The organism is Candidatus Villigracilis affinis, assembly GCF_016705895.1.
Classification (GTDB): domain Bacteria; phylum Chloroflexota; class Anaerolineae; order Anaerolineales; family Villigracilaceae; genus Villigracilis; species Villigracilis affinis.
In genome coordinates this window covers 1-115343 of record NZ_JADJKT010000005.1, presented here as the reverse complement: position 1 = coordinate 115343, position 115343 = coordinate 1, and the positions used below count along the sequence as shown (strand labels likewise).

Here is a 115343-nt window from a genome sequence, read left to right as displayed (position 1 = left end):
TCGCCATCACCAAAGATGAGGCAGAGATATCAACCCCTGAAACGCGAAAGCCTATTTTGATGTGGACACAACTCCTAGTCGTTCTGTTCTTTGTTCTCTTAACAGGATATCGCGGATTTGTGTTCAATATGATGCCGGGCCGCTTAGTACAGATCCCCATCTGGTCCCTGTTTGCTGGTTGGTTCGAAAATCTCGGCGGACGGTACCTGCCAAACCTTGTAGACCATTCACCAGGGACGAATGCCGTAAACTTCGCCGGTTATTTCTTAATTCCACTGATCCTTTTGTTGTTGCTTGGCGCACGCCTCCCTGAGTTGGGGCTTGGAAAAGGCCATCGTGTTTGGCGTGTTGTTGCATTTTGGGTGAGCATTCCCGTGATCTTCTTCATCATCAACATTTTGAACGGTTCTACAACTCTCATTCAACTGGCTCGCATGTTCTTTGGGAATCTCTTGCGAAATGGATTCTCAGAAGAATTTTTGTTTCGCGGTGCACTCCAAACGCGTCTAAAGCAATGGATGTCGTCCGATTGGGCGCTGGTCATTCAAGCCCTGGCATTCGCGGTTTGGCATCTTGGCACCGACACGCAGTTCATGGGCGGCGACGTTCTGCAAGGGCTGGCGCTTGGCATCGCCTCGCACAGTATGCTTGGGCTGGCACTGGGAATTATTTTCCAACGCACACGCAATCTCATTGCGCCATCCATTGTTCATGTTGCCAACAACATGTTCGGGAGTTGATTTCAAAAATACAAAAAGAGACGGGCAGCCTGCCCGTCTCTTTTTGTAAACATAATGACCCATCGTCTATAATTTATTATTCAACTTTATCAAGGAGCATTACCAATGCAATCCCCTGAAAAACCGACCCGACTTGGAACTATTTCATTCATCCTTGCCATCATCATCGCTGTCCTCTGGTGCATTTACTTCATTCTCTTCGCCGCAATGACCGAAGGCGGGCTGACCTTCGGCACCGACAGCGAAACCGCGGGCTATGCCATTGTCCTCGGTGGCGGCACAGTGATGGTGGTGCTGACCGTTTTGCTCACGCTTGCTGGCATCATCCTTGGTATTATGGCGTTGCGCAAGCAAGACCCAAAACGCGGGCTTGCTATTGCAGGGTTGGTCTTGAATTTTCTGTGCTTTGCGCCGTATTGTCTCTTCTTTTTGTTGATTATGCTTGGCGGGTTATCCGCAATGGACTTTTCGAAATTCATCCCCTCTTTTGCCCCTTAATTATCTGGCCAGTTCCACAACCAATGTATCGAGAGCCAGATCCAATGTGATCTGGCTCGTTTTGACTCTCTCGTCGATGTTCAGCAGGCGATGGTAAATGCTTTCAAGTGATTCCATCGAAAAACGCGCCGCCTGCCCTGTGGTTTTCTCCGCCACAAATGGATGCACGCCCAGCGCGCGCGCGACATCGTCTTTATTTCCGCGCCCATCTAAAATCTCTCTGGCCTGAATCAATAATCTAAATTGACGCACCACCATGCCCCATAACGAAAATGGGTCTTCGTTTTCGAGCAAGCGATGCAATAACTTTTGAGCGACTTTTCCATTGCCCTGCGATAAAGCATCGACGAAATCAAAAACACTTTGCTGGGACGTGACGATACAAACCGCTTCCACATCCGACCCGTGAATGGGTCTGGCCCAATTGACATACGCCAGCAATTTGGAGAGTTCCATCCCCGCCTGACGGGTATCCACGCCGACCATCTCTGCCAGCCGTGCCGCAGCAGGCGGATCGATCTGCCCGCCCTGATTCTTCGCTTCGTTGATGATCCAGCCGGGCATATCTCTTTGCTTGGGGAGGAAAAAGGTTTGCGTTTTTGCCTGCTGGTTTATTTTTATCCGCCCATTTCATCAGCCAGTGTTTTTCTACTTCCTTTGGCTCGATGGATTCGTAAATGACGAGCTTTGCTGTGTCGGGCGCTTTCTCCAGAAATTCCAAAAACTTCTTCCGCGTGGATGGATTGTTGAATTTCCCCGATGGCCCTGCAATAAAGACCAGCCTCTTCGACGCGAGGAAGGGCATCGCATTGACCGCGTTGTTGAGGTCGTTCTCGGTCATGGTGCGCGCTTCGAGACGGGTCGTGTTCATGTCTGCCGTGGTGGGGTCAGTGAAATCCGACTCGAAGTCCTTGAGCTTGCGCGTGATCGCAAATTCGTCGTTGCCGTAGAGGAGGAAGACGTTGGGCATGGGTTGGCGTTTGATGTAGGGGCGCAGCGCCGCTGTGTCCTAACGTGTGATGACGCGATGCACGCCCTTGCGCACTGGGATGATGTCAATAATTTGCATGTTGCCCATGTTCGCTTCGGTGGTGATGCGCTGCTGTAAAACGGGGCCAAGCGGACGGGAGATGAGGAAGCCGACGACGCCGAAGAATACGGCCAGCGGCATGAGCAGGATCTTCATCAGCGTGGATTTTGCCAATCGAAGCACCGACCAGGCAAAGGTCCCGGCAAGAAGCGCAGTGGTCGCCATGTTCGTTCCGCATCCCGCATGGATCGCCAGTCCGCTTTCACCGCCGCGCAGTCGTTCCAGAGCTTCAGTGGCGGCTGCCCAAACATCCTGGGTGGAAAAATTTCCGAGCAGGAAAAAACCTGTGGGGTTGGAATGCCCTGCCATGGTGCCTGTGTGGGTGTGTGCCAGCATGTGAAGTGTGGCATGTTCGAGCGCGTGATTGCGCCGGGTTTCGAGAATGAAGGGAAGGTCGAGGATCATGGTTTGATTATAAGTTAGGTCTGGAGGATGGGTGAGTCGTAAATTTTTTCGAGCAGTTCCAAAAACTCAGCCGAGGGACGGGTCTTGAGAACTTCCTTGCGTTCGTCGCGGGTGAGATGCTGCATCATCACATACTGCACCGCGTTTTTGCGGAAGAGGCGTGAGCCGTCTTCATCGCCGTAGAATTCGACACAGCGGGCGAGATGTTTGCGGATGGTTTGCTTCAGCATTTCGGGTGGAACCTGGTCGCGGTCGAGGCGGGAAAAGATCCACGGGTTGGGAATCGCGCCGCGCCCGATCATGACTGCGTCTACATGGGTGTGTGCTTTCATGCGGTCGATATCGGCGACGGTTTTTACATCGCCGCTGCCGATGACGGGAATTTTGACCAGCGATTTGACTTCGGCAATGGCATCCCAATCGGCATTGCCTGCGTAGCGCTGCTCTTTGGTACGTCCATGCACGGCGATGAGTGAGCCGCCTTCTTCTTCCACAATGCGGGCGATGAGTTTGTAATTCTTTTTGCGATCCCAGCCGAGGCGAATCTTTCCTGTGACAGGCACGTGTAGATGCTTGACTAGCTTGCGGAAGGTGCGCGCGATCTTGAGCGGCGTAGGCATCATGCCAACGCCAGCACCGCGGTCTGCGATGGTTTTGGCGGGGCAGCCCATGTTGAGGTCGATCACGTCTGGATTATTCTCCTGAATTTGCAGCGCGGCCTGCAAAATAAGGTCGGGGTCGTCGCCGTAAATTTGGAAAGTGATGGGACGTTCGGGCTCAGTAAAATACATCCGCTTGGCGGGCTGTTTCGAACGGCTGAGGATCTTCTCCACTTTGATGAATTCGGTGTAACTCATGGCCGAGCCCAACTCGCGGCAAAGCGAACGGAAGGGCCAATCGGAGTAGCCGTCCATGGGCGCAAGGATGGTGTCGCCGTGGATGGGTACTTCGCGGATGTGGAAGGTGGCGCCCAGAGGCTCTCGAAAAGTGGGGGAGGAATGGATGCTATTCATAAAGGTTTTCTAATTTTGGAAAGTATAACAGACTCTATTTTAAGTTTCATTTATGCCTTGCAACAGGTCGCCGGGAAGGGAAATATCATTGAAATTCCATGATGCTTTTGGTACAAAAGTCCTGCTTTCTTTATTGCAAGCTATAATATCAATAACGCTGTCTTTTGTAATAAGTTAATTTTTTTGAGGAGAGAAAATGAACAAAAAGCTATTTACCATCCTTTTGCTGGTTGTTTTTGTGTTCACACAATTCAGCATTGCCTCAGCTGCTCCAGTGGCAGGTGATATTATCCTGGCCCAACTCCCCACTTTTAGCGATGAATTTGACATTGACCTGGATTGGTCCGTGACAGGAATGCCGGGCGGCGCCACCCAGAACATCTTTGCCTGGGGAAGAGTACAAACGACTCCCGCTTCAGCCTATGACCCATTTGATTGCTTTCTGGCTGCATCTGTCCCTGGCGTGAGCGATGCCTCTGGTACGTTTACCTATAATTACAATCTCGCCTGGGATCAGGAAATCTGGGAATTTACATTGACAGTGGATGACGCCGCTGATTGTAATTCCGCCGCATTACCCGACAATGACTCGGTAATGGGCAGCACCTTTGTCGATGGTTGGTGGCTCGAAGGCTTTATTGCCAATCCGCCCTCTTTAGACAACTCCTTCTTCGAAGAACTTCCCGTTGCTTGTAATACATTCGAATTATGGGGGGTGGCCTCAGATCAGGTACCGGATCGTGGCATTGCTAAAATAGGTCCTAATAGCACATTGGGTTATTCCGGTTTCGAATCGTGGAATCAATCTATAACGGGAACGTTCACGCCGCCAGCTCCGCTGGGTCCGGCCAACGCCTTGCTTTCATGGGTATACACATTCCCATCCACTGCCAGTGGCACTTGGTCTTTCTCAGTGGATCCGACGGATTTTGCAGGCAACAATTGGGGTACAACTTATTTCCGCTTTGCCCAGGTTGGTCCCGACGAACTGGTTGACTGTGCGACATTTTCTGATGTAAGCGATACCGATACCGAAGTATATGTCCGCTATATGGCTCAGTTAGACCTGGCTCACGGCTATCTTGATGGAACCTTCAGACCCGACAGCACATTGACACGCGCCGAGATGGCAGCGTTCATTGAACTGGCGAACGGCATTAAGGACACTGACGACGGTTTTGCCACACCTCCGCCCGCAGGATCGGCTTGTAACTTCAGCGATGTCAGCACGGACGACTGGTTTGCTGGCTGGGTCTGGCAGGCCTGTGCAGATGGATACATGAACGGTATCGGCGGCGGATTGTTCGACCCGAATAACCTGCTCACTCGCGGACAAGTTGTGACCGTACTCGATAACATCAATATCATGGGGACCGGAAACGGCTACCTGGCCACTGAAAATGTTTTTATAAATGAATGGGGCAATTTATATCGTGAGGCCCTCTTCACAGATGTTTCTGTGGGAGCCTTCTATGCCGGGCCGGTCCGAAATGCCTACGGCGTGGGCGTCGCAGACGGAACAAGCGAAACCACCTTCTCCCCCGATCAGGCGATCCTTCGCGGTGAATTTATAAAGATGATGTACCGTACTTTGAGCAGAATTGAATCTCGATGCGTTGAGTGTAAACGATAAGATACTGGTAAGTTAATCACTGAGGCGGACCCAAAATGGGGTCCGCCTCTTTTTTTATCAAGCGGGTTGTTTCTTCAACAACTCCAGATAATGCTTTCGAAACTTCGCCACCTTCGGTGCAACAACGGCCTGACAATAGGGCTGGGACTGGTTCCGCGCGAAGTATTCCTGATGATAATTTTCAGCGATGTGGAAGTTGTTGACCGCTCCCACCTCCGTAACGATGGGGCTGCTCCAGATTCCCTGGGCATTCAACTCGCTGATGGCTTGCTCGGCGGCGGCCTTCTGCTCGGGAGTATGATAGTAGATGCCAGAGCGATACTGCGTACCCACGTCCGCACCCTGGCGGTTAAGGCTGGTGGGGTCATGGATGGCAAAGAAAACATTCAGAATATCGCGGAATGAAATGATGGATGGATCGAATTTGATCTGCACCACCTCGGCATGTCCCGTGGTGCCACTGCAAACATCACGGTAGCTGGGATTGGAAACATGCCCGTTTGAGTAGCCTGAGTCAACGGAAAGCACACCCTTCATTTCATCGAAAACGGCTTCCAAACACCAGAAGCATCCCCCAGCCAATGTGATGGTTTCATAAGTTGTGTTCATGATAAATACTCCTTTTTACATCATGTGAATAAAGTTGACAGGCCTGTCTGCAGAATAAGATGAGACGTGGGTGCGAAATATTCTTAAGAGCACATTATAGTTTAAATAAAAAAGAGCCGCCTCATCAGGCGGCTCTTTGGCTTGCCTATCTCATTCCCGCGATCGTGATCATGCCGCTGCTGATATTGATGTTCATGATCTTCAACCCGGGAACCTGCCTGTTGATCTCATCTGTGAGCAGTTGGTTGAGCCATGACTCAGCCTGCGAGATCAAAATATCGGGGATAACCTGCTGTCCGATCTGCAGTGATTCGATCGCGAACGACGGAAGCCCGTTTACGTCCACGCTGACTCCGCCAACTGCCAGCGCGGAAGTTGAATCGATGCTGCCTTCCACAATGCCCCAGATCTGTATCTTTCCATCACGCAGGTAGACTTGCACATCCCGCAGCGGAAGGTCGGAGCCGTTCTTCATTTCCATTGCCAGCCAGGAAGTGATCTGTTCTTCGCTGAGCGTCGCCGTATTCAGGGAGCCAGGTTGTGGCAGTGCACTCTCAAGTGCAGTCTTTGCCTGTGTGCCTGCCGTATCAGATGGCATAATCTCCGCACCGGGGCGTTCGGGTGCGCCAATCATTCCGCTTTCCGCATTGTTGACGGCAAAACTGATTAGCGTGTCTACAAGCGGCGCGTATTCGGGATAATTTTTGGTTACATCTGCGCGGGTTTGTGCGGCGACATTCCCGTTGACGATCTGCGTGAACGGTGTGGGTGTGGCAGGAATGATCAACTTCGCCATGTTGGACTGCGGATTATTTCTAGCCATGGCAAAGGTCGTGGCTCCCAAACCGAGCAGCATGACGGTCACGATCATCGCAACACGCAGGGTATTCCTTGCAGGAGTTGGTGCCTGACGCTGCTGGTTATAGGCTGTTGTAAGAGGTAGGGTTTTTGATTCAAGGCGGGCAATGGCGATCTTTGCTTCATTGTTGCCGGGGTTGATCTTGAGTACTTTGTTGTAGCATTCGACCTTGCGCTCTTTTTCTTCCACCACACGCGCAAGCAGCATCCATGCTGGCTCATCCTCGGGGTGGAGGGTGAGCAGTTCAACAAGATATTTCCTAGCCAGCTCGCGGTTGCCGCGCTGGAAGTTGTAATCAGCTAATTTGAGAAGTTCTTGTTTGTTCATGTATTGCCGTAGGGACACAGCGACCCTTGATAAACTCGGGGCGGGTGCTGTGTCCCTACATTGGTTTTTCTATACGCTCGGCTCGGGTTGTTTTTCCGCAGCCGCAGCCTTGTTGAGGACGATTTCGCCGTCCTCGTTGACATCTACGAAGATCGTGTCGCCGGTGATGAATTCACCCGCAAGCAGGCGGTCGGATAGCGGATCTTCCACCTTTTGCTGAATGACACGGCGCAGGGGACGTGCGCCAAATTCTGAGTCGTAGCCCATAGTGGCAAGGGATGCGAGTGCTTCTTCCGAAGCGGTGAGCACCAGGTTGTGTTCCACAAGGCGTTCTGAAACCTTCGAGAGTTCCAGCGAGACGATCTTCTGAATATCTTCCTTGTTGAGCGAGCGGAAGATCACCACTGAATCCATGCGGTTGATGAATTCGGGGCGGAAAGCGCGCTTAAGCGATTCGTTCAGTTTCTTGCGCATGTCTTCGTAGGACAGGCGTTCCTCAGTGGCTTCATCGCGTTTCATCGCAAAGCCGAGGGAAGTTTGATTCTTGATCATGTCTGCGCCGATGTTGGAGGTCATCACGATGATCGCGTTGCGGAAATCGACTTTGTGGCCCTTCGCATCGCTCAAGTGACCTTCTTCCATGATCTGCAGGAGCATGTTGTGTACTTCAGGATGAGCCTTTTCGATCTCATCGAAGACGACGATCGAGTACGGTCTGCGGCGCAGGGCTTCGGTGAGCTGGCCTGCATCTTCGTAGCCCACGTATCCGGGAGGGGCACCCACCAAACGGGCGGCGGTGTGGCGTTCCATAAATTCAGACATATCCAGTTGGATGGCGGCATCTTCACTGCCAAACATAAACTTGGCGAGGGTCTTGGTTAATTCAGTCTTGCCAACGCCTGTGGGTCCGAGGAACATGAATGAACCGATCGGGCGCTTCGGGTCTTTCAACCCGGCGCGGGCGCGGCGGACAGCGCGGGAGATGGCAATGATCGCATCTTCCTGGCCGATAATGCCCTTGCGAAGTTCATCTTCCATCTTGAGCAGGCGCTGCGATTCTGCTTCTGCCAACTGCATGAGCGGAACACCCGTCCACATGGAGACGACTTCGGCAATATCCTCGGCAGAGACAACGGGGCTTGTAGCACGATCCCAACCTGTGCGCAGACGTTCGATCTGCTGATTGAGATCGATCTCGCGCTCTTCCCATTCCTTGATGTCTTCCGAGTTGCCTTCCTCCTGCGCGAGTGCGCGGTTCTGACGGGCCTGCCTCAACTGGCCAAAGAGATCCTTGGCGTATTTGGCGGCGGGACTCTTGTACATGCGTACGCGTGAGGAAGATTCATCGATCAGGTCAATGGCCTTGTCGGGTAAAAATCTTTCAGTAACATAGCGGGACGATAAATGAGTGGCAGCTTCGAGCGCCTCATCGGAAATGACGAGGTGATGATGTTCTTCGTAAGCGCTGCGAATGCCCTTGAGAATTTGAATGGTCTCTTCTTCGGAAGGTTCATCCACCTGCACCGATTGGAAGCGGCGTTCCAGTGCGGCATCGGATTCGATGTGCTTGCGGTACTCGTCCATGGTGGTTGCGCCGATGACTTGCAATTCGCCGCGAGATAATGCGGGCTTGAGGATGTTTGCTGCATCGACGGAGGAACCAGCGGCTCCCGCCCCGACCAGCATATGGACCTCGTCAATGAAGAGGATCGCACCTGATTGTTTTAACTCATCAATAATACGCTTGAGTCTTTCCTCGAACTGACCGCGGTACATGGTACCAGCGACGAGGGATGCAACATCGAGCTGGAGCACGCGCTTGTTCATCAGCGGAGCGGGGACGTCGCCGTCCACAATGCGCTGGGCGAGGCCTTCGACGATGGCGGTTTTGCCGACACCGGGTTCGCCGATGAGCGCGGGGTTGTTCTTGGTGCGGCGCGCCAGAATCTGAATGACGCGTTCGATTTCCTTTTGACGCCCGATGACGGGGTCAAGTTTTTTCTCTTCAGCCTTTGAGGTTAAATCAGAGGCGAGTTGATCTACGAGAGGGGTTTTGGGGGCAGTGTTTGCGGCGCCACCTTTGCCCGGTTGCGGGCCGGCAGGCGTCGGTGAGGAGGAGGCGGTTTCGTTCAAGACGCGGCGAGTCTGTCTGCGGACCTGGTCCGCTGTGACTCCGAGTCGGCGAAGGGCTTCCATCCCCGTGGATTCAACGCGCACGAGGGCGAGCAGAATGTGTTCGGTGCCGATGTAGTGATGTCCGAGTCTGCGGGCTTCATCCACGGCAAACTCAAGGACTTGTTGGGTTTCCGCGGCGAGTTCGACGCGGTTGGGGTCAAAGTTGGTTGCGCTTCCAGAGACGCGTTGAACGACTTCGCGTACGCGTTCGGGGGTCATGCCCAAGTCGCGTAAAACACGACCAGCCACGCCGCCTTCTTCATCCATCAATCCCAAAAGAAGGTGTTCGGTTCCAATATTGTTTTGGCGAGCGCGCTCGGCTTCCTGATGTGCGAGGCTGAGTACGCGCCTTGCTCGCTGTGTAAATCTTTCCATGCCAGCCATAGTTTTTCTCCTAAATTCCTTCTGGAGATTCTACCAAAAAGGAAAGGGACTCCGCATAGGAAAAAGGTTAGAGTTTCCTTACGGATGCGGCGTCAGATGTCAGTTTTTACGTGTCTGGCGGCTAAATGACCTGAAACCTGACGCCTCGCGCCTGACACATACATCTACCTGTTGTCCCCGTCGCCTTGTATCTTACCACGCGCCTGCCTATCCAATAGTTTAGTTAAGTTGGATTCGGCCACCTCGTCGAGGGAGATTTCCAGTTCTGTGCAGGTTTGGGCGAGATACCAGAGTACGTCGCCGAGTTCGGCTTTGAGCGCTTCGCGGGTTTCGGCGCTGATCTCGCCGCTTTTATCGCGGAACACTTTTTTGATCTTGCCCGCCACTTCGCCCGCTTCGTTAACCAGCCCTAGGGTGGGGTAGATGACGGCATGGCCGATGGCTGGATATTTTGCGGTGGCGCGGGATTTGGTCTGGTAGTCGTTGAAATTCATGAATGCTTCCTTCAATATAATTTTTGGATAAATTTCCTGTGAATTGGATTTTACATTACTTTTGAGCAGCTACTTCATTTGCCTGAATTCAAAATTCTGCAGGCAGTGAAAAAAATAAGAGCCCTGTACCTGTTCTTCAGATGGTACAAGGCTCTTCGAGGTCAGAGTGTTGGGATTATTTCAGGCTGGTCTGTGTTGCGGTTATCAAGTTTAGAATGAACTCAACACTGGCGGATGCGGATGGTGTTGAGTAAAAATCATTCCAGCGTTCGAGTAGTTGTCTGTCTTCGGTCGCCTTGATCATGGTGTCAATTGCCAGAATGTCGGTGGGGACCGATACAGTGGAGAATGCATACAGGATTTGCAGCTTCTTGCTGGCAGCTTCGATTTTCACTTTAAGTTTTAGGTTTTCATCCTGCATTTTTTCGAGCTTGGTTTGTGTGTTGGTCAGGTCTTTGCTGCTTTCTTCCAGATCCGTCTTAACCTGAGCGAGCTCTGTTGTCAGGTTTTCGTTTCCGCTTTGGAGCTTTGCGTAGTCTGACTGTACTTCAGCCAATTGCTGTTGGGTTGCGATAAGACTGGAGTTTAATGTATAAGCCCAGTAGCCAAGCCCGGCCGCTGCTGCCAGGAAAATGACTAAAAAGACTGTTAGGATAATGGTGGTTAGGTTTCTTCGTGAGGGCTTCGCCTCCTGAATAAGAGACGTTACAGGCTGTTCTGCTTCTTGTGGGGAAAACGATTCGGGCTGCATACTATCCTCCATGTTTGTGCAATTTGATTTAAATTATTTTTTTTCTGGTACTTTTTGGATGGCCAATCCCCAACTCAAAAATACCCCAGCATGATGGAACCATTATACTAATTCCATACCTAAAGTCAATCAGATATTGCGGCCTTGCTGCTTTCAACCTGTTTGGTTTACTTCCTTTTCAAACCATAACGTCTTATGTTCCATTCGAAACCCAACTGATTCGGCTGTCTTTTGCATGGCGATGTTACTTCCGCTTGTGCCGAGGTTTGCGGATTCCATGCCGCGTTCCTTGAGCAGTTGCATGCCTTTGAGGAGCATGGCCTTTGCGAGCCCCAGCCGTTGAAAACGCGGATGTGTGGCAACGGGGTCGGTGTAACCTTCCCCGCTCGGGTTGACAGAGCAGGTGCAGTACGCGGCGATGCTGTCATCGGGCGCAATGACCATAAGGTCGAGCGATGAGTCGTATTCGCTGGTGCCCATGATGGCAAGGCGGTTTTCTGTGGTCATGTAGTCGGTGCCGAAGGCGGCGCGATGGGTGGCGGCGACTGCTTCCGCTTCCTCGGTCCCTTTTATCGGGCGGATGGAGAAACCTGCTGGCAGTTCGGGCTCTGGGATAGCCTCTGCCAGTGGGCGTTTCATGCCCACCGACACCACATCTGTTTGGCGAAAACCGTGCTGACGGATAAATTCCAGCCGTTCGTGATGCTCTTCCCTGCAACTTGTATCCAGCGTGGATGTTTCTCCCGCGGTCAATGTCTTGCCGCTTCGCGTGCAGGCTTCTCCCCACATAACCATTTCTGCGCCGACGGAGTCTTCGAATTTCTTTTCCACCTCCCAGCGCAGGTTGTTTCCAGAATCCACGAAAGCCCAGCCGATGGGTTGATTTCCATCAAACCACAGCTTTGTGGTGGCACGGATTTCCTCACTTGCTAGGTTTTCTTCGATGTCCACTTTGGTGGGGATGTCGTTGACTCGTGCTGCGGGGCGAATCCTGATTAGCAGGTCGAGGATGATTTGAAAATCTTTTTCGCCTTCGTAGAGGCGGCTGGTGATGGTGGGCATTGTTCGCTCCAATGATTTCAGATTGTTGTCAGCTTCCATTGTGTGAAAATCAAAAAGACCTGCCGCGAATTGCGCGGCGAAGAAAAGGAAAGTTCTTTTTCTTCATGATCTTTAGGTTGCAGCATGTGTTATTCAAACGTCTTTGCCAACTCTCTCCACCAATCATCCTTCTCGCCGGGGACGAAGGGCGTGTACAGCGTCAGACGATCAGCGATGCTTTCATAGCGTTTCTTCAGATCGTTTGCCAGGTTTTCCTGCGTGGTCATCAGGCAGAATTCATTCAACATTTCATCGGTGATGAGCATGGGCATCTCGGCCCACTCGCCCTTGGCGGCGAACCCTGATAATTTTTCAGCGGTTTCGCCCCAGCCATGCAGATCCATCACAGATTTGTAGGAGGGTGTGCTGGCGTAGAAGGCGATCTGCATCCGCGCGAAGCCTTCTTCTTCAGGAGAGGTTGCCACAAATGGCGTCATCGAAACAGTGATGTCTTTTCGCTTGCGTCCCTCTTTTTGCAGACCTTCTTCGATCGCAGGCAGGATCACTTCATTCATATAGCGCGGACTGTTGAACGGGTGCGCATGAAATCCCTCGCACAATTCGCCCGCCAGTTTGGCCAGCCCCGCATTCACGCCTGCAATATAAATTGGAATATTTGGGTGTTCGATCGCGCCCGCGTTGAAGAACGGTGACATCAATGTAGCCTTGTAATATTCGCCGCGGAAATTCAATTTCGTACCATTTTGCCAGCAATCCCAAAACGCGCGGATGACTTGAATCTGCTCGCGTAATTTTCCCGTCACCGATTCGGGCCAAGCCATGCCGAAGCGGCGTTCAATATGCGCCTTGACCTGCGTGCCCAACCCCAAAATGAATCGTCCACCGGATTGCGCGGCCAGGTCCCATGCGGTGTAGGCAAGGTTGGCAGGCGAGCGCGCGAACGAGACCGCGATGGCCGTGCCAAAGTGCATCGTCGCTGAATGTTCAGCGATCAGCGTACAGGGTAGAAAAGGATCGTGCTGGGTTTCTTGAGTCCACAGCGCGGCGAAGCTCATCTCTTGCGCGGCTTTCGCAATGGCGGGAACATCTTTCAATGCAACGGGGGGGAGGGCGGCATCTAGTTTCATGATGCAAGTATACAGTTAAGAAGTGGACAAGTAAACAAGGGAAACAGGAAATTAAAAAGCCCCGCATAAGCGAGGCTTCGATTTTTGAAACTTCAGACGAGTTGTACTGAATTCAAACTGTCTACAAACCCAAACAATTCGCGCGTCTCCTGCAGCCAGACGTTTGGCACGGTCGTGCGTTTGAGATAACGGACCACGCCTTCCTTGTCTACAACCAGTGAGGCCGTGCGCTGGAACAGCAAAAAATATTTTTCCAACTCGTACAGCTCATAAATGGCGCGGTCTGGGTCTGAGAGAATCGGGAACGGCAGATCGATCCCTTCCGCATAAGCGCGGGATTTTTCAAGGTTCTCTCCCAGAATCACAATGATCTCCGTGCCTGTCTCGCGAAATTGCTCGTACATACGCCCCAATTGCGTGACGTGTGTGCGGCATTGTGGACAACTGGTTTCGCGGATGAAGAAAACGATCACGTTCGACTTTCCGTGAAAATCTGAAAGGGCGATCTCCTGCCCATTGGTGGCACGCAGGCGAAAGTCCGGTGCGAGCGAGCCGATCTTTGCTTCGATTGATTCCAGAATCATAAAGTCCTCTACATTGCAGAGGACTTTAGAAGAAAAAACTTTACGTTAGAGGATTCTTATTTTTCGAGCAGGTATGCCATGATCCAATTTGTCGTGGCGTTCAGCCCATCCATGTGGGCGCGCTCGTAATTGTGTGAAGCGTCAATGCCGGGGCCGATCAGCGAAAGCGCCACATCGCCGCCCGCGCGCCAGAACGCTTCGCCATCCGAGCCGTAGAACGGGTACACATCCGTTTTGTATGGGATCTCGTGCTTCTCGGCGATGGCGCGTAATTTTTTATTCAAGCCTTCGTGATACGGGCTGTAACTATCCTTGATGCACAAGGTCACGTGGAATTCATCCGACTCCTGGCCGCTGCCAACCACAGCCATATCTACTGTGACCAATTCGACGACGTCAGACGGAATTCCCGTTGCTGCGCCGTGACCGACCTCTTCATAATTCGATATGAGGAAGTACACGGTTCTAACCGGACTTTGGCCTGATTCTGCCATCGACTTGATCGCCGCGACGAGATTCGCCACACAAGCCTTGTCGTCGAGGAATCGCGAGCGGATGAATCCATTTGTCACTTCCACCCGCGGATCGAACGCCACGCAATCGCCGACGTTGATTCCAAGTGCGCGCGTTTCCTTTTCAGATGTGGTGCGCGCATCGAGCCGAACTTCCATGTGGGCATCACTGCGCGGAGTTTCTGCGCCTGCCGCGCCATACACATGACCAGACGCCGTGTCGATCAGCACCGAGCCGCGGATCTTTTCGCCTTTCGATGCAAAGACCCACACGCCTTCGGTTTCCACACTGGGCCATTGAATACCGCCGATCTTGCTTAGTTTCAAACGCCCGTTGGATTTGATCTCTTTCACCACCGCGCCGAGCGTATCGGCGTGGGCAGTGAGCGCCACAGGCGGCAATTCAGAATCGACAGCCCATTTCGCCACCAATCCGCCTTTGCGGGTGCGTGACAATTCCAATTGCTTGTATTTGGATAATTCCTTTTCCACAAAATCAATGGCGGGTTCTGCATAGCCTGTGGGCGAAGGGATGTTTAACAACTTTACAAGAAAGTCAACAAAATATTCCTGATCGATTGCTGGAAGTGACATGATGCTCCTTTGTGTTTCAAGGTTTGAAAGTTAAACCTTCGAACCTGCCAACGTTCTAACTTTTCCAACCTTACCACTATATTCCTTCGAACTCCGAAATCTTTTGCTTCCATTCATCTGGCACGGAAATGGTCTTCAACCCCTCATAATCGAATGTGACCATCACCACGGTGCCGCTGGCCATCAATTTGCCTGTTTTGGCATCCATCACGCATTGCTCTACCGTGAGCGACTTGGTGCCGATCTTGGTGATCTTCACTCCCACTTTAATATCGTCGCCGTAATGGGTGGTGGAATGATAGGTGATGTGGATATCGGCGATGATGACGCCTACTTCCATAAAGGATTGATCCTTGTTAAACAGCCCAAGCTGGATCAAATAATAGATGCGCGCCTGCTCGAAATAAGTCAGGTATTTTGCGTTGTTTACATGTCCCTGCGGATCCAAGTCTCCGTAGCGGACTTCAGTGGGGTGGAAGAATTTGTAATCGGTCATGTCGGGATTATAGTTGTTAGTCGGATAGTTGAGTAGCTGGGTAATTAAATAGTCGACGGTTGAAACCAATTCAACCGTTGACAACCATCCAACTATCAAACTACTTCAATCACAAAAGCGCATTAGCCCGGCCTTGTTATGAATGATAAAGCGGCCATCCGCATCCGTGCTGACGAGTCCTTGTTCTTTGAAGAACACCATCGCCTGATTGACCCGCTTGCGCGATGCCCCTACGAGGTCGGCCAGGTCGCCTTGGGTCAGTACAATGTGAACCCGTATCCCATCTGCGATCTCGTGACCATATCGTTCGGCGAAAGCCAGCAGTTGACGCGCCACCCGTCCGTTCACATCCAGCGTTGCCAGTGACTGAATCACCTGATCCGAAAGCCGCACACGCGCGGTCAAAATTTTCACCAGATTACGTGCTACAGGTGGGAAGTTATCCAGAATATAGTAGAAGGTGGTCTTGTCCATCCACAGCATGAGCGAGCTTTCCAACGTGATCGCGCTTGCCGAGCGGCCTACGCTGTCGATCAAACTCATTTCACCGAGAATGTCACCGCTTCCCAACACCGAGATGATCACGTCACGTTCGCCCTGCTCAATGTGGATCTTCACCGTGCCATGCAAAATGATGAACACCGCCTCACCGGGCTGCTCAATCGTCAGCACATTCGTCTCTGCTGTGAAAATGCGCCGATGCGCATGTTTTGCCACCCAATCCAATTGTGCAGAGCTAAGCCCTTCGAACAGTTTGATGTCCGAAAGAATATTGCGGGTATCGTCGCGTTTGATCTCAGTCATTCTTAACATATTTTACATCCATTCTATCCAGCTCTCTTTGAGAGAGGGCAATCTCCATGCCTTCAAATGCCGCGCACGAATCGGGGAATAGATTTTTTGCGGCTGCTTCCTGCGCGGCGACCCAATCGTCAGGGTAGGCGGGGTCATGATGAAACAGAACCAGTTCACCCGTCTCGGCAGAAGCGGCGACTTCAGCCGCCATCATCGCTGTCGAGTGGCCATATCCTTGCGTAGACGGAAATCCTGCCAGCATTCCGCGATAATGTTCCTCGCTGTACTGCGCGTCGTGGATCAAAACATCTGCATCGCGCGCAAATGCAACCAATTTGCGGTCCATGCCCACGTAGCCTTCGGTGTCGGTGGCATACACCACTGATTTTCCACGCCACGAAATACGATAGACGTACACGCCGCCGGGATGCGCGTACGATTTATGAATGCGGATGACGACCGCCTCTGAACTTAACCCTGAATCTGATCCAACAACCCGAACATTCTCTTCATCCCAAACAATGACCTGTGACTCACGCACCGACTCGATCTGCTTTGTGGATGCCATATCGCGTAAACTAAGTGGAAAAGTCTCCGCCGATTGATTGTGTTCGAGGACATGCTTCACAGTCTCCGGTGTGCCGCCCGGGCCGAAGATGTGCAAATCCGTGTTCGGAACATAAGCGGGGATGAAAAATGGAAAGCCCTGGGTGTGATCGTGATGCAGGTGGCTGAACAACAGCATCAACTCCAGCGGACGTTTCCGCTGCATCAACTCGCGTCCCAGCGGAATGATGCCCGTGCCTGCATCGAGAATGATCGTGCGCCCGCCCGCGCTGATTTCCACGCAGGAGGTGTTACCGCCATATCGGATCGTCCCCGCGCCGGGGGCGGGATAACTTCCGCGCACACCCCAGAATTTGATTCTCAGTTTGTCATTCATGGCAACCTCCGTTCTGCTTCCGCATTTTGTACTTGCAAGTTTATTATCGTCTTTATGGGCTTTTTCTCAAGGAAAGTTTTCGCACGCAGGCTGGGAAATATGTCACACATCTGGACTTGCCTTAAGCCAACTTTGTTTACAAACCATTAACCCGCACGGCGCGGGGATGCAGGTCGTGGCGGTATAATTCCATCCATGCTACCTGACTTGCAATTGAAAGATCACCTTCGACTGCGAAAACCGCATCCTTGCGGTTCCTATGAATGGACAGTGGTACGCCTCGGAGCGGATATTGGTTTGGAGTGCAGGGGCTGTCAGCACCGCGTCATGTTGACCCGCCGTGAATTGGCAAAACGATTAAAAGCGAATCTAAGCAAGCATGAAGAGAATAAGGAAGAACAGAAATAGCTGGTGACAGTTGCATGCTTCGCGCAGGTGGCTGTCACCTCCATTAATTTCAGGAGAAATTAAAAACATGGCAGAAACCGAATCACAATCCAGCCCAAAGGTGGGGTCGCTTCGCATCGGGTTATTTACAGATACGTATGCACCTCAGGTTAATGGCGTATCCATTTCCCTGCAATTGGTATCAGAGGGACTCCAGCGCAGGGGACATCAGGTGACCATTTTTGCGCCGAGGATTCCTGGCTATGAGGATAATCAACCGGGGGTGATGCGCCTGCCTTCTTTGAAATACTTGAATAATCCGCCTATTTATGTGGCTGTGTTGGGAACGCCGCGCAGCACCTGGTCGTTGACCCGCAAACATTTTGATGTGCTGCACGCACATAGTCCGCTGACGGTGGGGCTGCTGGCGTATCTCACCGCCTCCACAAAGAACCTGCCGCTCATTTATACCTATCACACGTCCATCACGGATTACACCCATTATCTGAAGGTGATCGGCGGAACTGGTGTGATCCGCCATGCCGCACGCTGGTTCAGTACCACTTCCACCAACCTTGGCAATCAGATCGTTGTGCCTTCACCGAAGTTCTACCGTCTGCTTTTGGAGCAGAAAGTCAAGCGGCCGATCCATGTCATCCCAAATGGCATTGACTTGAGCAATTTCAAGGCGGTGAAGAATCCCGGTAGTTTCAGAAGCAAGCTTGGGGTGGGGCCTGATGCGCCGATCCTGTTATCCGTTGGCAGGGTGGACCCGGAGAAGCGCCTCGATTTTCTCATCGATGCCTTTGACCGCATTGCAGACCGAATGCCTGAAGCGCATCTCGTTTTTGCGGGCGATGGGGGCGCGCGCAAGAAGTTGCAGGAACATGCCGCTGCGGTGAAATCGAGCAGCCGCATTCATTTCCTCGGCATGGTTGACCGCGCGGAATTGCCCGTCATTTTGCACGATGCCACTGTTTTTCTTTCAGCTTCCACCACGGAAGTGCATCCCATTTCGGTGATCGAAGCGATTGCTTCGGGTCTGCCGTTGGTGGTCGTGCAGGATGAAGCCTTCGAAGGCATGATCGTGGAAAATGAAAACGGTCATCAAACCCCGCTGGATGTGACTGCCTACAGCGAAACCCTGCTCAGCCTGTTGAACGACCCCGAAAGACTCAAGCGTTACGGAAAACGTTCGATGGAGTTGAGTGAAAAATATTCCATCGAGGGACAGGTGCGCGCGTTGGAGACTCTTTATATCGAATCCATTTTGCAAAACTGGCGCGGAAGTCTGGTCTCGCGCATTTCTGCGAGATTGAAGTTCTAAAGATCATGACAAAAGACGATGGGCCACTGTCCATCGTCTTTTGTCTTTGGTCGATAATGCGCAGGGAGTATAATTCTCCCGCGATGCCCATTCTTGATTCTCATACCATCGAATTTTTCAGCAGAAGCCCCGAGCAAACGCGACGCATTGGCATGCGGGTAGGCGGAAGCCTGAAGGCTGGCGATGTCATCTGTTTACAGGGAGACCTCGGCGCAGGGAAAACCACTTTTGTGCAGGGTCTTGCGCAGGGATGGGGTTCGCTCGATTCGGTTTCCAGCCCAACATTCATTCTTGTAAATTTATATCGCCGCGCGAACGGCGATCAATTGTTTCATCTGGATGCGTATCGGATCGAAACGGTGCCTGAGGGCGAAGAGCTTGATCTTGATTCGATGATGATGGACGGCGCGCTGGTGATCGAATGGCCTGATCGTCTGGGTGATCTGATTCCCAAAGAACGGCTGTGGATCAATCTCGATCACATGGCGGAGGAACATCGTCAGATGCGATTCAATGCGAACGGCAAACGATACGATGATCTGCTGGATGATATCCGTCAATCCATGTTTGGAGGGGCGTAATGTTAATTGCGATCGATACTTCCACTGCCCAGGTTGGGCTGGCTTTATATGATGGAAATCAGGTGCTCGGCGAGATGACGTGGACGACCCGTCAGCATCACACCACTGAATTGGCCCCGGCTCTTACTGGACTTTTGAATCGCTCCGGCGTTTCAATGGACATGGTCAGCGCTTTGGGGGTGGCGATCGGCCCGGGTTCATTTACAAGTTTGCGCGTGGGATTATCACTGGTGAAGGGCATTGCGCTTGCGCGTCATTTGCCGGTCATCGGCATTTCCACTTTGGATATCATCGCGGCAGCCCAGCCTGCGGGGAAGCACCCGTTGATAACGGTAATTCAGGCCGGGCGGAAGCGGATCGCTTTCAGCGTATACAAATGCGTGAAGAACGAGTGGCAGGTTCAAGGTCCGGTACGAAGCGCTACGGTCGATGAGTTGGTGGAAGAGATCGAGAGTCCAACTTATGTGGCGGGGGAGTTATCGCCTGAGGATCGCAGCCGTCTTTCTCGAAAGCGTGTGAATGTTTTGCTGGCATCGCCGGTGTATTGCGTGCGCCGCCCGTCCATTCTTGCGGATCTGGCCTGGGCGCGCTGGCAAAAAAATGAAGTGGACGATGCCGCCTCGCTTGCGCCGATCTACCTGCATGTGGAAGGGACGCAAATTGCATGACCTGTCTGTTCCGCAAAATGACGATGGACGATCTGGAACAGGTCGTAGCCATTGATCAGGTTTCGTTTGGTTTGCCCTGGCCCCCGCGTTCGTTTTATTTTGAATTGACAGATAACCCGCCCTCACGCTGTTGGGTGGCGGAGATGGATGGCCGTGTGGTTGCGATGCTGGTTGCATGGCTGATCGTGGATGAGATCCATATCGCTACCTTTGCAACACACCCCGATTATCGCAGGCAGGGGATCGGTGGAAAACTGCTTCACCATACGCTGCGAATGGCAAGAGAGGAAGGCGCGGTCACATCCTTTTTGGAAGTGCGCGCTGGCAATGAGGCTGCGTTGACGATGTATCGCAAATTTGGATATATGGAAAGCGGCTTGCGCAAGGGATATTATTCTGATAATCGTGAGGATGCGGTCTTGATGACTTTGGCATCCCCGGACTATGAAAGATTACTGCTCGATGGAGAAACGGATGAGCGCTGAAGAGACCCTTGCCCAACTTGCCGGGAAAATATCCGTTTGTACGAATTGCGTGCTGAATGAAACGCGCAAGAAATCTGTGCCTGGTGACGGCCCCGCAGATGCGGAGATCATGTTCATCGGCGAAGGACCGGGCTTTCACGAAAACGAGCAGGGACATCCCTTCGTGGGCGCGGCTGGGAAGTTTCTGGATCAGTTGCTGGCCCAGGCAGGCGTGACCCGCGATGAGGTATTCATTGGCAATGTGGTGAAGTGCCGCCCGCCCGGCAATCGCGATCCGCTGCCCGAGGAATTGGCTGCCTGTGATGAATATCTTGAAGCTCAAATTCAAACCATCAACCCGAGTATCATTGTGACGCTGGGACGCTTTTCAATGAACAAGTTCATCCCCGGCGCGAAGATCAGTACGATCCACGGGCAGATGCGCAAGGTGGGTGAGCGTTTTGTCATTCCCATGTTTCACCCGGCGGCGGCATTGCATCAGGCAGCGCTCAAGCCGTCCATTCTTGCAGATTTCGCCAACCTGCCCGATCAACTAAACGAAGCCCGCGCTGCGTTGGGCCGAAAGGCTGTTGTGAAGAAAAAGGAATCAATTGCGCCAAAGAATGAGAAACCAAAGCAGTTGAGTTTATTTTAGGTATCTTCGCTCTGAGTGGTGACGAAGACAGAGAGAGCAAAAATAAGAGTTTGTCCTTCGACTGCGTTCCTCGAAGTACGCTTGTCACTCCGCTCAGGACGATGGAAAATGTGAAAGGAAAAAATGTCTACCAAAGAAACACTCATCAAGAAATTGAAGGAAAAGAATGCAAAGATCGCCATCCTCGGCCTCGGTTATGTTGGCTTGCCGCTGGCTGTGGTATTTGGCGAAGCAGGTTTTCATGTCACCGGGGTGGACCCTGATGTGCGCAAGATCGAAGCGTTGAGCAAGGGCATCTCCTATATCCCCGATGTAAAAACGGAAACAGTGGCGAAGCTCGTGAAAGACGGCAAGTTCACCGCCACAGCAGATTTCTCCGTGTTGAAGGAAATGGATGCGGTCAGCATTTGTGTGCCGACTCCGCTGCGCCAGACCGGCGACCCTGATATGTCGTTCATCATCTCTGCGACCGAGGAATTGGCGAAGTATATGCACAAGGGCATGGTGGTTGTGCTGGAATCGACCACGTATCCGGGCACGACCCGTGAACTGCTTCTGCCAAAACTGGGAGTTGCTCACGACCTCAAGATCGGCGAGGATTGGTTCCTTGCGTTTTCTCCCGAGCGTGTGGACCCAGGCCGCGAAGACTTCACCACCATCAACACCCCCAAGGTGATGGGCGGAATCACCGAAGCCTGCGGCGAAGTGGCAACCGCCTGGTACGAAGGCGCGATCAAGATCGTGCATCAGGTTTCCACGGCAGAAGCCGCGGAAATGTCGAAGCTGCTCGAAAACACCTTCCGCATGATCAACATTGGGTTGGTCAATGAACTCGCCATCATGTGCGAGCGCCTCGGCGTGGACGTGTGGGAGGTTATCGATGCCGCCGCCACCAAGCCGTTTGGGTTTATGAAATTCACCCCGGGGCCTGGCCTCGGTGGTCACTGCATTCCGATCGATCCGCTGTATCTTTCGTGGAAGATGAAATCGTTCAACTACAATGCGCGTTTCATTGAATTGGCATCCGAGATCAACACCAACATGCCTCGTTATGTGGTGGCGCGCATCCTCGATGCGATGAATGACCGCGGCAGTATTTTGAAAGGCTCGAAAGTCCTCGTGCTGGGTGTGGCTTACAAGCCCGACATTGACGATGTGCGCGAATCGCCTGCGCTGGATGTGATCGGTCTTCTGCAAAAGAAAGGCGCGATCGTGGAATATCACGACCCATATATTCCGCATATCCACCACGAATACGACGGCTGGCATATGGACAGCATCAATGACATGATGAAGTCAGTAAGGGAAGCCGATGCGGTCGTGATCGTGACCAATCACAAGGAGTACGATTACAAAGCGATCGTCGACAGTGCGAAGTTCGTGTTCGACACGCGCAACGCCACCAGCAAGGTTGCAAAGAACAGCGAAAAAGTTGTACGACTTTAATGGAGGATGACCCATGGGACACTATCTTGTCACAGGTGCGGCAGGCTTTATCGGTTCGAGGACTTCGGAGATTCTGATCGGGCAGGGACATACCGTCGTTGGTATCGACAACATGAACGACGCGTACGATCCGCGTATGAAGGAATATCGCTTGAAAAAACTTCAAGCGATGAAGGGCTTTGAATTCGTCCGTGATGATATTTCAGACAAGGGGATTCTTAATCGGCAGGCGGCGCTCGTCAATCGTCAGTTCGATGGTGTGATCAATCTCGCGGCGCGGGCAGGGGTGCGCTTCAGTGTGGATAATCCCTGGGTATTCGTGGAATCCAATGTCTTGGGCACCTTGAACATGCTGGAGATCTGTCGACAGTATGGATGCAAGAAGTTCATCCTCGCTTCCACCTCCAGTATTTACGGCGAGAACCCGCCCTACCCGACTCCTGAAACCGCTTCGAGCAGTGAGCCTATGCAGCCGTATGCCGCCAGCAAAAAAGGCGCGGAGGCATTGGCACATTCCTATCATCACCTGTATGATATTGACGTGACCATCGTCCGCTATTTCACGGTCTATGGCCCTGCTGGCCGCCCCGATCTGGCCATGTTCCGCTTTGTGCAGTGGATATTGGAAGGTCAGCCCATCCGTATCAATGGCGATGGAAATCAATCGCGCGGATTCACTTACATCGACGACATCGCACGCGGAACCATCGCCGCCTTGAAGCCGCTCGGCTATGAAGTCATCAACCTCGGCGGACACGAGGTCATCACCATCAATCAACTTGTTGAAATGGTGGAAGACCTGACGGGCAAAAAGGCCGTCGTTCAGCACGGTCCGCCCAATTTGGCCGACATGCGCACCAATCAGGCCGATGTGAGCAAGGCAAAAGAATTGCTCAACTGGAATCCGCAGGTCACTCTGCGCGAAGGCATCGGTAACCTGATCAATTGGTACAACGCCGAACGCGAATGGGCGAAGGAAGTTTTGACGCCGTAAAGTTTTACCAGAAATGAATCCATCACTTGATCCACGGAGAGGGGTAGGATATCTCTGAAGATCCCAACGCTCTGGCAGGGAATTGATCCCGTCAGAGCGTTATAATTTCATCCATGCTTTCCAAATTCAAAAACGACCCTCTGATGAGCCGGGTGCTGCGTTCCAGCGCGCATCTTTTTACCAGCAACACCATCAGTCTCGGATTAAACGTGCTGATGACGGCGCTGGTCTTTCGTTTGCTGGGCGCGGCGGGCTCGGGGTTGATCGCGCTTGTGATGGGCTACGCCTCCACGATTAACAGTTTGCTTTCGTTTCGCATGAGCGAATTGGTCGTGCGTTACGGCGGTGAGCATCTCGAAAAGGGAGAAAAGGAAAAAGCATCTGCGCTCATCAAAGCCGCCGCATTGACCGAGGCGGCTGTTTCCGCGCTGGCTTTTCTGGTGGTGCTGATTTCTTCTGCCTGGGCTTCCCGCATTTTCACAGGCGAAACGAATTCGACCCTTTTGTTTATCGTCTTTGCCATCGGGCTGCTGGCAAATTTCAACACAGAAACTTCCACTGGCATTTTGCAGGTGACGGGGAAAATTCGATATCAAGGCACGATCAATTTAATTCAAAGTGTTCTTTCGCTGGGTATCGTTGCTGCAGCTTTCTTTTTGCCGAATCAAACCTGGGTCGTTTTGCTGGCCTATCTCACGGGCAAAATCATTTTGGGGTTGGGGTTGTTTTTCACCGCCCAAAATCAACTGGTGCAAAAACTCGGCGCGGGCTGGCACCGAGTCCCGCTTATGCCATTTTCTGAATCGCGTGCCCTGATTCGTTTCGCGGTCAGTTCCAATATCAGCGCGACCATCATCAAAGTGTTTCGCGAGAGCGAGCCGTTGTGGGTGGGTTATTTCCTTTCGACGGAAGCGGTCGGATATTACAAGGCGGCCTATTCACTGGTCAGTTTTCTTTCCGTGCCCGCCGACCCGTTGATCGCGGCCACGTATCCCGAGATCAACCGACTCATCGTGCAAAAGGCATGGGCATCGCTGCGGAGTTTCTTGCGCAAGGTCACGGCGCTGGCGTTTGCCGTCAATGCCGTTGCCGCGTTGGGGTTTATCTTCCTCGGTCAATTTGCGTTGATCCTTTTTACGGGCCATCGTGAATTCATCGCGGCGTATCCCACTCTGCTTGCGCTGTTTGTCGGCCTCGCTTTCAATTACACCCTCTTTTGGAATCGTCCGCTGTTGCTTTCGCTGGGCTTGCCCGATTTTCCGATTTGGGTCACACTTGTTGTCGGGTTGATCAAAGTGGCGCTGGCGTTTTGGCTGGTTCCGCAATATGGCATCCTCGCGGCGGGCGCGTTGCTTTCGTTTTATTACATCGCTTCGGTGGGTGTGATGGCGTTGCGCGGGGTGAGAGAAATAAAAATGAAAGATGAAAGATGAAAGAATGAAAATCGCGGTCATCACCAATTCTCGTATTCCATCTCTCACCGCCAATTCGATTCAGGCGATGAAGGTGACTCAGGCTTTAATGCAGTTGGATCACGACGTGAAGATGTTCGCCCCGAAAGAATCTGATCCTGCCTCAAAGCAGACTCTGCTCACACACTACGGTCTGCGCCTCGCCCCTGACCTGGAACTGCTTCCGTCCGAAAAGCATTTCAAACGCCTTGACTTTATCCTCCATGCCCAGCGGGCTGCGAAACGATTCAACGCCGATTTGATCTACACCTGGCTGCCGCAATCCGCCGTGCTGGGATTATGGTCGGGCTATCCCGTCGTCCTCGAAATGCACGCGGATGTGGCGGGACGCATGGGCGCGTGGTGGCTGCGTCAATTTTGGAAATCAAATGGCCGCAAACTGATGACGGTCACAACGTCGGCGCTGAGACATGCTTTAGAACGCTCGACCAAACTCCAGTTTAAGGATGAGTCGCTGCTGGTCGCGCCGAACGGCGTCGAGTTGGAACGATATGCCGAATTGCCGAGTCCGCTTGAAGCAAGACGTCAATTGAATCTGCCTGAAGGGTTGACGGTTGGATTCACGGGTCACATTTACCCCGGCCGCGGCGCGGACTTGTTGTTTGAGTTGGCGAAGCAAATGCCGCAGGTGAATTTTTTGTGGGTGGGCGGTACGCCCGAGTTGGTTGATTTTTGGCGCGGAAAACTGACCGAGGCGCGCATGACGAACGTGACGATGACGGGGTTTGTGAAGCACGAGGTCATCCCGCTCTATCAAGCCGCGTCGGATGTGCTGCTGATGCCGTATTCGCGTTCCATTTCCGCCAGCAGTGGACAGGACATTGCCGAGGTCATCAACCCGATGAAGATGTTCGAGTACATGGCTTCGGGGCGGGCCATCGTTTCAGCAGATTTGCCTTCGATTAGAGAGGTGTTGCATGAGGGGAATGCGGTGTTTTGTGAATCTGGGGAGGTTGGAAAGTGGAAAGTGGAAATTGAGTCTCTGCTCGCGGATGAGCCGCGCAGGAATGCGCTGGCGAATCAGGCGCGCAAGGATGTGGAGCAGTTGACGTGGGTGAAGCGGGAGGAGCGGGTGATGGGGAAGATGATAAAAACAGCAACTGCTTGAAGGCGGTTGCTGTTTTTGCTTTTATTCAAATTTTCAACCACTGCCAGCGCTTTTTGCCATAGATTGGTTTAAGTTAGTATTTGTTTTATCCACCCAAACCTGGCCACATCCTGATATTTTCTTTTTTCTTGAATCCAACCTTGACCCTGCAGAAATAGTTGGTTTTGACCAAGCCCCTAAAACACTTCTGGATAACCAATTTCTCGTTAGGTTTCGCCATCTTGATTAGGTCTTGCTATCCAGTGCCCATTCCAAGTGAAATTGGTATGGCGTACATTGGTTCAGTGCTGTTAAAAGAAAAAAACTTCCGTGCTTTTTACCTGAATGTCAAAGTTTTGTGGTTTTCGCCAAAGCAATTCCTCTTGGTATAAATGGGGGGGGGTTTGGGTGTAATCCCACCCGTTTTCAACAAGGAACCCATGTGACACTTGGCCCCAGGGTTGAAAGTGATAAACCCCTTGAAATTTCTCGAACAAAAGCCTGCCGTCGACAATTCTCTCCTTTATTCTAATTCATACCCGGGGGCAAGTTGTTCTTCAATGAAAGTCTTTTGTAGGGGTTGATGTTGGAACTTGTGCATCTTCACGATATAACTCCTCTGGAACAAACTCGTAGAACTCGATTTCAGAAGGATTTACCTGCGCTTCTGGAGGCAAAATGAATTCAGTAACTGTGATATTGACGGCGCAGGGTCTCCCCAAAGTCTGATTCCTCAGGACTTAGGGGGACAACCCCAGGGTCGAATTTTTTGGTTGTTAACTTGAAAAGGGCGTCCCAACCCCGTTACTGAAACCTTGCTTTTCCGGTCGCCCGGATTTTCCTGTACTTCATAGGTGATAAACGGTAGGTATAGAATAACCTTCTGGTGAATCTCCTCATGGTGTACAGGTCTCAGCACCCAGGGGTCCATTGGTTTTTATTTTTCATGGGCATCAATATTTGCAAACCAGAGACAGGCAGTTAATGCATTTGTTACATACCCCATTTCTGGCAAATAACCCGTTTCGAAAAAGTCACCATTATTTCCTGCAAAGTGGTTTGGTTTGTTATCTACAGGCTTCCAATCAATAGGAAAAGTGACTTTATACCACCCCGGTTGTTTGGGTGTGGGGTATTCGTGAACTTGCGGTAATAGTGTTGGCGTGGTGTGCTGTTTGAGTTTTGACAGCGTCTGTACCATGCCATGGCGGTCTCATGGCGATGGTGGGTTGGTCCTTGGTGGCCCAAAACAAGATGGGGTGAGTGTTGCCGCCAGAAAAACGATGATGAATATTTTGCTGATAGGTTTCAAAATTTTCCTTCCCTTTCTGCAGTTCTTTTCAGCTTTATTTTACCCCTCCTCACCACCGCCGATAAATTCATCGTCAACAGCACACCGGGCTTGGGTAATTCACTCACGCCGATGACCGTCCGCGCGGGGCGATGGTTTCCCATTTTGCTGATATAGGCACGGTTCATTTCTTCGAAGTCGCTCATGTTCTTGAGAAAGATGTTGATGTGTACCACGTGATCCAGATCCGAGCCGACGGATTCGAGCATCACCTTGAACGAGTCCAGGATCTGTGCGGTTTGCGAAAAGACATCGTCACCGGCGAGTTTGCCTGTGGCAGGGTTCACGCCTGCTGTGCCGCCGATGGTGATGAAGGTCCCGACTTTGGCGATGTGATTGTACGGTCCGATGGGTGTGGGGGTATTGGCTGGTGTGGAAGTTTCAACTTTGGGGGTCATGTTTGCTCCTTGTATTTTGATTGCATTTTACCCTGCTGTTTTTGAAAACCATCTTTGCCATTGAACCTCTGCGGCTATTTTTTTGGACCGACATCCCAAAACCGATAAAAAAGGGGAATATAATCGAAACAAGTTTTCAACACCGCTCAAGGAGGAGCCATGAAGAAACAGACAGTTCTGCCATTTCTCGTTGCCGTTCTTGTCCTCTCGTTAGCCTGCCAGACCTTGACCAACCCCGGCTCACAAGCCTCACCCACACCGCCCATTTTATTTTCCACCCCTGAAACACCTGCCCCGCAAACAGGCTCTGCGCAATTGGCCGGGCTCACCTACGCCACCTACGATGCGGGAACCGATTCCAATCAACTCTGGCAGATCGGCAGTGATGGCAAAGCCGTGGTCATTGCCGAAAACAGCTACGCCGACTTCTCCCCCGATGGCGCTCAGGCCGCCTATATCAATTTCGACAGTCAATGCTCGTGGCTTCTCGATTATGAAAAGAAGGAAGCAAAACCGCTTGATTGCACAGGCTCCAACAACCCCGATTTTTTCGAACTTGATGAAGTCGCCGGATGGGCAACGGGTCAGTCGGATACCCTGTTCATGCTCTTCAAAAAATCCTTCGGCATGGGCGGCGGAACGGGCTATTTCGGTACCCTATCCACCTCCACCGGCGAAAAAAAGATTTTCGATAATCAACACGCAGTATCAACCGTTTTGCCCTCACCCGATGGCAGGACCGTGCTTTTTTCAAACCTTGATTTTGCCGCACTCTACACCATCGGCGGCGAAACCCAGCCCATTGACCCCGGACAATACAAACTGGCCGAATTCAAACTTGCCTACCCCGCATGGTCACCCGATGGCAAAACAATCGCATGGGGCATGATGAACAAAGACGGCGACCTCAAATACGCCATTGGCATCATTGACCCGCAAACCAAAACCGCAAAGATTTTGCATCCCCACTCACCTTCGCTCTCCCCAGCCTATGCCGATGGCCCCATCGCCTTCACACCGCAAATGGCTTCCCCAAAACCAATCTGGAGTCCCGATGGTCAATGGCTTGTGCTTGAGGCCGAAATTTACAGCGAAAACCAAAACAACTCTCAAAAAGAATCATGGGTCATCCGCGCCGATGGCAGCACAGAAAACAAATTGGATGGGAAATTCCTCAACTGGAGTCCCGATGGCCAATGGGTTTTGTATTTCAAACCATTACCCAACACCCCCGCCAAAGCCGACCTGATGGCCGCCCGCCCCGATGGCACCAACCCAGCCCGCATCACCGAAGTCACCAATGACGAATTCCTGACACAAGCCGTTTGGTCACCCGATTCAAAACACCTGCTTTTGCGGGATGGAGAAACGGTCTCACTCACCGAGGCAGGCTCCTGGCAATTGAACAGCATCTCAGGGACAGAGATTCCGCCAGATGCAAGACTCGTCAAATGGCTGTCCAACTTCCCCATTCCCTACGCCCAGTTGACTATCCTCCCGCCGCCCACCCCCTCTGCCGCATCTGATTTCTCCTGTCCCACCGCCCCGCCCATCCGCCTGAGCGTGGGAGCCACAGGCCGCGTCACCTACACCGACGGTCAAACGATCCGCCTCAGGTCCGCGCCGGAAGCGGGAGATAACGTCATCGATCAATTGCCCGAAGGCACCGAATTCGAAGTCATTGACGGCCCCGTCTGCACTCCGCGTCTTGACCGCACCGACGCCTTTGTCTATTGGAAGGTCAAAGTCCCAACGCGTAACGGCATTTCAGGCTGGCTCGCCGAAGGCACCTTCAATGCCTACTTCATCGAGCCGTGGCCGTAGAGATTATCAAATGCATGACCTCGTATCCTCATAATACAATCGATCATTTACTGTTGGAGAATCCATGAAAACAAAGCGCCCATTGATCTTTATTTCAATAATTCTTGTGTTCGTACTCGCCTGTCAAACCCTGCTGACAGGCAGCGGCACGGATGTGCCCATTGCAACCCCGGATGTATTGTCAGCACCAACTGTGACCGCAGCCCCTACTGAAGGAATCGAAGATGCAGTGATTGAAGCCCCACCCGCAGACATGGTTCTCGTCCCGGAAGGTGAATTCATCATGGGCAGCAGCTTTGGTTACCCGGATGAAGGTCCGGAGCACAAGGTGTACCTCGATTCCTTTTCCATCGACAAATATGAAGTGACCAACGCGCAATATGGGATTTGTGTCGCTGCAGGTGTTTGTTTGCCGCCAACAGACCTTGGATTAAGAGACCGTGAAGTGTATTACGGCAACCCTGAATTCGATAATTATCCTGTTGTGAATGTCGAATGGGAAATGGCAAAGACCTACTGCGAATGGCGTGGGGCGCAATTGCCGACGGAAGCGCAATGGGAAAAGGCCGCCCGCGGCACGGATGCACGTCTCTATTCGTGGGGAAATGAGATCGATCAAACTTTTGCCAACTACAATGTAAACCTTGGCAACACCACACCAGTCGGCGCTTACGAAAGCGGTGTAAGCCCATACGGCGCCTATGATATGACCGGAAACGTCGAAGAATGGGTCGCGGATTGGTATGCTGCAGAGTATTATGCGAATTCACCTTCGTCCAATCCCCTGGGGCCAGAGACAAGCGATAGAAAAGTTTCCCGCGGAGGCTCATGGTCTTCAGATTATGATTTTTCGCGCACTACTTTCCGTTTCAAAGGGGATCCTACCTACGCCTCGGTAAGCCTCGGTTTCCGTTGTGCCAGTGGATCTGTTCCAGTAACAGATGATTCAGGCGCAAACCCAACCCTGCCCTCTTCTCAGCCTGATTGTTCCACCGATGTGATCATCACTGAAAAGGATACACCGAAGGGTATCTATCTTGAAGTTTGTGCCAACGGCAGCACATCCGAGATCGGACCGCTGGCGAAAGGCGCATTTGCCGTTGGCCCCAATAAAAAGTTCTTCGTCTATTGCGCGAACAATGGGCTTGTCTACGCTGTAAAAGTTGGTGACACAAGATTACAGCCCATCGGCGATGTGAAGGATTTCTCCGCGATCATTCGCGACGATGTGCCAGTGTTTGAGATCGAGTTTATGGGCGAGGGTCCTTACAAGGTGACCATTCGCGAGGTTAAGTACAAGCAGAATTCAACCTTTAGTATTCCCAGAAGCATCTCGGAACCGTAAACTTCCAAAGGGAAACCTATCAAGCCAGCCCGGTGATGAAAGTTCACCGGGCTGGCTTTTGATTCCACTTTGGTTTGCATCCCCATTCTGTGGTAAAAAATGGATATGCTTAGCACCTTCAAACGTGATTTCATTTGGCTGCTGCCGCTTTCGCTTGGCCTTGGGGCGGTTCTGTCTTTCATTCAACCGGGTAACTGGCTTTTCGGCTGGCTGGAATTTTCTTTCCTCTTTCTTCTTTGCTTCCTGCTTCTCACAATTTCAGCGCGGTGGGCAGGCGGTGCTTCGACTACGCCCAGCGTGAACAAGATCCTTGCATGGATGCTCGCCATCGCCTTCGCTTTGCGTTTCTTCGGCGGTGTGGCGACCTACCTTGCCCTGCCCGTGGATGGTTTTGCGGATGAAGACGATAAGGCGGGTTACGTCTATACCGATGCGCATCGCCGCGATTTGCAGGCCTGGGATTTTGCGCAGTCGGATCATCCCATTTCAGATGCGTTCAACAAGAAATTCGCCTACGACCAATACGGCGGTCTGCTGGCCATCAGTACCTTTGTATATCGTTACATCTCATCCGATGCGCATCGCCCGCTGATTCTGGTTCTGCTCGCCGCTTTTGCAGGGACGTTGTGCCTGTCCTTTTTATGGAAGGCTGTGACCTTGCAATGGGGAGAGAAGGTGGCCATTGCTGCAGGTTGGATTTTTGCGTTGTACCCTGAAAGCATTTTGCTCGGCGGGTCTTCGATGCGTGAGCCATATTTGATGTTGTTCAGTGCATTTACATTATGGGGATTTGTCCTTTGGCAAAAGACGCAGGATAAAAAACCTTTAATTTGGTTCGGGCTGGGCATCTTCGGTATGCTGCTGGTTTCACCCGTGGTGGCGTTGGTGACTTTGGTTCTTTTTGCAGGCTGGGTGTATTTCACACGGGAGCACAGTCAACTTTCGTGGTGGGGGGCGCTGGCGATTTCTGTCGTGTTCATTGCGGGGTTGTTCTGGCTGGCCTCCACTTTGGATAGGCAGGGAAACCTCGGGGGTGGGACTCCGCTGGCGGTGATCAACAATTTTCTGCGCGAAGCCATCAAAATGGATTTGCATCATTTGGAGCGCGGTTCGGGCTGGGTGCAAAAATTGTTCGATGAAATGCCGAAGTGGCTGCGCCTGCCTTTTGTGCTGGTCTATGGAATTTTCCAACCCGTTTTGCCCGCTGCCTTTGTAGAGCCGACCACAGTCACCTGGCGGATCATTGCGATCGCACGCGCTGTGGGCTGGTACGCGTTACTACCGGCGCTGATCCTCTCTTTTGGAGCGGCAGCAGGCCAACAGTCAGATGAGAAGCGCAAGCTCTTGATCTGGCTGAGTCTGGTGGCGTGGTTCTGGGTCCTGCTTACCTCTCTGCGCGGCGGTGCCGATCAATGGGACAATCCGCGTTATCGTACGATCATGTTCTTGTGGCAGGCCATTCTTGCGGGGCATGTCTGGGTTTGGTGGCGTGAGACTCGCAATGCGTGGTTCCTGCGCGTGGTCGCGATGGAAGTTGTTTTTCTGCTGGTCTTTGGCCAATGGTATGCAAATCGTTATTTTCACTTCGGCGGACAGCTTCAGTTCTCGCAAATGGTGGCGGTCATTCTCGGTGTTTGGGTTTTGATCCTGTTGGGGGGCTGGTGGCGGGACGGAAAAAAGAACAGTCCTTAGTGTATAATTCAGCGTCTGAATTTTGAAGAAGGAGTAATTATGCCCACTGCATTGATCACTGGCATTACGGGTCAGGATGGTTCCTACCTTGCTGAGTTCCTATTGAAGAAGGGATATCGTGTCATCGGCGTTGCGCGCCGTTCGAGCACGGTCACCTACGAACGCATCCAGCACATTCTGGATGATATTACCGTCGTACAGGGCGACTTGCACGATCAGGGGTCTCTGCTTTCTTTCCTTGAAGAATACCGCCCGACCGAAGTGTACAACCTTGCGGCGCAATCCTTTGTGCCGACCTCATGGAATCAACCCGCGCTGACAGGCGATGTGACCGCGTTGGGTGTGACCCGCCTGCTCGAAGCCATTCGTTTTGTCGATTCGAAGATCCGTTTCTATCAGGCTTCATCGAGCGAAATGTTCGGCAAGGTGATGGAAGTTCCCCAGAAGGAATCCACGCCGTTCTACCCCCGCAGCCCGTATGGTGTGGCGAAGATGTACGGACATTGGATCACGGTCAATTACCGCGAGTCGTTCAATATGTTTGCCACCTCAGGCATTCTGTTCAATCACGAAAGCCCGCGCCGCGGTTTGGAATTCGTAACCCGCAAGATCTCGGACGCCGTGGCCCGCATTAAATTGGGCATGTCGAAGGAACTGCGCCTGGGCAACCTCGAAGCTCAGCGTGACTGGGGCTTTGCAGGCGATTATGTGGAAGCCATGTGGTTGATGCTCCAGCAGGATCATCCCGATAGCTATGTCATCGGTACGGGTGAAACCCATTCCGTGCGCGAGTTTTGCGAAATTGCCTTCTCACGTGCCGGCCTGGATTACAAAGAGTTCGTGGTGCAGGATGAAAAATTCTATCGCCCCGCCGAAGTGGATCTGTTGATCTCAGACCCTTCCAGAGCGCGAACGGAATTGAAGTGGGAGCCTGCGGTCTCTTTCAATGACCTGGTCACCATGATGGTGGATTCGGATCTGGCGCGGCTGAAAAAGGGATAGACCCTTTCCATTGGTTCTATGAATAGTATTCCGCTCGGTCTCTTGCGTAGAATGCAAGGTCGTAATATTGAAACCAGTTCTGAACCACAGAGACACGAAGACACTGAGGAAAGATCAAAAAAACTCCGTGCCTCTGTGCCTCCGTGGTTAAGTTTTTCGGCTTTTACAAGAAAAGATTGGCGATCCTGGGCGCCGGGGTTGCTTGCGATCCTAGGGGTGATTTTATATGTAGCGCAGGCATGGCGTTACGCACATACCACTATCCCCGGCTTGGATGAAGGCTCCTATCTTTTCAAGGGATATCTTTATCTGCACGGCGTGTACGAACCTTTCGAGCCTTATGGTCCGTTGACCAATAAGGCTCCTTTTGCATTTTTGATCCCCGGCTTTGCTGAATATATTTTCGGTGCTGGTCTGCGCACCGGGCGCTTTTTCATGATCTTCCTCGGCTTGCTTGCCATTTTGGGGACGTGGATCACCGCCCGCCGCTGGGCTGGGAATTGGTTTGCGACGGCCACAGTTTGGGCGTATGCGCTCGCGCCGACGGTGATCAAGATCCACGCCATCACTGCTTCTGAGGTCATCATTGCCTGCATGCTGGCATGGATGTGCGTTTTCATTCTTGCGGAGGAGCGTCCTATTTGGCAGATCGTGGCGGGGTCAATTCTCGGTGCGCTGGCCGTGTTGACGCGTCAGAACATGGTCGTGGTATTGCCTTTGCTCGTTCTGTACGTCTTTTGGCAGCACGGCAAACAAAAAGGAATCGTTTCTTTTGCGGCCGCCTCGGCTATCTTTCTCGCAGTCCACATTTATTACTGGCCCAATATCCTCACCATTTGGGCGCCGTGGCTCCCCGATGGCCTCACGCCTTTCCTGAATCCGTTTCGCCTGCCGAAGGAAGCGGTTCCCGTTTGGGATCCATCCATCGATTTTTGGAATCGGACGATCGCCTTCTTTCAGGGAATCCGCTACCATTTCATTCCCGCCGCTGGGAGTATTTTTGCGCTGATGATTTTGCGCATCCCACGTGACTGGAAAACTGTCCCTGCCATGCGAGCGGCTTTGTTCCTCGCCCTGACATATTTCATCCTCTTCGCCATGCACGGTTGGGCGGCGGTGGCGAGTCAATACGAGAGTTATAGTTGTGTCTATTGCTTTACGCCATACCTGTCGTTTTTCGATCCGCTGGGAATCCTTTTTACGGTGATCGTCCTCTCGCATTTGGCGAATCGAACTCCGTCCCGTTGGATTCTGCTTCTCGGCGCAGCGACCCTGCTCACCCTTGCGACAGGATTCGGATTTTCATCCTTCGACAGCCTCAGCCGATTTTTCCTCGATCTCCCTGTTCCGCGCATGAGCGGTGGACAATTTCTGCCGGGCACGACCACCCTGTTGGCGTTTATCACCAACAAATTCGGCACGGAATTGATTTGGGTCAAGCGATATATTTCTGCGGCACTGGGTTTGCTGGTGGGGCTTGCGGTCCTGTTGATGGCAGGCATTCTCACGCGCCGCATGAAGGATTCTCAAGCCCGCCCGGGATTTGCCTTCGTTTTGCTCAACCTGTCCATCGCCATGGGGTTGATCCTTTCTCCGCTGCTGCATGTGGGCGGCCGCAGCATTGACTGTGAAACGGATATGCTGGTTGCCAATGAGCAGGTCGGCGCTCACCTTGCAAGTTTCATCCCCGCGGATAGTCTGGTATATTGGGACGGCGGATTGTCCTTTACCCCGATGGTGTATGTTCCGCAGGCGCGCGTTTTCCCGGCGCAGATCAATGATGGCTATTCCTACCGCATCGGCGGTGATGCCGATACGCTGGCCCGTTTCAGTCACTGGAACACCGAGTTGAAGGAAGAATGGAAAGCCAGTGCCGATATTTTCATCATTCAAGCCAAACGCTACACACTCTGGAAGGATTTTCTGAATCCGAAAGAGTTTGAAGAGTACCCCAAACCGCCCGTGGCCCCCTCCTGCGAGGATGGGTCTGAACTAAGGATATTTCACAGGCTGCCATGAATCTTTCTCTCGTAACTCCAGTCTATAACGAGCAGGATAACCTGCCGCTTTTGTTCGAAGCCATTAACAAGGTCATGCCCACAATGAATCGCACATGGGAAGTGATTTTGGTGGATGATGGCAGTCAGGATAACAGCCTGGCTGTTTTGAACGAATACGCCAAAAAAGACCCCGCCCATGTGCGTGTGATCTCGTTCCGCCGCAACTTCGGGCAGACCGCGGCCATTGCCGCCGGGCTTGATTATGCCCAGGGCGAGATCATCGTTTTGTTGGATGCCGATATGCAGAACGACCCCGCCGACATCCCGATGATGCTTGCCAAACTGGACGAAGGCTATGACCTCGTCAGCGGTTGGCGCAAGAGCCGCAAAGACAATGCCATCACCCGCAATTTTCCATCCATGATCGCCAATCGCATCATTTCGCGTGTGACCGGGGTGCATTTGCACGATTATGGCTGCACGCTCAAAGCCTATCGCCGCGATGTGCTTGAAGGCTTCCGCTTGTATGGCGAAATGCACCGCTTCATTCCGGTCTATGCCCATTCGGTTGGCGCGAAGATCACCGAGATGGCGGTCAATCATCATCCGCGCAAGCATGGCAAAACCAAATACGGCCTGGAGCGGACCGCGAAAGTTGTGCTCGATCTGTTCACCGTGAAATTCCTGATCTCCTATTCCTCGAAGCCCATTTATCTGTTTGGCGGTGCGGGCGGATTCCTCATGGTGGTCAGCGCCATCATCATGTTATATCTTTTTGTGCGCCGCATTTTCTTTTTGGTCGCCATTGCCACTTCGCCGCTGCTTCAAATGAGCGCGATGTTCTTCATCCTCGGGTTTCAATCCATTTTGCTGGGCCTGATCGCGGAGCTGCTGGTCCGCACCTATCATGAGTCACAGCGCAAACCCACCTATACCATCCGCACCATGATCAACCTGGAGCAGGACCCGCGTGATTAACTGGCTCAGCAAAAACCGTCAGACCGTTGCGCGCGGATTCGGCAGTGTTCTGGCGTTGGTGCTTCTGGCGGTGTTGATCCAGGAGCAGGGGGATGGCGAATTGTTTTCCGCCTTCCGCCGTGTTTCACCGGGGTATTTCGGGCTGGCGCTTGTTGTTTTGCTCGTTTCGCGGTTGTTTGCCATTTTGCGCTGGCATATCCTGCTGCGTTCAGCGGGTGTGAAGATTTCCTTTCTGCGTTCCGTCGAATTGACATTTACCGGCAATTTCTCTTCCAATTTTTTGCCGACCACCATCGGCGGGGATGTGGTGCGCTTGACCGGCGCCATGCAGCTTGGGTATGACCGCGCCATTTGCCTCGCCTCGCTCGTTGTGGACCGTTTGGTGGGGATGGCGGGAATGGCATTGGCCCTTCCCTTTGGGCTGGTTCCGCTTTTCGCGCTTTCGAACGGCGCGGCTCAATCTGCTGCATTTTCCGCTCTCCTCCAAAAAGGCATGGACTTTGTCCGCCGCACGTTCGAATCGCTTTCAATCTGGCTGAAGAAACCCTCTGCCTTGTTTGGGTCCCTGTTGGCTACGCTGGGCAATCAAGCGTTCATTTATTTGATGGTCTATTTTCTGCTGTTGGGCATCGGTCACCGCCTTTCGTTCTGGCTGGTGGCGGGCATGTACACCCTCTCTTATTTCGTGACCCTGATTCCCATTTCCATCAACGGCCTCGGCGTGCAGGAACTTTCGATGACGTTTTTGCTCACCAGCCTCGGCGGGCTGACCGAATCAGAAAGCGCCACGGTGGCTGTGCTGGTGCGCATCATTTTTCTCATCACCAGCCTGCCAGGTGCATACTTCCTGCCATCCATCCTTGCGGCAATGAACAGCAAGGAAGTTGACGAAAGATAAACCTGATATCGGAGTCGCGGATCTCACTCCGCCCGATTTTTGAACGACACAGGTCTGCTTCCGCAATGAAACCAACCTCCCCGAAAATCTTCTGGCAAACATTCATCACCGCCACCATCCTCCTGAGCGGACTGGCCATCTACCAGACCGTTCAGCGTGTGGCTGAGTTGGAGATCACCCTCTGGCGTTCCAAATGGATTTTGCTGGTGGGTTTGTTTGCATTGAACATTTTTGCGGGTGCGTTCGTGCTGCGACAACTCTCCAGCGATCGCGCTTCCTTCTTGACCGAAAAACTGGTTGCCATCCCGCAAAGCAGACTCAACCAGTTGGCTGGGTTTGTGTTGCTCGCCTTCGGCTTCTCTTTGGTTTGGGTGGTTCGCCTCTTTTTCTTTGGAAATATCCTTCCGCAAATTGCACCCATTTTCTGGGTCTTTCTTTGGGCGAGCCTGTTGCAGGCGTTCGGCCTGAAATTGCTGACAGGCAAAGACTGGTCTGTGCTTTTTGCGGTGATCGTGCTTGTGCAGGGGGTGGTCTATCAAACCTTTGGCCACCTGACCATCGTCTCGGCGTATCCATTTTCCATTGGCTATTCTGAAGCGGGACGGCATTATTACGCTTCGTTGTTCTTTGCAAAATCGCTGTACGGAACGGAACTCGCGCTTCCGTTTTTGCATCCCACACGCTATTTTTTGATGTCGCTTCCATTCCTGGTGGACGGTTTGCCGCTTTGGGCGCATCGCCTCTGGCAGTCGCTGTTGTGGATCGGCCTGACCGCAGCCTCTTCCGTGTTTTTGATTCGCCGCTTAAACCTCAAAGGGTGGATGCGATTCGCGCTCACCGCGTGGGCGTTCGTGTATTTTTTTCAAGGCGCAGTGTACTATCACCTGCAGGTCTGTGTCATTTTGATTCTGGCGGGTGTTTCAACAAAACATCCGTGGCGCTCGTTGCTCTTCATCGTCCTTGCTTCGTTGTGGGCGGGGGCGAGCCGCGTGAACTGGTTTCCCGTCCCTGCGATGCTGGCGATCGCGATCTACTTGCTTGAAACGCCGCTTGAAGGGAAGGGCTGGCGTTACTGGCTGACCCCATTCCTGTGGGGCGTCTGCGGACTTGCTGCCGCGTTCACTGCGCAGTTTGCATTTATATTGCCATTTCAGGCAATGCCGATGCACGTAATTTCGGTTCCAGTTTTACTTCTGATTTGATTTGGAGCCGCCTGCTTCCGAATGAAACCTTCCCAATGGGGATTTTATTGGGAATTGCGATCGTCTCTGCGCCGTTGATTTTTGCGTTCATTCAAATGATCCGTGGAAGGCTTTCTCATTTGCATCTGCTGCGCTGGCTGGCGCTGGCTTCATTGCTCTTTGTGCTTTTTGCTGGCGGCATGATCGTCAGCGTGAAGATCGGCGGCGGCGCAGATTTGCACAACATGGATGCCTTCCTTGTGATGCTGGCGTTGATCGTCACGACCTTCATCGGTGGGCGGGTGGCAGGGGAGCGCGGAGCGAATCCTGTTTGGGGGCTGAGTCATTGGTCGGTAACGGTGGCAGCTTTCCTGGTCCCGCTTGGATTCGCGCTGCCGCAAATTGGATTCTTCCAAAGTTACGATTCAATCCTTGTCGAAGCGGATATCCGTATGTTGCAGACATCCGCAAAAGAGGCACAGGGTGAAATCCTGCTTGTCACTGAACGTCAGTTGTTGATCTTCGATGAGTTGAAAAATATTTCGCTCGTGCCCGAATACGAACAGATGGAATTGATGGAGATGGCGATGTCGGGCAATCGCGATTATCTTGAAAAGTTTTACTCCGACTTGCAAGGCCATCGCTTTGCCATCATTATCGCCGAGGAGCAAAAATTTACACTGCAAAAACAGGGCGCCTTCATCGAGGAGAACAACGCCTGGGTGCGTTTCATCGGCACGCCGATTCTATGCGCCTACAAACCTGTTGAGACTCTTTCTTCAACCAATATTCAAATTTTTATTCCGCGCGAAAACAACGCTGATTGTAAAGATCCATTTTTGAAATAAACCCTCATCATCCGCTTCCATCCGTTTATCCGTTGCTATAATCCGCTATCAAAATGCACATTCTGCTCATCAACAGCGAGTATCCACCCATCGGCGGCGGCGCAGGCAATGCCAGCGCCAACCTGGCGCGTTGCCTCGTTGTGCTGGGTCACAAGGTCACAGTGCTCACGGCTCGCTTCGAGGACCAGCCTCATTTGGAAACTCGTGATGGTGTGACGATTCACCGCGTCTTATCTTTGCGCCGCAGACAGGATCGCTCGACTGCTTTTGAGCAATTGACCTTCATCGCCTCCGCTTCTTTCTGGAGCTTGAACTGGATTCCGCAAAACAAGCCGAACGCCACCTTGGCATTTTTCGGCGTGCCCTCGGGCGCAGTTGCCTGGCTTTTGAAAAAACTTTTCCACATTCCGTACATTGTCTCCCTGCGTGGCGGAGATGTGCCTGGCTTCCGCCCCTATGATTTCAAGACCTTTCATAAAATGGTCGGACCGTTTTTGCGCGTCATCTGGCATCAAGCGGACTCGGTCATTGCCAACAGCAACGGACTGCGTGACCTCGCGCTCGCATTTGACTCGTCCATCGAGATTCCCATCATCCCCAACGGCGTGGACGGGAATCAATACAGGAACGAATCGCGTGACTGGGCTCCCGCGCGCTTGTTTTCCGTTGGGCGCATTGTCCACCAAAAGGGACTCGACCTCGGCTTGCGCGCCCTCGCCCAACTCAAAGACCTCGACTGGCATTGGAATATCGCGGGTGACGGTCCGCAGTTGGATGCGCTCAAATCGCTGGCAAACGAACTCGGGCTCAGCGACCGTGTCACCTTTCTCGGCTGGCAATCTCGCGCCGAATTGACTCAGTGGTATCATCGCTCGAACCTGTTCCTGTTCCCCTCACGGCATGAAGGCATGCCCAACGCCGTGCTCGAAGCCATGTCCAGCGGATTGCCCGTGGTGGCGACGAGAATCGCAGGCAGTGAAGAACTTGTTCTCGACGGCGAAACGGGGTTGCTGGTCACAACGGAGAACGTGACCGAATTGCGCGACGCCCTGCGAATCGTATTGACCGATTCCACCTTGCGCGAAAAAATGGGCACAGCCTCGCGCCTGCATGTCGAACAAAATTACACCTGGCAAAAAGTCGCGGAACAGTATCAACTCGCTCTGAAAAAATCCACCGACCTTTGACCTTTAACTTGCAACTTTCAACCTTCAACCTTAAACCTGGAACCTTAAACCATGTGCGGCATCTGCGGACTCTCCCACTCAACCAATCAAAAACCTGAGCGCTCCCTGCTCGAAAAAATGAACTCCGCCATCGCGCATCGCGGACCCGACAGCGACGGCTTTCACACCGACGCGGGCGTGGGTCTCGCCATGCGCCGACTCGCCATCATCGACGTCAGCGGCGGCGACCAGCCGATTGCCAACGAAGATGAATCCGTGTGGATCGTTTTCAACGGCGAGTGCTACAACTACCCTGAAATGCGCGCCGAACTCGAACGGCGCGGACATCGCCTCGCGACCAAAACCGACACCGAATGCATCGTCCACTTTTACGAAGACGAAGGCGATGACTGCATCAAACGTCTGCGCGGCATGTTCGCGTTTGCGTTGTGGGATGACAAACGCAAAAAACTTTTGCTCGGTCGTGACCGCCTCGGCAAGAAACCGATGTATTACACCATTCAAAACGGCACCATTTATTTCGGCTCCGAACTCAGCGCCATTCTCGCCGCGCTTCCGCACAAGCCCGAGATTAACCTCGAAGCCATTGACCTGTACCTCAGCCTGCAATACATTCCCGATCCGCACACGGCGTATCAGGGCATTTACAAACTTCCACCCGCGCACACCCTCGTTTGGGAAAACGGCGCGGCACGCATTCAAAAATATTGGGACTACAACTATCTTCCCAAACATACCGCCAGCGAAGATGAACTCATCGAAGAACTGCGCGCCCGCCTGCGTGACGCGGTCAAGATGCGCCTGCTCAGTGAACGTCCGCTTGGGGCGCATCTCAGCGGCGGCATCGACTCGAGCATCATCGTCGCGCTCATGTCCGAGTTTGCCAGCGGACCTGTCAAAACGTATTCGGCAGGTTTCGAGGAACAGAATTTCACCGAGCTTCCCTACGCCCGCGCCGTCGCGCAAAAATACTCCACCGACCATCACGAATTCACGCTGACCTACGGCGACATCCCCGCCACGCTTGAAAAGATCGCCTATCACTTCGGCGAGCCGTTTGCCGATGCCTCCGCCATTCCGCTCTATCACCTCTCCGTGATGACTCGCGAGCATGTCACTGTTGCGTTAAATGGGGATGGCGGCGATGAGGACTTCGCGGGCTATCAACGCTACTGGCTGGATGGATTTGCCAACGCCTACGCCCGCGCGCCTCGTTTCTTAACCCGCAGCCTGATCCCGTCCATTGCAAATTTTCTCCCCGATAATTCCGACCGCCCCGTGGGGCAGAGTCTCATCAACGGCATCAAGCGCCTCGAACAGATTCCCGAAATTGACCGCCGCGCCAGCATCCTGCGCTGGGGATCGTACTTCTCGCCGCGTCAACGCTCTGCCTTGTGGAAACCTGAATTCCGATTCGATTCTGCCAACGCCCAAAATTTACTGGCAAAGCAATTTGACTCCGCTCAAGGCTCCTACCTCGACAAGACTCTCTACACCGACCTGCATACCTACCTCCCTGGTGATCTCCTCGTCAAAGCAGACCGCATGACGATGGCAGCCTCCCTCGAAGGACGCTCGCCTTTCCTCGATCATGAAATCGTGGAGTGGTCTGCCCGTTTGCCCGACCATCTCAAGGTCAAAGGAAGAAGCGGAAAATATCTGCTTAAGAAGGCATTTGCCAAAGAGTTGCCAGATGCCATTAAAGGCCGCGGCAAACAGGGATTCGGAATCCCCGTCAGCGCCTGGTTCCGTGGACCGCTGTATGATTGGTCGAAGCAGATGTTATTGGGGCAGGGCAGTTCATTGCATCAGTGGTTTGATGCAGGTGTATTGGCGAAACTCATCGACGAACACAAATCCGCCCGTGTCGATCACGGCAAGCGGCTGTATGCGTTGTCCATGCTGGCGGTGTGGGCGAACTCGTTGTAGCATGACCGAATCCCCAAAAAAAATCCCGTTCTGGAACATCGCCAAGATCATCCTCGCGTTGATCCTGGTCTGGTTTGTTTTATCCAAAACCGATCTGACTCAACTCTACGCCCTGCGTGAACGGATCTCTTTGCCGTGGCTTGCGGCGGTGATCGTTCTGTATTTTTCCCTGACTTTACTCAAAGCCCTGCAATATTATTTCCTCATCGGCCGCCGCGTGGATTATCCGCAGGTGTTGAATATCGTTGTGGTGCAAAACGCCATTTCAAATTTCATTGCTACGAGCGCGGGCATTGCGTCGTATCTTGCTTTGTTTCGCGTCGAGCAGGGAGTCAAAGTCAGCCGCGCCGCGCTGGCATTTCTCCTCGCCAAAGTCGGTGACCTGATCTCGATCTGGCTGTTCATGCTGGTTTCCAGTTTGCTCGTCTGGCCGCTGGTGGATTCATTTCATAGCCTGATACTTCTTTCTCTATCTTTCATTGGCGCTGCGATCCTTGGCTTTTTTGCAGCAGTTTTCTTGCGCCAAAAATTTGTTTCCATTCTGGCTTGGTTTGTGGAAAAACTAAAACTGTCGCGGCTGGGTTTTGTCAACAAGTTGATGGATTTGCTCTCCACTCTTGCCGAGCAGGAGCATGGATTTGTCTTTCGCATGGTCGGCACGGGCATTGCGTTCTCGCTGATCTACATGGCCGTCACCATGCTGTGGCTGTACGCCAGCCTGCAAACCTTTTCTTTCGATGTTCAGTTTTTACAAGTTGTTTTCGTCAATATCTTCATGCAGTTGATCTCGTATCTGCCCATTCAAGTCTTCGGCGGCTTGGGCGTCAACGAAACGACATCGCTATATCTCTATAGTATTTTTAACTTCCCTCAGACCAAACTAGCCGCAGTGCTGATCGGCACACGCCTGCTTTTCTATCTGACAAACCTTGCGGTGCTGTTATACTTGCCCGTGCATACTTTGTTTTTTAGCCGTTCCGCGCAAAAACAATAGACATCCCCATCCGTTTGTCCGCTTCTCAATCCGCTTTATGCAAACTGCCTCCCCAAAAAATATCATTCAATTATTTACCATAGGCTTAGTTTCAAGTATCGTTTTTGCTTTCCTTGAAATCAAAGCCCTGTGGACTCTCGATCAAATTTGGAATAAATTGCTCACGCCGCTTGGCGTGGCTGCAATCGTTGTTTACATTCTTTTTGCCATTGCAGGAATCACCGTCCTCTTTTTGAGCTTGTGGAATCCAACCTCGCTTCGTGCATTTGCTCAAAAAATGAAGAAACTTCGCTGGTTGGTTGCTTTTGTCGCAATCGGATTCGTTACCTGGATTTATCTCTTCTCCCCGTGGCAGATGACTCTCACCATGCCGTGGACTCAATTCATCGTCGCCGCGGCTCTCGCCCGACTGTTGGCCTGGTGCTTCGTCCCCGAGCAGGATCAGCCCTTCGGCTGGAGTGACCTCGCACTGGCATTCAGCATCTTCCTTTATCCACGCATTGTGCAGGAAGTGCGCCAGTATTTCCCCGCGCCGCTTCTCACACGGGGATCCATTGCAGTGGGGTTTGCTTTTCAATTTGCATTGCTCGCTGTCTTGTATGAATCAGTAGGAAAGACCCTGCTTGCAAAATTGATCGAGCTTCGCTCTCGTCTCGAACCTGTCCGTTTGATTTTGGCGGCTTTGTTTTTACTGGCTCCGTTTGTCTATCGCTACTCCACTGGCCCGAAGGAATTCATTTTATATTTCAACATCCGCTTCATGGTGGTGTTGATCGCTTTATGGTTCGCCGCGTATCTGCTTTGCAAAGATTCGAGCCGACTCATTTCGTCCGAGTCATTCGGCGTTGCTGCTGGCTGGCTGGTGCTTGTCTCTGCCATTACGCGCTCACTCCTGCTCGTTGTGGACGATCCCTTCGGCCTGTACTGGTCTGAAGGCAATCGTTTGTACGATTACTCGCTCGTCTTCGGACAGGATTTATACAACTACACGGGCCGTATTCCCGACCCATACAACACACCCGGGCGCTACGGCCTGTGGGGAGTGCTCTACCTTTGGCAGGGACTTCCCATCTGGGCGCATCGTTTGTGGAATGTCGCCTTGCTCACTATCCCCTCTTTTGTGCTGGCTTGGGCGTTGACTAAAAAACTATCCCCATCCTTTTTGCGGCAGATGGTTTTTCTTTGGGTCACGGCTTTCTTTATTTTGCTTGCGCCTTTGCATCCGCCATTCATGATCATGACGGTCATCGTGGCCTTGTTCATTTTCCACCCGTCGCCGTATGTGCGCGGCGCTTCGCTTGTAGCTGCCAGCCTCTACGCTGGCATCAGCCGCTGGACCTGGGTCTTCGCACCCGGCGCGTGGGGCGCGCTGACCGATCTGCTTTTGTTTTATCCGAAACGCGAAGGCAACTGGTTCAAGCGTTTGCTTCCAACAATTTTGATGGCCGTGCTCGGTGCTGTCCCTGGATTTTTGCTGAACATTGGAAATTTTCTTGGATACACAACGGGAGAGAACACTACCGCGCAACAGCCTTTGCTTTGGTATCGCCTCCTGCCTAATCTGACGCTTGGTCCGGGCATCGTGTTGTTGATCCTGCTGACGACGGGTCCGCTGTTGGTGCTGTTGGCTTACAAAATGTCCACCCGCCAGTGGAAATTAGATGGATTTCAATTGCTGGCTGTGTGGGGCGCGTTGATCGGTTTCTTTACCATCGGCTTAGTCATCAGCACCAAGATCGGCGGCGGCGGTGACTTGCACAACCTCGACATGTACATCGGCACTCTCATCGTGGTGACCATGCTTGGGTTGACCGGGCAGGTTGAGGGTCAGGATGTGAGGCGTTGGTCTTCATCCGCATTGACGATGCTATGCCTGCTTGCCATTCTTCCAATCTATCCATTCACGCCATTTCATCCATCTGCTGGATCGCATGCCTGGCTCGACCTACCCACACGCGAGGATACCGACAAGGCTTTGAAGGTTATCAATGATGCGGTTGGAAATTATTCCGAACTTGGCGAAGTGTTGTTTATGGACCAGCGCCAGTTGTTGACCTTCGGTTATGTGAAGGCGATTCCCTTTGTGCCCGAGTTTGAAAAGAAATACATGATGGATCAGGCGCTGGCTTCGAATGAAACATATTTCCGCCCGTATTATCAAGACCTTGCGGACAATCGTTTTGCGTTGATCGTGACCGAGCCGCTCAAAGTGGGGTTGAAGGAAGAGGGCGGCGTGTTTTCTGAGGAAAATGATCTGTGGGTCAGGTGGGTTTCCGCGCCGACGTTATGCTTTTATGAACAAATTCACACCGATAAAACCGTGGGTATCGAACTGCTCGTGCCGCGTGAAAACCCCGTCGGCTGTGAAAAATATTTGAAATAGGTGGTCTTTTGAATCTATCTTATTTGCTTCCACGCGTCTTGCGTCATTTCATGCCTGAGTCGGTGGCGCGCTTTTTGTTGAAACGCCGCTGGATCATCCGCCCTGGATTGGAATCAAGTGACCCATTTGCGGCGGTTGAACAATACATGGCTGGAATATCCGCCAGCGGAAAATCCTTGATCGGGAAGCGGGTGCTCGTCTTTGGATATGGCGGCCGTTTTGCAGTAGGCGTGGAATTGCTGCGGCGCGGCGCGGCGCATGTGGTGCTGTGCGATCATTTCGTGCTGCTTGACAGGGAACGTAATTTGGAATTGCTCCCTGAATACACGGAATATCTCGTGGCTGAAAATGACAACGTAAGGCCGCGTGCAGAATATATCACCATGCTGCACGGGGATATTCGTGAAGAGTCCATTCAGAAGCAGGTCGCGGAAGTGGATGTCGTTTTGAGTACATCGGTGTACGAACATTTAGATGACGTCAAAGGCATCACACAGGCCCTGGCAAAATTGACCGCGCCCAACGGATTCCACCTGCATTTCGTGGACCTGCGCGATCATTTTTTCAAATATCCCTTCGAGATGCTTACTTTTTCCGAGAGTGTGTGGCGGAATTTCCTCAACCCGACGAGTAATTTGAATCGGTTTCGCTTGAATAATTATCGGGATGTGTTCGATACGTATTTTCAAAAGGTAGAAATCAGGATTTTGGAACGCCTTGAGAGCGAATTTCGCGCCGCCCGTTCACGCATCCGCCCTGAATTTCTCACTGGCGATGAAACTGTTGATTCGGTAGGCTTGATTCAAGTCATTGCTGAAGTGAAAAAGCAGTGATGGTTTCAACGGCTACTGCTTTACTGAGTTGGAGATATTTATAATGCAACAACGATTTGCCAGTTTCATCATTCGAAACGAAAAACTTATTCCCGTCTTTATCTTTTTACTTTTTCTCGCGGCTTCCGTCCCAGGCGTGAATTGGGGCGTGCCTGCGCTTTGGAATCCCGATGAAATGATCTGGCGTGTGGATAGCGCCCTGCGCGGCGAGATCATCTTCGACGAGACCGAACCCGATTTTAATTATCCGTCGCTTCCAAAATACGTGATGTTTGGCATCGGCAAGATCGTGTATGGCATGGGAGGCACGCCTTCCGATTTTTATATTTCGGCGCGCGTGTTTTCTGCTTTGTTGGGCGCGGTGGCTGGTGTACTTGTCTATTTCATGGCGCGTACCATCGGCATGGATGTGTTGACCTCCGCGCTGGCTGGCCTGCTGTATGTTTCCAGCGGTGTGGCGGCGGCCAATGGGCGTTTCGCACACAATGACCTGTATTTGCAGTTGTTTTCCGTTCTTTGCGTTTATTTCGTGATCAAGTATCAATTTACAAAAGCGCGGCTGTGGTTGTACGGTTCATTCTTTTCGGTGGGGCTGGCGGCTTCGAGTAAATTTACGGGCGGCAGTTTGCTGCTTGTGCCATTGTTCGTGTTTGTTTTTATGAATTGGAGCGAGGTTCGCAAGAACTGGCTGCAATCGTTCGAAATGCTGTTCATCGGTGGTGCGCTCAGTTTTGGCGGGTACATCCTTGGTACGCCCAAGGCGCTGTTGTGGATGGCGTATTATTTCAAGCGCGTCATTCCCGCATTACAGCGTTACCCGCAATATGGATTCAATTCAGGCACGCCCATCGGGTTGTTCGGTCAATGGCCTGTCTTTGAAGACGCAGTGGGGACCTTTGCCTACTATATTTTTATTCTGTGTTTCATTTGGTTTGCAGCCAAGTTGATTCTATGGAAACTCGGCAAACTGCAAATGGATGAAACGCAGGCGCAGGCGATCATGATCCTCGCCGCCACGGTTTTGCTTTTCGACCTGCCGTTCATGATCTCGATCAATTACATCCCGCGCTACTTCATTCCGTTTGTGCCGTTCCTGTCCATTATGGGCGCGCTTTTTATCAAAGAGATCGTTGAAATTGCGAAAGCCAAAAACTGGAAATATGTTCCGCAGGTTGTTTCTATTTTGCTGGTTGTGGGTATCACCTATTCCATGCTGCGGCTGGCGAGCACGGCCCTGCTTTTTATGAACGACGCGCGCATGCCTGCCAGCGAATTCGTCGCGGACCTGCCCGGCGAAGGCAAGACCATCGAATACACTCTGTATCCGCCCATCGTGAACAAAAAGCAATTTGCGAAAGCCTATAACTATCCTGTTTTCTTTTTGAAGTATCCCACCGATGTCGTCCCCACAGGCGGACGATACGAATACAATCAAGGCGAGGCGGGATTAATAGACCGCGAAACCGACTACCTGATTATTGATACGCTTACCTATGGGCGACTCTACACCGAATCCGTGTGCGTGACCAACCCCGTGGAATGTGATTTTTTCAAGCGCCTTGTCGCTGGCGAAATAAAAACCTTCCGCTTAATGAAGGAATTTACCTACACCCTCCCGCCCTGGCTGCCAGATATCTCCCTTTCGGCGGTCAACCCCGAGGTCCGCATCTACGAACGGGTCCGTTAAAAACGACAGTCACCTTCGAGTAGAGGGTGACTGTCGTTTTTTTTATCACTTCACAAAATTCCCCACCGTATATACCGACCCGGCAATGGGTGGCGTGCTCTGCATGTGGATGACATGTCCCTTCGAAAATGCCTTGTGTGCGGCTTCTTCGATTTCCTTCTCGGTCGAGAAATGTTCATCGCGGATATTGTGCCCGAGCAGGCGGAACATGAACACCATGAACGGTTTTTCAACGGGCGTTCCATAAACCATCTGCCCGCCAGGTTTCAGCACGCGGTTCACTTCCACAAACGCCTGTTTCAATTCGGCGGGTTTGAGATGCTCCAAAATGCTGACCAACAGCACCGTGTCGAAGAAATTATCCTGATACGGCATCTTCAACACATCGCCTTTTTCCAGAAACAGCGGAATCCCCGTCGGCTCAAATACAGACTGAACAGCGTGGATATCCGCCGTCAAGTCAATGCCGTGGATTTCCTTGTACATATCGTGCAGGTTGGGGAAGGCCAGTCCCGTGCCGAAGCCAACTTCCAGCACGCGTTCGCCGCCTGTGCATTCGCCCAGCGCCAATTCCACGCGCTGGCGGTACATTTTTCCAAAGACGGGCCAGTAATAATATTTGATCGGGTCGTATTGATTGACGCCTTTGTATTGTGAGGCGGGGAGTAATTTTAGTTTTGGGGGCATGCTTTTTCCTGTTTTTTGTTTTAAGTCCCATGATTTTACCCGAATATTATAAGCTGTCTGAAATGGTGGTCGAAGGACGTACCGCAACCGCCAATGATCTGCCAATCTCTATTGATATAATCCTCTTGAAATCTTTTTGTGGAGCATTGCCTTTATGTCTGTTTCATCAGACCAGTCTGTTCAAAAAAAATGGATCGCCCTCTTCGTCGTGTGGATCCTGCACGGCGTTGTTGCCCTGTGGCAATTTCTGTCCCTGCCCTCGGAGGGATTGTCCATTCAACGCATGGGGATGCTCGGGTTGTTATTGGCCTGGATTATCTTTGCCGTGTTCCTGGCTTTCTCGGCTTTTCGACAACTCCGCTGGCTGAATGATCTTCTTGTCAAAATCAACAGATCCTCCACAAGAGATGCTGTTTTCATCACCTCCGTTCTGGTTTTATTTATCCGCATCAGTTTGATGTTTCTGCTTGGGCTGGCTGCCCAAACTCCAGAGTTTCGTTACGGAGCCTATGCCGAACGCCTGTCGCCGTTTTTGGATCTGCTGGCTTTTGTCGCGTTCGAAATCGCCGCGCTGAATTTGTTTTTTGTCTTTCGGGAGGGGAGTGAATATGTCGGGTTGATTAAGTCCATTTCGGCGAAACTGTTCATCGGTCTGGGCTTGATCGGGGTTGTGGTCCTCTATATTTCAAAAACCGACATGGGCATCGCTCCCATTTACAAAGGTGATTGGGCGCGCGGACTTCCCGCCGTGCCATTGCTCGAATGGCAGATTTTGCTTGCCGTGTTGTTTTGCATCGGCACAGTCCTCGCCGAAGTGGATGGCCGCCTGCTGAAAATTCCCCGCCTCGATCTGTGGATCGCTCTTGCGGTTTGGGTCGCCACGGTTGGCTTGTGGCTGAGTCAACCCACCGTGCCGAATGCCTCGGCCCTCGAACCGCGCGAACCGAATTACGAAATCTACCCATTCATTGACGCGCACACCTACGACAAATTCGCCCAATCCGTTTTGATCGGCAACGGGTTTGGCCCCAACGAAATTCCCCAGCGTCCGCTTTACATCGTCTTTCTGGTTTTCATGCACACGGTCGTCGGGCAGAATTACGAAAATGTCATCGCGCTCCAAACTTTGTTCTTCGCTGCGTTCCCCGTTGTGTTGTATCTGTTCGGTAAAGAATTTTTCGGGCGGCCTGTCGGCATTTCGCTGGCTTTGCTTGCGGCCTTGCGCGATTTCACCTCGAATCTGGTTTCGCCCATCACGGGCAACATCAGTTATTCAAAACTGTATCTCTCCGAAATCCCGACCGCGATCTGCCTTATTTTGTTTTTGCTCATCGGCATCCGTTGGATCAAATCGGGTTTTCCTCTCTATCTCGGTTTTCTGCTTGGCGGCGTATTGGGCATTGGCATGTTGAATCGCACGCAGGTGGTTGTGGCGTTGCCTGTTTTGCTTTTCTTCGCGTTCATTCTCCAGCCGAAAAAACTTCTTTCCATTATCAAAGGCACACTTCCAATGCTGGCGGTGATCGCGCTGATCGTTGCTCCATGGCTGTGGCGCAACTGGCAGATGACAGGCAAGATCATCTTCGATAACCCCGCCTCGCAAACCGCCAACCTCGCCCTGCGTTACAACCGCCTCAACGGCGAAGATGTGGACATTCTGCAAAAGCCAGGCGAATCCAATTCCGAGTACAACGACCGCATGGTGGCGATGGCGAATCATGCCATGTCGGTTAATTCGCAAGGCATTTTCAAAGCGATCGCAAGTTCATTTATCAATCACGGCATCAACAACATTTTGCTTTTCCCGCTCCGCAACGACCTCGCATCTCCTGCTGAACTCCTCACCCCAACCACGCCGTTCTGGCAGCAATGGGAAGGCCGCCCCAATATCTCGCAATCGCTTTTGCTCGCGTTCTATGTTTTTCTTTTTTCGCTCGGCGTCGCCACCGCCTGTCAGCGCAACGGCTGGCTTGGCCTTCTGCCGCTCATGGTCAACCTCGCCTACAACCTGTGGACCTCCATCGCCCTGCTCTCCGGTCAACGCTTTATGCTTTCGATGGATTGGTCCATTGCCATGTATGATTTACTCGGCCTCTTTGCATTGCTCAGTATCTTTTTCTATGCCCTCGAAAACGGACGCGCCAAAATCCTCAAGTGGTACGAGATGAATGCGGTTTCAAGTTCTCCAATTATCCAAAACAAAAAATGGCCGCAATATGTATTTGCAGGCTTGATGTTTTTCGCCGTGGGCGCATCCCTGCCTTTGAGTGAGATGTCTTTCCCGCAGAGATACCCAACCCTCGGGCAGAATCAGCCCGCTGACCTGACTCTCCTCTCAAGCCTCGCTCAAGCGGACCTCGAACCTGCCTGCCAAAAACTGGCAGAATCCAACGGGTTGGAGATCGTGCGCGGGCGTGCGTTGTATCCACGCTTCTACGCAGCAGGTGACGGCGAAACCTTCACCGATTCCGCTGGCTACAAAAAAGTGGACGAAGGCAGGCTGGTGTTTGATCTGCTTGGTCAGAGAAATCACCGCGTGATCTTCCCCATGAGCCAATCCCCTGAATTTTTCCCCAACGCATCCGATGTGACCATCTGGTTCGATAAAAACGAATCTCCCTGGTTCGTTTTGGTTGAACAGGGAGATTCTCAAAGGTTTTATGTTTCGGATGCTGTTTGTAAGTAACGCATTGTCGGGGTGCGACGCACTCTCTGTTTACACAAACTTAATTCGTCTCGCCGCAAAGGCCACCATTCTAAAAAGCAGAATGCCGTGCTTCCAGCGCGAGATGTTGGTGGTGCCGTAGGTGCGGTCGCGGTAGCGGATGGGGAGATCGATAATTTTGCGGTTTAATTTTGCCGCGCCGAAGATCAGGTCAAAATCGCCGAAGGGATCGAAATCGCCAAAATAGGAACGGTTGGCGGCGATCTTTTCGTAATCTTCGCGCCACATCACTTTTGTGCCGCATAACGTGTCTTTGATCGGCTGTCCCAGCAGCCACGAGAATGCCATGCTGAATAACTTGTTGCCGATGAAGTTCAGCGTGCGCATGGCTTCTTTTTCCATCGGATACACCAAGCGAACCCCATTGATAAATTCGCCCTTGCCCGATGCGATGGCTTCATAGAATCGCGGCAGGTCTTCGGGTGGGACGGTGAGATCTGCGTCGAGGATCATGAGGATGTCGCCAGTGGCTTTCTCGAAGCCGAGTCGTACTGCGTCGGCTTTGCCAATGCCCGTTTGTTGAAAGACCATGCTCGGGGTTAAAGGGTGAAGCGGAATTTCATCCTGAATCGTTTGGAAGGTGTTATCGCGCGAATGTCCTTCGACGAAGATCAGTTCGGTCTTTGATCCCATCTTGGGCAGGCGCTCGAAAATATTTTTGATGTTGCCCGCTTCGTTGCGCGCGGCGACGATCACGGAAACACTCGGATTCTTCGCAGGCGTTGCTGCGGGACGCGCGATCACAAAATTGGACAGCGCAAAATCGCGGAACGGCCAGAGCTTGACGAGGTAACGATCCGCGAGGCCGCCGAGGGGCAGGGGCCAAAGCACCTCGCGCATGGGACGGATGCTCTCGAAGCCTGCGAGGCGCAGCATGTTGTCCACGTCTTCGGGAGTGAGCCAGTTTTGGTTGAGCATGGGCGCAGCGAGGTTGAGGCTTTGCGCAATCGTCAGCGGAAGCTGCCAGACATGGCTGTAAAAATTGAGAAGCAGGCGCGTGTGCGGCGTGCAGAATTTTTTCACCTGTTCAAGCGCGCGCTGCACATCCCACAGGTCGTTGACCGAGTCTGAAAAAATGATCACATCGAAGGTGCCTTCGAGGCTGGAAAGATCGTGCGCGTCGAGTTGGTGATATTCGATTTCGGGATGGCGGGCTTTGGCGCGCGCGATCATCTCGGGTGAGAAATCCACGCCGACGCCGTGCGAGGGTTGCAGGTGCGCGATGAGACTGCCCGCGCCGCATCCAATTTCAAGGATGCGCTGGTTGGGGTTGACAAGGTATTTGTAGATCTGGATCAAGCGGCGGTGATACCAGCGCCCGAGCCCTGCCCAATGATCGCGTTTCTTCGCGACCTTGTCCCAGTGGGCGATGCGGGTTTTCTGGTATTCCATGCCTGCTTCATCGAAAAGTGGAGTTGTTTTCATGGCGGGGTGATTGTCCTGTGAGTCTTTATTTTGAGTTTGAACAATTAATTGCAGTGTATTGAAACATGCGGGACATATGATTCTGAGTTATAATTCAGTCACTGAATTTTGGAATTATAAATCATGAGTGTTGAATCAACAAACGAAGAACTCCGTGAATTAACCCTGCTCGAACAGATCGAGAGCGATCCCGATGTCAACCAGTCCACGCTTGCCACACAGTTGGGCGTGGCGGTGGGCACGGTCAATTGGCATTTAAAGCGGCTCATCGCCAAAGGCGCCGTCAAGGTTTCGCGCGCCGAGCGCAAGAAACTGCGCTACATCATCACCCCCGAAGGCCTCGCCCTGCGCGCCCGCCTCGCGGTGAATTATGTCGAGCAGTCTTTTTCCGTGTACCGCCGCACCCGTCAGCGCGTGAAAGATCACGTGGCAAAACTGCGCCATGCGGGCTACGACCGCGTGCGCATCGTTGGCTCGGGTGACGTGGCCGATATTTGCAAGCTCACCTGTCTCGAACAGGGCATTTCCGTTGTCAACGACAAGTCGGCGCCCTCGCTCGTTTTGGATGGATACAAAATTAGATTGGAGGGATTGGAATGACCGACCGTCATGTGTTGATCACGGGGGGCGCGGGATATATCGGTTCCATCCTGACCTCGGAACTGCTGCGCCAAAATTACAGAGTCAGCATCTTGGACAGTCTACTGTTCGGCGGCGAAAGCATTGTCCCGTTTTTGAATCATCCCAACTTTCACTTTGTCAAAACCGATGTGACTGAAAAGCGCGCCGTCAAGGATGCGATCAAAAAAGACTGGCAGAAACCCGATTCGGTCATTCACCTCGCGGGCATCGTCGGTTTTCCAGCCTGTCAGGCGGTGGGGAAGCAGGTGGCGTGGAAGTACAATGTCGAGGCCACGAAAATGGTCTTCGAGCAGTCAGCAGATTTGGGCGTGGAACGATTCGTGTTCGCGTCCACGTACAGCAACTATGGGCTGAGTCCCGATGGAAAGCCAGTCAACGAAGAGACCCCGCTAAATCCGCAATCGCTGTATGCCGAGACCAAGATCGCCGCAGAGGAATTTTTACTCGCACAAAAAGATGCAGCCATTGCGCCGTTGTTGTTCCGCTTTGCCACACTGTATGGAATTTCTCCGCGCACGCGTTTTGATTTGATCGTCAATCAATTCGTGCTCGATGCATTTACAAAACGCTTCCTCATCATCTATCAGCGCGGATATTCGCGCTCGTTCGTTCACATCCGCGATGTGGTGCGCGGCGTGATCATGGGCCTCGAAGCCGAAAAGGCAAAGGTGCGCGGACAGGTTTTCAATTTGGGAACCGATAATGGCAATTACTCCAAGGATGATATTGTGCGCCTCGTTTTGAAACGCATGCCCGAAACCGTGGTCGAATACAAAGACCTGACCTTCGGCGGCGATATGCGCGATATCACCGTATCGTTCGAGAAGATCAGAAATGTGCTCGGCTTCGAAACGACTTTGGATGTGGACGACGGCGTGCGCGAAGTGCTGTTCGCGCTGAAATCTGGGCTGATCCGCAACCCGACAGATGACCGTTATCGCAATGCTCAATTCATTGTTCAATAAATGGAGATAAACATGGCAGAGAATTTTTGGCAAAACAAAAAAGTGATCGTCACTGGCGGAGCGGGCTTTTTGGGCTCGTTCGTCATTGAAAAGCTGAAGCAGCGCGGCGCGACCGATATTTTCATTCCGCGCATTGAGAATTACAACCTTGTTGACCCCAACGATATCAAACGCCTGTATGCCGATACGCTTGCTGGCGTTGACCCGAAGAACGTGGTCGTCATCCATCTCGCCGCCAACGTGGGCGGTATCGGCGCGAACCGCGAACACCCCGCCGACTTTTTCTACGATAACCTGATGATGGGCGTGGAACTGATGCATCAGGCGTACAAGAACGGCATCGGCAAATTCGTTGCCATCGGTACGGTTTGTGCATACCCCAAGTTCACACCTGTCCCGTTCAAAGAAGATGACTTGTGGATCGGCTACCCCGAAGAGACCAACGCGCCTTACGGTCTCGCCAAGAAGATGATGCTCGTGCAGGCTCAGGCATATCGCCAGCAATACGGTTTCAACGCCATTTTCCTTTTGCCGGTGAATCTGTATGGTCCGCGCGATAATTTCAACCTCGCGACCTCGCATGTGATTCCCGCCCTCATTCGCAAGGCGGTTGAAGCAGGTGAACGCGGCGAAAGGGAATTGCTTGCTTGGGGAGATGGTTCTCCCACCCGCGAATTCCTCTACGTCGAAGATGCCGCCGATGGCATTGTCACTGCCGCTGAAAAATACAACGGCGACCTGCCCGTCAACCTCGGCTCTGGTTACGAGATCTCCATCAAAGACCTGACGGAGATGGTTGCCAAGCTCACAGACTTTCAGGGCAATATCGTCTGGCAGACAGACAAACCCAACGGTCAGCCCCGCCGCGGACTGGACGTTTCCCGTGCAAAAGAACTTTTTGGTTGGAGTGCGCAAGTTTCCTTCGAAGAAGGTATGCGCCGCACCATTGAATGGTTCAAGGCGAACCGAGACAAAATTAAATAAGTTGCGGGTGACAAGTTGAAGGTTAAAAGTAAAACCGACCTTCAACTTTCAACTTTCAACCTTAAACCTTATGACCGAACTTACCAAACACGAACCTCACACCATTTACATTAAGCCATCCAAAGGTCTTGCGGCGCTGAATCTGCGTGACCTGTGGATCTACCGTGAATTGATCTTCTTCATGGTCTGGCGCGATGTGAAGGTGAAATATAAGCAAACCCTTTTAGGAATGGCCTGGGCTGTCATTCAGCCGTTGATGACCATGCTGGTCTTTACCTTTTTGTTCGACAAGGTGGCCAAGCTTCCCACAGAAGGAATCCCCTATCCTGTTTTTTCATTCACAGCTTTGCTGCCGTGGGGATTGTTCGTCACTGCGCTTAACCAAGGCAGCCGTTCACTTGTAGCGCATAATAACATGGTGACGAAGATCTACTTTCCGCGCCTGATTCTGCCCATGTCGGCAGTCTTTTCAGGGTTGGTTGACTTTGCGATTGCCTTCGTTATTCTGGTGGCCTTGATGTTTTACTATCAAGTCACCCCTGCGTGGAATTTGCTTTGGACGCTTCCGCTTTTTCTTTTGCTTGCGATCGTGACCGCGCTTGGTGTTGCCCTTTGGCTTTCAGCGATCAATGTGCAATATCGTGACGTAAACCAAGCCCTCCCGTTTCTGACTCAGTTTTGGCTGTTTGCCACCCCCGTGGCATATTCCGCCACTGTGATCTCTGCGAAATGGCAGGTCTTATACTTTCTGAACCCAATGGCGGGTGTGGTCAACGGGTTTCGCTGGTCATTGCTCGGCATTGGCAATGGCCCTGATATTACGCTTTGGGTTTCAACGGGTATTTCGATATTGATTTTTGTTTCTGGCCTTTTCTATTTTAGAAGCATGGAAAAGACTTTTGCGGATACGATCTAATGACAACAGCAATCAGCGTAAAGAACATTGGCAAGCAATATAAGATCGGCGCGGCGGAGACGAAGTTCCGCTACAACATGCTCCGTGATGTGATCGTGGATACGGTCTCTGCGCCCATTCGTCTGGCAAAGGCGATGATCGGCAGGTCAGACCGTCGCTTGAACCAGAATTATGTCTGGGCGTTGAAGGATGTCTCCTTCGACCTTGAGGAAGGCAAAGTGCTTGGCATTGTGGGACGCAACGGCGCGGGCAAAAGTCCACGCTGTTGAAGATACTCTCCCGAGTCACGGAGCCGACCACGGGTACCGTATCTGTGCGCGGACGGGTTGGCTCGCTGCTCGAAGTTGGGACGGGTTTTCACCCTGAGTTGACGGGGCGCGAGAACATCTACATGAATGGCGCCATCCTCGGGATGCGCCGCTCTGAAATTGACGCTAAATTCGATGAGATCGTGGATTTCTCCGAAGTCACGCAATACATTGACACCCCTGTCAAACGCTATTCGTCGGGCATGTATTTGCGCCTTGCGTTTGCGGTGGCTGCGCACCTTGAACCTGAAATTTTGGTCGTGGATGAAGTGCTCGCGGTGGGTGATGCCGAATTCCAGAAGAAATGTCTCGGCAAGATGGGTGACGTTGCCCAGCAGGGACGTACGGTTTTGTTTGTCAGTCACAATATGTCCGCGATTTTGCGGCTTACGCAGGAAGCGATTGTCTTGAACAAAGGTCAGCTCATCATGCGCGGACCGACTCAGGAAGCCGTGGACTATTATTTGTCATCGGGGCAATCGCAGGCAGGCGAGCGCACTTGGGAGGCAGATGAGGTTCCAGCGGCGAGTGCTCCTTTTGCGCCGATCAGCTTGAAGATTAAAGAAAGAGGCGGGAAGATCGTGGATACAGTCCGCTCCACGGAACCTGTCACCGTTGAGTTTGAATACAAGCTCAGTTCCCCCGTCACAGGCCTGCGTGTTGGACTTTACGTCGGCACCATGCGCGGCGAGTACGTTTTTACATCGTTTGATACTGACAGCCCCGCACTCTACGAAAATTTTGACACTCGCACTGCGGGCCACTACATCAGCCGTGCGGAATTCCCTGCGGATATGTTTAACGAAAGTCGTTACACCGTTGGCGTGAATGCGAGCTCTTTCGGTGTGCGCCGTTACTTCATGGACGAGAATGCGTTGGCTTTCAATGTTGATATCTCTGGCGCACCTGGTACACAATGGGCAGAGCCGCGTGTGGGACCTGTGCGGCCAAGACTTGCGTGGAAAATCGAAAAGATTGGATAGAAGGTAATTAGTAATTGGTGATTCGTAATTGCCAGTTATCGTTTACCCATTACCCCCATGAATAAAAACCTCCGAGAACTTTTGGGCGACCTGCCCTTCACTGCCGAAATTGACTGGATGCTTCGGTCAAAGAATCGTCCACGCAAAGATCATTTCAATTTGGATCGTTTACAAAAATCACTGCCAGCAGCAGTTGAAGTTGTGAAACCATTTGCGGAAAGCGCGATGCCAGGAAAAAAAGTTTTGTTCTTTGCCACGCTCCATTATTGGATCGAGCAATCTGCATATCTTGGCTTGGTGCTCGCTGGCATGGGGCACGATGTGACGTTGTTGACCCTGCCTTATTCCGAATGGCATAAGCAAAAGGATAAATTTACCCAACGTCAGCGTGTGCTTCATACTTATGATGCGCTTGCATGTTCTCGCCGTTGGTGAAGCACGTTTCGATGCTGGATATGCAATCGTCATCTCTTGCCACGCACGGGACTCTGCGTGCGGTTCGGCATGATGATCTGCCAGAAAAGATATTGGCGGATATCAAAGAGGTTTCTCTTTGGGATGTGCAATACACCCTGATGCGCGAAGAAGTGGATATGAACGATGCAGGGGACAAAGCCTTGTATGACCTGCGCATCGAACGCAACACCTTTGCCGCCAAAGCCGCGCTTCAATTCATGCAGACGGAAAAGCCCGATGTGGTTTTGATCCCGAACGGCTTGATCCTCGAAATGGGAATTGTCTTCCGTGTGGCGCGCCACCTCGGCATTGATGCGGTCACCTACGAATTCAACGATCAGCGCGAACAGATCTGGCTGGCGCAAAATTCCTCCATCATGCAGCAGGAAACGGATTATCTCGTTGATGCGCGCTGTTCACAGCCAATGACCGATGAAATGTTCGAGCGTGTGGCAGACCTTGAAAATGCCCGCCGCGGCGCTCGTGTGTGGGGTAAATCAAAACGCCTCTGGCAGTATGTCTCTTCGCAAGGGGCGGCAGAGACTCGCAAGATGCTGAACCTTGATGACCGCCCTGTGGTGATGCTTGCCGCGAATGTGCTTGGTGACAGCCTCACGCTGGGACGCGATATCTTTGCCGCTTCAATGACCGAGTGGATCACGAAGACCGTTCAATATTTTGCCAGGCGGACGGATGTGCAGTTGGTCATCCGTGTGCATCCTGGCGAAAAACTGGTGCCGCAAGCCAAGTCGATGGGGACGGTTGTGAAAGAAGCTTTGCCAGAACTTCCCAGCCACATCCATGTCATCGGCGCGTTGGACAAGGTCAACACCTATGACCTGATCGAGATCGCAGATGTCGGGCTGGCGTACACCACCACGGTCGGGCTTGAAACCACGATGAACGGACGCCCCGTCATCTCTTGCGGGCGGACCCACTACCGCGGACGCGGAATCACCATTGACCCCAATACATGGGAAGAATACTACGCCACCCTTGAAAAAGTTTTGAGCGACATCCCCGCTCATCAAATGACCGAAAAGCAGATCGAGTTCGCGTGGAATTATGCCTACCGATTTTTCTTCGAGTACCCGCGTCCCTTCCCCTGGCGTTTGATGAACTTCTGGGACGACCTTGCCGAGCATCCACTCGAAAGTGTGTTGAGCGAAGAAGGCAAGGCGCAGTTCAAGGACACCTTTGACTTTCTGGTGGGTGAGCCGTTTACCTGGAAGAATTATTAATGTCACGCAGGCACAAAGGGTCACAAAGAAAGACCCTTCGCGGTGACACAAATAAAAATAGAATGACAAACGAAACCAAACAAAAAGTACGCGAGTTCTACGACGAGATCGGCTGGATGCAGGAAGATGACGGCAATTATCAGAATGCCCGTTATGAAGACCTGCGCCCCGTCTCGCGCGAATACATCCACAAGACACGCCTGCGCGTGATGAATGGATTGATTCCCACGGGGCGGTTCATGCTGGACGCGGGCTCTGGTCCTGTCCAATATGAAGAGTACAAGACCTATTCAGCGGGCTACGAAAAGCGCGTCTGCCTCGATATCTCCATTCAAGCCCTGCGTGAAGCGCGCACCCGCATCGGCGATCACGGCTTGTTCGTGGTTGGTGACCTTGCCAACCTGCCCTTCAAAAAGACGCCTTCGATGGCGCGGTCTCGATGCATGCCATCCATCACCTTGCTTTGCCTGAACATCCGCGCGCGTATGCCGAGATCCATCGTGTGCTTGCGCCTGGTCGCACCGCCGCCATCGTCAACGGGTGGAGTGACCCGCTCATCAGCCGCATGGCAGAACCGTTCATCGGTCTGCTGCGCAAAGTCACAGGGCGCGATGCGAAGAAGAAAAAGGAATGGTTGAGCGAGGATGCCCCCGCGGGAACCTTCGTTGAAAAAATGTCCCCCGCCTGGCTCAAGCGCGAGATCGGCTCGAAGATGACCATCGAACTCAAACCCTGGCGCGGACTCAGCACCCGCATCCTGCGCAACTTCGTCCGTCCCTTTGGCGGGCGCGCGTTTTTGAAATTTGTATTCTGGCTCGAAGGTGTCTTCCCGAAATTCTTCGCTGAGAACGGGCAGTATCCTTTGATCGTTGTAAAGAAATAAAATGCAAAGATTTACCGACCAACAATATCTCACCAAAGACCAGTACAAGGATTCCAAGAACCTCGATGCGCGAATCGCGATCCATCAAAAGTTCAGCACGAATCCGCAGGGTTGGCACAGCTGGGTGTTCGATCAACTTCTTCAACTCCCGGCGGATGCAAATATTTTGGAATTGGGATGCGGCCCGGCCTACCTTTGGCAGGAAAACGCGGACCGAATTCCCGCGAACTGGACCATTACCCTCACCGATCTTTCCGACGGGATGCTTGATTCAGCCTGGCGGAATCTGGTCGTTACGGGACGCAGTTTCAAGTTCGAAGGAATCGACGCGCAGTCCATTCCTTATGCCGATGGAACCTTCGATACGGTCATCGCCAACCACATGCTTTATCATGTCCCTGACCGTAAAAAGGCCTTGACCGAGATCAAGCGCGTGCTCAAGAATGGCGGCTGTTTGATTGCCACCACGGTCGGTGCGAATCACATGAAGGAAATGTACGGCTGGCTGCGGCGCGTGAACAAGAATCCGCGCCCCGATATGTTTACCAATCCGTTCACCCTCGAAAGCGGACTTGCCCAATTGCAAGAGGTTTTTCCGAACGTGGAAAAATCACAATATGTAGATAACCTGCGCGTCACAGAGATTGAACCATTGATGAATTACATCCGCTCCTCCATTTCCGCCGAGGATATTTCCGCGCCTGAATTTGAAACGCTTGAAAAAGAACTCTCCGCTGTGCTGAAAAAAGACGGCGAGATATTTATTTCGAAAGACTCTGGCTTGTTCAAAGTCTTGAAGTGATATGTAGGTCAGGCTTCCAGCCTGACATGTAACTGGAAAACATAAATATTGACGGGTTGAAAACCCGCCCTACCGATATCAAGGAGAAATCATGGATTGGAAAAATCAAGTTGTGCTCGTTACCGGTGGAACAGGCTCGTTCGGCAAGAAGTTCACAAAGATACTGCTGGAAGAAAAACAGCCGAAGAAGGTCATCATCTTCAGCCGCGACGAGTTGAAGCAGCACGAAATGCAGGTGGGTGGATTCAACGACCCGCGCCTGCGTTATTTCATTGGCGATGTGCGTGACCGCGAGAGACTCGTCCGCGCCATGCATGGGGTGGATATCGTCGTCCATGCGGCGGCGCTCAAGCAGGTGCCTGCCTGCGAGTACAACCCGATGGAAGCCATCAAGACCAACATCATGGGCACGGCCAATGTGGTCGAAGCCGCGTTGGATGCGGGCGTCAAAAAAGTGTTGACGGTCAGCACCGACAAGGCGGTCAGCCCGGCGAATCTATATGGGGCCACCAAGTTGGCCGCCGAAAAACTGACGATTCAAAGCAACGCCTATGCCGGGGGTTCAGCAACCAGATTTTCGTGCGTCCGATACGGGAACGTCGTCGGTTCGCGCGGCTCGGTCGTTCCGTTATTCCTCAAGCAGCGCAGCGGCGGCAAGATCACCATCACAGATGACCGCATGACCCGCTTCTGGCTGTCGCTCGATCAGGGTGTGCGATTCGTCATTGATTGCATCGAACAGATGGAAGGCGGTGAAGTGTTCGTCCCGAAGATCCCCAGCACAAAGGTCGTGGACCTTGCGCGCGCCATCGCCCCCGATGCTGAGATCAATATCATCGGTATTCGCCCCGGCGAGAAGCTGCATGAGATGCTCATCTCTGAAGATGAAGCCCGCCACACCATCGAGCTCGAGCGGATGTTCGTCGTCCAACCTGCCGAAGCCACCTGGTTCGGCTACTCATGGAAGGACAAGGGCAGTGAATTAAAGGAAGGTTATTACTATTCAAGCGACAACAACATGGAGTGGCTTGATATTGAAGGTATCAAGAAATATATCGCGCCTTTCGAAGAGTTATTCCTTCAAGGCAAACTCGAAGGATAACAAAATGGCAGGCATCAAGTTTCAGATAACATGTTTTTGAAACCTGATGCCTGAAACCTGGAATCTGAAACATGAAAATCCTCATCACCGGTGCAAGCGGATTACTCGGAATCAATCTCGCGCAGGAAACCATGCATGCGCACGAAATCACAGGCGTAGACCGTGGCAAACTGGTTCATGCTCCATTTCCGATCTTGAAAGCTGACCTGCTTGCCCCCGGTGCAGTGGATTCAGTCATCGAAACCGCCCGCCCCGATTGGGTCATCAATTGCGCCGCGCTCGCCAACCTCGAAGAGTGCGAAAACAATCCCGAACTTGCCCGACGCCTGAACACCGATATGCCCGCGCAACTTGCAAAAGCCTGCAAATCACACGGCATCGCCTTCGTCCATATCTCCACCGATGCCGTCTTCGACGGAACCTCGATCGCCTTCTACAAGGAAGAGGACGAGCCCAATCCGCTGAGCCTGTATTCCAAAACCAAACTCGAAGGCGAACGTGCCGTCTTTGCCGAAGATCCCAACGCCATCATCACCCGCGTCAACTTTTATGGCTGGAGCCTCACGGGCCGCCGCAGCCTCGCCGAATTCTTCTTCCACAACCTCACCCACAACAAAAGCATGAGCGGTTTTACCGATGTCAAATTCTGTCCCATGCTCGTCAACGACACCGCCCGCACCCTCGTCAAAATGCTCCAAAAGGGACTGAGCGGCCTGTATCATCTTGTTGGTCCGCAAGCCATGAGCAAGTACCAGTTTGGAGTTGAGATCGCCCGCAAATTCGGCCTGCGCGACGGCGAGATCTCCCCGAAATCTATCAATACCTCCAGCCTCAACGCCCGCCGTTCCAACAACTTATGCCTGTCTATCAACAAGATATCCACAGATTTGGGCCAGGTTTTACCCGAGTTCTCCACAGGACTGAACGAGTTTTACACACAATATCAGCAAGGTTACCCACAGAAAATCCATAGTTATCAATAGGTTTTGCGCAGGTTTTCCGCCGTTTTCCCTAACTTATCCACAGGTCTCCCCCCGAAAACGGCCAGTTTTCCACAGAAAACCCGCTAATTCACCTCAAAAACGAGGCTTTTCTCGAAAGTTATCCACAGAATCCACATAGTTATCCACAGGATATATCCACAGAAAACCCACTGTTTCATGGAAGTTTTCCACAAAAAGCATTTTCCACCCGTATTTTTGACCCTGCCATCCAAACATGACTCAACCCGTATCCCGCTTCGCCCTTCCCGAAACTTGGTCCACCTCAAAAGGCATAATCAGCGCCTGACAGAGTGTGCCGCGCCAAACGAGCGGAACTCCCTTGTTTAATGAGAGAAGCCGCTGGTGAAGACAAGTAAGGTGTGACGCACCTTTCCAAATTAAGGAAACACTATGCATAACCATATGCCTCCGAAGTATGTTTGTCCATTTTGTTCACTGGTTCAGGGCAGGGAAGACCCTCAAAATCAGTTAAAACAAACAGATATTGTTTTTCAGACAGCTGACGTAACGGCTTTCATAGCGACGAGAAAGTACCCCAAAAATCAAGGTCATGTGCTTGTCATTCCCAATGAGCACTTCGAAAATATTTACGACCTGCCATTGGATATTTCACCGAAGATCCACGCGCTCGCCAGAGAGATCGCACTGGCTATGAAAGCGGAATATCACTGCGATGGGATCATGCTTCGTCAACACAATGAACCCGCAGGCGACCAGAACATCTGGCATTATCATCTGCATGTGATCCCGCGTTATCACAATGATGACCTTCACAACGCTCAAAAGATCCTGTTTGAAGTGGATGAACGCGCCAGATATGCGCAGAAGTTAAGAAATTGGTTTGCAAGGTCTGAAAAATAACCCATGGCTCTTGAACTTCTCAAATCCAAAACTGGACGAACCCTCATCGAATCCCACCGTGGGATCGAAGCGGATGTGCCCGAAAATTCCTGGCCCGCGATCAAAATGGGACATGAAATGGGCGCGGACCTGCTCGAAGTGGATGTTCAAATGAGCAGCGATGGCGTTCCATTTTTGCGCCATAATTACCAACTGCCTGACGGGCGCTGGTGCGCTCAATTGCCGTGGCGCGAATTGAAGAATGTCAAAATTGATGGAGAGCCTTTTCCGCTGCTTGAGGATGTCCTCGTTTGGGCGCGGGAGACTGATGCAAAGTTATCTCTGGATGTCAAAACCTTTTTTAGGCCCGAGGGAAGTTTAACAAAAGAAGTCGTCCGCTTGCTCGAAAGGACAAATACAAAAGACAATGTGCTGTTGTTATATTTTGACCATCAGGAATTGCTTCAAACAAAACTTGCGCATCCCGAATTAACAGTTCGCGCGCTGCTTACAGGAAGAATTGTGGATTACGCCGCATATCTTCGAAAGATCAACGCCGATAGCGTCAGCGTCTCTTATGGGATGCTTCGCCCGGTGGATATTGAGCAGATCCATTCGATGGGCGCTGCCGTGGCCCTAATAGAATATTGGGATCAACACAGCGAATTGTTTCAACAGGTTGATATTGACATGCTTTCATGCGGCAACCCTGTGGAAGCCAGGAAAATTTTGGGTCATCAGTAAATTCATTTCTCAAAAGGAGCAACTCATGGAAATCAAATTTGGAAAACATACCATTGGTTTGAACCACCCCACCTACTTCATTGCGGACATTGCCGCCAATCACGATGGTGACATGGATCGCGCCAAGGAACTGATCCGCCTTGCCAAAGAAGCAGGCGCTGACGCCGCCAAATTCCAGAATTTCGACGCGCCGAAGATCGTCTCCGACTACGGCTTCAAATCCATGAATGGCGGACAGGTTAGTCATCAGGCTTCGTGGAAAAAGTCTGTGTTCGAGGTGTACAAAGGCGCATCCATTCCATTTGAGTGGTCGATGACTCTGGTTGAAGAATGCAACGAAGTCGGCATTGACTATTTCTCCTCGCCCTACGATTTCGAAGCCATTGACTTTCTCGACCAATATGTGGAAGTGTACAAAGCTGGCTCCGGTGAAATTGACTGGATCGAAGCGCTCGAACGCATGGCTGGCAAGGGCAAGCCCTTCTTCGTTGCCACAGGTGCATCTACCATCGGCGAGGTGCAAAAGGCTGTCCACGCGATTTTGAAATTGAATAAACAGCTTGTGCTGATGCAGTGCAACACCAATTACACTGCCAGTCCCAATAACTATGACCATTTGCATCTGAATGTGCTGAAGACCTATGCCGCCATGTTCCCCGATGTAATTCTGGGACTCTCTGACCATACCCATTCTGTCGCGCCCGTCCTCGGCGCGGTGACATTGGGCGCGCGCGTCATCGAACGCCACTTTACCGACAGCAACGACCGCGAGGGTCCCGATCATAAGTTTGCGATGAACCCCGAAAACTGGGCGAAGATGGTCGAAGAGACCCGTCTGCTCGAACGCTCGCTGGGCAGTTCCGATAAATTTATCGCCGACAACGAGCAGGAAACACAGATCGTCCAGCGCCGCTGTCTGCGTGCCGCGCGTGAAATCAAAGCAGGTGAGACCTTCACCCGCGACATGATCGACGTGCTGCGCCCCGCCACCCCCGGCGCGATCAAACCTGATCAGATCGAAAATGTCATCGGCACAAAAGCATTGAAAGATATGCCCCTCGGCAAAGAACTGCGCTGGACGGATTTGGGCGCGTAGAAAAGTTTGCAAGTTGGCAGGTTGAAAAGTTGGAATGTTGAACCTTCGAACCTGTAAACCTTCAAACTTTCAAACCTGACACCTGAAACATGAAACTCATCTACTTCTCCCTCGGCTACTCCACCCACGATTACCGCTTCCTGAAAGCCATTTCAGATGGCGGGCATGAAGTATTCTTTGTTCAATTGGAGGGGAATCAACGGCAGGTGGAATCGCGGTTGGTGCCTGAAAATGTGAATCAGGTCATTTGGAAGGGCGGACGTGAACCATTCAAATGGAGCAACCTTGCCAAACTGGTTCGCGATTTTCGGCGTTTGGTCAAAGAGATTCAGCCCGACCTCATTCATGCTGGCCCGATCCAAACTTGTGCGTTCATTGCGATCTTGAGCGGCTTTCGTCCCATCCTCACCATGTCGTGGGGTTTTGACCTGATGGACGATGTCCACAAAAACAAATGGTGGGAGTGGGTCACTGGTTACACCTTGAAGCGTTCCACATTTTTCATCAGCGATGCAATGGTCACCCGTGATATGGCTGTGAAGTATGGAATGAACCCCGAAAAGACAATCGTCTTCCCCTGGGGCGTTGACCTTGATCATTTCAGAATGAAGAATGCGGAAGGCAAAACAGAGCAGGAAGGATTTGTTTTGTTTTGCAATCGCTCATGGGAAACGCGTTATGGTGTGGATGTGCTGGCGCGCGCGTTTGTAAAAGTGGCGCAAGAGCGCGAAGATGTCCGCTTGATTCTGCTTGGCGGTGGTTCGCAGGGCGGGGCATTCGCAGAATTTTGCAGAGCGGCGGAGTGGAAGATCTTGTCACCTTTGGCGGGCAGATTTCACAAACCGACCTGCCGCGCTGGTATCATATGGCTGATTTGTACATTTCGCCTTCGCATGTGGATGGCTCGTCTGTTTCGCTGATGGAGGCGCTGGCTTGCGGGCTGCCTTGTCTGGTTTCGGATATCCCTGCCAACAAGGAATGGGTCTTTGAAAATGAAAACGGCTGGTTGTTCCGCGATGGGGATGCGAATGACCTTGCCGAAAAGATTCTGGCGGCGATCTCTCAAAGGGAGAAACTGCCCGAGATCGGCAGATCAAGCCGCAGGTCGGCAGAGATGCGCGCGGATTGGAAAAAGAATGCCGAAGCGTTGATGAATGTCTATCGAAGTCTCGGAGGAAAAAATGCTCAATAAAAAAGATTTGCTCGATGGTTTTGGAAAAATAAAAATTGAAAGCGATACGATCGTTGTGCATACGTCGTATAAATCGCTGGGCGGCGTGGAGGGCGGCGTGGATACGGTGATCGACGTGATGCAGGAGTTGGTGGGGAAGGACGGCACGGTGCTGTTCCCCGCTTTTAATTTTCAATCGTGGACGGAGACGCATTATTTCGACGTGATGGAGACGCCCTCGAAGATGGGCATGATCACCGAACAGGCGCGCCTCAGACCTAACGCAAAGCGGACTCCGCATCCGATCTACAGTTTCTCCGCCTTGGGCAAACGCGCCGACGAATTTTCGAAGACCGAAGATGTGGAAGCCTACGGGCCGAACTCGGCGTTTGCGTTGTTTCATAAATTGAACGCCACCATCATCAGCATCGGACTCGATTTCAATAACTCCTTTTCGATGCATCACTATATTGAATATAATGTCGGCTGTGATTACCGCCGCATCAAGGAATTTGCAGGTATTTACATGGGCTATGACCGTGTGCCGCAGGTGAAGACGTATACGATGTTTGTACGTACCCATGATCGCGTGAAGACATATATTGTGCCTGGGATGAACGATCTTTTGCATGCGGGTGTGATTAAAGAGATTCAAGTCGGTGCGGCGAAAGTTCATCACCTGACCGCCAATGAATTCTTTGATAACATGTCTGTCATTGTGCGCGAACATCCTGAGAAGCTGCATTATGTTGAAGAGCCGAAGTATTAATGATTGGTAATTGGTAAATAGTAATTCGTTGGTCGAGTATCCGCGAAGCGGCGCATCAAGACCAACAGGCTAACAAGGAAACTGGTATGAAACCCTACACCTCCCTCAAATCCATCCTCGCTGAGTTCTTTCCGTTGCATCGCACCCTTGCCTCTGACGACCATGACAAGACATTGGAGATCGTCGGCTCGTACATGCCCGATTCATCCAACTACACCATCGAGACCTACACTCCACTCGAAAAAGCGTGGACGTGGCAGGTGCCTGAACGCTATGTTGTGCATGAAGCGTATTTGGAGATTGAAGGCGGTGAGCGCGTGGTGGATTTCAAAAACAATCCCCTGCACATCGTTTCGTATTCCCTACCCGTGGACAAAACGCTTTCGTTCGAAGAACTTCAGCCGCATTTGTATTTCAACGAGAAACGTCCGCATACCATTCCGTGGGTGTTCAAATATTACGACCGCGATTGGGGCTTCTGCCTGCCGAAGAATGTCTTCGATAAACTTCCGCGTGATAAGAAATATCGCGCGGTGATCAAATCTGAATTCGTCACCGATCCGAAGCAGGGATTCAAAATGGCGACCGCGGTCATCCACCCCGAAGGCGGACCAAGCGCTTCGGCGGGTGAGATCATCGTGCAGGCGCATACCTGTCACCCGCATCAGGCCAATGACGATGGCGCAGGTGTGGTCAGCACCATTGAACTGGCGCGCCGCCTCGCGGAAAAGCCGTTGCCCGCTGGCTCGATGAGCGTCCGTTTTTGGTTCGGGCCTGAGACCATCGGCACGATTGTCTATCTCTCACACAACGAACATTTGATTCAAAATCTGCGCGGCGGCATCTTCATGGAAATGACAGGCAACAAGAACAAGATCGCCTGGCATCATACCCGTCAGCACACGCATCTGCTTGACCGCATTACGCATTTCATTGTCAGCAAGTCGGCGCATGATGAACGCGATTTTGCCGCCGCCCCCGCCAATGACGAGCGCGTCATCAACGGGCCTGGCGTGAACGTGCCGTGCATCTCGATCAACCGCTGGCCCTATGACGAGTATCACACCACCGATGATAACCTCGACATCATGCATGATGATATGCTGGTCGGCGCTGCGGAAACAGCGGAAGAGATCATTCGTATGTACGCCAGCAACTATATTCCCAAACGCACCTTCCGCGGACCTGTTTTCCTCAGCGGCAACGGTCTCTGGGTGGATTGGCGCGAGAACTGGGCGCTCAACCGCGCCATCGAAAAGATCATGATGCGCTTCGAAGGCGAGTTGTCCGTTTTTGAAATCGCTGAACAGGTCGGGCTTGATTACTGGATGGTGCGCGATTACATCGAAAAATTCCGTGCGAAGGGATTTGTCGATGCGCTGCCGATCCCATCCGAGGCGCAAAGTGCGTAGCGGCACAGCGCCGCTGTGTCCCTGCAAAAAATTATGAAACCCAAAGTAGTTGCCATCATTCAAGGACGCATGTCCTCCTCGCGTTTGCCGGGGAAGATCCTTGCCGACATTGCAGGTCAGCCGATGTTGACCCGTGTCTTCACGCGGACTTCGCGGGCGACGACTCTTGACGAAGTCATCTTCGCCACGACGACAGACGCCTCTGACGACCCCGTAGCTGAGTACTGCGACTTTAGCGGCATTCCCTTCACTCGTGGCAACCTGTTCGATGTGTTGGATAGATATTATCAAGCCGCCAAAGATGCCAAAGCCGATGTGGTTGTCCGCATCACGGCAGATTGCCCAGTCATCGACCCTGAATTGATCGATAACGTGGTCAATGCTTTGCTCGAAGATGAATATGACTTTGTCTGTAACCGTCTCCCACCTCCGTGGACGAGAACCTATCCAATTGGTTTGGATGTGGAGGCTTGCACTTTCAAGGCTTTGAAGAAAGCTTGGAAGGAAGCCAAGGAACCCCAGCATCGCGAACATGCCATGCCGTATTTCTATGAAGGTGTGCAACTGACAACCGTTAACCGCCAACTGCAAACTGGCACCTCTCCACGCGGATTCAACATTGCCCTCCTTCAACACACCACCGATTTCGGTGATTACCGTTGGACAGTGGACACCCCCGAAGACTTGGAATTCATGCGACAGGTCTACGCTCGCTTCGATGGACGGGATGACTTCACATGGAAGGAAGTCCTGGATCTGGTTCATGACAATCCTGAACTTCCAAAGATTAATGCCGATGTGCAACATAAGACTCTTAAAGACATTGATAAAAGGGCTTTAAAGAGTTAGAAAGTTGGCAGGTTGGAAAGTCTACAAGTTCAAACCTGCGAACCTTCCAACCTGTAAACCTGTAAATTGACCATGCCACTGATTACACTCTTTTCCGCCCCGAAACCGTTTACCAATCCGCACATTGCGATGATCCAGCGTAACGCCATCACATCGTGGACTCTGCTCCCCGATGTAGAGGTCATTTTGCTTGGCGAGGAAGCAGGCCTTGCTGAAATCGCAAAAGAACTGGGCGTGAAGCATTTGCCCAATGTTGCCCGTAATGCGAACGGCACACCGCTGATCTCGTCCATGTTTCAACTGGCGCGGGAGAACTCGAACAGCGACCTGCTCTGCATCATCAATGCAGATATGATCCTCATGCCTGATTTTGTTGAGAATGCAAAACAGGCGGCAAGGTTGAAGGAAAAGTTCGTGCTGTTGAGTCAACGTTGGGATTATGACATCACGTCGCCGCTTGATTTTTCCGCAGGGTGGGAGTCTGGGCTGAGAGAATCTGTCAGAAAACAGAATCAGCTTCACCGTCCCGCTGGAAGCGATTTTTTCCTTTTTCCAAAATCCTGCTATAACGACATCCCAAATTTCATCATTGGCCGCGCAGGCTGGGACAATTGGATGATCTACAAAGCCCGCCTCGAAAATTGGCCTGTGATCGATTGCACGCCTTCGGTGATGATCGTGCATCAGAATCACGATTACAGTCATCTGCCTGGGGGCAGGTCGCATTACGATCATCCCGATACGAATGAGAACATCCGCCTTGCGGGCGGGCAGGCGAATATCCGTTATACGATTTTGGATTCAACGCATCAACTCGTGGATGGTAAACTTGCCAGCCCGAAGATGACATCGCTGCGCTTCACACGCCGCCTTGAGTTGATGTTGCGTTCTATTTTCTTTTTTCTCCCCGAAGCCATGATCGAAAATATTGCCCGCCCGAAGCGATGGCAAAAACGATTTAAGAAATTATTCAAATGAGTTGAAGGCTGAAAGCCTTGCTTGAACCTTGAACCTTAAACTTGAAACCTGGAACCCAAAATGAGAAAAGGTCAAAACCCCGCCAAGTTCGTCAAAGATGTTGCCCGCCCCGAGCGGATCACGGTTGCGTTGTTAAATTACATCCCCTTCCTGAGCGGATTTTATGCCGAGACTTTGGATGTGTTGAAGGTCTCGCTGGAATCCATGCGCAAGGATGCGGGCCTGCCATTTGACCTGATGGTCTTCGATAATGGCTCTTGCGAAGAAGTGCGTGAGTTTTTGATTCAGGAAAAGGAAGAGGGACGGATTCAATATTTGATCCTCTCTGAAAAGAACATGGGCAAGGGCGGCGCGTGGAATGTGATGCTGGCAGGCGCGCCCGGTGAGATCATCGCATATACCGATAGTGATGTTTTGTTTTCGCCGACATGGCTCTCGCGTTCGGTGGAATTGCTCGAAACTTTTCCGAACGTCGGCATGGTGACGGCGCGCCCATACCGTACTTCACCAGAGTTTTATGAAGGCACGTTGAAATGGGCGAAAGAAAATGCCCAACTTGATGAAGGTCAATTCATTCCGTGGGAAACCTTTCTTGAATTCAATCTTTCGCTTGGGCAGACCGAGGAAGAAAATAAAAAGGTTTATGCCGAGACAAGGGATTGGCGCATCCAATACAAAGGTGTGACCGCGCTTGCGGGGGCAAGTCACTGGCAGTTCACAGCGTATAAATCCACACTTCAGCAATTTCTGCCTTTTGACATGGACAAGCCCATGGGGCAGGTGCGTCAGTTGGATAAGCGCATGAATGACGCGGGTCTGCTGCGCTTGATGGTCAGTGATCCGCTGGCGATGAATTTGTCTAATACGCTGGGGTATTTGCGAGGGGAGTTGGGGAAGGGAAAAGAAAGAGGAAGGAAGAAAGAAGGGGTGGGTAGGCGTATGTTGGAATTGCCGCCCATTAAGAAGATGTTGTTGGCAATGTATAACAAGATCTTCAGTTGGTATTATTCGTAACAATCCAAAGTTTCTAAAACGGCGCTTTTATCTTGGACCATAAAACCACCTGATTACGCCCATTGTATTTTGCATGATACAAGGCTTTATCGGCAGATTCGAGTATCAGCGCCTCATATTGGCCGTGGGTTGGGAATTCTGATATGCCAGCTGACACTGTGATCGAGATCACGTGGCGATCTACATAGATCGTGGATTCTTGAACGGAGGCGCGCAGGCGGTCCGCAATGAGAAAAGCATCCTGTTCTTTTGTATTTGGAAACGCCACAAGGAATTCCTCGCCCCCGTAACGGCAGACAATATCACCTGTGCGGGTAAATTCTGCAAGATGATCGGCGAGGTCTCTTAATACAAAGTCACCGGCAGCATGACCGTACGTGTCATTGACATGTTTAAAGTGGTCGATGTCCAGTAATAGAAATGAAACCGGATACTGTTCACGCATGGCGCGGGATAATTCGCGGTGCAAGGTTTCCTTCAAGTAGTGCCGGTTGTGGAGTTTTGTAAGCGGGTCGCGAATGGCCTGCTCGCGCAAGTCAGATTGCAGCGCCTGGATTTCGCTCATTTGCTCTTCCAGTTTGTCGTAGGCTTCGCGTAATTTCACTTCTGATTCTTTTTGGGCGGTGACATCCTCTTTGATGGCAATGTAATTGACAATGGTTCCATCATTGTCGATGACAGGTGCGATGATCTCAACCTCGCAATAGGGGTCGCCATTCTTCTTTTTATTCCAGACCTCACCGCGCCAGACCTTGCCGGATCGAATCGTCTTCCACATTTCGTCATACGTCTCCGGAGATGTATCACCCGATTGAATAATACGCGGATTTTTTCCGATTACTTCGCCCAGCCCATAGCCGGTCAATTTTGTGAAATGCGGATTGACATACTCAATGTTGCCCTGGAGATTGGTGATCAGTACAGAGACCGGGCTTTGCTCCACAGCTTTGTGTAATTGCAGGAGTCTGAGTTCTGTTTGCTTGCGTTCGGTGATATCGCGCAGAATGATCATCCTGCCGATCTGCCCTTTGGGCCATTCATCATGCACAGGGGAAAGCAGCGCGTCATAATATCGCTGGTCGTCAATGTTGAGCTCGAATTTGACCTCTTTCTCGCGCTTCCTCAACTCTGAAGTAAGGCGCGGGAAAAACCTCTTCCAGTTTTTGCCAAGCAAAGCATCTTCGGTGTTGCCGAGAACCTCCGCTGCCGAGCGGTTGATGTCAATGATGCGGTTTTTCAAATCGAGCGCGATCATGCCATCGCTCAGGTTGTTGATCAATTTGTTGCGGGCAATGGGATTAATATCCAATAATTTCTGTCCAGATAGAGCCCATAAAACGAACACATTGGTAAAAGCAGAGGTTGAAGAAGTCCAATCTACTCCTGGCACGTCAAACAGATCAATGTTGTAAGCGACATTCAAAAAGATATGTATGAGAAATGCGGTTATCAGCAATCGTGCCTGGCGTTTGATGATATTTGACCCTCGAAAAGAAGCGATGACGAACAGGGTCATGCAGATCAATGCATGTGAATACCCCGTGATCACTGTAAGAGCAAATGCAGGTCCATGCACGAATAGAACCACATTATTTGCCTGTGGGATGAAGTCTTTCCATATCAACCCATGCCATTGATTGGTGGATGCCAGCAACGCATGGGAGAGAACATGAAGTACAGCAATGGCTTTCATCCATTTTTTCTCTGCAATGTGTTCGTAGCCCGCGAAGCATAAGGCAAACAACAGTAAAAATGCTTCCGCCGTCCTGTATCCCCATGCGTCCAAAACGGCGAAGAAAATTTTCAGTGACAGCGGTTTTGCGGCATACCCGAGTGTGACCATTACTCCCCAAAAAGCCAGACTGGCTGTGAATAGGCTGAAGTAATAACCAGACCGCTCCTGCCTGTGCCGCCAGGCGATGGAGGTATTGATTGCGAGCACCACGGTTGAAATAAAACACGATATGACAATGGGGGTGATCATGAACATATGGAAAGTTTACGTCTTTTAAAATCAAAAATCAATCCCCACCTCCTCGTGCTAAAATACAAGCGCTGTAATCAAACATGTTTGCATTGCTGGTGTGCAAATAAAGAAATCAATGGAGCAACCTCATGGCCACAAAATCAGACGTGTCCTCATCATCGGCGGCGGACCCGTTGGGTTAAGCTGCGCGTATTATCTTTTGAAATCGGGGCGCAAGGTAACCATCCTTGATGCAAATGAGATCGGCAAAGGCAGCGGATCGGGCAATGCGGGGCATGTGGTGCCGAGTCATATCATTCCGCTGGCGGCACCGGGGGTGGTGACCTCCGCGCTTAAGTGGATGCTCGACCCCGCGCACAGTCCCTTTGGCATGAAGGTCAGCCTCGACCCGAAATATCTCATGTGGCTGCTGCAATTTGTGCTGGCTTGCAGTGAAGCGAACGTCCAGCGCGGAATTCCGCCGTTGAACAGCCTCGGTCAACTGAGCGCGAAGAACTTTGCCCAGATGATCGCCGAGGAAAAATTCGATTGTCATTATCAGGAGAAGGGTCTGCTGTTTTTGTATAAAACCGAGGAAGCCTTCAGCGGTGGAAAGCACGAAGGTGAGTTGATGCAGAAGTATGGCATCCCCGTCAGTGTGTATGACAAGACCAAAGTACATGAGGTTGAGCCCGCCGCATTGGACGATGTCATCGGCGGCGTGCATTTCACGGGCGATTCGCACATGAACCCTGCTTTATTTCTCAAAATGCTCAGTGACCGAGTCCGTGCGATGGGGGCGGAGATGTATGAGAATACGCCTGTCACTGGGTTTGAATCGGCGCAGGGAAAAGTTCGGGTTGTAAGAACAGGCAGTCGGTGAGTTCGAAGCGGAGCATGTCATTCTCGCCGCAGGCGCGTTGACTCCATCCATGGCGCGCGATCTGAAATTGAATATCCCCATCCAGCCCGCGCGCGGATACAGCCTGACCATGTCTGCGACGAAGCAAATGCCGCGCCATGCGTTGATCCTCGGTGAGCGGCGTGTGGCGGTTTCGCCGATGGATGACCTGCTGCGCTTTACAGGCCGACTTGAAGTTGGCAACGGCAGTATGACGCCCGATCCGCGTTGGATTCAACGGATCGAAAATTCCGCGCGTGAATATCTCCGTATCGATGAAAAACTCGATATCAAAGAGACTTGGGCAGGCCTGCGCCCGACGACTCCCGACGGTGTGCCGATCATTGGACGTTCCCCGAATCATTCCAACCTTGTGCTTGCCACGGGCCATGCTATGCTTGGTCTGTCCCTTGGGCCTGGTACGGGGCAGGTGGTGGCAGAACTGATCAATGGGAAAAAGGCGGAATTCGATCTAAGTCCGCTGCGGCTGGAGAGGTTTTAGGAAAAGAAAGAAGAAAGAGGAGAGACCGTAGTGTCGTCTAATCGCTGCTCAGGTTGTAAGAAGTAAAAAACATTCCTTGCTCAAGCCACCCTGAGCAAGGGGTTATAAAAGAGATTTGGGCCCCCCCCCCGGGCCCCCCCCCCCCCCCCCCTTTTTTCGCTACCTTACCACTGATTCCCTTTGAATTCCTCCCTCGTTTTTATCTTCATCACCATCTTCGTGGACATGCTTGGCTATGGCATCATGCTGCCGTTGCTTCCATTCTTCGTGCAGGCACAGGATGGCGGCGCGGCGATTGCAGGTGCGTTGAGTTCGTTGTATGCATCTGCTCAATTGTTTGCAGGACCCGTTCTCGGCGCACTCTCTGACCGTTATGGGCGGCGACCTGTTTTGTTGATCTGTCTGCTTGGCACATCGATGGGGTATCTCATGCTTGGGCTGGCGGGTTCGCTTCCGCTGGTTTTCCTTGCCGTGTTGATAGATGGCTTGACAGGCGGAAACCTCACTACTGCCTACGCCTATATCGCAGATGTGACCACCACCGAGAATCGTGCGCGCGGGATGGGCATGGTTGGTGCGGCTTTCGGTTTGGGATTAATGGCTGGCCCTGCATTGGGCGGATTGTTGAGCCGATACGGTTTGTATGTACCTGCGTTCATAGCTTCTGCAATTGCGTTGAGCAATGTTATCTTTGGATATTTTGTGCTGCCCGAATCGCTTCCGCTTGAAAAACGCGAGATCAAACCTGTTTTTCAAGGGTTCAATTTCGGCAATCAATTTATGAGTCTTTTCAAACAGGTTAACGTTCAAAAGCTTCTCGTCGCGATGTTCCTGCTCAACCTCGCTTTTGCAGGTCTGCAATCCAACTTCCCACTCTATTCCAACTTCCGCTTTCATTGGACGCCCACGCAAAATAGTTTTTTCTATCTTTATGTTGGCGTATGCGCCGTTTTCATTCAGGGATTTTTATTCGGCAAACTCCAGCCGCGCTTCGGTGAAAAACGCCTCACTATCTTCGGTCTCACGCTCATGGCAATTGGTCTCGCTGGCATGGCACTCGCCCCCGCCGCCTGGATGCTCTATCCCGCCGTCACCATCGTTGCGTTGGGCACAGGCACAAGCATCCCGTCGCTGACTGCGCTGGTTTCATTGCGCGTCTCCGAAAGCGAGCAGGGACGCCTGATGGGAGGCACGCAAACCTTGCTCAGCCTCACCAACATCTTCGGACCCATGCTCGCGGGCATTTCATTCGAAGTCATCGCCTTCTCTGCGCCATATTGGATCGGGAGCGTGTTTGCTTTGATCGCTTTGGGCGTGGCGAATATGTCATTGCGGAATCCAATTCTGAATCCTGAAATCTGAGAATTTTGAACGCATCACACTCACTGCGGCCTGAATCCCGTTTTCCTGATTCAACTCGGCGCTGACGGTTTTTGCTCTCGCCCGCATGGACTCATCTGTCAATGCTTGTGTGATGGCTTGCGCCAGATTTTCTGAATTCAATTTTCTCTGGGGGATTGGCCTCGGCCCAACGCCGATTTTATGAATCCGCTCGCCCCAAAAGAATTGATCAATTGCCAATGGCAATATGACCGTTGGAATGCCCGCATGCAAACTTGCAGAAGTTGTCCCCGCCCCGCCGTGGTGGACAGCAACTTTCACCCGACGATACACCCAGTCATGCGGCGCATATTCGATGGGGAAAATATTTTTTGACTTGATTTCGCCATGCCATTTGGCGGGGATGGTTAGAACCGCCTGTGCGTTTGCGCGCCGCAATGCTTCTTCGAGCATCGGCAAATATCCGCGCGTGCCTGGGGAGCCGAATCCAAGGGCGATGGGGTTGGGGGAAGAATCGATAAATTGTTGCAGGTCTAACTTGTCAACTTGTTTACCTGTCAACTCGTTTTTTCTCCAATACCCCGTAATCACCTGCTTGTCATTCCAATCTTTTGGGCGCGAAACGATCTGTTCGCTGAATCCGTTCAGGGTGAGGGGTTGATTTGAATCAGCCCGAAGTGAAGGATCAAGCCAGTGAGCGGCACCCAGCCCAAAGTCTGCGTGACGCGTGTGGTTGATCTCTCGGCGCCACGAAAGCCATGTGGCTTGAGTCACTGCCCAATGGGTGAACCAGTTTCCGATCCCCAAAAAAGAAGAGCGAAACGGCAAAAGCGCGGATGGAAACTCGCGGGTGGGCATGAGTGGCTGCAGCACGGCGCGGACAGCAGGGATGCCAAGCCCTTCGGCGATGTGTGCGCCCCATAGGGTCGGCAAGCCGTGGATGAGGATGTCGGAGCCGCGGCAGGCTTCGGCGGCGGTGTGCAGCATGCGCCGATACAGTGGACGGGCTTGCCTGATAAATTTTTGCGTGGCGCGGATGGAGCGGATGGGATTTGTGCCGAGGGTCATCGGCGTGGAGTCACCTTGCTCAACGAGCAAATCGGAGGGATTGCCTTCGAAGGGTGCGAAGGTGAGATTGCTTTGTTGAACGAGATCCACAAAACCAAGCGGAGCAGCAATGCGGACCTGATAGCCAGCATCCAGCAAGCCTTCGCCGAGCGCGATGTAGGGCAACACATCACCGCGTGTGCCGCTGGTTAAGAGAGTGATTGTTTTTGGCATTGGGAACCGCAAATAAAATTTCACCGCAGCCCACGGGGCAATAAGTCGCAGAGGGCACAGAGAAAATCATAAAAGCTCCGCGCACTCCGCGACTCTGCGGTTTAGGTTTTTATAACATATTGTCCGCGATGGAAAGAAAGGCTATGTGTTTTCTTCGTCATGCGTGTCGATGTGACCTGGTTTTTCCTTGCCAAGTTCGAGTGAGCGTTGATAGGCCGCCCACACGGCGCGTGAGATGGCGGTGCGGAAACCTGCTTTTTCAAGATAATACAAAGCCTCCGCCGAAGTGCCGCCCGGGGATGTGACTTGATTCCGCAGTGTGGCGGGATGCCTGCTCGCGCCTTGATAATACGATGCCGAGCCTTTGATGGTTTGCAGAACAAGTTGTTCGGCAATGCGGCGCGGGAAGCCCATGTGAACACCTGCGTCGATCAATGCTTCGGTGAAAAGGAAGACGTATGCAGGGCCAGAGCCAGAAAGCGCGGTGGCCATATCCAGATAGGATTCATCTTCGACGAAGACTTCTTCGCCCAAGGCGCCGAGGATGGAACGGGTCATTTCCTGCTGTTCGTCGGTCACTTCTTTGGAGGCGGTCCATACGGTGATGCCTTCGCCGATCTGCCCCGGTGTGTTCGGCATCGAGCGGACAATGGTCTTGTGTTTCAGCCCGCTGCTGATCTTCTTGATCGTTGCGCCCGCAATGATGGATAACACCAGCGCGTCAGGGCGGATGCCTTTGAGACCCTTCATCACTTCGGTAAGGCGCTGCGGTTTGACCGAGAGCACAACCACGTCTGCTTCGTGAATGGCGGAGGCGTTATCGGTCGTGGCTTTGATTCCGTACTTCTTGCGCAATTCCTCGCCCCGTTCTTCGCGCGGACCAGAGGCGGTGATGTTTTTTGCATCGGCAAGTTTTTGGCGTAGCAGGCCTGCGATCATGGCTTCGGCCATCACGCCGGGACCGATGAAGGCGATTTTCTTTTTTAGCATGGGAGTCTCCTGAAATGAAGAAAGAGGTAAGAAGAAGGAAGTGAAAAGTGGGTCTATGGAAAAACGGGAATAGGTTTCGCCTGCCAGTGATTGGCCAGTTCGAGGGCTTCTTCGGCGGCGGCGTACATTTTTTCCTGGAATTCTTTTGAGTATTGATATTTTACTGCGGCTTCGATGAATTCATCTTCGTCGATCAATTCGGCGGGTTTGGGGAGGTATCTTGAAACATCCAGTTCGTGGTCTTTGAAACTCATGATCCCATCTTTGAATTCGGGCGGCGAGGCGATGTTGATGTAAATATGGAACAGTTCGCCTTCAGGTTCGAAGATCTCAAGCAGGTTGTAGTTCTTGTCGAACCAGTAATAGGAGCGGTAATGATGGCGGATCGGAGTATCTTCGCCTTTGATATTGAACACCGAGGAACCAGCAGGTGCAATTGTAACAATCGAGTCTGTTGATACAGACTCGATTGTGGCTTGCCAGCTTCGATATACAGTTCCGTCCGTTTTGCAGGCGCGGACTTGAATTCTTTCGCCGATTTTCATCCTGTAAAATATCCCAGCGCGGTGCGTAATCGTTCTTCCACTTCTTTGGGCGCATCCTTCGGCAGGGATTGGATCGCGGCTTGCGCTTCGATGACGGAATATCCCAGCGAGGTGAGCGCGGCGAGGACTTCGCTGTCGTAATCGGCCATGGCGGCGATTTTGGCGAGCGCGTCGGTGGGTTTGAGTTTGTCTTTCAGGTGCAGCGCCATTTTTTGCGCGGTCTTTTTGCCCACGCCGGGCACACTGCTGAGCAGGTCGGCTTCATCGGCGAAGATGGCGCGTTGGATGGCGTCAATGGTGAGGGTGGAGAGGACGGATAATGCCACTTTCGGGCCGACCCCGTCTACGCCGAGGAGGATGTTGAACAGGTCGCGGTCGGCTTGTGATTCGAATCCATACAAGGTCAGCGCATCTTCGCGGACGACGAGATGGGTGAACATAAAAAGAATTTCGCCAGCCTTGGCATTGGTCCGCAAAGGGGCAGGGACAAAAACTCTCATGCCCACACCGCCGACTTCGACGATGATGGCGTTCTCTTCGATTTGGGAGATTTCTCCGCGCAGGGTTGCTATCATGTTTGTATTTTACCGTATTGTGGATGTAGGGGCACAGCGCCGCTGTGCCTTGTGTATAAGGGACACGGCAGCGCCGTGTCCCTACTCGTATCGTTTTGTATTTAAATGTGTGATGGCGATGGCGAGGGCATCGGCGGCATCGTCGGGTTTGGGGATGGAATCCAATTGCAAGAGCGCGCGCACCATTTCCTGCACCTGGCGTTTTTCTGCGGAGCCGTAGCCAGCGACGGCTTGTTTCACTTCGTTGGGGGTGTATTCAAAGGGTTCGATGCCTGCTTTTTGCAAACAGAGCATGATGACGCCGCGTGCCTGTCCCACTGCGAGGGCGGTTGTGACATTTTTGGAGAAGAATAATTTTTCGACTGCGGCGGTCTCAGGCTTGTGTTTTTTCAACAACTTGTTGAGATCGTCGAATAACATTTCGAGGCGCGCGGGCGGGGTCGCTTCTTTTGGAGTGGAGATAATGCCAAAGGAAACAGCGACCAGTTCCCCGTCGGGCATGAGGCGCACGAGTCCGTATCCAGTTGTGGCGGTGCCGGGGTCAATTCCGAGGGCGAGGGTCATTAAATAATGTAGGGACACAGCGCCGCTGTGTCCCTATCATGATTTCGATTACGCAGCTTCGAGGGCGGCGAGGGCTTCGTCTGAAACCTTCACGTTGTGGAAGACATCCTGCACGTCGTCGAGTTCTTCGATGCTTTCAACCATCTTCATGAACTTCAAAGTTGATTCGACATCGAGTTCGATTTCCTGTTTGGCGACCATGCGCAAGCCCGCTTCTTCGGGATGCACATTGGCTTTTTGCAACGCATCGGCGATGGTTTTGAAAGCGTCAACGGGACCATAAATATCAACCGTTTCGCCGCCGTCCACCACATCATCGGCGCCCGCTTCGATGCCAAGCTCGAAGGCCTTGTCGTAGGAAAGCTGGCTGGCGGGGAAGGCGAAATAGGATTTGCGGTCAAACTGCCAGCCGACTGCGCCCGGCTCGGCCATGTTGCCGCCCGATTTGCTGAAAGCGTGGCGAATATCGGGGACGGTGCGGTTGCGGTTATCGGTGACGCAGGTGACCATGAGCGCCGAGCCGTGCGGACCGTAGCCTTCGAAGGTGATCTCTTCGAACGTGGTGCCGTCTTTGTCTTCACCTGCACCGCGTTTGATGGCGCGTTCGATATTATCCTTGGGCATGTTTTCTGCGCGGGCCTTATCCCAGGCGAGGCGCAGACGGAAGTTTGAATCTACATCACTGCCACCTTCGCGTGCGGCGATGGTGAGTTCACGGGCGAGCCGTGTAAAGATGGCGCCGCGTTTTGCGTCGGCAACACCTTTCTTTCGTTTAATCGTTGACCATTTTGAATGACCTGACATTGCGGAAGCTCCTTACAAGATCTTAATTTCGAAAAAATTATACCACCCCGTGTGCGGGGCCACCCCGCTTACGGGGCTATGCAAAAAACCCGACACCCATTGCGCGCGGCCCTGCATGCACCACGATGGCGGGAGGCAGTTCATAGATCGGGATCTGGGAAACGCTGACCCGCGACTTTAATTCGGCGACGAGAGCCTGCGCTTCGTTCTCCGCCTCAACCTGAATCACACACAAATGAGCAGAGTCTCCGCCCGGGCATTGTTCTGCCACAATTTCCACGAGCCGTGCCAGCGCGCGTTTTTTGGTCCGCTGCTGCTCAAAGGATTCGACTTGTCCATTTTTGACCTGCAAAATGGGTTTGATCTCCAGCAATTCCGCCAGCAGACGCTTCGCCCCGCCGATTCGACCGCCTTTGGCGAGGTATTCGAGCGTATCCACGAGGAAATACAGCCGCCCGCGGGGAATCAAGTCGTTGAGTTTTGCTACGATCTCACTGGCAGATTCACCCGCTTTGGCCATGTCATCGGCCAACAGCACCAGCGAACCGAGATTGCACGAGATGGTCTGCGTATCCACCACGTGGATATCAACCCCTGCGAAATCCTGCGCGGCTGTCTCCGCCGAGCGGACCGTTCCGCTGGCTTTGCCCGTCGGCGCAACGACGATCACGCTTTCGCCATTTTCCTGCGCCTGCTTGAAAATGGGCACGTATAAAGACGGTTCAGGTGCGGCCGTTTTCGGCAAAACGGACGACGCCTTCAGCCGTTGCAGGAACATGGCTGTGTCCATTTCCTGGCTGTCGTGAAAAGACTCTTCTCCAAAGGTGACAACTTGAGGGATCAACGGTATTCCCCGCGCTTCGAGCATGGCGCGCGGCAATCCGCAGGTGGTATCGGCAACGATAATGGTCATGAGGTTCCTCCTGCTTTATTGTATGCCGATTAAGTCGTGCGGAATATATGCTTTTTATCCCCTTTTTGATTGAGTAATTACGATTGCTGAACGATTTGTTGAGTGGGCATGGACTCTACTTGGGAGTAGGAAAAACTCGAAGCCAGAAAAATACTTGACGCGAATCGTGCTGCAGACTCCCACACGTCAGTTGCACGCTTTGTTCGACGGTGTTCATAGTTTACAACTGTACAATGAGACTTCCCCATCTGGATATTGGACTGTCTTGATGAACTCCCAGCCCAAACGTTCCAAGATGCCTGCTGCTTTAACAGTTGTTGCAGAAATCGTCGAATATCCTTGTTCATGAGCTAATTTCATACCTGCTCGAACCAATTCTGTACCAATACCATGACCTCGATAAGACTCCACGACGTATAAGCCACCTAATTCAGGTTGGCGCTCTGGCAATGTTTCAGCTTCGCTCTCCCGTAGGACAATTGTGCCAACAAGCTCATTGGACTCAAAAGCAACAAGCCGAGAGGGGAGACTGTTGCGAGAAATATCTTCAAGAAAATCTTTCATCATATCTTCGTCTGACCAGTTTGCAAAATAATCTGACCATTGGTCACGGAACCATTTTGTCAATGTAGGTATGGTATCGAGATGATCTACAAGGAAATCAATAGTAATCATATTCTTCTTCAATTATTCTTCATAAGTTTGCGAGTCCAGCCGCCCAACGGTTTGCGTTGACCTGCGCTGGGGTGGGGACGGCGAAGCCGTCCAACTGGAAAAATGCTAAGGCGTGGAAGACTGTTTGACGCGAAGCGTGCCGCAGAATCCCTAGCGTCAGATGCACGCTTTGTTGGACGCGTTTATTTTGCAGAGGCACTGTGCCTTTGCTACCAATCTAATTAGAAACCTTGGATGCCGTCCAATCAAATTTTTTTATTCCTTGACAACTACCACTGGTTGCGACATATTCTATTGTGCCTGATGCTTTTTGGGCAGATAAAAATGTGCCCCAAAAATTATAAGCCGTCCCATCTGTCTTTGAACCATCATACGCAATTGTGAAAGAATCGCTCTTGATCGGGTAGGTGGGAGGAATACCTAGGCCTTTTATATTAACTTCTACATTAGTCTCGAAATTTCTAGTGCAATTTTGACCTTCCCAATTACCTTGAACTTTCAATGCGGTGATTCCATTATGAGCAACAGTTAAAGTGACTTTGAAAATTTGGGCAGGTTGTTCCTTTCCAGTTTCCATCGTAATCCATACCGTTTGTTAGAAATTCAGGAGTGTTATTCGATGCAGGTATCTCTTTACTAAGAATCCTTGACACACTCTGGCACGCCAAAGAAAAGACAAGAAATACAGCCAATATGAGGTAACAAATCGTTTTTGAAAGGACATTTAATTTTCCATGTATCTGTGAAGTCGGTTTTGAAATATACGTTGCCAGCCAACGGCTTGCATTGACAGGCGCTGGGGTGGGGACGGCGACGCCGTCCAGCCAGAAAAGGGCTAAGGCGTAGAAAACCGCCTGACGTGAAGCGTGCCGCAGAATCCCCAGCATCAGATGCACGCTTTGTTAGCCCCGTTTTGGGGGAATAGAATTGAATAATTCTTCTTGATAGTACACCATTTCTATTCGAAAGAAATCTGAAAGTAAATAATTATTAATTTGCCTAACACATTAAATTTTGTCCACAAAAACCATTATGAATGAGAATCCATACACCAAGAATAAAAAATAAAACAACTGTTACCGCCTTGAATAACAAATTAATTCCTTGCCGCGAGGTAATCTGATTTTTGTTGAGCAAAATGTTTTTTTCTGGAAAACCAGTAGCTTTGACGAAAATATTACGGGTGAATTTCCAATATGGAGCAGACCATCTAATGCCAAGTAGCGCGCCATGTATTATCATGAAAAATGAGATGCCTGCTGCAAGTGCTGATGCATCTAGTAGTATTATGATACCCATGAGACGTAGTAGGCTCTTTGAAATGTCAGCCTTTTGAAGGTTATCCAATTTTTGTTCTGAGTTGTTCATTGTTCCTACGCAATAAAGCGAACACCAAGCAATGACTCAAGGTTGGCTTCAAATAATTTCTGCAACTCACGTTCATTCTTGAAGCTAGATGGCTTAATTTGTTGAACATTATTTTGTTTCAATTGATATAGTGGCATATGTCCGTCCTTATCTATAAATCAATTATAAACCTATAAGTGTAAGGCGACGCCCACCCTGCGCCGCCTTACACTTATTACTCTTTTACTGCTCTTCTAGATCACCCCTACTTCCTCTCCACCGTCTTGAACGCTCAAGCCTTTTGCGAGCGTACACAATCATACCCCTGTACTTTGGGCAGAACGCATTCGCCGCTTGAGGCATGCGGTTTGAGACTCGTCGCAAGCACAGATTGAATCTGTGCTGTATTGTATGGTTATGGCGTCCATCCCGGCGAATCGCAGGTGGCTATATCCCCGCTCTGCAGACCGTCCTTGAGCGCCAACTGCCGCTGCTCGGACGATCCATGGGTCCATGACTCGGGTGAGACGTAGCCCTGTGTCTCACGCTGGATGCGGTCATCGCCAACGGAAGCTGCGGCGTCTAGAGCCTGGATAATATCCTGATCCGTCAACTGAGTCAGGTAACCGGTTTCGGCGGCGTGGAAGAGCCAGACACCGGCCAGACAATCAGCCTGGAGTTCAGTCTCAACTGCTTCACTCCCCGGCCCTGTGGCGTTCGAGCTACCCGACAGTGCACCAAGCAGGTTTTGCACGTGATGGCCATATTCATGCGCGAGCACATACGCTTCGGCGAACGAACCGCCCTGAGCACCAAAGCGCGTCTGTAGTTCGTTGAAAAAGTCGAGGTCCAGATAGACCTTCTGGTCTCGCGGACAGTAGAACGGTCCCGTTGCGGCGCTGGCGTATCCACAAGCCGCCTCTGTTGCCTCTGTGAAAAGGACTGTATCGGCCTGTGTGTACTGGCCTCCACCTTGGGCAAATTCGTCGGCCCAAAAAGCTTGGATGCTATTGACGAAGCCTACGATGCGACAGTCCTCGCGTTCATTTGCATCTGCCCCTGTCTGGCATTCCGCCTGCAGGTCGTTGCTTCCACCTGCGCTTTGCGTTGAAAATGGTACTTGCTGCCCACGGGTCAGTACTCGTCAAACCAGTAAGGTCCACGCCAAACAGCATTGCGACTACCACAATGATCAGGCCAAGTCCGCCGCCTCCCACAGCAATTGTCCTGCCTCTTCCCCGGCCACGCCGATCCTCCACCTGAGTGGGATCCAAGCGGGATTTATCGTTGAATGACATTTTTTCATCCTTTCATCTGAGCTTCTCCAGTGCGAGAAACTGACGCACCAAAGCCCCAGATTGTTATGTACTATTGTTTAATGAGTTGTGCCCTTGATCCACATAGAGTTGACTTCATGCAAAAATGGTTTGCGTTTGGCGCAAACTATTCTACTAGCCTTGAATTCATCATACGCCGAACACTCCCCAATCGCACCCATCGACCGGGGAGTGTTGAACTCCACCACTTGGGGGAGTTCAACAGAAGAAATTCGCGTTAAAGGTTTTCTGACCTGGAAAAACCATGCTCGTAAGCACGACTTGACTCACAAGCCCAACTTGTGTTTATACAGCAATCTTGCCGCTTAACACCCTTTTAGGATAAACAGCCTATATTTACAGTCCGTTCCCAGATTATCCGTCACCTATAAAACAACAAAGACCGCAAATCACTATGCGGTCTTTGTTGTTTTACTCGCTACTTGTTGCTTTTTACTTATCACTACTCTTCTAAATCACACCTAATTTCTTCCCAACACTCTTGAACGCTTCCAATCCTTTATCCAGATCATCCTTTGCATGTGCGGCAGAGATCATCACGCGGATTCTCGCCTTGCCCTGCGGCACGGTTGGGAAGCCGAGCGCCATGGCGAATACACCCGCGTCAAACAACTCGCGGCTGAATTGCTGGGCCAGCGGCGCTTCGCCGAGCATAATGGGAGTAATTGGTGTTTCGGTAACGCCTGTGTTGAATCCGAGGTTCTTCATTTCGGCTTTGAAATATTTGGCGTTTTCCCAAAGTTTATCCACCAGTTGCGTGGAATCTTCGAGCAAATCCACTGCCGCCAGACAGGCCGCCGCATCAGGCACAGTCACCGCAGAGGAGAACAGGAACGGGCGTCCACGCTGGCGCAGCCATTCGATGATGACCGATTTGCCCGCCACGATTCCGCCGACCACACCAAAAGCCTTCGACATCGTGCCGACTTCCACATCCACTTTGCCGTGCAGGCCGAAGTGATCCACGATGCCGCGTCCGCCTTTGCCGAGCACGCCTTCGCCGTGCGCGTCATCCACCATTAATAAGATATCGTATTTCTTCGCCACTTCATAAATATCGGGCAGGGGAGCGATGTCACCGTCCATGCTGAAGACGCCGTCGGTCACGATCAACGCGCGGCGATATTGACTCAAGTTCGCCTTGATCTGTTCTTCCAACGATTTCACGTCATTGTGATCATACGGAATGATCTTCGCGCCAGACAAACGCGCGCCATCGATGATCGATGCGTGATTCAATCTGTCTGAGAAGATCACATCTTCTTTTCCAACCAGTACGGGGATGGTTGCTAAATTTGCGGTAAAGCCCGACTGGAACGTGATCGCCGCTTCCACGCCTTTGAACTGCGCAAGACGTTTTTCCAGTTCAACATGCAAGGTCATCGTCCCTGCAATCGAGCGGACAGCAGCAGGCCCAACGCCCATTTCCTCTGTCGCTTTTTTCGCAGCAGCCGTCAGCGCGGGATGATTCGCCAATCCCAGATAATTATTCGAGCAGAAGTTCAATACTTTTTTTCCATCCACGGTCAGCCATGCGCCTTGCGGCGAACCGATGGTGCGGATGTTGTTGTACAGCCCCTGCGATTTCAAATTATCGATCTCTTGCTGGATCCAATCAGTTTTAGACATTTTTTCTCCTTTTTGGAAATGCAATTTCATTATAGCGATTTAACAAAAAATGGAGGTCATAATTTCGTTATGACATCCATTTACTCTTTGACCTCTGCAAGCAATCCCAACTCGGCAAGTTCCGCCATTACTTTTTGGATGGCTCCGCTTTTGACAATCACCGCCGTCGGGCTTAAGACTTCGCCCAGATATTTCCCCGCCTTCGATTTGCGAATCTCTTCCATAATCTCGGGCTTGGTGACTCTTAGCAAAAGCAGACTCTCCACCCGGGCTTCGATGCCGTTCGTGTCCCAGCGTTTGAGCGCCTTCACCAGTGCAGGCGGGACGTTTCCATTGGTGTATTTCACCAGCAGGGCAAGCAGTTGTTCGGCTTTCAATCCCTGCTCGTTGGCATGTTTTAGCGATTGCGCAGAAACGTGATAAATATATTCGCCGCCTTTTTCCTCATCCCATTCACAAAACCGCGCAAGTTGATAACGCACCGCGCGCGAGAAAAATCGTGAAATAGTAATCCTTCCATTGGAAGAAACAATAATCTTTCCTTCAACCTTCAAGCCTTCAACTTTCAACCCATTCACCCGAAACGCCGAAAATTCCTTCCCTTCCTCGGGCGAAGCCAGATCCACTTTTCCCAGCCAGTGCAGGGTTTGGATGAAATACTTGACCAGCGCGCCATCCACCTGATCCCAGTAGGCGAATCCGCGCAGGTATTGACCGTCTGATTCGCGTTTGATGAACCACGAGTCATAATCGCCAGCGGGGCGTTGAAAATCGGGGTATTTTGTTTTGATGTCGCGCAAAAATGCGGGCAGGCTCCACCACTTGTCCTGTGGAATATCGTTCACCAGATTCATCAGGAATTCGCGGGTCACCTGCGGTTGATTGCTCCATTCGCCTTCGCAGATGATCCCTGGAATCAGTCGTAGTTCGTCGAAGATGTTTGATTCAAACCAAGCTTTGTATAGAATGTTTAATGCTTCAACGCGTGATGCGCCGAGAAAGGCTTTCACCGCCTCAGGCTGCAGGGTATCTTTTTTTATGAGATTGGAGGCTGTGAGCAATTCTTGCAGGCCATGCTTCAAGTGTGCTTTACTTTCGTCGCCAATGCGCAATGCGGCGAGGTGGGTGGTCGCATCATCCAGAATGTGATCGGTGGCGGGGATTTCGAATGCTTTTTCAACGGGGGTGGCGGGACGACCAATCGGTTCACCGCGCGGCGCTGCGGATGGCTGCTGGTCGTCGGTCTCTTCTGCGGCAAGCATTTCGATGACTTCAAGCAGGTCATCGGGAATGTAGGCGAATTCCTGCGAGCCTTTGCTTGAGTCGAAAAATGCCTTGGCGAGGAGTCCGCGATAAAAGAGATGTTCTGCGGGGGAGGATGGTTTTAGGTGCGGGCGTTCCCTGTCTCGCTTGGCGGCGCCCATGCCGCGAATGTCACCGTGCGCGCGGGTGAAGGCGGCCCATTCCATTTTGCCGTTGCCAGCGAGGATGGCGTCCAGTGCGGCGCGTGCTTCAGGGGAGAGAATGTCGATTGTTTCAGTGACAGCTTCCAGGTCCAGCAAAGAGGCGGAGAGTTCTTCGGCGGCTGAATCCAGATCCTGTGATTCGAGTTCAAGTCCCCATAGATCCGCCACGATGCGAAGATGTCCGATATCGTGTTTAAGAAAGGTTTGATAAAGGGTTGGCATTTCTACTTTCCACTTTCCATATTCTAAAGTAGAAAGTGGAAAGTGGCGAGTGATTAACCGTGAACTACTTTTAAAGCCTGCGGTAATATTTCGACACTGACCTTGTGCAGGTTGCTGCCGAAGCTGGTGAAGATCTCGCCATCGGCATGAATGTAAAGCGGAAGGTCTGAGGCGATGTTGAATTTTTTGAATTCGCCCATGCGGATCTGTTTGAAACGCATGTGTGTGCCATTCATGAATTCGGGCACGAGGCGGAACATCATGCCGCGTGAAACTTTGTTGACGGTGAGGAATTCCATTTTGCCATCATCGTTCTTTGAGTTGGGCGAGAGCATAAAACCGCCGCCTTCACGCGGACCATTGCACAGGGTGAGCATGATCACGCTTTCCTCCCACTTCTCGTTTTCTGTTTCGATCTGCATTCTGGCTGGGTTGTGATTTAGGAGGATGGTTTGAATCACCGCCGTGAGATACATGAGAAAACCTTTGACGATGGGCAGTTTATGCGAGCGGATGGTGACGACGGCGTCGAAGCCGATGCCGAGGGTGTTATCGAAATATTCCTTGCGGTTGTGTTCGTCGATCATCTGGCCGATGTCGATGCTTTGGATGGTTTCGGCTTTGAGTGCGTGGGCCAGCGCATGCGCCGATTTTTGAGTGATGCCCATCGAGTAGGCGAAGTCGTTGCCTGAACCGATGGGAACAACGCCCATGATGGGACGTTTTTCCATGGGGACTTGCATGAGGCCGTTCATTACTTCATGCACCGTGCCGTCGCCGCCCATGGCGATGACGAGGTCATAGCCTTCTTCAGCGGCTTGTCTGGCGAGTTCGATGGCGTGGGTGGGATACACCGTTCCGCTCCATGTCAGTTCGCCTTTGAATTCCTGCGCGATGGGGCGCAGGTCGTTTGCGGTTTTCCAGGCACGTCCCATATCTGCCATGGGGTTGAGGATGAGTTTTACTTTGCGGGGCATACGGTCTCCCAGATTTGGATTTATCAATATAACCCCGTGTTCATCCATTTGGTTGCAAAAGATCGGTCAATTAAACAAAATAACCACGAGACACGGGCATTGCTTTGTCTTCGTGGTTATTTTACGTTTTTCAAGTGTAGGAATTATTCCACTTGTTTTCTGGGAATTGTGATGGGGTCCAGTGGGCCTGTGGCGACTTTGGCAACCGAGTATTGGCCGCGATGATGTTTCTTGGCCTGATACAAGGCAGCGTCTGCCGCGCGGAGCAGGTCGCCTGCGGTTTTTGAGTGGGTCGGGTAAATGGCGATCCCGGCGGTGATCCCAAGCTGGATCGTTTTATTTTCCATGAACGAAGGTTTATAGCCTTTGACAAGGTCTATGATCTTTTGTGTGACCCGTTCCGCCATTTCCTGATCGGCTTCGCGGGTGATCAAGGTGAGTTCATCGCCGCCGTAGCGGGCAAGGAAATCGGTGGGGCGTATATTTTCGGCAAGGTGATTGAAAAGGGAATATAACAATTCATCGCCGATCACATGCCCAAAGGTGTCGTTGACTGTTTTGAAGCCGTCCAGATCCATCATCACCACGGAGAACATTGTGTTCATTCGTCTGGCATAGCGGATCTCTTCCTGAAGGCGCTCGTCCAATGCGCGGCGATTGGGCAGGCCGGTGACGCTGTCTGTATTGGCTTGCGCCGCAACTTGTTGATGCAGGCTGGCATTGGAAATGGCCACAGCCGCCTGGTCTGCCAGCAAACCGATCAGGCGCAGTTCAGCGCGTGTAAATCCACCAGCGATTGAACGGGAAAGATTCATCACCCCGACGATGGATTTATTGAATTTGAGCGGAACGCCGATGATCGATCCGCTCCAGTCTTGAGGGCTTTTTTCATATAGCGGGTGGTTGGTGATATCTTCCACGATAATGGGAACGCCGCTGCCGACCACCGTTGCCGTGAGTCCTTCTTTGCGCGGCATGCTGATGGGCATGTTCTTTGACCCTTCCGCAGTCAATGACGATCCGAATTCCAGTTTTCCATGGGAGTATAAAAAGATGTGGGCGGCGCGCGCATTTTTTACGAGCCGCATGGCTTCGGCCACCACTGTGTCCAGCACGGTTTGCAGGTCGAGGCTTGAGGTTACATTCAGGCTGAGTTTTTTTAACGAGTCGAGTTCGTCGATCTGCTGTTTTACCGCAGCCATCAACGCATGCCGTGAAATGATCTCTTGTGTAAAAGCTGTGGAAGATGATTCGTCCTTGCCTTGTTTGGACGGCCCCAAATCAGCCACTTCCACCAGCACCTGAATCAATTTGAAAATCCCCTCTTTTTCCTCTTCCGCGATCGAGTCATCCTGCTTGATGATCTCACGCGCACGGTGAAAGATATTTTTTTGCCTTTCGGTTATTCCGGCCATATTGATTACCTTTTTATCATGTCGGCTGGCGGAGGACAACCGACCTTTTGTACTGGAATTCGCGGATTGATTCCACGTTTTCCTATACATGTCAGCGAGATCACATTGAGGGTGAGGGAATGATGTGCTTTGAAATGACCGCCAATATTCCGATTATATAGCCTTTTTTGCTCATAATTGGATTGTGTTAGAATAACATCCATACTGTTTTAATGAGGCATCTCGTGTCCAACTCACCCAAGCCTGCTCAAGCAACACCACTGAATCCGCGCCGACGGGGGATCATCGTCGGCGCATCCGATGGAATGGGGGCCACTCTGGCCCATAAACTGGTAAAAGAAGGTTATACACTTGCCCTGATCGCCCGTCGAAAAGAAAAACTCTCCAGCCTGTGTGCGGAGATCAATACCGCCGAAGGTGAAACCCGTGCGCTGGCATATGTGCATGACGTGGCGAACTATGATGAAGTTCCTGATCTGTTGCGCAAGATCGTTGCGGACCTCGGCGGATTGGATCTTGTTGTTTTCATGGCTGGCGTAAATTTCCCTCCTGGCTTGAACAACTATAACTTCGAAGGCGACCGCAAGATGATCGAAGTCAATCTCATCGGCGCAATGGCCTGGCTCAGCCCGGTGGCTGAAATGTTCCAAAACGCAAAGGCAGGACAGATCGTGGGAATTTCCTCCGTGGCAGGCGACCGTGGACGTATCGGCAACCCTGGTTACAACACTTCCAAAGCCGGGTTGACCACTTATCTTGAGGCGCTCCGCAACCGATTGACACGTCACGGCGTGAATGTATTAACCGTCAAGCCTGGTTTCGTCAAAACAGAAATGATCAAGGCCGCGCAGGGGGGCACACCCTTTGCGATCTCTCCCGAACAAGCCGCTGAAGATATTTATAAAGCCATGCGCAAGCGGAAACAATTGATCTACACCGCATCCATCTGGCGCTGGATCATGCTTGTCATCCAACATGTGCCATCGGTGATCTTCCGCCGAATGTCGTTTTAACCGATCTTAGACCCTAAAGGTTTCAAAACTTTTAGGGTCTCTGTATGAAAATCAAAATGCAAAAAACCTTCACTCAACTCGAAAACTTTGGGCATTCGCTCAAAGCCCCATCCTATCTCATCAAACCCCAAAACGCCGAAGATATTTATGAAGCCTTCCGCTTCGCGAAGAAGATGGGCCTCACTGTCGCTGCGCGCGGCGGCGGACGCAGTTATAACGACGCCGCGTTGAACGGCGGCGGCATCGTGCTGGATACTTCAGGGATGAACAAGATCCTTTCGTGGGAACCAGCTACAGGTCAGGTGCGATGCGAGCCCGGCGTCACACTTGAACAGTTATGGCAGAAGGTCCTGCCGGATAGCTGGTGGCCTCCCGTTGTCTCTGGAACCATGAAGACAACCCTGGGTGGATGCCTTGCGGCAAACATCCACGGAAAAAACAATTTCAAAATGGGCCCGATCGGCGACCATGTGGTGGAGTTCACTGCGGTGCTGCCCACGGGTGCAGAAGTCATTTGCTCTCCCAAAAAGAACGGCGACTTGTTTTACTCAATGATCAGCGGGTTGGGGATGCTCGGCATTTTCACTTCGATCACTTTGCAAATGAAGAAGGTGTATTCAGGGCTGCTCGAAGTACACGCATGGCCCACACGCAACTTAAAAGAACACCTTGCTCTAATCGAAGATAACGCGCCGAGCTACGATTACATCGTCGGCTGGCTCGATACGATCACCATCGGTCACGGACAAATTCACGCCACGAATTATTTGCATGAAGGCGACGACCCAAATCCGCAGGAGACCATCAAGCTTGAAAATCAAAACCTGCCGGGCCGTTTGTTTGGCGTGATGCCAAAATCGCTGTTGCATTATTTTATGACGCCCTTTGTGAACGATCTCGGCTGGTGGGGCGTCAACACGGCAAAATATATTGCCAGTTTGCGCAGGCATACATTCCGCCAGCCGCACGCGGCCTTTCACTTTTTATTGGATTATGTGCCGGATTGGGAACGCTCCATGGGACGCGGCGGATTGATCCAATATCAATCCTTCCTGCCAAAAGAAACCGCGCTTCAAGCCTGGACCGAGGTGCTGGCTCTGACCAAAAAGCAGGGACTTCCCTCTTACCTTGGTGTCACCAAACGCCACCGCCCCGACAACTTCCTGCTCACCCACGCCACGGATGGTTTCTCCCTTGCGATGGATTTCAAAGTGACAGATGCCCGCCGAGCAAGACTCCGCTCCATGCTGCTGGAATGTGACAAGATCGTGCTTGCCAACGGCGGACGGTTCTACTTCGCAAAGAACAGCGAAACCACCGCAGAAACCGCCCTCGCATTTTACGGTCAGGAAACGGTGGATAAATTCAAGAAATTGAAAAAACGCTGTGACCCGAACGGGCTGCTGGAATCGGATCTGTATCGAAGAATTTTTGGATAATACATGTAGGGGCGAGGTCAACCTCGCCCCTACGGAATTTAATGGTATGAAACTCGACATTATTGATTTGGGATTGATCGAATACGAACGTGCCTGGAAATTACAGGACGAATACGCGGCGGAAATTGCAGAGGGAAAACGCCCGCCGACACTTTTGCTGCTTGAACACCCCCACGTGTACACATTCGGACGAAAAGGCCATGCGGAGAATCTGCTGTGGGGCGAAGAGCAGTTAAGGCAAAAAGGGATTTCCACACATTGGGTGGATCGCGGCGGCGATGTCACTTATCACGGGCCTGGACAATTGGTTGGGTATCCTCTCATTCCGCTTGGCAGGGTTAATCACGATAGTAAGCTTCCAGACGCAGATTATGTCGGTTACATCCGCAAGTTGGAGAAAACTCTCATTGTGGCGCTGGCGCATTTTGGGATCGCGACAGGTCAACGGTCAGGTTTGACCGGTGTTTGGATTCAGGCAGATGTCCATTCGCGTTGCCCGCGCTGTTCGCCTGAAGATCGGAAAAAGCCAGCCAAGATCGCCGCGATCGGTGTCAAGGTGGATGTGCATGGCGTTTCACGTCATGGCTTTGCGTTGAATGTGAATCCAGATATGGAATATTGGGAGGGCATCATTGCCTGCGGGTTAAGTGAACCCGTCGTCTCGCTGGCTGATCTGCTTCCCTCGGTCCCTTCAATGGAAAGTGTGAAAGCCGTGGTCACAACTGCGTTTCGTGAAATATTTGAAGAAAAATAAGACCGAATGGTTCGCGGGGGAAAACTGGCACTTTCGTGCGATTGGATGACCTTCCGACCGTACTGTAAAATCGAGTGCGATTCTAAAGAAAAGAGGTGTCATGGCTTTTCAACAAAGAACAAAATTTACGCGCAGGGATTTTCTAAAACTGGGCGGCTCGCTTGCAACTGCGTCACTGCTTGCGGCTTGTCAACCCAATGCAGAAACCCCTGTGCCAACTTCTCCTGTCAGCAGCAGTGGCGATGTCTCTTTGCCAGAGCCTTCCATTTCACTGCCGCCTGTTCCGCTGGCCGTGCTGGCGCTTGGACGCATGAGTTTTGGCATTCGCCCTGGCGATGTCGAAGCTTTCAATGCGCTGGGCGGCAATGATGACGAACGCCTGCGCGCTTGTATGCAGCAGCAATTGAATCCAGATTCGATCGACGACAGCGATTTTGAATTGCGTTACAGCGCGGCTGGTTTTCAAGCCCTGCATAAATCACATGAGCAACTGTATTCGGAACACATTGCCAATAATGCCTACGACCCCAACGATGATGCATATTGGGAGTGGTACAGTCTGCCCACCTACGAACTCGTGGATGCGACTCTCCTGCGGGCTGTGCACAGCAAAAAACAGCTTGCTGAAATGCTCGCGGATTTCTGGCACAACCATTTCAATATTTTCTTCTGGCAGGACGATGGCGTGCCGCTGCTGGTTTCATATAACCGCGACGTACTGCGCAAGCACATGCTTGGAAATTTCCGCCAGATGCTTGAAGCGGTGGCGACCCATCCTTCGATGCTGTATTACTTGAATCAAAACAACAGTTCCGATGCAGGCCCGAATGAAAATTTTGCACGCGAACTCTTTGAGCTTCACACTCTCGGCGCTGAAAATTATCTGGGTGTGCGCGACCCGAACACAGTCGAGAAGGATGCGAACGGCGTTTCAGTCGGCTATGTTGATAACGATGTCTATGAAGCCGCGCGCTGTCTCACAGGCTGGCGCATTGATGACGATCTCGGCGAGTGGGAGGATGGCATCGAGAAAACGGGCAACTTTATTTTTTACAAACCCTGGCATGACCGCTTCAATAAACTCGTGCTTGGTAAATATATTCCCGCCGATCAACCCGATATGCAGGATGGAAAAGATGTGCTGGACTTGCTCGCTTATCACCCTGGCACAGCCCGCCATATTGCGCGGAAACTTTGCCGCCGCTTCATCTCTGACCTGCCATCTGATTCTGTTGTAGCGGCAGCGGCCGCCACCTTTACAGAATTCCGCGACGCGCCCGATCAGTTGAAGCGCGTCATGGAAACCATTCTGCTTTCCGATGAATTCAAGCAAAGTTGGGGGCAGAAGATCAAGCGTCCGTTTGAAGCGTGCATTTCCATCATGCGAGCATTGAACTCGGACTTCACCCGCATCCCCGGCGGCGTTGCATGGATGCTCAGCCTGATGGGACAGCCTCTCTTCGAACGCCGTTCTCCCGATGGATATCCCGATGTGAAGGAAGCTTGGGCAAATTCCATGTCGCTGTTGTATCGCTGGAACTTTGCCGTGGGCATCGCGGAAAACTGGTTGAATGACGACGATACGGGGCTGAAGATCCAAACGGATGTGTATAACCAGACACCGCCTGAAATTCGCACCGCCGAAGCCCTTGCCGATTTCTGGATCAACCGCATCCTTGGCCGACCTCTTTCTGATGCTGACAGGAATGCCGTCATCGCTGTGATGGCGCAGGAATACGGCACGCAGGAGTCTTTGCCCGATGATCACGTGGGATATGTTCTACCTGCCATGATCGAAGTGATTTTGATGAGCCCGGATTTTCAATGGAAGTAGGAAAGCATGCCCGTACCTAAGATCTCCCGCAGACAATTTTTACAAGGCTGTTCTGCAGCCATTGCATCCATGGCTGGAGCGCGCCTGACAAACCTCGCTTTTGCAAAACAGGATAATCCATCCGATACATTGGTTGTCGTCTTTTTGCGCGGCGGCTGGGATGCGCTCAATGTCGTTCCGCCGTTGCAGGGCGATGACCGCGGCTTTTATGAAAAAGCCCGCCCCGATATCAAGATTTCCGATTTGCTTACCCTCAATGACCAGTTCGGTTTGCATCCCGCGCTGGCTCCACTGCACGAGTTATATCAGGCAGGCAAAATGGGCGTCGTCCATGCGGTGGGATTGGATCACGATACCCGCAGTCATTTCGATGCGCAGGAATATATTGAGCTGGGGACGCCCGGGTCGAAGAATACAACCTCAGGTTGGATCACCCGTCATTTGCAGGAAACAGGCGTCTCATCCATTTTGCCCGTTGTCTCAACAGCGGGTCAACCCACATCCCTGTTGAATTTCGTGCCGACTGTGAATGTGAATTCCCCGTCCGATTTTTCGCAGTGGGGGAATGATTTGCTGGCTTCCCAGCAAACTGCTTTGCGCCAAATGTATCAGGGCGAATCCCTGCTGCATCGTGCTGGTGCGCGCACATTGGATGCGTTGAATATTGTCAGCCCGCTGGTGAATCAGGAATATCAACCATCGAACGGCGCATTTTACAATGACGATGAACTCGGTCAGCAGTTGAAGACCATTGCCCGTATGATCAAACTGGAAGCAGGTCTGCGCGTGGCAGCCGTTGACTTTGGCGGCTGGGATACGCATGAATATGAAACGGATGGCAACGGCGGTTACATCGGCGATCTGCTGGGCCAGCTTGCCTCCGGTCTCTCCAATTTTTATCTCGACCTTGATTCTGGCTATACCGATCGTTTATCTGTGGTCGTGATCAGTGAGTTTGGACGACGACTTGTGCAAAACGAATCCTATGGCACCGATCACGGTCACGGCTCGGTGATGCTGGCACTTGGTGGCAATGTCAATGGCGGGCAGGTTTATGGGAAATGGCCGGGCTTGAACAATGACCAGTTGTACGACCACGCCGATCTGGCGGTCACCACCGATTACCGTCAGGTATTAAGTGAACTGTTATCGACCCGCCTGGGGAATTCAAATATCGAATCGGTATTCCCGGGCTTTTCTGGAAACTACAATCCGTTGGGATTATTCAGATAAACCAAAACAAAAAATCGGCGGATGCTCCGCCGATTTTTTTGTTCATTATGCCGATGAATTTATTGACTGATGTCGTTGACGTAATCAACCGCACCTGAACATGCGCCCACAAGGAATGGCGAAACGTTTTCCCATGTCAGCTCAAGTTCTGAACCGAGAGCATAGGTGAGCGCTTCTGCCAGGCAGCCGCCGCCCGCATTGTAATTGACCAGTGTGAATTTCCATAAATTCTCATAAGAGGCCACTTCACCTGCGATCTGGCCTGTGTAATTCTCAATGACCTGTCCGGTCTGTTCACAATTGGCGATCATTGTGTGAGCGAACACACCCACCGAATAATTTGCCTGCGGCAGGTCGATCCGCAATGGACAGTTTTCACAAGTCGCATTTACGCTTCCAACCAACGCGCGGCGCAACTGAAGCCGCTCTTCTTCCTGAATGTGAATGTAGCCGTTGCCGCATGTTTCTTCGGATAAAACGAACGGGCAGAACTGCTCGTAAAAGGAACTGTTCCAGAACAGGGTGGTATCTGCTCCGTCTTCTGTGAGTTGACCAAGCCCCGCATCATCCATCCCCTGATAATTGCCCGGCCAGAACTGGCTTTCTCTTGCGAAAAGATTTTTCAACAACCGCGCAGGGACAGAGGTCTGTTCTGCGGTGGTCAGGATCAAGTCATCGAATTGGTTTTGCCATTCGGTCACTGCCGGGCGCGCCAATTCAAGCCCACATTGATTCGCTCCGCCGCCGGGAGCCAGCCCGCCGTCTGCGCAGGAACTGGCATCCACCACGCCCTGTTGGATCAGGTTCGCGGCGAGATAAGTATAGGGAATATCACTGCTGAGTTCTTCGCTAAGTTTGGGTGTGGTCAACCATGTGGGGGCTCCACCGATCGGCGGGAATACTTTCCATGCGCCGGAGCAGGTGGCAACAGCTTCACCTGTCCATTGGGTTGAGATCACATCGGCATACCAATACAATTGATCGGGGTCGCCTTCATCCACCTTTTGAACTCGGACCATTGCGCTGTAAATGAGACTGCTATCCCCATAACTTGAAAATGCCCAAAACTCAACCTTCGCCCCATCTTCATCTGTGGATGGGATTTCGAATTTGCATGTATCCGTTCCGTCGCAGTTGAAGGATGCGCCGTCATAGGTCCCTTCAATGCGGATAATGCTTTCGCCCGGCAACGGTTCCTGGCCGGTAATGACCAGAGTTGGGGCGATCTCACATATATTTGTAGAGGTGCTTAGGACTGGTTCACAGCCTTCGAGGGAGACCCAGGCAGCGGCGGGTTCAAGCTCCGCGGGGACTTCCTTTTCTGCAGGATAATTTCTAACGGGGGAGATATAAAAACCTGTACAGGTTCTTTTATTGGTCGCCATGCAGGGTTTTTGCACGATCCATTTTTCGTAGATCGTCTCGCCGCAATCCCGGTACACTTCGCCCGGAAGCGGCATGCCTTCATGGTCGGTGATAAGAGAGCAGAGGGGAACTTGATCTTTCCAAGTGGCCAGATACCATTCGTAGGCGGTGTATTGAACTGAGATGAAAGTGTAGCGGTCTGGGCCGGGAGGGGGATTAGCGGAGGCGGGCTTAAACCCAGTGCCGAGCGCCTCGGAAATGTCACGCGTAAAAACCGCGCCCGAGCAGGCGATGGTCAGGGCAAGCAGAAGGAGCATCCAGCGTCGCGCCATATTGGTCAAAAAAGTAGAGTCCGCTTACATTATAAGCGGACTCTACTTTCTGTGGTTATTACTTTTTCGTTGCTTTTGGTTTGTCGGTTTGCATGGATTCGAGGGTCTCGATATCCCGCAGGATGTTGTTGTTGCGGATGTACAAACTGGCTACATAGATGCCCATGGTGATGAAGGAGATCGCAAAGCCTGCGATCATGTAGACTGAAGTATCGGGTGTGGGTTCCATAAAATTCTCCGTTTACATTGAAACTTTGAGTTTGAGTTGTTCGACCTTTTCTTCCATATTCCCGAGGCGGAGACGATGCCAGATCAGGTCAATGAAAATGACGGTAAAGGCGAAAAGGGCGAAGAAGAAGGCGACGCGCATATCGGGGGTCATGCTCATTTTTTCCTGGTTCGCATTGGCCGCGCCGATGACGACGGGATGAATGGAGCGGAATAAACGGATGACCATGAATGTGACCGGTGCGCTGACTCCGCCCAGCAGGGTGTATACCGCGCCAAAGCGGGCGCGTCTTTCGGGGTCGTCGATGCCCTGGCGGAGCATGAAGTAGGCGATGTAGATCAGCTCGGTGATGGCGGCTGTGGTCAGGCGCGGATCCCAGGTCCACCAGGTGTTCCAGGCGGGACGAGCCCAAATGGAACCGAGAACAATCGTCAGGAAGAAAAAGACCGTACTTACTTCCACGGCTGCGACCTCGAAACGGTCCCATTTCATATCCTTGGTGATGAGATAAATAATGCCTGAACCCGCTGCAAGGATGAAGCCTAACAGGCCCACCCAGGCTGTGCCGATGTGGAAATAGAAGACGCGTTGCACAGCTCCCATGACCAGTTCGGTGGGGGCGAAGAAGAGCGCGAGGTAGGTGGATATTGCCAGCACCAAAATGGATGCAATATCGAGGACTTTAAGTGCAGTTGGTTTTGCTTGCATGGAGACTCCTTAATAAAATTTGCGATCGTATCGCTGATTTGTTGACTAGCTGAATCATTACTCTTCCACGACAAAATCGAAGACCATGAAGGCCACGGCGATGAAGACGATGTCATAGACGATGAGAATGTTCAACGGGGTGAGGACTTCTGCAAATTCCGCGCCAGCCAGCAGCCCGTTACTTGCTTTGACAGATGCCAGCAGAACGGGAACGGCGATTGGGAATAACAGGATAGGGAGCAGGACATCGCGTGTGCGGGTTTGTACCGCCATTGCGGAAAGCAATGTGCCGACGGCTGTGTAGCCAATGGAACCAAGCAGGATCACGCCGAGCAGGTCGAGCCGAAACAGGTTGACGTTGTACAACATGCTATACACGGGAAGGACAATCGCTTCCACGATGAGCATAAAAGCGAGGTTGCTGATGGCTTTGCCAAAATAAATGGCGGAGCGATCCACGGGGGCAAGCAGGAGGCCATCGATGCAGCCGCGGTCTTTTTCAACAGACATGGAACGATTGAGGCCGAGCGTGCCCGCAAAAGCGAATGTGGTCCACAACACGCCTGCAGTGACAGATTGCCGCACCTTGATATCCAATTCCAGTGCGAAGTTGAAGATCAGGATGACGAGCAGGGAGAAGACCAGCATGGCGGAGATCAACTCGCGCGAGCGGAATTCTGCGGCAAGGTCTTTTTGTACGATTGCCAGCGTGGCTTTGAGAAGGGATGGGGATGATCGTTTCATGATTCCAGTGATTGTTTGTAGAAAGCCAGCAGGTTGGTTGTTTTGAGATCATCGCGTGTGGCAGATGTTGCGATCACGCCGCGGGAGAGAATATCGAAGCGGGTGGCAAGGTCTTCAGCGCGGGCGAGGTCGTGCGAGGTCATCACCACGGTGCGGCCTTTTGCCGCAACCGAGCGCAGCACTTCATCCAGCATTTCGGAGGCATCCTGGTCGAGGCCTGTGTAAGGCTCATCGAACAGCATCACTTCCGGGTCATGCAGGACCGCGCGCCCAATGGCGAGTCGCTGCTGCATTCCGCGGGAGAATGCGCCGACGAGATCCTTGCGCCGATGTTCCAGACCGACCATTTCCAAGACTTCCGTGAGGCGCTGCTCCTGATCTTCGATGCCGTACATTCGCGCATAAAATCGCAGGTTTTCCTCGGCGGTCAGGTCGGGGTAAAGCAATGGAAGATGCGAGACTACTCCCAGCCGCGCGCGGACCTGGGCCGCTTCGTGGGGAAGTTTGTAGCCTGCCACCTGCACTTCACCCATGGAAGGGCGGGAAAGGGAAGAAAGGATTCTCAGAAAGGTGGTCTTGCCTGCGCCGTTCGGACCGAGGAGCGCCACGAATTCGCCGGGCTCAACATGAAAATCGAGTCCGCGCAGGATGACTTTGAGCCCAAAACGTTTGACGAGTTTTTTTACTTCGATCATGTGAATGTAGGTTCATGTTACAGGTTGAAGGTTCAATGTTTAACTTGCAGCCTTCAACCTGTAACGTTCAACCTTCCGTTATTTCTGTCTCTTCAAGGCGTTCTTTAATTCATTGCGCCGCTGCTTGTAAGCTTCGTCAGACATTTTGCCTGAGCGGTGCAGGTCATCGAGTGCGATGATGGCATCCATGACGGATTCGGTATCTTCAAATTCATCATCCCCTTCTTCCAGCTCTTCTTCGGCTTTCTTGCGGTCGCGGATGTACAACCATGCGCCCGCGATGATCAGCACGATGCCGAAGGCACCCACGCCGATCAGAAGGGTCTGGTTTTGTGTGAGGTCGGCATTGGCCGTTGTGGATGTGGAAGGTTCGCCGCTGATGGTGAATTCAACACTTTCACCCTTTTGTAAACCAGTGGCAGAGTAAACGTGGAAGCTCATGGTCTCCAGGTTTTGCAAGCCTTCATCGGTCAATGTCTTGCCATCGGCGTCCATGCCTTCGGGCAGGAACAGGGAGATGCTTTCAATCGTCAGCAGGGCGGGCTGGATGACCGTGATCTCTTTGGCCTTTGGTACCGAAGCGAATGAGATCAAGCCGTAGGGCAATTCACTGGGCGGCATGGCGAAACCGTCTGCGGTGGGCATGAAGGCGGCGGAATTCTGCGCGGCTTCGTAGCCAAGACCTTCAGCGCCTTCAGGGAAGGCGATGAACGGCACCACCTGATCGGCACCCATGTTGATAATGATGGTCTTGTTGCCGGTGTTGGTGATCGAGTATACGGTGAATATCTGTGCGGCATCGGTGTTGGCAACGTCAAAATACATTTGAGCCGAGTCGATCTTCAATTCTGAAAGATCATCTGTGGTTGCGTAAATGGTGAGGGGCGGCAGGACCAGTTCTGTCATGCCTGCTTCCACGACCGCGAAATCGGTTTGATAGCTGATGCCGTCGAATTCCATCTCGGCCACATAGATCTGACCTTCGGGAATCTCAACATCTGTGAAGGCGTAGGAACCATCTGCGTTGACGGTTGTGTCGAACGAGGCGATCTCCTGCGGGCCAGTGCTTGGGTCGCCGCCGTGTTCGAAGGAGCGCAATTTGACCGTGAGATTGGATGGCAATGCCGCACCTGTTTGATTGTCGACGGTGCCGCTCACGTTGCCAAATGTGGATGTGAAAGCGCTATCCGCTTCTGGCGTCGCTTGGGCCTGCTCGGTGCCATCGGGTGTGATCTCAGCGGACGGAGTCCCTGCTTCGGCGCTGACGGGAGTCTCGGTAACAGAGACAGGTGTCGGCTGGGCAGGAGGCGCGGCGAAGATCAAAGTCCGCAGGTAGGCGGCAACGGCGAGGGCTTCTTCGTCGCTGAAATCCTTCCCAAATGCGGGGACTTCGCCTGATCCGTTTTTGATGATCTGAACCAGATCGTTTTCAGAAAGCGCCGACATCTTTTCGATGTCGCTGAAATATTTGGCACAGTCGGCGCACTTCTCGTTGAAAAGTGACTGGCCGAGGTCAGCCTGTTCGGATGAAATGTGGAGCGTGAATGCGTAATAGACCACGTTCCAGCGTTCCTGATCGTTCAGGCTGGAGAAGGGCGGCATGAATCGCTCGAGGTTGCCTTGTGTGACTTGTGTATACCAGGCGGAGGGCAAGGCCTTGCTGGCGACTTCAGGCAGACCAATGGCGGCGACTGTGACGGGTAATTCCTTGCCTTGCGGGCCATCACCCAGGCCGGCATCACCATGACAGGGCGCGCATTTTTCCATATAGATGATCGCGCCGCTGTGAATATCGGGGTTGCTTGCGGGGTAGAGCGGTCCCAATGTGGGCATTGGGGTGGGAGTGGCATACCCGGGCGGGGGGGTGACATCGGCCGCGAGTGTGAAGTTACATGCGGTAAGTAAAATTGCGACTGCAGTGATAATGATAAGGTGACGAAGTTTCATTTATTTCCTCGGTTGAACGCTAAACGTATAACGTTCAACGTTAGTTCAAAGATTTTCCGCATGAAGGACAGAATTTATCTGCGACCAGCACGGGCTTGCCGCATTTCGGGCAGAACCCTGCGGATTTGCTCTTGTGGGTTTTGCGGCGTTCGGCGATCATGGTTTCAATATCGTCGTCGCTGTCTGCAAGGGCGGCGGGATTTGCCGATGAATCGGCGCGGCCTGCGGCGGTTGCCTTTTCAATACGCGCTTCAGCATTGATCGCTGAAGATGAGACGGGCGCGAGCTCGTCGAGTTTTCGAAGGATGTCGGCGCCTTTTTGCAAAAGGGCCGCGCGTTGTTCGGGATATTCCCCATCGGGGATTTTGCCGAGATTGAAATCGAAATCAAGTTCCTGCAGCGAGTTGATCACGCGGTCACGTTCCGCTTTGAGCGTGGAGGTTTGATGTGTTTCTCCGTTGCGCAGGCGGCGTGCGCGCGCAGTGAAGGGCGCGTACAGATAGGCGAACACAACAACGATGACTGCCAGTACCAGAAAGATTGAGCCTAATTCCATGATTGAGTTCCCCTATTCAATGCTTTGAATGGCGGATTTGATTTCATCCACTGAAACAAAGGGGCCGATTTTTACGTGACGTAAAACACCTTCGCGGTCGATGATGTAGGTTTCAGGCACGCCCATCTGACGGTTCAAAATGCTTGAAATGGTGGATTGCAGGTCGGGCGCATTGGGGAAGGTGATATTGAACTTGGTCAGGTATTCGTTCGCGCCAGCGGGAGTGTCCACATAATCCACGCCGATGAAGACCACGTCGTCCGCATCCTTGTAGAATTGCCAGGCTTCCTCCAACTCGGCGGCTTCCTGTTCGCAGGGTTTGCACCACGAAGCCCAAATGTTGATCACAACGACCTTGCCTTGCAGGTCGGAGAGTTTCATCTGTGTCTTGTCTTTGTATTCGTAGCCTTCGTAATACACGATGTCGAAATCGGGCACGGGCTCGCCGATCTCGGCCATGGGGTTGCGGGCGCGGTTCAAGCCAAAACCGACCAGGGCAAGCAGACCCACGAGAAAGGTCCAAATGGTCACTTGTGCCCAAACTGGCACACCGCGTTTGATATTCGTTGTTTCTTCGGTCATAACATTCTCCAAAATTCCCTCTCCGCCCTTCTCCCATTTTGAGAGAAGGGCAGGGGATGAGGGGGATTTATTTTTGCTTCTTCAATTCTTCTTCGAGACGTGCCACATAATCATCTTTTGCGGGCGACGAATCGCCTCCAACTTCGCCCGTGCCTGTTGACTCAGCAACGGGCTTGGTCGTCCACTGTTTCATCGAGCGGAGCAGGATGACGGCGCCCAGAAGGATGATGGCGGGCGGCAGGAGGTAGATCAACCAGTAGAAGCCCTTCTTCGGAGGCTCAGCCAGCACACGGGCACCATACTGCGCTTCGAAGTACTTGAGAATTTCCTCTTCAGATTTGCCTTCGGAAAGCATCACACGGATCTGTTCGCGCCAATCCTTGCAGGCTTCGGTCGGGCAGACATCGAGCGGGGTGCTTTCGCAAACGGGGCAATAGAGCTGGCTGGCGATCGCATTCACTTCATCATCAGTAGGCGGGGTGGTATCCTGTGCAAATGAAACGCCGGTAAACAGAATGGCCATTAAAAATGCAAAGGTGAAAGAATAAAAAAACTTTTTCATCGATAGCTCCGGGAAGTTGCAGGTTGACAGCTTTTTTAGCCTGCAACCTGCAACTGGTAACCTTTAACTTTTTATCAATCAGCCGCGCTGGTCTGTTTCGAACTGCGCGCAACTCCGCTTCGCGCGGGTTCCTCTGCCGGGTCGCGGTCTGGCCACGCTGCAAAAATGATGCCGACCATGAAAGCGAGGCTGCCGATCCATAACCAGTTCACCAGCGGATTGACATACACTTTGAATGTCGCACCGGCGTTGGAGACAGGCTGCCAGTCCACAAGCAGGACGTACAAATCATCGTTGAGCGTGGAGCGATTGCCGGGGATGGTCATATTTTGCTGTGAGTCGAAGTAGTAATCGATGCGGGGATTCAACTCGCCAATATATTCGCCGTCTTTGTACACATCCACTACGGCGCGGGTGTAATTCACGCCTTCGCCGCGGTCGTCCCAGGAAGCCAGTTCCTTGTATTGGAGTGTGTATCCTGAAATGTTTAGCTGTTCATCTTTTGCCAGAGATCCCTGGGTGGAAGTTTGGAACAGTTCGATGCCGAGGATGCCGATCGCCATCAACATCATGCTGATGTGGATGATGTATCCGCCGTAGCGGCGGCGATTGCGGCCCATCAGGCGGGAGAGTGAGGTAAGGAAGTTTTCCTTTTGCGCCCTCTGCCTTGCACGCGCGGCACGCCAGAATTCTTGAAGCGTGACGAAGATCACCAGCGCGATCAGGAAGAAGCCCACCAACGCGATGATGTTTTTAGTATAGGTTACAAACAGGATGCCCGTTACGACCACAGCCGCAACAGCCGATTTCCACATGGAGCGGCCGAGCGTCTGTAGTGTGGAATGTCCCCAAGCTGAAAGCGGAGCGACACCCATGAGGAACATCAAAGCGGCGAAGAGCGGCGCGGTGGCACGTTCATAGAATGGAGGACCAACGGTCACTTTCTGACCTGTGAACAGTTCGGAGATCAACGGGAAGATCACGCCCCAGAAGCAGACGACGAGCACGCTCATGAAAAGCAGGTTGTTGAGCAGGAACAATGCTTCACGCGAAAGCATGGATTTCATTTCGGTTTCGCCGCGCAAATCAGGCCAGCGCCAGATGACCAGCGCGATGGATACGATCAGGGAGATGGAAACAAATCCCATGAACAACGGGCCGATCGGGCTGTTGGCAAAAGCATGGACGGAGGAAAGCACACCTGAGCGCGTGAGGAAGGTGCCGAATATCACGAGCGCGTAGGTGAGAATGACGAGGATCATGTTCCAGTGTTTGAGCAGACCGCGTTTTTCCTGAATCATCACAGAATGCAGGAAGGCCGTGCCCGTGAGCCATGGCATGAAGGCCGCGATCTCAACAGGGTCCCAGCCCCAATAGCCGCCCCAGCCCAGCACATCGTATGCCCAGCGTCCGCCGAGCACGAGGCCGAAGGAGAGGAAGAGCCAGGCCCACAAAGACCAGCGGCGGGTGAGGCGGATCCAGCGGTCGTCGGTGCGGCCCGTGATGAGCGCAGCCATGGCGAAGGCATAGGGGATCACGTAGGAGACGAAGCCAAGATAAAGCATGGGCGGATGAATGACCATGCCCGGGTGGCGCAGGAGCGGGTTCAATCCATTTCCGTCGTCAGCGGTGAAGAGAGTCGCATTCAAAGGCGCGAACAAATGCGGTTCCACATTTCCACCGACCAGCCAGAAGCGCGTGAACGGATTTTCGTAGAAGGCCACCATGCCGACGAAGAAGACCAATGTGGTGGAGCAGATCACGATCACCCACGGCAGGAATTCAATGTCGCGGTCCCATTTGCGGATGGTGACTGCGGAAGCGAATGCCGAAAGCAGCCACGACCAGAAAAGGAGCGAGCCAGCCTGTCCACCCCACCAGGCTGTGACCTTGAGATAGGTCGGCATGCTGCGGCTGGTCACTTCGTAAACAAAGGAGACTTCAAAGTGGTTGTTGACCAGCAGGTAGACCAGCGCAGCGGCTGAAAGGGAAAGCAGGGGAAATGTGAGTAGCATGGCGCGTCTTGCACTTTCCACCATCGAGGCGGATTTGTTTGTAGCGCCGTAGATCGCCGCAAAAATACTGTAAATTGCGACGAGGAAACTTACCAATAAAACACCGTATCCAAATTCTACGAACATAAGATTTCCTTTTGCTTTAAAGTGGATCCTGAAATTATCCTTTAGAAACAAAACCTGACAGGCATCCACCCGTCAGGCTGTTCTTTTAATTCGTTGCGGCCTGTTCTGGCACCGCTTCTTCATACTTGGTGGGACATTTGAGCAGCAATTCGTCAGCATAGAAAACACCATCACTGCCAAGTTTACCCGTCATGATGGCTTGTGCCTCTCCGCGGAGCAGGTCGGGTTTGGGTCCTACGTACACAACCTTGATGCGCTGGCGGCTTGGGTCACTCACGGCTTCCTTCAATACGACAGCCAGCCCGCCCATCGCTTCGATCTCGGCGTTGTCACCGGCGACGTGTGCCACTTCAAAGGATAGGGTGAGTGTTTCCGAGTCGTATTGGATGGTGTCACCAAGCACAGCACCTGAAAGGCGGACGCTCTTATCGACTGCGGCGGCGCCTTCAGCGTGGATTTCGTCCACAGTTAAAAAGTACTCTGCGCTTGCCTGTGTGGATGAGAAGATCAGGTATACCACTGCTGCAAGAATGAGCATGCCCCCGAGAAAGAATTTGGTTTTTTGCATAGGTTCCTCCGAATGAATCTATTGTCGGTCAGACGATCAAGATTCGTTGAATTGAAAAAATAGGAATATAACAATCTATATCCATTTTACATGAGGAGATTAAACGACCCTTAGTTTTAAGGACTGATGGATGTCATGAATCTTTCCCGAATTTGTCTTATTTGGATGTGATATTTTATCGATGCCTCAAACCCATTTTAATGGTTGGTTTTTTCCTCGAATACAAAGGTACTATCGCAGAGCAAAACCAGTTAATGATATAGTTTGAAAACGCGGATGAGTGTAAAAAATCACCCCATTCGTGACCAAAAAAGAAACACCACAACAGCAAGGAGTTGGAAATATGCGAATAAAAACGACCCTGTTACTTTTATTGCTACTGGCAGTTGTTGCCCCCATACAGACCGCATTTGCTGCACCGCGTGCTGATGTGCAGGACGACCAGGTCACATTTGACTTTCCCAACACAGCCACCTTTTCTGCGACGATCAAATCCGATTCCAATATCACCTCGATCACATTGGAATACGGCAATGAACAGCAGACCTGCGGCGAAGTGATCGCGAAAGCCTTCCCGCAGTTTGATCCGTCGACCACTGTTCAAGCCGAGTGGACCTGGGATATGCGGCAGAGCGGCTCGCTTCCGCCTGGGTCAAAAATATGGTGGCGCTGGCATTATCAAGATGAATCCGGTGCGGAGTTCGTCAGCGAAGAAAAATCCACCATCTGGCTGGATGATGTACATAACTGGCAAACCATCTCCAGCGATGACCTGCGCGTGCATTGGTATGAGAACGACGAAGCCTTCGCGCAGACCATGCTTGATGCGGGTACGGAAGGTTTGCGCCGCAACAAAGATCAGGCAGGTCTCACCATCGATGTCCCTGTTGATATTTATGTGTATCCGAATTACGACGACATGCGCGATGCCATTCTCTACGAACCATCATGGACAGGTGGTATGGCTTTTTCGGATCACAATATCGTCATCATGGGCGTCTCAGCTTCCGATTCCACCTGGGATAAAAACACGGTGATCCATGAACTCACCCATGTGCTTGTCGGTCACTTCACTTTCTCCTGCATTGGCACCGTGCCAACCTGGTTGAACGAAGGTCTGGCCATGTTCAGCGAAGGCGACCTGGATTCCCACATGCAAAACCAGCTTGATGAGGCCATCAAAAACGATACCCTGCTCACCGTCCGCTCGTTGAATGGCGGCTTCTCCGAATTGCCCGATAAGGCCAATCTTTCCTACAGCCAATCGCACAGCATCGTCAATTTTTTGATCGACACCTATGGGCAGGATAAGATGACCGAAATGCTCACCGCCCTGCGCGATGCCAAGCCGATCGATGATGCTCTGGTCGAAGTTTATGGATTCGACACCGATGGTTTGGAAGACGAATGGAGACAGGCGATCGGGGCCGCGCCTCGGGCTGTTTCTGCACTACCGACAGCCCAGCCAACCCCGACATTTATCCCCACCTACGTGCCCGTTTCGGGAGCGCCGCTTGCGGTAACGCCCACTCCGTACGTCATTCCCACCTCATCATTTAACGATACCAATGGCTCGGACCCCGTTACAAGCGGTCCGCCCATTGCGTTGACCATTATTCTGGTTTGTGTCTGCGGCGTTATGCTGCTTCTCATTCTGGTCATTATTCTTGGGGTTGTCCTCCGCTCGCAGAATCAAAAGGCAGGCAAAAATGGCTAATACCTTTCTTTTCAATCACAATGGGAAACAAAAGAATTCCCTTGTAGATCATCACCAGCCTTCGTGGATGAAACTGTTCTTCATCTTTCTTGTTCTAGTGCTCATTTTGTCTGCGAGTGCAAGAGATGCCCTTGCATTTCAGATCGACATTCCGCTCGATCAGGCGCTGGTGTACAGTGGCGGCGAATCCACGAATCTGCGCGATTATGATCCCGCCACTACGTATAGTTCAGGCGATAAACTCGTCTTCAGCGGACTGGTCGCTTTTGACCCGCATCTCAACCTCACGCCTGACATCGCCGAAACTTGGGATGTCAGCGACGACGGTACGGTTTACACCTTTCATCTTCGTGCGAATGCGAAATTCCATGACAATCGATCTGTCACTGCCAACGATGTGGTTTATTCATGGGAACGGGCTATCAGCCCCCAGCTTGCGTCAGATACGGCATTGACCTATCTCGGTGATATCGTCGGTGTGCGTGAAATGGCCGCAGGGCAGGCGGAACACATCAGCGGATTGAAAGTCATCGATGACCTTACTTTGCAGGTCACAATTGATGCGCCCAAACCGTATTTCCTGTTGAAGCTCACATATCCCACAGCCTTCGTGGTGGATCAATCGAATGTGGAAAGCGGCGAAGACTGGGTGCGCACACCGAACGGAACGGGACCGTATCGGCTTTCTGAATGGCGTTCCAACGAATATAAAATCTACGAAGCGAATGCGGATTTTTATCTCGGTGCGCCGTCCATTCCCTACGTGGTCGTCAAGTTATATGCAGGCGATAGCCTGCGTCTGTTTGAGACTGGCGATATCGATGTTGCGGGTGTGGGACTCTACAACGTTGACCGAATGCTCGACCCCGGAGAACCGCTTCATAACCAACTGGTGACGGGTGTCAATCTTTGCACGGGTTATGTGGTTTTTGATACCACCCAGCCGCCTTTTGACGACGTCAACGTGCGCAAGGCCTTTTCGATGGCTTTCGACCGTCAGCGATATATCGATGTCGTTTTGCGTGGACGGGCGTTGCCTGCCATCGGTCCCTTCCCGCCTGGCCTGCCTGGATTCAATTATCAATTGAAAGGTCTGCCTTACGATCCGCAGCAGGCGCGTGAGTTGCTCAAGCAATCCAAATACGGCGGACCCGAAGGATTGCCTCCCATTGTTTATACCGACGGCGGTATCGGCAGTTATGTCAGTTCAGATGTGGCTGCGATGGCGGAGATGTGGGAGCAAAACCTCGGCGTGACTCTCACCGTGGAAAATATCGAATACAACTATTACAACGAGCAGATCTATTCCGGGAATCACGGTCAGATCTTTGGCGGCGGCTGGTGTGCCGATTATCCCGACCCCGAGAATTTTGCCGATGTATTGTTTCACAGCGGGTCGAATCAAAATAACAGCGGCTACTCAAACCCCGTATTGGATGCCCTGCTCGAACAGGCGCGCATTGAACAGGATGTGACCAAACGCATCGGGATGTATCAGCAAGCCGAGCAAATGATCGTAGACGATGCCCCCGTGCTGTTCACCACGCATTCGCTTTCCTATGAATTGGTACAGCCTTACGTGAAGGGGTATGTGTTTACGCCGATCGCTGTTCCGCTTGAAAGATATTTGTGGATTGATGGGAAATAATTCTTCTTCTTTCTTGCTTATTGATGAAAGAAGAAAGAGGAAAGAAAGTTCATCACCTTGCCTGGACAAAAAACTCCACCGCATCGATCGCGGACCTGAGGCTGGATACGGCGAAATTGAATTTTAGACTCCCCCCGGGCTGAATCGCTCCGCCTTCCCAGCGTTTGACTCCAACCACCTGACCCAATTTATCGTACGCAACAGCCGCCACCCAAACCTGTGTGGCGGCTGACGATTCTGCGGGCAAAAGAATTTCTCCGCTGAGTTGCGCAGTGAAACCGTCCCAGTCAATTTTGGCGATGGTATTGTTCAAGGTTGCTTTGAGATAACGCGGCGGATTTGCGCTCAATTGAATGGCACTCAATATCTGCACCTGCGGATTTGCTCCCAGCGCGGCGGGTGTGTTTGGAAAAAAGACATAGACAGGCATGGATGAATTTGGCGGGATAATGTCCAATGGCGTGAATGCGATGGCGCTGGTATTTGGGTCGAGGGTGATTCTGGCGGATACGTTTTCTAGAAAGCCAGCCGTGTCGTTTTGAATCAAGGCGAAGCACCACAGGCCGTTGTCTGCTGTCGGGTGGCAAATGCTTTGGGTGACAGGAGCAGGCGCGGGCGTCGGCGTTGAAGCGTCGACTGAGGTGAGGGAACTGCCTGGGATGAGGAGATTTGTCCCGACGCTCATGCTGTTCGGAGAGACATCTGGATTCGCTGTCCGCAGATCATCCTGTGTGACCTTGAATTTTTCGGCAAGTTCGCTGAAGGTGTCGCCTTGCTGGATGATGTAAATGAAAGGGGTTGCGGTTGGGACGATGGTGTTGATGATGACGATGGCGTTCGGTGTGGAGGTGCTTGCGGGCGTGCGGGTAAGGTACGGTTGAAGCGGGCCGTCTGATGGTTGACCATTTGAAGAAGCACATGCGCCGAGAAGCAAAGCGCAAAAGAACAGTGTTTTTCGCATGGGATGATTATAATGGAGTAAACAAAGTGACAGTCAGTTGTGAGGCGGCGTCACTTAAAACTATGGAGGCACAGTGAAGTACCGTCATCTTGGCAAAACAGGCATTCAGGTAAGTGAGCTTTCGTTTGGCTCGTGGGTTACATTCAGCAATCAGGCAGATGTGAAAGCTGCCGTGGATATGATGGCCGCTGCGTATGATGCGGGTGTGAATTTTTTTGATAACGCCGAAGTCTATGCGGGTGGAAAATCGGAAGAGGTGATGGGGAAAGCTCTCAAAGAGTTAAACTGGCGCAGGAGCAGTTACCTGGTTTCGACGAAATTCTTCTGGGGGCTGCATGACGGCGTGAACGAAAAGAACACGCTCAATCGCAAGCGCCTGATCGAAGGCATTCGCGGATCACTCGAAAGATTACAGCTCGAGTACGTGGATCTGATCTACTGTCACCGCCCCGATAAAACCACACCCATCGAAGAAACCGTGTGGGCCATGCACAACATCATCGAACGCGGACAAGCTCTGTATTGGGGAACTTCGGAGTGGGCGGCTTCGGAGATCATTGAAGCGATCCAGATCGCGGAACGCCATCATTTGCACAAACCTGCCATGGAGCAGCCGCAGTACAACATGTTCGTCCGCAACCGCATGGAAGGCGATTACGAACGTTTCTACAAGGAATACAATTACGGCTCCACCATTTGGAGTCCGCTGGCTTCAGGGTTGTTGACTGGTAAATATAAAGGCGGCATTCCCAAAGACAGCCGCGGCGCGCTCAAGGGGTATGACTGGCTTCAAAATCACTTGACCGACAAGCAGAAGCTTGCAAAGGTGAATGCGCTGGAGCCGATCACAAAAGAACTTGATTGCACACTTTCACAACTTGCACTGGCGTGGTGTGTGAAGAATCCGTTCGTGAGCACGGTCATCACGGGCGCGAGCCGCGTGGAACAGGTTCACGAGAACATGAAGGCCGCCGATGTGATCGAAAAGATCACACCCGAGATCATGGCAAGAATTGACGAGATCTTCGAGATCAAGAAAGACGAAGACGACGATTAAAAAGCAAAGGCGGAGCATCACGCTCCGCCTTTTTCATTTTCAAACCTGCGTGCGTAAATAATTTTCTTCAACCTGCTGCCAGGTCTCTTCGCGCAGTTTCATGTACTTCGTCAGCAGCGGGTGAACGCGCGACATCTCTTCGTAGATCTTTTGCGCCACACGGCGGATCGAGAAATGCGCGTTCGCCGCACTGCGCAACTGACAGAACGCGAACGCCTCACGTAAATTGAATTGCGCCAGCACACGGCGATTGAATCCATTGGGGACAATGTACTGCGCGACATCGGGGTTGAACGCGTATAACTTCTCATACATTTCACTTGCCGACTGCATCGCCGCTTCATACTTTAACCCGAAGCCTGCTTCTGTTACGAGAAGCGGAATCGTGTACCCAAGCCGAGTCGTCAGCCGCTGCGGGGTCTGGGTCATCATGCGGTGACGTTTGAACTCGGCATACGCGCCCTGATCCATGACGAGATCGAAGGTGTAGGTGGCGTATTCCAGTTCGCGCAGAGGAACGTCATATTTGCCGAGTTTTCCAAGCAGGGCCTCGGCAAGCTGCTCGCGTTCCTTTTTCTTCAGCGCTTTGACGTAAGCCAGCGCTTCTGCATATGGCATTTCATTGAAACGATACAAAGCGGCGGCGAGGATATTCTTTTCGCCGTCTTTGTCGAAATCAATTAATTTGCACCAGTCTGTTTGAACGTTTCCAATTTCCGATTTCCAATTTGCGATCTCCGCAGTCGTTTCAACAAGATACGGCACCACATCCGCATACTTGACCAGAGTGGGCGTTTCGGCCTTCGACACTTCCTTTACCTTTTCGCCGATCTGGCGCACTTCGGCAAGCGGATGCGAGAGCATTTTACGGATGACCATTTCGATGACACGGGCGTTGGCGGTCATGCCCACGTTGGCGTTGGCGGCGGCAGGCAGGATGAAGCGGCATCGGTCCACGTATTGTGAGCGGATGCGGCGGTCATAGGCTTCATCCGATTCATTTTCGCGGCGCGGGGACCTGCCTAAGATGAGATTCTTTACAGGGTCGAGCGACTCAGCATAGGTCGAGAAAAGGAGGCGCACAGTTTGGATGAATTCGTCGCGCAGCGG

The 115343-nt window shown here is 52.1% G+C and carries 113 protein-coding genes (1 of these 113 running past the window's edge); 64 read left to right on the top strand and 49 right to left on the bottom strand.

Annotated features, from left to right (window positions below; all coding sequences use genetic code 11):
* Both IPI86_RS03190 and IPI86_RS03185 read left to right on the top strand, forming a co-directional pair.
* On the top strand, nucleotides 1-740 hold the 3' portion of the coding sequence (locus tag IPI86_RS03190) for a CPBP family intramembrane glutamic endopeptidase (protein ID WP_345296540.1). The gene continues 157 nt to the left of window position 1, outside the view; the window shows 740 of its 897 coding nt (coding positions 158-897); the start codon falls outside the window, past its left edge; the stop codon is at nucleotides 738-740.
* Between the two features lie 105 nt (nucleotides 741-845).
* Entirely contained in the window at nucleotides 846-1238 is a 393-nt protein-coding gene (locus IPI86_RS03185; protein ID WP_345296539.1) for a hypothetical protein, read from the top strand.
* On the opposite strand, the gene holA is transcribed toward IPI86_RS03185, so the two are convergent.
* Entirely contained in the window at nucleotides 1239-1853 is a 615-nt protein-coding gene (gene holA, locus IPI86_RS03180; protein WP_345296656.1) for a DNA polymerase III subunit delta, read from the bottom strand.
* 62 nt (nucleotides 1854-1915) lie between these two features.
* Here holA and IPI86_RS03175 point away from each other — a divergent pair, with 62 nt between their 5' ends.
* Nucleotides 1916-2188, top strand: coding sequence for a hypothetical protein (locus IPI86_RS03175; RefSeq protein ID WP_345296538.1), 273 nt, complete (start codon nucleotides 1916-1918; stop codon nucleotides 2186-2188).
* A gap of 59 nt (nucleotides 2189-2247) precedes the next feature.
* Here IPI86_RS03175 and IPI86_RS03170 read toward each other — a convergent pair whose 3' ends face one another.
* Nucleotides 2248-2733: a DUF6391 domain-containing protein gene (locus IPI86_RS03170; RefSeq protein WP_345296537.1), complete on the bottom strand. Its 486-nt coding sequence runs from the start codon at nucleotides 2731-2733 to the stop codon at nucleotides 2248-2250.
* Nucleotides 2734-2747: 14 nt separating this feature from the next.
* Nucleotides 2748-3746 carry a tRNA-dihydrouridine synthase family protein gene (locus IPI86_RS03165; protein ID WP_345296536.1) on the bottom strand — a complete coding sequence of 333 codons (999 nt, stop codon included), beginning with the start codon at nucleotides 3744-3746 and terminating at the stop codon, nucleotides 2748-2750.
* Between the two features lie 196 nt (nucleotides 3747-3942).
* On the opposite strand from IPI86_RS03165, the gene IPI86_RS03160 reads away from it, so the two are divergent.
* A complete protein-coding gene (locus tag IPI86_RS03160; RefSeq protein WP_345296535.1) occupies nucleotides 3943-5379 on the top strand; it encodes an S-layer homology domain-containing protein in 1437 nt (478 codons plus the stop codon).
* A 57-nt stretch (nucleotides 5380-5436) separates the two neighbouring features.
* On the opposite strand, the gene msrA is transcribed toward IPI86_RS03160, so the two are convergent.
* The 12 genes from msrA to IPI86_RS03100 all read right to left on the bottom strand — a co-directional run bounded on the left by msrA (nucleotide 5437) and on the right by IPI86_RS03100 (nucleotide 17091).
* Nucleotides 5437-5988 carry a peptide-methionine (S)-S-oxide reductase MsrA gene (gene msrA, locus IPI86_RS03155; RefSeq protein WP_345296534.1) on the bottom strand — a complete coding sequence of 184 codons (552 nt, stop codon included), beginning with the start codon at nucleotides 5986-5988 and terminating at the stop codon, nucleotides 5437-5439.
* Nucleotides 5989-6133: 145 nt separating this feature from the next.
* On the bottom strand, nucleotides 6134-7174 hold the full coding sequence (locus IPI86_RS03150; RefSeq protein WP_345296533.1) for a tetratricopeptide repeat protein: 1041 nt from the start codon (nucleotides 7172-7174) through the stop codon (nucleotides 6134-6136).
* 69 nt (nucleotides 7175-7243) lie between these two features.
* Nucleotides 7244-9733: an ATP-dependent Clp protease ATP-binding subunit gene (locus IPI86_RS03145; RefSeq protein ID WP_345296532.1), complete on the bottom strand. Its 2490-nt coding sequence runs from the start codon at nucleotides 9731-9733 to the stop codon at nucleotides 7244-7246.
* A 164-nt stretch (nucleotides 9734-9897) separates the two neighbouring features.
* Nucleotides 9898-10227, bottom strand: a complete 330-nt coding sequence (locus IPI86_RS03140) for a nucleoside triphosphate pyrophosphohydrolase family protein (protein ID WP_345296531.1) — start codon at nucleotides 10225-10227, stop codon at nucleotides 9898-9900.
* A 175-nt stretch (nucleotides 10228-10402) separates the two neighbouring features.
* Nucleotides 10403-10978 carry a hypothetical protein gene (locus IPI86_RS03135; protein ID WP_345296530.1) on the bottom strand — a complete coding sequence of 192 codons (576 nt, stop codon included), beginning with the start codon at nucleotides 10976-10978 and terminating at the stop codon, nucleotides 10403-10405.
* 153 nt (nucleotides 10979-11131) lie between these two features.
* On the bottom strand, nucleotides 11132-12040 hold the full coding sequence (locus IPI86_RS03130; RefSeq protein WP_345296529.1) for a GNAT family N-acetyltransferase: 909 nt from the start codon (nucleotides 12038-12040) through the stop codon (nucleotides 11132-11134).
* A 128-nt stretch (nucleotides 12041-12168) separates the two neighbouring features.
* The gene (locus tag IPI86_RS03125; RefSeq protein ID WP_345296528.1) at nucleotides 12169-13167 is read right to left on the bottom strand and encodes a TIGR03617 family F420-dependent LLM class oxidoreductase; all 999 of its coding nucleotides are present in this window, start codon (nucleotides 13165-13167) and stop codon (nucleotides 12169-12171) included.
* 92 nt (nucleotides 13168-13259) lie between these two features.
* Complete coding sequence (locus IPI86_RS03120) at nucleotides 13260-13751, bottom strand: peroxiredoxin family protein (protein ID WP_345296527.1); 492 nt, start codon at nucleotides 13749-13751, stop codon at nucleotides 13260-13262.
* A 56-nt stretch (nucleotides 13752-13807) separates the two neighbouring features.
* A complete protein-coding gene (locus IPI86_RS03115; protein WP_345296526.1) occupies nucleotides 13808-14857 on the bottom strand; it encodes a M42 family metallopeptidase in 1050 nt (349 codons plus the stop codon).
* A 76-nt stretch (nucleotides 14858-14933) separates the two neighbouring features.
* The gene (locus IPI86_RS03110) at nucleotides 14934-15437 is read right to left on the bottom strand and encodes a thioesterase family protein (protein ID WP_345296525.1); all 504 of its coding nucleotides are present in this window, start codon (nucleotides 15435-15437) and stop codon (nucleotides 14934-14936) included.
* Nucleotides 15438-15458: 21 nt separating this feature from the next.
* Nucleotides 15459-16166: a Crp/Fnr family transcriptional regulator gene (locus IPI86_RS03105; RefSeq protein WP_345296524.1), complete on the bottom strand. Its 708-nt coding sequence runs from the start codon at nucleotides 16164-16166 to the stop codon at nucleotides 15459-15461.
* Complete coding sequence (locus IPI86_RS03100) at nucleotides 16150-17091, bottom strand: MBL fold metallo-hydrolase (protein WP_345296523.1); 942 nt, start codon at nucleotides 17089-17091, stop codon at nucleotides 16150-16152. The genes IPI86_RS03105 and IPI86_RS03100 overlap by 17 nt, the downstream gene beginning before the upstream one ends.
* 195 nt (nucleotides 17092-17286) lie before the next feature.
* Here IPI86_RS03100 and IPI86_RS03095 point away from each other — a divergent pair, with 195 nt between their 5' ends.
* From IPI86_RS03095 to IPI86_RS03050, 10 genes are all read left to right on the top strand, one after another.
* Nucleotides 17287-17499 (top strand): DUF951 domain-containing protein, encoded by a 213-nt coding sequence (locus tag IPI86_RS03095; RefSeq protein WP_345296522.1) that lies wholly within the window; start codon nucleotides 17287-17289, stop codon nucleotides 17497-17499.
* A gap of 67 nt (nucleotides 17500-17566) precedes the next feature.
* Nucleotides 17567-18805, top strand: a complete 1239-nt coding sequence (locus tag IPI86_RS03090) for a glycosyltransferase (protein WP_345296521.1) — start codon at nucleotides 17567-17569, stop codon at nucleotides 18803-18805.
* Nucleotides 18806-18888: 83 nt separating this feature from the next.
* The gene (gene tsaE / locus IPI86_RS03085) at nucleotides 18889-19386 is read left to right on the top strand and encodes a tRNA (adenosine(37)-N6)-threonylcarbamoyltransferase complex ATPase subunit type 1 TsaE (RefSeq protein WP_345296520.1); all 498 of its coding nucleotides are present in this window, start codon (nucleotides 18889-18891) and stop codon (nucleotides 19384-19386) included.
* A complete protein-coding gene (tsaB, locus tag IPI86_RS03080) occupies nucleotides 19386-20054 on the top strand; it encodes a tRNA (adenosine(37)-N6)-threonylcarbamoyltransferase complex dimerization subunit type 1 TsaB (protein ID WP_345296519.1) in 669 nt (222 codons plus the stop codon). The genes tsaE and tsaB overlap by 1 nt, the downstream gene beginning before the upstream one ends.
* On the top strand, nucleotides 20051-20539 hold the full coding sequence (gene rimI, locus IPI86_RS03075; RefSeq protein ID WP_345296518.1) for a ribosomal protein S18-alanine N-acetyltransferase: 489 nt from the start codon (nucleotides 20051-20053) through the stop codon (nucleotides 20537-20539). Before tsaB ends, rimI begins: the two co-directional genes overlap by 4 nt.
* The gene (locus IPI86_RS03070; protein WP_345296517.1) at nucleotides 20529-21173 is read left to right on the top strand and encodes a uracil-DNA glycosylase; all 645 of its coding nucleotides are present in this window, start codon (nucleotides 20529-20531) and stop codon (nucleotides 21171-21173) included. Before rimI ends, IPI86_RS03070 begins: the two co-directional genes overlap by 11 nt.
* Before the next feature lie 123 nt (nucleotides 21174-21296).
* On the top strand, nucleotides 21297-22619 hold the full coding sequence (locus IPI86_RS03065; protein ID WP_345296516.1) for a nucleotide sugar dehydrogenase: 1323 nt from the start codon (nucleotides 21297-21299) through the stop codon (nucleotides 22617-22619).
* Nucleotides 22620-22632: 13 nt separating this feature from the next.
* Nucleotides 22633-23613, top strand: coding sequence for a GDP-mannose 4,6-dehydratase (locus IPI86_RS03060; protein WP_345296515.1), 981 nt, complete (start codon nucleotides 22633-22635; stop codon nucleotides 23611-23613).
* A 113-nt stretch (nucleotides 23614-23726) separates the two neighbouring features.
* Nucleotides 23727-25046: an oligosaccharide flippase family protein gene (locus IPI86_RS03055; RefSeq protein ID WP_345296514.1), complete on the top strand. Its 1320-nt coding sequence runs from the start codon at nucleotides 23727-23729 to the stop codon at nucleotides 25044-25046.
* A 4-nt stretch (nucleotides 25047-25050) separates the two neighbouring features.
* Complete coding sequence (locus IPI86_RS03050; protein WP_345296513.1) at nucleotides 25051-26193, top strand: glycosyltransferase; 1143 nt, start codon at nucleotides 25051-25053, stop codon at nucleotides 26191-26193.
* Between the two features lie 916 nt (nucleotides 26194-27109).
* On the opposite strand, the gene IPI86_RS03045 is transcribed toward IPI86_RS03050, so the two are convergent.
* Together IPI86_RS03045 and IPI86_RS03040 are read right to left on the bottom strand one after the other, a co-directional pair.
* Entirely contained in the window at nucleotides 27110-27373 is a 264-nt protein-coding gene (locus IPI86_RS03045; RefSeq protein WP_345296512.1) for a hypothetical protein, read from the bottom strand.
* Between the two features lie 107 nt (nucleotides 27374-27480).
* A complete protein-coding gene (locus IPI86_RS03040) occupies nucleotides 27481-27921 on the bottom strand; it encodes a Rid family hydrolase (protein ID WP_345296511.1) in 441 nt (146 codons plus the stop codon).
* A 159-nt stretch (nucleotides 27922-28080) separates the two neighbouring features.
* Between IPI86_RS03040 and IPI86_RS03035 the strand changes: the two genes are divergently transcribed.
* The 15 genes from IPI86_RS03035 to IPI86_RS02965 all read left to right on the top strand — a co-directional run bounded on the left by IPI86_RS03035 (nucleotide 28081) and on the right by IPI86_RS02965 (nucleotide 48702).
* A complete protein-coding gene (locus IPI86_RS03035) occupies nucleotides 28081-29745 on the top strand; it encodes an SH3 domain-containing protein (RefSeq protein ID WP_345296510.1) in 1665 nt (554 codons plus the stop codon).
* A gap of 64 nt (nucleotides 29746-29809) precedes the next feature.
* The gene (locus IPI86_RS03030) at nucleotides 29810-31090 is read left to right on the top strand and encodes a formylglycine-generating enzyme family protein (RefSeq protein ID WP_345296509.1); all 1281 of its coding nucleotides are present in this window, start codon (nucleotides 29810-29812) and stop codon (nucleotides 31088-31090) included.
* A gap of 99 nt (nucleotides 31091-31189) precedes the next feature.
* Nucleotides 31190-32782 carry a hypothetical protein gene (locus IPI86_RS03025; protein ID WP_345296508.1) on the top strand — a complete coding sequence of 531 codons (1593 nt, stop codon included), beginning with the start codon at nucleotides 31190-31192 and terminating at the stop codon, nucleotides 32780-32782.
* Nucleotides 32783-32821: 39 nt separating this feature from the next.
* A complete protein-coding gene (gmd, locus tag IPI86_RS03020) occupies nucleotides 32822-33784 on the top strand; it encodes a GDP-mannose 4,6-dehydratase (RefSeq protein WP_345296507.1) in 963 nt (320 codons plus the stop codon).
* Between the two features lie 198 nt (nucleotides 33785-33982).
* Entirely contained in the window at nucleotides 33983-35803 is a 1821-nt protein-coding gene (locus tag IPI86_RS03015; protein WP_345296506.1) for a glycosyltransferase family 39 protein, read from the top strand.
* Complete coding sequence (locus IPI86_RS03010) at nucleotides 35800-36762, top strand: glycosyltransferase family 2 protein (protein ID WP_345296505.1); 963 nt, start codon at nucleotides 35800-35802, stop codon at nucleotides 36760-36762. The genes IPI86_RS03015 and IPI86_RS03010 overlap by 4 nt, the downstream gene beginning before the upstream one ends.
* Nucleotides 36755-37660, top strand: coding sequence for a lysylphosphatidylglycerol synthase transmembrane domain-containing protein (locus IPI86_RS03005; protein ID WP_345296504.1), 906 nt, complete (start codon nucleotides 36755-36757; stop codon nucleotides 37658-37660). Before IPI86_RS03010 ends, IPI86_RS03005 begins: the two co-directional genes overlap by 8 nt.
* Before the next feature lie 65 nt (nucleotides 37661-37725).
* Entirely contained in the window at nucleotides 37726-38862 is a 1137-nt protein-coding gene (locus tag IPI86_RS03000; RefSeq protein WP_345296503.1) for a hypothetical protein, read from the top strand.
* 35 nt (nucleotides 38863-38897) lie between these two features.
* Nucleotides 38898-39689 carry a hypothetical protein gene (locus IPI86_RS02995; protein WP_345296502.1) on the top strand — a complete coding sequence of 264 codons (792 nt, stop codon included), beginning with the start codon at nucleotides 38898-38900 and terminating at the stop codon, nucleotides 39687-39689.
* Nucleotides 39690-39742: 53 nt separating this feature from the next.
* The gene (locus IPI86_RS02990; RefSeq protein ID WP_345296501.1) at nucleotides 39743-40876 is read left to right on the top strand and encodes a glycosyltransferase family 4 protein; all 1134 of its coding nucleotides are present in this window, start codon (nucleotides 39743-39745) and stop codon (nucleotides 40874-40876) included.
* 51 nt (nucleotides 40877-40927) lie between these two features.
* The gene (gene asnB, locus IPI86_RS02985) at nucleotides 40928-42805 is read left to right on the top strand and encodes an asparagine synthase (glutamine-hydrolyzing) (protein ID WP_345296500.1); all 1878 of its coding nucleotides are present in this window, start codon (nucleotides 40928-40930) and stop codon (nucleotides 42803-42805) included.
* Nucleotide 42806: 1 nt separating this feature from the next.
* Complete coding sequence (locus IPI86_RS02980) at nucleotides 42807-43799, top strand: lysylphosphatidylglycerol synthase transmembrane domain-containing protein (protein WP_345296499.1); 993 nt, start codon at nucleotides 42807-42809, stop codon at nucleotides 43797-43799.
* 37 nt (nucleotides 43800-43836) lie between these two features.
* Complete coding sequence (locus IPI86_RS02975) at nucleotides 43837-46182, top strand: hypothetical protein (RefSeq protein WP_345296498.1); 2346 nt, start codon at nucleotides 43837-43839, stop codon at nucleotides 46180-46182.
* A gap of 8 nt (nucleotides 46183-46190) precedes the next feature.
* Complete coding sequence (locus tag IPI86_RS02970; RefSeq protein ID WP_345296497.1) at nucleotides 46191-47015, top strand: class I SAM-dependent methyltransferase; 825 nt, start codon at nucleotides 46191-46193, stop codon at nucleotides 47013-47015.
* Nucleotides 47016-47058: 43 nt separating this feature from the next.
* Entirely contained in the window at nucleotides 47059-48702 is a 1644-nt protein-coding gene (locus IPI86_RS02965) for a phospholipid carrier-dependent glycosyltransferase (RefSeq protein WP_345296496.1), read from the top strand.
* A 45-nt stretch (nucleotides 48703-48747) separates the two neighbouring features.
* Here IPI86_RS02965 and IPI86_RS02960 read toward each other — a convergent pair whose 3' ends face one another.
* The gene (locus IPI86_RS02960; protein ID WP_345296495.1) at nucleotides 48748-49389 is read right to left on the bottom strand and encodes a class I SAM-dependent methyltransferase; all 642 of its coding nucleotides are present in this window, start codon (nucleotides 49387-49389) and stop codon (nucleotides 48748-48750) included.
* A 154-nt stretch (nucleotides 49390-49543) separates the two neighbouring features.
* Between IPI86_RS02960 and IPI86_RS02955 the strand changes: the two genes are divergently transcribed.
* Nucleotides 49544-52075, top strand: coding sequence for a glycosyltransferase family 39 protein (locus tag IPI86_RS02955; RefSeq protein WP_345296494.1), 2532 nt, complete (start codon nucleotides 49544-49546; stop codon nucleotides 52073-52075).
* A gap of 30 nt (nucleotides 52076-52105) precedes the next feature.
* Here the strand turns inward: IPI86_RS02955 and IPI86_RS02950 are convergent, their stop codons facing one another.
* Nucleotides 52106-53539, bottom strand: coding sequence for a glycosyltransferase (locus tag IPI86_RS02950; RefSeq protein WP_345296493.1), 1434 nt, complete (start codon nucleotides 53537-53539; stop codon nucleotides 52106-52108).
* Nucleotides 53540-53662: 123 nt separating this feature from the next.
* On the opposite strand from IPI86_RS02950, the gene IPI86_RS02945 reads away from it, so the two are divergent.
* The 23 genes from IPI86_RS02945 to IPI86_RS02835 all read left to right on the top strand — a co-directional run bounded on the left by IPI86_RS02945 (nucleotide 53663) and on the right by IPI86_RS02835 (nucleotide 72698).
* A complete protein-coding gene (locus IPI86_RS02945; protein ID WP_345296492.1) occupies nucleotides 53663-54139 on the top strand; it encodes a winged helix-turn-helix domain-containing protein in 477 nt (158 codons plus the stop codon).
* Complete coding sequence (locus tag IPI86_RS02940; protein WP_345296491.1) at nucleotides 54136-55146, top strand: NAD(P)-dependent oxidoreductase; 1011 nt, start codon at nucleotides 54136-54138, stop codon at nucleotides 55144-55146. Before IPI86_RS02945 ends, IPI86_RS02940 begins: the two co-directional genes overlap by 4 nt.
* 12 nt (nucleotides 55147-55158) lie before the next feature.
* Nucleotides 55159-56130, top strand: coding sequence for a GDP-L-fucose synthase (locus IPI86_RS02935; protein WP_345296490.1), 972 nt, complete (start codon nucleotides 55159-55161; stop codon nucleotides 56128-56130).
* Nucleotides 56131-56200: 70 nt separating this feature from the next.
* Nucleotides 56201-57046 carry an ABC transporter permease gene (locus IPI86_RS02930; protein WP_345296489.1) on the top strand — a complete coding sequence of 282 codons (846 nt, stop codon included), beginning with the start codon at nucleotides 56201-56203 and terminating at the stop codon, nucleotides 57044-57046.
* Entirely contained in the window at nucleotides 57046-57315 is a 270-nt protein-coding gene (locus IPI86_RS02925; protein WP_345296488.1) for an ATP-binding cassette domain-containing protein, read from the top strand. The genes IPI86_RS02930 and IPI86_RS02925 overlap by 1 nt, the downstream gene beginning before the upstream one ends.
* Entirely contained in the window at nucleotides 57312-58337 is a 1026-nt protein-coding gene (locus IPI86_RS02920; protein WP_345296487.1) for a Wzt carbohydrate-binding domain-containing protein, read from the top strand. The genes IPI86_RS02925 and IPI86_RS02920 overlap by 4 nt, the downstream gene beginning before the upstream one ends.
* 57 nt (nucleotides 58338-58394) lie before the next feature.
* Nucleotides 58395-58772, top strand: coding sequence for a hypothetical protein (locus IPI86_RS02915; RefSeq protein ID WP_345296486.1), 378 nt, complete (start codon nucleotides 58395-58397; stop codon nucleotides 58770-58772).
* On the top strand, nucleotides 58754-60034 hold the full coding sequence (locus IPI86_RS02910; protein ID WP_345296485.1) for a hypothetical protein: 1281 nt from the start codon (nucleotides 58754-58756) through the stop codon (nucleotides 60032-60034). Before IPI86_RS02915 ends, IPI86_RS02910 begins: the two co-directional genes overlap by 19 nt.
* A gap of 62 nt (nucleotides 60035-60096) precedes the next feature.
* On the top strand, nucleotides 60097-60672 hold the full coding sequence (locus IPI86_RS02905) for a hypothetical protein (protein ID WP_345296484.1): 576 nt from the start codon (nucleotides 60097-60099) through the stop codon (nucleotides 60670-60672).
* Nucleotides 60600-60917, top strand: a complete 318-nt coding sequence (locus IPI86_RS02900; RefSeq protein ID WP_345296483.1) for a hypothetical protein — start codon at nucleotides 60600-60602, stop codon at nucleotides 60915-60917. Before IPI86_RS02905 ends, IPI86_RS02900 begins: the two co-directional genes overlap by 73 nt.
* Nucleotide 60918: 1 nt before the next feature.
* Nucleotides 60919-61719: a methyltransferase domain-containing protein gene (locus tag IPI86_RS02895; RefSeq protein WP_345296482.1), complete on the top strand. Its 801-nt coding sequence runs from the start codon at nucleotides 60919-60921 to the stop codon at nucleotides 61717-61719.
* A 91-nt stretch (nucleotides 61720-61810) separates the two neighbouring features.
* Nucleotides 61811-62821 (top strand): UDP-N-acetylglucosamine 4,6-dehydratase (inverting), encoded by a 1011-nt coding sequence (gene pseB, locus IPI86_RS02890; RefSeq protein WP_345296481.1) that lies wholly within the window; start codon nucleotides 61811-61813, stop codon nucleotides 62819-62821.
* Nucleotides 62822-62892: 71 nt separating this feature from the next.
* Nucleotides 62893-63804 (top strand): SDR family oxidoreductase, encoded by a 912-nt coding sequence (locus IPI86_RS02885; RefSeq protein WP_345296480.1) that lies wholly within the window; start codon nucleotides 62893-62895, stop codon nucleotides 63802-63804.
* 411 nt (nucleotides 63805-64215) lie between these two features.
* Entirely contained in the window at nucleotides 64216-64686 is a 471-nt protein-coding gene (locus IPI86_RS02880) for an HIT family protein (protein ID WP_345296479.1), read from the top strand.
* A gap of 3 nt (nucleotides 64687-64689) precedes the next feature.
* On the top strand, nucleotides 64690-65409 hold the full coding sequence (locus IPI86_RS02875) for a glycerophosphodiester phosphodiesterase (RefSeq protein WP_345296478.1): 720 nt from the start codon (nucleotides 64690-64692) through the stop codon (nucleotides 65407-65409).
* 25 nt (nucleotides 65410-65434) lie between these two features.
* Nucleotides 65435-66505: an N-acetylneuraminate synthase family protein gene (locus IPI86_RS02870; protein WP_345296477.1), complete on the top strand. Its 1071-nt coding sequence runs from the start codon at nucleotides 65435-65437 to the stop codon at nucleotides 66503-66505.
* An 89-nt stretch (nucleotides 66506-66594) separates the two neighbouring features.
* On the top strand, nucleotides 66595-67425 hold the full coding sequence (locus IPI86_RS02865; protein ID WP_345296476.1) for a glycosyltransferase: 831 nt from the start codon (nucleotides 66595-66597) through the stop codon (nucleotides 67423-67425).
* Nucleotides 67308-67697, top strand: coding sequence for a glycosyltransferase (locus tag IPI86_RS02860; protein WP_345296475.1), 390 nt, complete (start codon nucleotides 67308-67310; stop codon nucleotides 67695-67697). Before IPI86_RS02865 ends, IPI86_RS02860 begins: the two co-directional genes overlap by 118 nt.
* The gene (locus tag IPI86_RS02855; RefSeq protein WP_345296474.1) at nucleotides 67687-68445 is read left to right on the top strand and encodes an AAC(3) family N-acetyltransferase; all 759 of its coding nucleotides are present in this window, start codon (nucleotides 67687-67689) and stop codon (nucleotides 68443-68445) included. The genes IPI86_RS02860 and IPI86_RS02855 overlap by 11 nt, the downstream gene beginning before the upstream one ends.
* Nucleotides 68446-68531: 86 nt before the next feature.
* Complete coding sequence (locus IPI86_RS02850) at nucleotides 68532-69857, top strand: DUF4910 domain-containing protein (RefSeq protein WP_345296473.1); 1326 nt, start codon at nucleotides 68532-68534, stop codon at nucleotides 69855-69857.
* Between the two features lie 33 nt (nucleotides 69858-69890).
* Complete coding sequence (locus IPI86_RS02845; RefSeq protein WP_345296472.1) at nucleotides 69891-70706, top strand: glycosyltransferase family protein; 816 nt, start codon at nucleotides 69891-69893, stop codon at nucleotides 70704-70706.
* A 72-nt stretch (nucleotides 70707-70778) separates the two neighbouring features.
* Nucleotides 70779-71684 carry a hypothetical protein gene (locus tag IPI86_RS02840; RefSeq protein WP_345296471.1) on the top strand — a complete coding sequence of 302 codons (906 nt, stop codon included), beginning with the start codon at nucleotides 70779-70781 and terminating at the stop codon, nucleotides 71682-71684.
* 60 nt (nucleotides 71685-71744) lie between these two features.
* The gene (locus IPI86_RS02835) at nucleotides 71745-72698 is read left to right on the top strand and encodes a glycosyltransferase family A protein (RefSeq protein WP_345296470.1); all 954 of its coding nucleotides are present in this window, start codon (nucleotides 71745-71747) and stop codon (nucleotides 72696-72698) included.
* 13 nt (nucleotides 72699-72711) lie between these two features.
* Here the strand turns inward: IPI86_RS02835 and IPI86_RS02830 are convergent, their stop codons facing one another.
* On the bottom strand, nucleotides 72712-74688 hold the full coding sequence (locus tag IPI86_RS02830) for a diguanylate cyclase (protein WP_345296469.1): 1977 nt from the start codon (nucleotides 74686-74688) through the stop codon (nucleotides 72712-72714).
* 112 nt (nucleotides 74689-74800) lie between these two features.
* On the opposite strand from IPI86_RS02830, the gene IPI86_RS02825 reads away from it, so the two are divergent.
* From IPI86_RS02825 to IPI86_RS02815, 3 genes are all read left to right on the top strand, one after another.
* Nucleotides 74801-75547 (top strand): FAD-dependent oxidoreductase, encoded by a 747-nt coding sequence (locus tag IPI86_RS02825; RefSeq protein ID WP_345296468.1) that lies wholly within the window; start codon nucleotides 74801-74803, stop codon nucleotides 75545-75547.
* A gap of 49 nt (nucleotides 75548-75596) precedes the next feature.
* Nucleotides 75597-76067: an FAD-dependent oxidoreductase gene (locus tag IPI86_RS02820; RefSeq protein ID WP_345296467.1), complete on the top strand. Its 471-nt coding sequence runs from the start codon at nucleotides 75597-75599 to the stop codon at nucleotides 76065-76067.
* Between the two features lie 180 nt (nucleotides 76068-76247).
* The gene (locus tag IPI86_RS02815; RefSeq protein WP_345296466.1) at nucleotides 76248-77429 is read left to right on the top strand and encodes an MFS transporter; all 1182 of its coding nucleotides are present in this window, start codon (nucleotides 76248-76250) and stop codon (nucleotides 77427-77429) included.
* On the opposite strand, the gene IPI86_RS02810 is transcribed toward IPI86_RS02815, so the two are convergent.
* The 16 genes from IPI86_RS02810 to IPI86_RS02735 all read right to left on the bottom strand — a co-directional run bounded on the left by IPI86_RS02810 (nucleotide 77394) and on the right by IPI86_RS02735 (nucleotide 92148).
* Entirely contained in the window at nucleotides 77394-78689 is a 1296-nt protein-coding gene (locus IPI86_RS02810) for a glycosyltransferase (protein WP_345296465.1), read from the bottom strand. The two genes, IPI86_RS02815 and IPI86_RS02810, sit on opposite strands and share 36 nt — an antisense overlap.
* 141 nt (nucleotides 78690-78830) lie before the next feature.
* Nucleotides 78831-79679 (bottom strand): pyrroline-5-carboxylate reductase, encoded by an 849-nt coding sequence (gene proC / locus IPI86_RS02805; RefSeq protein WP_345296464.1) that lies wholly within the window; start codon nucleotides 79677-79679, stop codon nucleotides 78831-78833.
* A 53-nt stretch (nucleotides 79680-79732) separates the two neighbouring features.
* Complete coding sequence (locus IPI86_RS02800; RefSeq protein ID WP_345296463.1) at nucleotides 79733-80224, bottom strand: DUF402 domain-containing protein; 492 nt, start codon at nucleotides 80222-80224, stop codon at nucleotides 79733-79735.
* Nucleotides 80221-80799 (bottom strand): Holliday junction branch migration protein RuvA, encoded by a 579-nt coding sequence (ruvA, locus tag IPI86_RS02795; protein ID WP_345296462.1) that lies wholly within the window; start codon nucleotides 80797-80799, stop codon nucleotides 80221-80223. The genes IPI86_RS02800 and ruvA overlap by 4 nt, the downstream gene beginning before the upstream one ends.
* A gap of 81 nt (nucleotides 80800-80880) precedes the next feature.
* Nucleotides 80881-81363, bottom strand: coding sequence for a crossover junction endodeoxyribonuclease RuvC (gene ruvC, locus IPI86_RS02790; RefSeq protein WP_345296655.1), 483 nt, complete (start codon nucleotides 81361-81363; stop codon nucleotides 80881-80883).
* A 48-nt stretch (nucleotides 81364-81411) separates the two neighbouring features.
* Nucleotides 81412-82167: a YebC/PmpR family DNA-binding transcriptional regulator gene (locus IPI86_RS02785; protein WP_345296461.1), complete on the bottom strand. Its 756-nt coding sequence runs from the start codon at nucleotides 82165-82167 to the stop codon at nucleotides 81412-81414.
* 76 nt (nucleotides 82168-82243) lie between these two features.
* Complete coding sequence (locus tag IPI86_RS02780; RefSeq protein ID WP_345296460.1) at nucleotides 82244-83080, bottom strand: DegV family protein; 837 nt, start codon at nucleotides 83078-83080, stop codon at nucleotides 82244-82246.
* Between the two features lie 213 nt (nucleotides 83081-83293).
* Nucleotides 83294-83767 (bottom strand): GNAT family N-acetyltransferase, encoded by a 474-nt coding sequence (locus IPI86_RS02775; RefSeq protein WP_345296459.1) that lies wholly within the window; start codon nucleotides 83765-83767, stop codon nucleotides 83294-83296.
* 205 nt (nucleotides 83768-83972) lie between these two features.
* Nucleotides 83973-84332, bottom strand: a complete 360-nt coding sequence (locus IPI86_RS02770) for a hypothetical protein (RefSeq protein WP_345296458.1) — start codon at nucleotides 84330-84332, stop codon at nucleotides 83973-83975.
* 422 nt (nucleotides 84333-84754) lie between these two features.
* Complete coding sequence (locus tag IPI86_RS02765) at nucleotides 84755-85123, bottom strand: hypothetical protein (protein ID WP_345296457.1); 369 nt, start codon at nucleotides 85121-85123, stop codon at nucleotides 84755-84757.
* A gap of 394 nt (nucleotides 85124-85517) precedes the next feature.
* On the bottom strand, nucleotides 85518-86129 hold the full coding sequence (locus IPI86_RS02760) for a neutral zinc metallopeptidase (RefSeq protein WP_345296654.1): 612 nt from the start codon (nucleotides 86127-86129) through the stop codon (nucleotides 85518-85520).
* Between the two features lie 16 nt (nucleotides 86130-86145).
* Nucleotides 86146-86400 carry a neutral zinc metallopeptidase gene (locus tag IPI86_RS02755; protein WP_345296456.1) on the bottom strand — a complete coding sequence of 85 codons (255 nt, stop codon included), beginning with the start codon at nucleotides 86398-86400 and terminating at the stop codon, nucleotides 86146-86148.
* A 489-nt stretch (nucleotides 86401-86889) separates the two neighbouring features.
* Complete coding sequence (locus IPI86_RS02750; protein WP_345296455.1) at nucleotides 86890-88068, bottom strand: glycine C-acetyltransferase; 1179 nt, start codon at nucleotides 88066-88068, stop codon at nucleotides 86890-86892.
* Nucleotides 88069-88148: 80 nt separating this feature from the next.
* Complete coding sequence (locus IPI86_RS02745) at nucleotides 88149-89756, bottom strand: helicase-associated domain-containing protein (RefSeq protein WP_345296454.1); 1608 nt, start codon at nucleotides 89754-89756, stop codon at nucleotides 88149-88151.
* A gap of 53 nt (nucleotides 89757-89809) precedes the next feature.
* Nucleotides 89810-90733 (bottom strand): diacylglycerol kinase family protein, encoded by a 924-nt coding sequence (locus IPI86_RS02740; RefSeq protein WP_345296453.1) that lies wholly within the window; start codon nucleotides 90731-90733, stop codon nucleotides 89810-89812.
* 143 nt (nucleotides 90734-90876) lie between these two features.
* On the bottom strand, nucleotides 90877-92148 hold the full coding sequence (locus IPI86_RS02735) for a sensor domain-containing diguanylate cyclase (protein WP_345296452.1): 1272 nt from the start codon (nucleotides 92146-92148) through the stop codon (nucleotides 90877-90879).
* A 224-nt stretch (nucleotides 92149-92372) separates the two neighbouring features.
* Here IPI86_RS02735 and IPI86_RS02730 point away from each other — a divergent pair, with 224 nt between their 5' ends.
* The 5 genes from IPI86_RS02730 (at nucleotide 92373) to IPI86_RS02710 (ending at nucleotide 98421) form a co-directional block, all read left to right on the top strand.
* A complete protein-coding gene (locus IPI86_RS02730) occupies nucleotides 92373-93161 on the top strand; it encodes an SDR family NAD(P)-dependent oxidoreductase (protein ID WP_345296451.1) in 789 nt (262 codons plus the stop codon).
* Between the two features lie 56 nt (nucleotides 93162-93217).
* Complete coding sequence (locus tag IPI86_RS02725; protein WP_345296450.1) at nucleotides 93218-94600, top strand: FAD-binding oxidoreductase; 1383 nt, start codon at nucleotides 93218-93220, stop codon at nucleotides 94598-94600.
* 46 nt (nucleotides 94601-94646) lie between these two features.
* A complete protein-coding gene (gene lipB, locus IPI86_RS02720) occupies nucleotides 94647-95354 on the top strand; it encodes a lipoyl(octanoyl) transferase LipB (protein ID WP_345296449.1) in 708 nt (235 codons plus the stop codon).
* Nucleotides 95355-95454: 100 nt separating this feature from the next.
* Entirely contained in the window at nucleotides 95455-97188 is a 1734-nt protein-coding gene (locus IPI86_RS02715) for a DUF1800 family protein (RefSeq protein ID WP_345296448.1), read from the top strand.
* 6 nt (nucleotides 97189-97194) lie between these two features.
* Nucleotides 97195-98421 carry a DUF1501 domain-containing protein gene (locus IPI86_RS02710; RefSeq protein WP_345296447.1) on the top strand — a complete coding sequence of 409 codons (1227 nt, stop codon included), beginning with the start codon at nucleotides 97195-97197 and terminating at the stop codon, nucleotides 98419-98421.
* Between the two features lie 59 nt (nucleotides 98422-98480).
* Here the strand turns inward: IPI86_RS02710 and IPI86_RS02705 are convergent, their stop codons facing one another.
* The 11 genes from IPI86_RS02705 to IPI86_RS02655 all read right to left on the bottom strand — a co-directional run bounded on the left by IPI86_RS02705 (nucleotide 98481) and on the right by IPI86_RS02655 (nucleotide 108850).
* Nucleotides 98481-100103 carry a hypothetical protein gene (locus IPI86_RS02705; RefSeq protein ID WP_345296446.1) on the bottom strand — a complete coding sequence of 541 codons (1623 nt, stop codon included), beginning with the start codon at nucleotides 100101-100103 and terminating at the stop codon, nucleotides 98481-98483.
* A 73-nt stretch (nucleotides 100104-100176) separates the two neighbouring features.
* Nucleotides 100177-100347 (bottom strand): hypothetical protein, encoded by a 171-nt coding sequence (locus IPI86_RS02700; RefSeq protein ID WP_345296445.1) that lies wholly within the window; start codon nucleotides 100345-100347, stop codon nucleotides 100177-100179.
* 12 nt (nucleotides 100348-100359) lie between these two features.
* Entirely contained in the window at nucleotides 100360-101055 is a 696-nt protein-coding gene (gene ccsA / locus IPI86_RS02695; protein ID WP_345296444.1) for a cytochrome c biogenesis protein CcsA, read from the bottom strand.
* Between the two features lie 57 nt (nucleotides 101056-101112).
* A complete protein-coding gene (locus IPI86_RS02690; RefSeq protein ID WP_345296443.1) occupies nucleotides 101113-101799 on the bottom strand; it encodes a heme exporter protein CcmB in 687 nt (228 codons plus the stop codon).
* Nucleotides 101796-102494: a heme ABC exporter ATP-binding protein CcmA gene (gene ccmA, locus IPI86_RS02685; RefSeq protein WP_345296442.1), complete on the bottom strand. Its 699-nt coding sequence runs from the start codon at nucleotides 102492-102494 to the stop codon at nucleotides 101796-101798. The genes IPI86_RS02690 and ccmA overlap by 4 nt, the downstream gene beginning before the upstream one ends.
* A 78-nt stretch (nucleotides 102495-102572) precedes the next feature.
* A complete protein-coding gene (locus tag IPI86_RS02680) occupies nucleotides 102573-104441 on the bottom strand; it encodes a cytochrome c (RefSeq protein ID WP_345296441.1) in 1869 nt (622 codons plus the stop codon).
* A 40-nt stretch (nucleotides 104442-104481) separates the two neighbouring features.
* Nucleotides 104482-104997 carry a zinc ribbon domain-containing protein gene (locus tag IPI86_RS02675; protein ID WP_345296440.1) on the bottom strand — a complete coding sequence of 172 codons (516 nt, stop codon included), beginning with the start codon at nucleotides 104995-104997 and terminating at the stop codon, nucleotides 104482-104484.
* 12 nt (nucleotides 104998-105009) lie between these two features.
* Nucleotides 105010-105579 carry a TlpA disulfide reductase family protein gene (locus tag IPI86_RS02670; RefSeq protein WP_345296439.1) on the bottom strand — a complete coding sequence of 190 codons (570 nt, stop codon included), beginning with the start codon at nucleotides 105577-105579 and terminating at the stop codon, nucleotides 105010-105012.
* Nucleotides 105580-105646: 67 nt separating this feature from the next.
* Nucleotides 105647-106141 carry a cytochrome c-type biogenesis protein gene (locus IPI86_RS02665; protein ID WP_345296438.1) on the bottom strand — a complete coding sequence of 165 codons (495 nt, stop codon included), beginning with the start codon at nucleotides 106139-106141 and terminating at the stop codon, nucleotides 105647-105649.
* Nucleotides 106142-106215: 74 nt separating this feature from the next.
* Nucleotides 106216-108282 (bottom strand): heme lyase CcmF/NrfE family subunit, encoded by a 2067-nt coding sequence (locus IPI86_RS02660; RefSeq protein WP_345296437.1) that lies wholly within the window; start codon nucleotides 108280-108282, stop codon nucleotides 106216-106218.
* Nucleotides 108283-108367: 85 nt separating this feature from the next.
* The gene (locus IPI86_RS02655; protein WP_345296436.1) at nucleotides 108368-108850 is read right to left on the bottom strand and encodes a cytochrome c maturation protein CcmE; all 483 of its coding nucleotides are present in this window, start codon (nucleotides 108848-108850) and stop codon (nucleotides 108368-108370) included.
* 343 nt (nucleotides 108851-109193) lie between these two features.
* Here IPI86_RS02655 and IPI86_RS02650 point away from each other — a divergent pair, with 343 nt between their 5' ends.
* Both IPI86_RS02650 and IPI86_RS02645 read left to right on the top strand, forming a co-directional pair.
* Nucleotides 109194-110567 carry a peptidase MA family metallohydrolase gene (locus IPI86_RS02650; protein ID WP_345296435.1) on the top strand — a complete coding sequence of 458 codons (1374 nt, stop codon included), beginning with the start codon at nucleotides 109194-109196 and terminating at the stop codon, nucleotides 110565-110567.
* Nucleotides 110560-112215, top strand: a complete 1656-nt coding sequence (locus IPI86_RS02645; RefSeq protein ID WP_345296434.1) for a peptide ABC transporter substrate-binding protein — start codon at nucleotides 110560-110562, stop codon at nucleotides 112213-112215. The genes IPI86_RS02650 and IPI86_RS02645 overlap by 8 nt, the downstream gene beginning before the upstream one ends.
* 52 nt (nucleotides 112216-112267) lie before the next feature.
* Here the strand turns inward: IPI86_RS02645 and IPI86_RS02640 are convergent, their stop codons facing one another.
* Nucleotides 112268-113176, bottom strand: coding sequence for a LysM peptidoglycan-binding domain-containing protein (locus IPI86_RS02640; RefSeq protein WP_345296433.1), 909 nt, complete (start codon nucleotides 113174-113176; stop codon nucleotides 112268-112270).
* Nucleotides 113177-113249: 73 nt separating this feature from the next.
* Here IPI86_RS02640 and IPI86_RS02635 point away from each other — a divergent pair, with 73 nt between their 5' ends.
* Complete coding sequence (locus tag IPI86_RS02635) at nucleotides 113250-114233, top strand: aldo/keto reductase (protein ID WP_345296432.1); 984 nt, start codon at nucleotides 113250-113252, stop codon at nucleotides 114231-114233.
* Between the two features lie 39 nt (nucleotides 114234-114272).
* On the opposite strand, the gene IPI86_RS02630 is transcribed toward IPI86_RS02635, so the two are convergent.
* A partial coding sequence (locus IPI86_RS02630; protein WP_345296431.1) for an FAD-dependent thymidylate synthase occupies nucleotides 114273-115343 on the bottom strand: 1071 nt, incomplete at its 5' end.

Coding starts and splice junctions, on each gene's coding strand:
- IPI86_RS03185 (WP_345296539.1), top strand. CDS start 846: ATGCAATCCCCTGAAAAACCGACCCGACTTGGAACTATTTCATTCATC.
- IPI86_RS03175 (WP_345296538.1), top strand. CDS start 1,916: ATGACGAGCTTTGCTGTGTCGGGCGCTTTCTCCAGAAATTCCAAAAAC.
- IPI86_RS03170 (WP_345296537.1), bottom strand. CDS start 2,733: ATGATCCTCGACCTTCCCTTCATTCTCGAAACCCGGCGCAATCACGCG.
- IPI86_RS03165 (WP_345296536.1), bottom strand. CDS start 3,746: ATGAATAGCATCCATTCCTCCCCCACTTTTCGAGAGCCTCTGGGCGCC.
- IPI86_RS03160 (WP_345296535.1), top strand. CDS start 3,943: ATGAACAAAAAGCTATTTACCATCCTTTTGCTGGTTGTTTTTGTGTTC.
- msrA (WP_345296534.1), bottom strand. CDS start 5,988: ATGAACACAACTTATGAAACCATCACATTGGCTGGGGGATGCTTCTGG.
- IPI86_RS03150 (WP_345296533.1), bottom strand. CDS start 7,174: ATGAACAAACAAGAACTTCTCAAATTAGCTGATTACAACTTCCAGCGC.
- IPI86_RS03145 (WP_345296532.1), bottom strand. CDS start 9,733: ATGGCTGGCATGGAAAGATTTACACAGCGAGCAAGGCGCGTACTCAGC.
- IPI86_RS03140 (WP_345296531.1), bottom strand. CDS start 10,227: ATGAATTTCAACGACTACCAGACCAAATCCCGCGCCACCGCAAAATAT.
- IPI86_RS03135 (WP_345296530.1), bottom strand. CDS start 10,978: ATGCAGCCCGAATCGTTTTCCCCACAAGAAGCAGAACAGCCTGTAACG.
- IPI86_RS03130 (WP_345296529.1), bottom strand. CDS start 12,040: ATGCCCACCATCACCAGCCGCCTCTACGAAGGCGAAAAAGATTTTCAA.
- IPI86_RS03125 (WP_345296528.1), bottom strand. CDS start 13,167: ATGAAACTAGATGCCGCCCTCCCCCCCGTTGCATTGAAAGATGTTCCC.
- IPI86_RS03120 (WP_345296527.1), bottom strand. CDS start 13,751: ATGATTCTGGAATCAATCGAAGCAAAGATCGGCTCGCTCGCACCGGAC.
- IPI86_RS03115 (WP_345296526.1), bottom strand. CDS start 14,857: ATGTCACTTCCAGCAATCGATCAGGAATATTTTGTTGACTTTCTTGTA.
- IPI86_RS03105 (WP_345296524.1), bottom strand. CDS start 16,166: ATGTTAAGAATGACTGAGATCAAACGCGACGATACCCGCAATATTCTT.
- IPI86_RS03100 (WP_345296523.1), bottom strand. CDS start 17,091: ATGAATGACAAACTGAGAATCAAATTCTGGGGTGTGCGCGGAAGTTAT.
- IPI86_RS03095 (WP_345296522.1), top strand. CDS start 17,287: ATGCTACCTGACTTGCAATTGAAAGATCACCTTCGACTGCGAAAACCG.
- IPI86_RS03090 (WP_345296521.1), top strand. CDS start 17,567: ATGGCAGAAACCGAATCACAATCCAGCCCAAAGGTGGGGTCGCTTCGC.
- tsaE (WP_345296520.1), top strand. CDS start 18,889: ATGCCCATTCTTGATTCTCATACCATCGAATTTTTCAGCAGAAGCCCC.
- tsaB (WP_345296519.1), top strand. CDS start 19,386: ATGTTAATTGCGATCGATACTTCCACTGCCCAGGTTGGGCTGGCTTTA.
- rimI (WP_345296518.1), top strand. CDS start 20,051: ATGACCTGTCTGTTCCGCAAAATGACGATGGACGATCTGGAACAGGTC.
- IPI86_RS03070 (WP_345296517.1), top strand. CDS start 20,529: ATGAGCGCTGAAGAGACCCTTGCCCAACTTGCCGGGAAAATATCCGTT.
- IPI86_RS03065 (WP_345296516.1), top strand. CDS start 21,297: ATGTCTACCAAAGAAACACTCATCAAGAAATTGAAGGAAAAGAATGCA.
- IPI86_RS03060 (WP_345296515.1), top strand. CDS start 22,633: ATGGGACACTATCTTGTCACAGGTGCGGCAGGCTTTATCGGTTCGAGG.
- IPI86_RS03055 (WP_345296514.1), top strand. CDS start 23,727: ATGCTTTCCAAATTCAAAAACGACCCTCTGATGAGCCGGGTGCTGCGT.
- IPI86_RS03050 (WP_345296513.1), top strand. CDS start 25,051: ATGAAAATCGCGGTCATCACCAATTCTCGTATTCCATCTCTCACCGCC.
- IPI86_RS03045 (WP_345296512.1), bottom strand. CDS start 27,373: ATGGTACAGACGCTGTCAAAACTCAAACAGCACACCACGCCAACACTA.
- IPI86_RS03040 (WP_345296511.1), bottom strand. CDS start 27,921: ATGACCCCCAAAGTTGAAACTTCCACACCAGCCAATACCCCCACACCC.
- IPI86_RS03035 (WP_345296510.1), top strand. CDS start 28,081: ATGAAGAAACAGACAGTTCTGCCATTTCTCGTTGCCGTTCTTGTCCTC.
- IPI86_RS03030 (WP_345296509.1), top strand. CDS start 29,810: ATGAAAACAAAGCGCCCATTGATCTTTATTTCAATAATTCTTGTGTTC.
- IPI86_RS03025 (WP_345296508.1), top strand. CDS start 31,190: ATGGATATGCTTAGCACCTTCAAACGTGATTTCATTTGGCTGCTGCCG.
- gmd (WP_345296507.1), top strand. CDS start 32,822: ATGCCCACTGCATTGATCACTGGCATTACGGGTCAGGATGGTTCCTAC.
- IPI86_RS03010 (WP_345296505.1), top strand. CDS start 35,800: ATGAATCTTTCTCTCGTAACTCCAGTCTATAACGAGCAGGATAACCTG.
- IPI86_RS03000 (WP_345296503.1), top strand. CDS start 37,726: ATGAAACCAACCTCCCCGAAAATCTTCTGGCAAACATTCATCACCGCC.
- IPI86_RS02995 (WP_345296502.1), top strand. CDS start 38,898: ATGGGGATTTTATTGGGAATTGCGATCGTCTCTGCGCCGTTGATTTTT.
- IPI86_RS02990 (WP_345296501.1), top strand. CDS start 39,743: ATGCACATTCTGCTCATCAACAGCGAGTATCCACCCATCGGCGGCGGC.
- asnB (WP_345296500.1), top strand. CDS start 40,928: ATGTGCGGCATCTGCGGACTCTCCCACTCAACCAATCAAAAACCTGAG.
- IPI86_RS02980 (WP_345296499.1), top strand. CDS start 42,807: ATGACCGAATCCCCAAAAAAAATCCCGTTCTGGAACATCGCCAAGATC.
- IPI86_RS02975 (WP_345296498.1), top strand. CDS start 43,837: ATGCAAACTGCCTCCCCAAAAAATATCATTCAATTATTTACCATAGGC.
- IPI86_RS02965 (WP_345296496.1), top strand. CDS start 47,059: ATGCAACAACGATTTGCCAGTTTCATCATTCGAAACGAAAAACTTATT.
- IPI86_RS02960 (WP_345296495.1), bottom strand. CDS start 49,389: ATGCCCCCAAAACTAAAATTACTCCCCGCCTCACAATACAAAGGCGTC.
- IPI86_RS02955 (WP_345296494.1), top strand. CDS start 49,544: ATGTCTGTTTCATCAGACCAGTCTGTTCAAAAAAAATGGATCGCCCTC.
- IPI86_RS02950 (WP_345296493.1), bottom strand. CDS start 53,539: ATGAAAACAACTCCACTTTTCGATGAAGCAGGCATGGAATACCAGAAA.
- IPI86_RS02945 (WP_345296492.1), top strand. CDS start 53,663: ATGAGTGTTGAATCAACAAACGAAGAACTCCGTGAATTAACCCTGCTC.
- IPI86_RS02940 (WP_345296491.1), top strand. CDS start 54,136: ATGACCGACCGTCATGTGTTGATCACGGGGGGCGCGGGATATATCGGT.
- IPI86_RS02935 (WP_345296490.1), top strand. CDS start 55,159: ATGGCAGAGAATTTTTGGCAAAACAAAAAAGTGATCGTCACTGGCGGA.
- IPI86_RS02930 (WP_345296489.1), top strand. CDS start 56,201: ATGACCGAACTTACCAAACACGAACCTCACACCATTTACATTAAGCCA.
- IPI86_RS02925 (WP_345296488.1), top strand. CDS start 57,046: ATGACAACAGCAATCAGCGTAAAGAACATTGGCAAGCAATATAAGATC.
- IPI86_RS02915 (WP_345296486.1), top strand. CDS start 58,395: ATGAATAAAAACCTCCGAGAACTTTTGGGCGACCTGCCCTTCACTGCC.
- IPI86_RS02910 (WP_345296485.1), top strand. CDS start 58,754: ATGTTCTCGCCGTTGGTGAAGCACGTTTCGATGCTGGATATGCAATCG.
- IPI86_RS02905 (WP_345296484.1), top strand. CDS start 60,097: ATGACAAACGAAACCAAACAAAAAGTACGCGAGTTCTACGACGAGATC.
- IPI86_RS02900 (WP_345296483.1), top strand. CDS start 60,600: ATGGCAGAACCGTTCATCGGTCTGCTGCGCAAAGTCACAGGGCGCGAT.
- IPI86_RS02895 (WP_345296482.1), top strand. CDS start 60,919: ATGCAAAGATTTACCGACCAACAATATCTCACCAAAGACCAGTACAAG.
- pseB (WP_345296481.1), top strand. CDS start 61,811: ATGGATTGGAAAAATCAAGTTGTGCTCGTTACCGGTGGAACAGGCTCG.
- IPI86_RS02885 (WP_345296480.1), top strand. CDS start 62,893: ATGAAAATCCTCATCACCGGTGCAAGCGGATTACTCGGAATCAATCTC.
- IPI86_RS02880 (WP_345296479.1), top strand. CDS start 64,216: ATGCATAACCATATGCCTCCGAAGTATGTTTGTCCATTTTGTTCACTG.
- IPI86_RS02875 (WP_345296478.1), top strand. CDS start 64,690: ATGGCTCTTGAACTTCTCAAATCCAAAACTGGACGAACCCTCATCGAA.
- IPI86_RS02870 (WP_345296477.1), top strand. CDS start 65,435: ATGGAAATCAAATTTGGAAAACATACCATTGGTTTGAACCACCCCACC.
- IPI86_RS02865 (WP_345296476.1), top strand. CDS start 66,595: ATGAAACTCATCTACTTCTCCCTCGGCTACTCCACCCACGATTACCGC.
- IPI86_RS02855 (WP_345296474.1), top strand. CDS start 67,687: ATGCTCAATAAAAAAGATTTGCTCGATGGTTTTGGAAAAATAAAAATT.
- IPI86_RS02850 (WP_345296473.1), top strand. CDS start 68,532: ATGAAACCCTACACCTCCCTCAAATCCATCCTCGCTGAGTTCTTTCCG.
- IPI86_RS02845 (WP_345296472.1), top strand. CDS start 69,891: ATGAAACCCAAAGTAGTTGCCATCATTCAAGGACGCATGTCCTCCTCG.
- IPI86_RS02840 (WP_345296471.1), top strand. CDS start 70,779: ATGCCACTGATTACACTCTTTTCCGCCCCGAAACCGTTTACCAATCCG.
- IPI86_RS02835 (WP_345296470.1), top strand. CDS start 71,745: ATGAGAAAAGGTCAAAACCCCGCCAAGTTCGTCAAAGATGTTGCCCGC.
- IPI86_RS02830 (WP_345296469.1), bottom strand. CDS start 74,688: ATGTTCATGATCACCCCCATTGTCATATCGTGTTTTATTTCAACCGTG.
- IPI86_RS02825 (WP_345296468.1), top strand. CDS start 74,801: ATGGAGCAACCTCATGGCCACAAAATCAGACGTGTCCTCATCATCGGC.
- IPI86_RS02820 (WP_345296467.1), top strand. CDS start 75,597: ATGGCGCGCGATCTGAAATTGAATATCCCCATCCAGCCCGCGCGCGGA.
- IPI86_RS02810 (WP_345296465.1), bottom strand. CDS start 78,689: ATGCCAAAAACAATCACTCTCTTAACCAGCGGCACACGCGGTGATGTG.
- proC (WP_345296464.1), bottom strand. CDS start 79,679: ATGCTAAAAAAGAAAATCGCCTTCATCGGTCCCGGCGTGATGGCCGAA.
- IPI86_RS02800 (WP_345296463.1), bottom strand. CDS start 80,224: ATGAAAATCGGCGAAAGAATTCAAGTCCGCGCCTGCAAAACGGACGGA.
- ruvA (WP_345296462.1), bottom strand. CDS start 80,799: ATGATAGCAACCCTGCGCGGAGAAATCTCCCAAATCGAAGAGAACGCC.
- ruvC (WP_345296655.1), bottom strand. CDS start 81,363: ATGACCCTCGCCCTCGGAATTGACCCCGGCACCGCCACAACTGGATAC.
- IPI86_RS02785 (WP_345296461.1), bottom strand. CDS start 82,167: ATGTCAGGTCATTCAAAATGGTCAACGATTAAACGAAAGAAAGGTGTT.
- IPI86_RS02780 (WP_345296460.1), bottom strand. CDS start 83,080: ATGACCATTATCGTTGCCGATACCACCTGCGGATTGCCGCGCGCCATG.
- IPI86_RS02770 (WP_345296458.1), bottom strand. CDS start 84,332: ATGGAAACTGGAAAGGAACAACCTGCCCAAATTTTCAAAGTCACTTTA.
- IPI86_RS02765 (WP_345296457.1), bottom strand. CDS start 85,123: ATGAACAACTCAGAACAAAAATTGGATAACCTTCAAAAGGCTGACATT.
- IPI86_RS02755 (WP_345296456.1), bottom strand. CDS start 86,400: ATGTCATTCAACGATAAATCCCGCTTGGATCCCACTCAGGTGGAGGAT.
- IPI86_RS02750 (WP_345296455.1), bottom strand. CDS start 88,068: ATGTCTAAAACTGATTGGATCCAGCAAGAGATCGATAATTTGAAATCG.
- IPI86_RS02745 (WP_345296454.1), bottom strand. CDS start 89,756: ATGCCAACCCTTTATCAAACCTTTCTTAAACACGATATCGGACATCTT.
- IPI86_RS02740 (WP_345296453.1), bottom strand. CDS start 90,733: ATGCCCCGCAAAGTAAAACTCATCCTCAACCCCATGGCAGATATGGGA.
- IPI86_RS02735 (WP_345296452.1), bottom strand. CDS start 92,148: ATGGCCGGAATAACCGAAAGGCAAAAAAATATCTTTCACCGTGCGCGT.
- IPI86_RS02725 (WP_345296450.1), top strand. CDS start 93,218: ATGCAAAAAACCTTCACTCAACTCGAAAACTTTGGGCATTCGCTCAAA.
- lipB (WP_345296449.1), top strand. CDS start 94,647: ATGAAACTCGACATTATTGATTTGGGATTGATCGAATACGAACGTGCC.
- IPI86_RS02715 (WP_345296448.1), top strand. CDS start 95,455: ATGGCTTTTCAACAAAGAACAAAATTTACGCGCAGGGATTTTCTAAAA.
- IPI86_RS02710 (WP_345296447.1), top strand. CDS start 97,195: ATGCCCGTACCTAAGATCTCCCGCAGACAATTTTTACAAGGCTGTTCT.
- IPI86_RS02705 (WP_345296446.1), bottom strand. CDS start 100,103: ATGCTCCTTCTGCTTGCCCTGACCATCGCCTGCTCGGGCGCGGTTTTT.
- IPI86_RS02700 (WP_345296445.1), bottom strand. CDS start 100,347: ATGGAACCCACACCCGATACTTCAGTCTACATGATCGCAGGCTTTGCG.
- ccsA (WP_345296444.1), bottom strand. CDS start 101,055: ATGCAAGCAAAACCAACTGCACTTAAAGTCCTCGATATTGCATCCATT.
- IPI86_RS02690 (WP_345296443.1), bottom strand. CDS start 101,799: ATGAAACGATCATCCCCATCCCTTCTCAAAGCCACGCTGGCAATCGTA.
- ccmA (WP_345296442.1), bottom strand. CDS start 102,494: ATGATCGAAGTAAAAAAACTCGTCAAACGTTTTGGGCTCAAAGTCATC.
- IPI86_RS02680 (WP_345296441.1), bottom strand. CDS start 104,441: ATGAAACTTCGTCACCTTATCATTATCACTGCAGTCGCAATTTTACTT.
- IPI86_RS02675 (WP_345296440.1), bottom strand. CDS start 104,997: ATGGAATTAGGCTCAATCTTTCTGGTACTGGCAGTCATCGTTGTTGTG.
- IPI86_RS02670 (WP_345296439.1), bottom strand. CDS start 105,579: ATGACCGAAGAAACAACGAATATCAAACGCGGTGTGCCAGTTTGGGCA.
- IPI86_RS02665 (WP_345296438.1), bottom strand. CDS start 106,141: ATGAAAAAGTTTTTTTATTCTTTCACCTTTGCATTTTTAATGGCCATT.
- IPI86_RS02660 (WP_345296437.1), bottom strand. CDS start 108,282: ATGTTCGTAGAATTTGGATACGGTGTTTTATTGGTAAGTTTCCTCGTC.
- IPI86_RS02655 (WP_345296436.1), bottom strand. CDS start 108,850: ATGCAAAAAACCAAATTCTTTCTCGGGGGCATGCTCATTCTTGCAGCA.
- IPI86_RS02650 (WP_345296435.1), top strand. CDS start 109,194: ATGCGAATAAAAACGACCCTGTTACTTTTATTGCTACTGGCAGTTGTT.
- IPI86_RS02645 (WP_345296434.1), top strand. CDS start 110,560: ATGGCTAATACCTTTCTTTTCAATCACAATGGGAAACAAAAGAATTCC.
- IPI86_RS02640 (WP_345296433.1), bottom strand. CDS start 113,176: ATGCGAAAAACACTGTTCTTTTGCGCTTTGCTTCTCGGCGCATGTGCT.